The 115,343-nt window shown below is 72.4% G+C and carries 88 protein-coding genes, 1 pseudogene and 1 riboswitch (1 of these 90 only partly in view); of the genes and pseudogenes, 54 read left to right on the top strand and 35 right to left on the bottom strand.

Annotated elements, in window-relative coordinates:
• From BX285_RS00950 to BX285_RS00940, 3 genes are all read left to right on the top strand, one after another.
• Positions 1-483, top strand: the 3' portion of a protein-coding gene (locus BX285_RS00950) for an acetyl-CoA C-acetyltransferase (protein ID WP_121174227.1). Its footprint begins 711 nt before the window's first position; the window shows 483 of its 1,194 coding nt (coding positions 712-1,194); its start codon lies beyond the left edge, outside the window; the stop codon is at positions 481-483.
• A gap of 82 nt (positions 484-565) precedes the next feature.
• Positions 566-1,522 carry a methylmalonyl Co-A mutase-associated GTPase MeaB gene (gene meaB / locus BX285_RS00945; protein WP_097236213.1) on the top strand — a complete coding sequence of 319 codons (957 nt, stop codon included), beginning with the start codon at positions 566-568 and terminating at the stop codon, positions 1,520-1,522.
• Between the two features lie 234 nt (positions 1,523-1,756).
• Entirely contained in the window at positions 1,757-2,269 is a 513-nt protein-coding gene (locus BX285_RS00940; RefSeq protein WP_257032411.1) for an allene oxide cyclase barrel-like domain-containing protein, read from the top strand.
• 89 nt (positions 2,270-2,358) lie between these two features.
• On the opposite strand, the gene BX285_RS00935 is transcribed toward BX285_RS00940, so the two are convergent.
• The 5 genes from BX285_RS00935 to BX285_RS00915 form a co-directional block, all read right to left on the bottom strand.
• Positions 2,359-2,874, bottom strand: a complete 516-nt coding sequence (locus BX285_RS00935) for a MarR family winged helix-turn-helix transcriptional regulator (protein ID WP_097239999.1) — start codon at positions 2,872-2,874, stop codon at positions 2,359-2,361.
• Positions 2,875-2,914: 40 nt separating this feature from the next.
• Complete coding sequence (locus BX285_RS00930) at positions 2,915-3,724, bottom strand: AIM24 family protein (protein ID WP_179853037.1); 810 nt, start codon at positions 3,722-3,724, stop codon at positions 2,915-2,917.
• Positions 3,725-3,930: 206 nt separating this feature from the next.
• On the bottom strand, positions 3,931-4,581 hold the full coding sequence (locus tag BX285_RS00925) for an AIM24 family protein (protein ID WP_121174226.1): 651 nt from the start codon (positions 4,579-4,581) through the stop codon (positions 3,931-3,933).
• On the bottom strand, positions 4,581-5,219 hold the full coding sequence (locus tag BX285_RS00920) for an AIM24 family protein (protein ID WP_097236210.1): 639 nt from the start codon (positions 5,217-5,219) through the stop codon (positions 4,581-4,583). The genes BX285_RS00925 and BX285_RS00920 overlap by 1 nt, the downstream gene beginning before the upstream one ends.
• Before the next feature lie 81 nt (positions 5,220-5,300).
• Positions 5,301-6,095: a DUF2127 domain-containing protein gene (locus BX285_RS00915; RefSeq protein WP_121177136.1), complete on the bottom strand. Its 795-nt coding sequence runs from the start codon at positions 6,093-6,095 to the stop codon at positions 5,301-5,303.
• A gap of 293 nt (positions 6,096-6,388) precedes the next feature.
• On the opposite strand from BX285_RS00915, the gene BX285_RS00910 reads away from it, so the two are divergent.
• Complete coding sequence (locus BX285_RS00910) at positions 6,389-6,706, top strand: DUF3817 domain-containing protein (protein ID WP_121174225.1); 318 nt, start codon at positions 6,389-6,391, stop codon at positions 6,704-6,706.
• Positions 6,707-6,843: 137 nt separating this feature from the next.
• Here the strand turns inward: BX285_RS00910 and BX285_RS00905 are convergent, their stop codons facing one another.
• Positions 6,844-8,472: a M4 family metallopeptidase gene (locus tag BX285_RS00905; protein ID WP_121174224.1), complete on the bottom strand. Its 1,629-nt coding sequence runs from the start codon at positions 8,470-8,472 to the stop codon at positions 6,844-6,846.
• Positions 8,473-8,934: 462 nt separating this feature from the next.
• Positions 8,935-10,575 (bottom strand): M4 family metallopeptidase, encoded by a 1,641-nt coding sequence (locus tag BX285_RS00900; protein WP_121174223.1) that lies wholly within the window; start codon positions 10,573-10,575, stop codon positions 8,935-8,937.
• Between the two features lie 495 nt (positions 10,576-11,070).
• On the opposite strand from BX285_RS00900, the gene BX285_RS00895 reads away from it, so the two are divergent.
• The 3 genes from BX285_RS00895 to BX285_RS00885 all read left to right on the top strand — a co-directional run bounded on the left by BX285_RS00895 (position 11,071) and on the right by BX285_RS00885 (position 14,061).
• A complete protein-coding gene (locus BX285_RS00895) occupies positions 11,071-11,655 on the top strand; it encodes a MarR family winged helix-turn-helix transcriptional regulator (RefSeq protein ID WP_121174222.1) in 585 nt (194 codons plus the stop codon).
• Positions 11,656-11,731: 76 nt separating this feature from the next.
• Positions 11,732-12,073 (top strand): DUF3817 domain-containing protein, encoded by a 342-nt coding sequence (locus BX285_RS00890; RefSeq protein ID WP_097236204.1) that lies wholly within the window; start codon positions 11,732-11,734, stop codon positions 12,071-12,073.
• Positions 12,074-12,360: 287 nt separating this feature from the next.
• Positions 12,361-14,061 carry a methylmalonyl-CoA mutase gene (locus tag BX285_RS00885; protein WP_097236203.1) on the top strand — a complete coding sequence of 567 codons (1,701 nt, stop codon included), beginning with the start codon at positions 12,361-12,363 and terminating at the stop codon, positions 14,059-14,061.
• A gap of 83 nt (positions 14,062-14,144) precedes the next feature.
• Here BX285_RS00885 and BX285_RS00880 read toward each other — a convergent pair whose 3' ends face one another.
• Entirely contained in the window at positions 14,145-14,699 is a 555-nt protein-coding gene (locus BX285_RS00880; protein WP_257033042.1) for a TetR/AcrR family transcriptional regulator, read from the bottom strand.
• A 521-nt stretch (positions 14,700-15,220) separates the two neighbouring features.
• On the opposite strand from BX285_RS00880, the gene BX285_RS00875 reads away from it, so the two are divergent.
• The 4 genes from BX285_RS00875 to BX285_RS00860 all read left to right on the top strand — a co-directional run bounded on the left by BX285_RS00875 (position 15,221) and on the right by BX285_RS00860 (position 19,855).
• Positions 15,221-16,225 carry a tetratricopeptide repeat protein gene (locus BX285_RS00875; RefSeq protein ID WP_121174221.1) on the top strand — a complete coding sequence of 335 codons (1,005 nt, stop codon included), beginning with the start codon at positions 15,221-15,223 and terminating at the stop codon, positions 16,223-16,225.
• Positions 16,226-16,958: 733 nt separating this feature from the next.
• Positions 16,959-17,630: a DUF6230 family protein gene (locus BX285_RS00870; RefSeq protein WP_097236201.1), complete on the top strand. Its 672-nt coding sequence runs from the start codon at positions 16,959-16,961 to the stop codon at positions 17,628-17,630.
• A 135-nt stretch (positions 17,631-17,765) separates the two neighbouring features.
• Positions 17,766-18,428 (top strand): DUF6114 domain-containing protein, encoded by a 663-nt coding sequence (locus tag BX285_RS00865; RefSeq protein WP_121174220.1) that lies wholly within the window; start codon positions 17,766-17,768, stop codon positions 18,426-18,428.
• Positions 18,425-19,855, top strand: coding sequence for a hypothetical protein (locus BX285_RS00860; protein ID WP_121174219.1), 1,431 nt, complete (start codon positions 18,425-18,427; stop codon positions 19,853-19,855). Before BX285_RS00865 ends, BX285_RS00860 begins: the two co-directional genes overlap by 4 nt.
• A gap of 108 nt (positions 19,856-19,963) precedes the next feature.
• Here the strand turns inward: BX285_RS00860 and pyk are convergent, their stop codons facing one another.
• The 3 genes from pyk to pta all read right to left on the bottom strand — a co-directional run bounded on the left by pyk (position 19,964) and on the right by pta (position 24,835).
• Positions 19,964-21,391, bottom strand: coding sequence for a pyruvate kinase (gene pyk, locus BX285_RS00855; protein WP_097236198.1), 1,428 nt, complete (start codon positions 21,389-21,391; stop codon positions 19,964-19,966).
• 94 nt (positions 21,392-21,485) lie between these two features.
• Positions 21,486-22,709, bottom strand: a complete 1,224-nt coding sequence (locus BX285_RS00850) for an acetate kinase (RefSeq protein WP_121174218.1) — start codon at positions 22,707-22,709, stop codon at positions 21,486-21,488.
• A complete protein-coding gene (gene pta / locus BX285_RS00845; RefSeq protein ID WP_121174217.1) occupies positions 22,706-24,835 on the bottom strand; it encodes a phosphate acetyltransferase in 2,130 nt (709 codons plus the stop codon). The genes BX285_RS00850 and pta overlap by 4 nt, the downstream gene beginning before the upstream one ends.
• Positions 24,836-25,013: 178 nt before the next feature.
• Here pta and BX285_RS00840 point away from each other — a divergent pair, with 178 nt between their 5' ends.
• Together BX285_RS00840 and BX285_RS00835 are read left to right on the top strand one after the other, a co-directional pair.
• Complete coding sequence (locus tag BX285_RS00840) at positions 25,014-25,295, top strand: type II toxin-antitoxin system Phd/YefM family antitoxin (RefSeq protein WP_097236195.1); 282 nt, start codon at positions 25,014-25,016, stop codon at positions 25,293-25,295.
• Positions 25,292-25,696 carry a type II toxin-antitoxin system VapC family toxin gene (locus tag BX285_RS00835; RefSeq protein WP_097236194.1) on the top strand — a complete coding sequence of 135 codons (405 nt, stop codon included), beginning with the start codon at positions 25,292-25,294 and terminating at the stop codon, positions 25,694-25,696. Before BX285_RS00840 ends, BX285_RS00835 begins: the two co-directional genes overlap by 4 nt.
• Positions 25,697-25,731: 35 nt before the next feature.
• On the opposite strand, the gene glgB is transcribed toward BX285_RS00835, so the two are convergent.
• The 4 genes from glgB to BX285_RS00815 form a co-directional block, all read right to left on the bottom strand.
• The gene (gene glgB / locus BX285_RS00830; RefSeq protein WP_121174216.1) at positions 25,732-28,077 is read right to left on the bottom strand and encodes a 1,4-alpha-glucan branching protein GlgB; all 2,346 of its coding nucleotides are present in this window, start codon (positions 28,075-28,077) and stop codon (positions 25,732-25,734) included.
• A gap of 83 nt (positions 28,078-28,160) precedes the next feature.
• Positions 28,161-29,651: a maltokinase N-terminal cap-like domain-containing protein gene (locus BX285_RS00825; protein WP_107474892.1), complete on the bottom strand. Its 1,491-nt coding sequence runs from the start codon at positions 29,649-29,651 to the stop codon at positions 28,161-28,163.
• A gap of 252 nt (positions 29,652-29,903) precedes the next feature.
• The gene (treS, locus tag BX285_RS00820; RefSeq protein ID WP_097236192.1) at positions 29,904-31,628 is read right to left on the bottom strand and encodes a maltose alpha-D-glucosyltransferase; all 1,725 of its coding nucleotides are present in this window, start codon (positions 31,626-31,628) and stop codon (positions 29,904-29,906) included.
• Positions 31,625-33,580, bottom strand: a complete 1,956-nt coding sequence (locus BX285_RS00815; protein WP_121177130.1) for an alpha-1,4-glucan--maltose-1-phosphate maltosyltransferase — start codon at positions 33,578-33,580, stop codon at positions 31,625-31,627. Before BX285_RS00815 ends, treS begins: the two co-directional genes overlap by 4 nt.
• 1,124 nt (positions 33,581-34,704) lie before the next feature.
• On the opposite strand from BX285_RS00815, the gene glgP reads away from it, so the two are divergent.
• Together glgP and BX285_RS00805 are read left to right on the top strand one after the other, a co-directional pair.
• Positions 34,705-37,404: an alpha-glucan family phosphorylase gene (gene glgP, locus BX285_RS00810; RefSeq protein ID WP_121174215.1), complete on the top strand. Its 2,700-nt coding sequence runs from the start codon at positions 34,705-34,707 to the stop codon at positions 37,402-37,404.
• A gap of 147 nt (positions 37,405-37,551) precedes the next feature.
• On the top strand, positions 37,552-38,451 hold the full coding sequence (locus BX285_RS00805; protein ID WP_147465092.1) for a hypothetical protein: 900 nt from the start codon (positions 37,552-37,554) through the stop codon (positions 38,449-38,451).
• A gap of 91 nt (positions 38,452-38,542) precedes the next feature.
• On the opposite strand, the gene BX285_RS00800 is transcribed toward BX285_RS00805, so the two are convergent.
• The 3 genes from BX285_RS00800 to glgX form a co-directional block, all read right to left on the bottom strand.
• The gene (locus BX285_RS00800; protein WP_121174213.1) at positions 38,543-40,432 is read right to left on the bottom strand and encodes an ABC transporter ATP-binding protein; all 1,890 of its coding nucleotides are present in this window, start codon (positions 40,430-40,432) and stop codon (positions 38,543-38,545) included.
• The gene (locus BX285_RS00795; protein ID WP_097236188.1) at positions 40,429-42,231 is read right to left on the bottom strand and encodes an ABC transporter ATP-binding protein; all 1,803 of its coding nucleotides are present in this window, start codon (positions 42,229-42,231) and stop codon (positions 40,429-40,431) included. Before BX285_RS00795 ends, BX285_RS00800 begins: the two co-directional genes overlap by 4 nt.
• Before the next feature lie 162 nt (positions 42,232-42,393).
• Positions 42,394-44,607: a glycogen debranching protein GlgX gene (gene glgX, locus BX285_RS00790; protein WP_121174212.1), complete on the bottom strand. Its 2,214-nt coding sequence runs from the start codon at positions 44,605-44,607 to the stop codon at positions 42,394-42,396.
• A 258-nt stretch (positions 44,608-44,865) separates the two neighbouring features.
• Here glgX and BX285_RS00785 point away from each other — a divergent pair, with 258 nt between their 5' ends.
• The 4 genes from BX285_RS00785 (at position 44,866) to BX285_RS00770 (ending at position 49,645) form a co-directional block, all read left to right on the top strand.
• Positions 44,866-46,083 carry an Ig-like domain-containing protein gene (locus BX285_RS00785; RefSeq protein WP_121174211.1) on the top strand — a complete coding sequence of 406 codons (1,218 nt, stop codon included), beginning with the start codon at positions 44,866-44,868 and terminating at the stop codon, positions 46,081-46,083.
• A gap of 190 nt (positions 46,084-46,273) precedes the next feature.
• Complete coding sequence (locus BX285_RS00780) at positions 46,274-47,533, top strand: Ig-like domain-containing protein (protein ID WP_257032408.1); 1,260 nt, start codon at positions 46,274-46,276, stop codon at positions 47,531-47,533.
• A 182-nt stretch (positions 47,534-47,715) separates the two neighbouring features.
• Positions 47,716-48,960 carry an Ig-like domain-containing protein gene (locus BX285_RS00775; RefSeq protein ID WP_257032407.1) on the top strand — a complete coding sequence of 415 codons (1,245 nt, stop codon included), beginning with the start codon at positions 47,716-47,718 and terminating at the stop codon, positions 48,958-48,960.
• 139 nt (positions 48,961-49,099) lie between these two features.
• Complete coding sequence (locus BX285_RS00770; protein ID WP_257032406.1) at positions 49,100-49,645, top strand: ATP-binding protein; 546 nt, start codon at positions 49,100-49,102, stop codon at positions 49,643-49,645.
• 269 nt (positions 49,646-49,914) lie between these two features.
• Here BX285_RS00770 and BX285_RS00765 read toward each other — a convergent pair whose 3' ends face one another.
• The 3 genes from BX285_RS00765 to BX285_RS00755 form a co-directional block, all read right to left on the bottom strand.
• Positions 49,915-50,763, bottom strand: a complete 849-nt coding sequence (locus BX285_RS00765; RefSeq protein ID WP_097236184.1) for a hypothetical protein — start codon at positions 50,761-50,763, stop codon at positions 49,915-49,917.
• A gap of 212 nt (positions 50,764-50,975) precedes the next feature.
• Positions 50,976-51,155: a DUF397 domain-containing protein gene (locus tag BX285_RS00760; RefSeq protein WP_121177128.1), complete on the bottom strand. Its 180-nt coding sequence runs from the start codon at positions 51,153-51,155 to the stop codon at positions 50,976-50,978.
• Between the two features lie 17 nt (positions 51,156-51,172).
• Positions 51,173-51,982 (bottom strand): helix-turn-helix transcriptional regulator, encoded by an 810-nt coding sequence (locus tag BX285_RS00755; protein WP_097236183.1) that lies wholly within the window; start codon positions 51,980-51,982, stop codon positions 51,173-51,175.
• A gap of 162 nt (positions 51,983-52,144) precedes the next feature.
• Here BX285_RS00755 and BX285_RS00750 point away from each other — a divergent pair, with 162 nt between their 5' ends.
• Together BX285_RS00750 and BX285_RS00745 are read left to right on the top strand one after the other, a co-directional pair.
• Positions 52,145-52,594 (top strand): ATP-binding protein, encoded by a 450-nt coding sequence (locus BX285_RS00750; protein ID WP_259470396.1) that lies wholly within the window; start codon positions 52,145-52,147, stop codon positions 52,592-52,594.
• 286 nt (positions 52,595-52,880) lie between these two features.
• The gene (locus BX285_RS00745; protein ID WP_259470395.1) at positions 52,881-53,804 is read left to right on the top strand and encodes a DMT family transporter; all 924 of its coding nucleotides are present in this window, start codon (positions 52,881-52,883) and stop codon (positions 53,802-53,804) included.
• Positions 53,805-53,856: 52 nt separating this feature from the next.
• Here the strand turns inward: BX285_RS00745 and BX285_RS37040 are convergent, their stop codons facing one another.
• Positions 53,857-54,003, bottom strand: a complete 147-nt coding sequence (locus BX285_RS37040) for a hypothetical protein (RefSeq protein ID WP_179852755.1) — start codon at positions 54,001-54,003, stop codon at positions 53,857-53,859.
• Between the two features lie 215 nt (positions 54,004-54,218).
• Here BX285_RS37040 and BX285_RS00740 point away from each other — a divergent pair, with 215 nt between their 5' ends.
• Positions 54,219-54,791, top strand: coding sequence for a hypothetical protein (locus BX285_RS00740; RefSeq protein ID WP_121174209.1), 573 nt, complete (start codon positions 54,219-54,221; stop codon positions 54,789-54,791).
• Positions 54,792-54,855: 64 nt separating this feature from the next.
• Here BX285_RS00740 and BX285_RS37035 read toward each other — a convergent pair whose 3' ends face one another.
• The 7 genes from BX285_RS37035 to gcvT form a co-directional block, all read right to left on the bottom strand.
• On the bottom strand, positions 54,856-55,530 hold the full coding sequence (locus tag BX285_RS37035) for a hypothetical protein (RefSeq protein ID WP_183106970.1): 675 nt from the start codon (positions 55,528-55,530) through the stop codon (positions 54,856-54,858).
• A gap of 258 nt (positions 55,531-55,788) precedes the next feature.
• Positions 55,789-56,334 (bottom strand): hypothetical protein, encoded by a 546-nt coding sequence (locus BX285_RS00730; RefSeq protein WP_121174207.1) that lies wholly within the window; start codon positions 56,332-56,334, stop codon positions 55,789-55,791.
• Positions 56,335-56,376: 42 nt separating this feature from the next.
• Positions 56,377-58,077 carry a hypothetical protein gene (locus BX285_RS00725; RefSeq protein ID WP_147465091.1) on the bottom strand — a complete coding sequence of 567 codons (1,701 nt, stop codon included), beginning with the start codon at positions 58,075-58,077 and terminating at the stop codon, positions 56,377-56,379.
• 232 nt (positions 58,078-58,309) lie between these two features.
• On the bottom strand, positions 58,310-59,677 hold the full coding sequence (locus BX285_RS00720) for an L-serine ammonia-lyase (RefSeq protein WP_097236176.1): 1,368 nt from the start codon (positions 59,675-59,677) through the stop codon (positions 58,310-58,312).
• Positions 59,678-59,813: 136 nt separating this feature from the next.
• Positions 59,814-61,082 carry a serine hydroxymethyltransferase gene (glyA, locus tag BX285_RS00715; protein ID WP_097236175.1) on the bottom strand — a complete coding sequence of 423 codons (1,269 nt, stop codon included), beginning with the start codon at positions 61,080-61,082 and terminating at the stop codon, positions 59,814-59,816.
• Between the two features lie 86 nt (positions 61,083-61,168).
• Positions 61,169-61,543, bottom strand: coding sequence for a glycine cleavage system protein GcvH (gcvH, locus tag BX285_RS00710; RefSeq protein ID WP_121174205.1), 375 nt, complete (start codon positions 61,541-61,543; stop codon positions 61,169-61,171).
• A gap of 100 nt (positions 61,544-61,643) precedes the next feature.
• Entirely contained in the window at positions 61,644-62,765 is a 1,122-nt protein-coding gene (gcvT, locus tag BX285_RS00705; RefSeq protein WP_097236173.1) for a glycine cleavage system aminomethyltransferase GcvT, read from the bottom strand.
• A gap of 230 nt (positions 62,766-62,995) precedes the next feature.
• Positions 62,996-63,100: riboswitch (glycine riboswitch) on the bottom strand.
• Positions 63,101-63,489: 389 nt separating this feature from the next.
• On the opposite strand from gcvT, the gene BX285_RS00700 reads away from it, so the two are divergent.
• From BX285_RS00700 to BX285_RS00670, 7 genes are all read left to right on the top strand, one after another.
• Positions 63,490-64,293, top strand: a complete 804-nt coding sequence (locus BX285_RS00700; RefSeq protein WP_097236172.1) for an enhanced serine sensitivity protein SseB C-terminal domain-containing protein — start codon at positions 63,490-63,492, stop codon at positions 64,291-64,293.
• 118 nt (positions 64,294-64,411) lie between these two features.
• Positions 64,412-65,350, top strand: a complete 939-nt coding sequence (locus BX285_RS00695; protein WP_097236171.1) for an enhanced serine sensitivity protein SseB C-terminal domain-containing protein — start codon at positions 64,412-64,414, stop codon at positions 65,348-65,350.
• A 486-nt stretch (positions 65,351-65,836) separates the two neighbouring features.
• Positions 65,837-66,826, top strand: coding sequence for an ABC transporter permease (locus tag BX285_RS00690; RefSeq protein ID WP_097236170.1), 990 nt, complete (start codon positions 65,837-65,839; stop codon positions 66,824-66,826).
• Between the two features lie 55 nt (positions 66,827-66,881).
• The gene (locus tag BX285_RS00685) at positions 66,882-68,648 is read left to right on the top strand and encodes an ABC transporter substrate-binding protein (protein WP_097236169.1); all 1,767 of its coding nucleotides are present in this window, start codon (positions 66,882-66,884) and stop codon (positions 68,646-68,648) included.
• 98 nt (positions 68,649-68,746) lie between these two features.
• Positions 68,747-69,757: an ABC transporter permease gene (locus BX285_RS00680; RefSeq protein ID WP_097236168.1), complete on the top strand. Its 1,011-nt coding sequence runs from the start codon at positions 68,747-68,749 to the stop codon at positions 69,755-69,757.
• On the top strand, positions 69,754-70,890 hold the full coding sequence (locus BX285_RS00675) for an ABC transporter ATP-binding protein (RefSeq protein ID WP_121174204.1): 1,137 nt from the start codon (positions 69,754-69,756) through the stop codon (positions 70,888-70,890). The genes BX285_RS00680 and BX285_RS00675 overlap by 4 nt, the downstream gene beginning before the upstream one ends.
• 34 nt (positions 70,891-70,924) lie before the next feature.
• A complete protein-coding gene (locus tag BX285_RS00670) occupies positions 70,925-71,971 on the top strand; it encodes an ABC transporter ATP-binding protein (RefSeq protein ID WP_121174203.1) in 1,047 nt (348 codons plus the stop codon).
• A 215-nt stretch (positions 71,972-72,186) separates the two neighbouring features.
• Here the strand turns inward: BX285_RS00670 and BX285_RS00665 are convergent, their stop codons facing one another.
• Positions 72,187-73,482: an acyltransferase gene (locus BX285_RS00665; protein WP_183106969.1), complete on the bottom strand. Its 1,296-nt coding sequence runs from the start codon at positions 73,480-73,482 to the stop codon at positions 72,187-72,189.
• A gap of 140 nt (positions 73,483-73,622) precedes the next feature.
• On the opposite strand from BX285_RS00665, the gene BX285_RS00660 reads away from it, so the two are divergent.
• Positions 73,623-74,282: a trimeric intracellular cation channel family protein gene (locus BX285_RS00660; protein ID WP_097236165.1), complete on the top strand. Its 660-nt coding sequence runs from the start codon at positions 73,623-73,625 to the stop codon at positions 74,280-74,282.
• Here the strand turns inward: BX285_RS00660 and BX285_RS00655 are convergent.
• Complete coding sequence (locus tag BX285_RS00655) at positions 74,188-74,955, bottom strand: IclR family transcriptional regulator (RefSeq protein ID WP_097236164.1); 768 nt, start codon at positions 74,953-74,955, stop codon at positions 74,188-74,190. The two genes, BX285_RS00660 and BX285_RS00655, sit on opposite strands and share 95 nt — an antisense overlap.
• Before the next feature lie 203 nt (positions 74,956-75,158).
• Here BX285_RS00655 and BX285_RS00650 point away from each other — a divergent pair, with 203 nt between their 5' ends.
• Both BX285_RS00650 and mnmA read left to right on the top strand, forming a co-directional pair.
• Complete coding sequence (locus BX285_RS00650) at positions 75,159-76,340, top strand: cysteine desulfurase family protein (RefSeq protein WP_097236163.1); 1,182 nt, start codon at positions 75,159-75,161, stop codon at positions 76,338-76,340.
• A gap of 62 nt (positions 76,341-76,402) precedes the next feature.
• The gene (gene mnmA / locus BX285_RS00645; RefSeq protein WP_121174201.1) at positions 76,403-77,539 is read left to right on the top strand and encodes a tRNA 2-thiouridine(34) synthase MnmA; all 1,137 of its coding nucleotides are present in this window, start codon (positions 76,403-76,405) and stop codon (positions 77,537-77,539) included.
• A 65-nt stretch (positions 77,540-77,604) separates the two neighbouring features.
• Here mnmA and BX285_RS00640 read toward each other — a convergent pair whose 3' ends face one another.
• On the bottom strand, positions 77,605-78,198 hold the full coding sequence (locus BX285_RS00640; protein ID WP_097236161.1) for an MBL fold metallo-hydrolase: 594 nt from the start codon (positions 78,196-78,198) through the stop codon (positions 77,605-77,607).
• Between the two features lie 80 nt (positions 78,199-78,278).
• Between BX285_RS00640 and BX285_RS00635 the strand changes: the two genes are divergently transcribed.
• The gene (locus BX285_RS00635; protein ID WP_259470394.1) at positions 78,279-79,280 is read left to right on the top strand and encodes a GlxA family transcriptional regulator; all 1,002 of its coding nucleotides are present in this window, start codon (positions 78,279-78,281) and stop codon (positions 79,278-79,280) included.
• 19 nt (positions 79,281-79,299) lie between these two features.
• Here BX285_RS00635 and BX285_RS00630 read toward each other — a convergent pair whose 3' ends face one another.
• Both BX285_RS00630 and BX285_RS00625 read right to left on the bottom strand, forming a co-directional pair.
• Positions 79,300-79,812, bottom strand: a complete 513-nt coding sequence (locus BX285_RS00630; protein WP_121174200.1) for a hypothetical protein — start codon at positions 79,810-79,812, stop codon at positions 79,300-79,302.
• Positions 79,809-80,768 (bottom strand): class I SAM-dependent methyltransferase, encoded by a 960-nt coding sequence (locus tag BX285_RS00625; protein WP_121174199.1) that lies wholly within the window; start codon positions 80,766-80,768, stop codon positions 79,809-79,811. The genes BX285_RS00630 and BX285_RS00625 overlap by 4 nt, the downstream gene beginning before the upstream one ends.
• Positions 80,769-80,863: 95 nt before the next feature.
• Here BX285_RS00625 and BX285_RS00620 point away from each other — a divergent pair, with 95 nt between their 5' ends.
• From BX285_RS00620 to BX285_RS39075, 19 genes and pseudogenes are all read left to right on the top strand, one after another.
• Positions 80,864-81,388 carry a TIGR00730 family Rossman fold protein gene (locus BX285_RS00620; protein WP_121174198.1) on the top strand — a complete coding sequence of 175 codons (525 nt, stop codon included), beginning with the start codon at positions 80,864-80,866 and terminating at the stop codon, positions 81,386-81,388.
• Positions 81,389-81,401: 13 nt separating this feature from the next.
• Positions 81,402-82,091 carry an SDR family oxidoreductase gene (locus BX285_RS00615; protein WP_183106968.1) on the top strand — a complete coding sequence of 230 codons (690 nt, stop codon included), beginning with the start codon at positions 81,402-81,404 and terminating at the stop codon, positions 82,089-82,091.
• A 111-nt stretch (positions 82,092-82,202) separates the two neighbouring features.
• Positions 82,203-84,620, top strand: coding sequence for a right-handed parallel beta-helix repeat-containing protein (locus tag BX285_RS00610; protein ID WP_121174196.1), 2,418 nt, complete (start codon positions 82,203-82,205; stop codon positions 84,618-84,620).
• A gap of 108 nt (positions 84,621-84,728) precedes the next feature.
• On the top strand, positions 84,729-85,739 hold the full coding sequence (locus BX285_RS00605; RefSeq protein WP_259470393.1) for a methionine synthase: 1,011 nt from the start codon (positions 84,729-84,731) through the stop codon (positions 85,737-85,739).
• Positions 85,740-85,758: 19 nt separating this feature from the next.
• Positions 85,759-88,047 (top strand): NAD-dependent DNA ligase LigA, encoded by a 2,289-nt coding sequence (ligA, locus tag BX285_RS00600; RefSeq protein ID WP_259470392.1) that lies wholly within the window; start codon positions 85,759-85,761, stop codon positions 88,045-88,047.
• Between the two features lie 385 nt (positions 88,048-88,432).
• Positions 88,433-89,920: pseudogene (locus BX285_RS00595) on the top strand (putative bifunctional diguanylate cyclase/phosphodiesterase); the annotation flags it as partial.
• Positions 89,921-90,429: 509 nt separating this feature from the next.
• The gene (gatC, locus tag BX285_RS00590) at positions 90,430-90,726 is read left to right on the top strand and encodes an Asp-tRNA(Asn)/Glu-tRNA(Gln) amidotransferase subunit GatC (protein WP_030057414.1); all 297 of its coding nucleotides are present in this window, start codon (positions 90,430-90,432) and stop codon (positions 90,724-90,726) included.
• Between the two features lie 5 nt (positions 90,727-90,731).
• The gene (gene gatA, locus BX285_RS00585) at positions 90,732-92,225 is read left to right on the top strand and encodes an Asp-tRNA(Asn)/Glu-tRNA(Gln) amidotransferase subunit GatA (RefSeq protein ID WP_097236154.1); all 1,494 of its coding nucleotides are present in this window, start codon (positions 90,732-90,734) and stop codon (positions 92,223-92,225) included.
• The gene (locus BX285_RS00580) at positions 92,222-92,479 is read left to right on the top strand and encodes a hypothetical protein (RefSeq protein WP_179852749.1); all 258 of its coding nucleotides are present in this window, start codon (positions 92,222-92,224) and stop codon (positions 92,477-92,479) included. The genes gatA and BX285_RS00580 overlap by 4 nt, the downstream gene beginning before the upstream one ends.
• A gap of 87 nt (positions 92,480-92,566) precedes the next feature.
• Positions 92,567-94,078: an Asp-tRNA(Asn)/Glu-tRNA(Gln) amidotransferase subunit GatB gene (gene gatB, locus BX285_RS00575; RefSeq protein ID WP_121174194.1), complete on the top strand. Its 1,512-nt coding sequence runs from the start codon at positions 92,567-92,569 to the stop codon at positions 94,076-94,078.
• A 288-nt stretch (positions 94,079-94,366) separates the two neighbouring features.
• Positions 94,367-94,525 carry a hypothetical protein gene (locus BX285_RS37030; protein ID WP_179852748.1) on the top strand — a complete coding sequence of 53 codons (159 nt, stop codon included), beginning with the start codon at positions 94,367-94,369 and terminating at the stop codon, positions 94,523-94,525.
• A gap of 134 nt (positions 94,526-94,659) precedes the next feature.
• Complete coding sequence (locus BX285_RS00570) at positions 94,660-97,707, top strand: helix-turn-helix transcriptional regulator (RefSeq protein ID WP_259470391.1); 3,048 nt, start codon at positions 94,660-94,662, stop codon at positions 97,705-97,707.
• A 448-nt stretch (positions 97,708-98,155) separates the two neighbouring features.
• Positions 98,156-101,116, top strand: coding sequence for a bifunctional diguanylate cyclase/phosphodiesterase (locus BX285_RS00565; RefSeq protein WP_121177115.1), 2,961 nt, complete (start codon positions 98,156-98,158; stop codon positions 101,114-101,116).
• Between the two features lie 330 nt (positions 101,117-101,446).
• A complete protein-coding gene (locus tag BX285_RS00560; protein WP_121174192.1) occupies positions 101,447-103,294 on the top strand; it encodes an acetolactate synthase large subunit in 1,848 nt (615 codons plus the stop codon).
• A gap of 41 nt (positions 103,295-103,335) precedes the next feature.
• Positions 103,336-103,860, top strand: a complete 525-nt coding sequence (gene ilvN, locus BX285_RS00555) for an acetolactate synthase small subunit (RefSeq protein ID WP_097236150.1) — start codon at positions 103,336-103,338, stop codon at positions 103,858-103,860.
• Between the two features lie 123 nt (positions 103,861-103,983).
• Complete coding sequence (gene ilvC, locus BX285_RS00550; protein WP_097236149.1) at positions 103,984-104,982, top strand: ketol-acid reductoisomerase; 999 nt, start codon at positions 103,984-103,986, stop codon at positions 104,980-104,982.
• A gap of 234 nt (positions 104,983-105,216) precedes the next feature.
• Positions 105,217-106,803, top strand: coding sequence for a phosphoglycerate dehydrogenase (gene serA, locus BX285_RS00545; protein WP_097236148.1), 1,587 nt, complete (start codon positions 105,217-105,219; stop codon positions 106,801-106,803).
• 339 nt (positions 106,804-107,142) lie between these two features.
• Positions 107,143-107,304 carry a hypothetical protein gene (locus BX285_RS37025; protein ID WP_097236147.1) on the top strand — a complete coding sequence of 54 codons (162 nt, stop codon included), beginning with the start codon at positions 107,143-107,145 and terminating at the stop codon, positions 107,302-107,304.
• A 219-nt stretch (positions 107,305-107,523) separates the two neighbouring features.
• The gene (locus tag BX285_RS39075) at positions 107,524-110,907 is read left to right on the top strand and encodes a S8 family serine peptidase (RefSeq protein WP_121174191.1); all 3,384 of its coding nucleotides are present in this window, start codon (positions 107,524-107,526) and stop codon (positions 110,905-110,907) included.
• 67 nt (positions 110,908-110,974) lie between these two features.
• Here BX285_RS39075 and BX285_RS00535 read toward each other — a convergent pair whose 3' ends face one another.
• Positions 110,975-113,464 carry a YfhO family protein gene (locus tag BX285_RS00535; RefSeq protein ID WP_147465090.1) on the bottom strand — a complete coding sequence of 830 codons (2,490 nt, stop codon included), beginning with the start codon at positions 113,462-113,464 and terminating at the stop codon, positions 110,975-110,977.
• Positions 113,465-113,621: 157 nt separating this feature from the next.
• Between BX285_RS00535 and BX285_RS00530 the strand changes: the two genes are divergently transcribed.
• Both BX285_RS00530 and BX285_RS00525 read left to right on the top strand, forming a co-directional pair.
• Positions 113,622-114,188 carry a Uma2 family endonuclease gene (locus BX285_RS00530; RefSeq protein ID WP_183106967.1) on the top strand — a complete coding sequence of 189 codons (567 nt, stop codon included), beginning with the start codon at positions 113,622-113,624 and terminating at the stop codon, positions 114,186-114,188.
• 67 nt (positions 114,189-114,255) lie between these two features.
• Positions 114,256-115,320 (top strand): 3-isopropylmalate dehydrogenase, encoded by a 1,065-nt coding sequence (locus BX285_RS00525; RefSeq protein WP_097236143.1) that lies wholly within the window; start codon positions 114,256-114,258, stop codon positions 115,318-115,320.
• Positions 115,321-115,343 lie beyond the last annotated feature (23 nt).

Below are 115,343 nucleotides of genomic sequence, written 5' to 3'. Positions count from 1 at the left end.
TTCACCAAGGACGGCACGATCACCGCCGGCACCTCCTCGCAGATCTCCGACGGCGCCGCCGCCGTGGTCGTGATGAGCAAGGCCAAGGCCGAGGAGCTGGGCCTGACCTGGATCGCCGAGATCGGCGCGCACGGCAACGTGGCCGGCCCGGACAACTCGCTGCAGTCGCAGCCGTCCAACGCGATCAAGCACGCGCTGGGCAAGGAGGGCCTGGAGGTCGCCGATCTCGACCTGATCGAGATCAACGAGGCCTTCGCCGCGGTCGCCTACCAGTCGATCAAGGACCTGGGCGTCTCCTCGGACATCGTCAACGTCAACGGCGGCGCGATCGCGCTCGGCCACCCGATCGGCATGTCCGGCGCCCGCCTGGTGCTGAGCCTGGCGCTGGAGCTGCAGCGCCGCGGCGGCGGCGTCGGCGCGGCCGCGCTGTGCGGCGGCGGCGGTCAGGGCGACGCGCTCATCGTGCGCGTCCCGAAGGCCTGATCGCTGACCTGACCCTCCGGGCTGCGGACCGCTTCCAGGGCGGTCCGCAGCCCTTCGGCGTACGCATTGCGAGGAGTTTCCGATGATCGATGTCGCCACGCTGGTCGAGCAGGCCAGGGAGGGCCGGCCGCGGGCCGTCGCCCGGCTGATCACGCTGGTCGAGAACGCCGCTCCGCAGCTGCGGGAGGCGATGGCCGCGCTCGCGCCGTACACCGGCCAGGCCTACACGGTCGGTCTGACCGGCTCGCCCGGGGTCGGCAAGTCCACCTCCACCTCGGCGCTGGTCTCCGCCTACCGGCGGCTCGGCAAGCGGGTCGGCGTCCTGGCCGTCGACCCGTCCTCGCCGTTCTCCGGCGGCGCCCTGCTGGGCGACCGGGTCCGGATGCAGGACCACGCGACCGACCCCGAGGTGTTCATCCGCTCGATGGCCACCCGCGGCCACCTCGGCGGGCTCTCCTGGGCCGCGCCGCAGGCCCTGCGGGTGCTGGACGCGGCCGGCTGCGAGGTGATCCTGGTCGAGACCGTCGGCGTCGGGCAGTCCGAGGTCGAGGTCGCCGCCCAGGCGGACACCACCGTGGTGCTGCTGGCCCCCGGGATGGGCGACGGGATCCAGGCCGCCAAGGCCGGGATCCTGGAGATCGGCGACGTCTTCGTGGTCAACAAGGCCGACCGGGACGGCGCCGACGCCACCGCGCGGGAGCTCAACCACATGCTGGGCCTGGGCGAGGCCCGCGAGGCGGGGGACTGGCGCCCGCCGATCGTGAAGACCGTCGCGGCCCGCGGCGAGGGCGTGGACGAGGTGGTCGAGGCGCTGGAGAAGCACCGCGCCTGGCTGGAGGAGCACGGCGAACTCGCGGCGCGGCGCCGCCGCCGGGCCGCCGAGGAGATCGAGGCGATCGCCCTGGCCGAGCTGCGCGCCCGGATCGGCGACCTGCGCGGCGACCGGCACCTGGCCGCCCTCGCCGAGCGCGTGGCCGCCGGCGAGCTCGACCCGTACGGCGCGGCCGACGAACTGGTCGCCGGTCTCACCGCCGGCTGAGCGGCCGGACAGGCCCTGGCCCGGAGCTTGCGCAGGAAGTCGGACCGGCCGACTTCCTGCGCCAGGCCTGGGCACCCGCCCGGATGGCCCGGGCGGGTGAGCCGGTGCCCGTCCCGGTTGCTCCGACCGGTCGGACCTTCCGGTGGGTCGTGCCGGGACGATCCGGCGGCGGCAGAACCGAGGTTATGAATGCTCACCGGACCACCCGTGAGCATCAACCTCAGGAGTCACCCGATGCGCCCCACCAGAACAGCCCGTCTCGGCACGGCCACAGCGCTGGTCACCCTCCTCGTCTGCACCCCCGTCGCGGCCGCCGCGGCGGACACCGTCGATTCCGCCCAGGCCAGGGGCAGGGACCGGGTCATCACCCTCATCGGCCGGCTCGCGCAGCAGTCGCACTTCCCGGTCAACCCCGGCGGCGCCCCGGCTCAGGGCGATCGGACCGTCTTCCGCTCGATCCTCTTCGACAAGGACGGCATCAACCAGGTCGGCGAGACCGACGGCACCTGCACCACCACCACCGCCGACAACGGCGGAGCGGAGGAGTGCGAGGTGACCTACACCCTCGCGAGCGGCCAGATCACCGTGCAGGGGATGGTCTTCGGCAACCTCAACCCGGGCCCGCCGCCGTCCTTCGACAACGCGATCACCGGCGGCACCGGAGAGTACGACCGGGCCCGTGGCGAGGTCCACGCCGACACGATCGGTCCGGGCACGAGGCGCTTCACGATCGACCTCGACCGCTGACCGGTCCTGCACACCGCTTCCGGCGGCCCCACCCTCTCGGCGGGGCCGCCGTCGTTCTCAGGTGCTCCCCGATGAAAGCGCCGTGGCGGCTACGGCTTGCCGCGGAGGCCGCGGAGGTGGTCGGCAATGGGGGAGAGGGCCTCGAACATGGCGTCCAGCTGCTCCGGGGTGAAGCGGTCGATGAAGTGCGCCCGGACGCTGCGCACGTGGTCCGGGGCGACCCGCTGCATGGTCTCCCAGCCCTGTTCGGTGAGGTGGGCGTAGAGGCCGCGGCGGTCGCCGGGGCACTCCTGGCGCAGCACCAGGCCGGCGTTCTCCATCCGGGTGATCTGGTGCGAGAGCCGGCTCTTCGACTGCAGGGTGGCGGTGGCCAGGTCGGTCATCCGCATCCGGTGGTCGGGGGCTTCGGAGAGGACGACCAGGATCTCGTAGTCGTTGATCGCCAGGTTGTGGGGCTGGAGTTCGCGGCTGAGCTGGTACTCCAACAGCTTGGCCACCTCCAGATGGGCGCGCCACATCCGCTGCTCCCTGGCGGTCAGCCAGGGAGTCTCCTCCCCGGGCTGCGGCGGAGGGTTGTCCGCAGTGTCGATCGTGTGCGTATCCATGGGGTCCAGCATAGCCGATTTAGTTCAATCTTGTACAAGTTTACAGACCGAAACGTCGGCCGAGATCGCCCAGGTTACCCAGGCCCGGAACGTTGGGGTTGCCGCCGCCGTGCCCGGCCGTACCCGGCTGGGGCGGCACCCCGCCGACCGGGATACCCGCCTCGGCGCCGACCACGCCCACCGACCGCTCGGCCATCAGCTTCTCGCTGGACTGCAGCAGCACCTGGCCCGCGCCGATGAACTCGAACTGGTGCTCCTCGCCGGAGGCGCCGCCGATGCCGGTCAGCCGCCGGATGCCGCCGATCAGCCCGTGCATGTAGTCGTGGTCGTAGTGGTGGCACGGCGCCGGGCAGTCCGCCCAGCCCACCAGCGCCTGTGGGTCCACCCGGATCGGCGGCTCGACGAAGTGCACCGGCCCGTTGGAGGCGGCGACGAAGCGGCCGGTGCCGATCAGGGTCAGGAAGCCCGGGATGATCGACTGCTTGAGCCGCAGCGTCGGGTCGAAGGCGAGCAGGTTGCCGGAGCGGACGGTCAGGTTGCCGTCCTCCAGGTCGTAGGAGTTGAGGTCGAAGGCCCGGTCGGCCAGCAGCAGCTTGCCGCGCCCCTCGGCGACCACCCAGTCCGCCGCGTGCATCGGCGAGTTGAAGTGCTGCCCGAGCATCCGGTCGATCGCGCCGGCGCCGACGCCCCTGAAGGTGATGTCGCCGTAGTAGGCGACCATCTTGCCCTTCTGCAGGAAGTAGGACCCGTTCAGCTCAACCGAGAAGGCGTACGGGTTGACGTTGTCGTTGACCGGCAGGCTGTGCACGTCGTGCACCACCGGGCCGGCGCCGCCCTGCGCGGTCGGCAGCGGGGCGATCGGGCCGCCGAACTGCTCCTGGGCGTACGGCTGTTGGGGAGGCTGCTGGGCGTACGACGGTTGGCCGTACGGCTGCTGGGGCGGCTGCTGCGGGTACGCCGGCGGGGGCGGCGGGTACCCGCCCTGCGGGACGGCGAAGCCGGGCTGGGTCGGCTGGTCGTGCGGCGAGCCGTACGGGGGCTGCGGCGGGTAGGACATCAGAGCTTCTCCTCACTCGCCTGGACGTACACCGCGCCCTGACCGGACAGTTCCAGCTGGAACGCCTCGCCCGAGCCGCGGCCGATCATGTCGCGCCAACCGACCGCGGTGGACAGCTTGTTGCGGACGTCGCCGCGGTGCGCCACGTACGCCTGCGGGTCGACGTGCACCTCCTGGCCGGGGACGATCGGCAGCTCGAAGACGCCGCCGTGGGCCATCACGGCGACCGAGCCGTGGCCCTCCAGCTTGGTGGTGAACAGGCCCTGGCCGGTGACCTGGCCGCGGACCATGCCCATCACCCCGCCCTGCGAGCCCATGAACATGGTGGACTGCCGCAGCGTGCCCTCGAAGGCGAGCAGCCGGTCCGCCTCGACGTACAGGGTGTCGCCGAGCAGGTCGATCACGTGGATGTGGTGGCCGCCGTGGCCGAACATGACCCGGCCCTGGCCCTCGACGGTCATCAGCGGGGTGTCCTCGTTGGCGACCCGCCGGCCGATCATCGACATCACGCCGCCCTGCCCGCCGGTGATGTTCGGCGTGAAGCGGACGTCGCCGCTGTAGGCGAGCATCGCGCCGCGCTGGCTGAACAGCCGCTGCCCGGGCACCACCTGGGCCTCGACCATCTTGCCGTTGATCTTCGTGAAGCCCATCAGACGTCACCTCCGATGGTGACCTTCTCGGAGGGCTGCACGTACACCAGGCCCTCGCCGGTGAACTCGACCTGGACGGCCTCGCCGCCGCCCTCGCCGATCACGGTGGTCCAGCCGGCGCCGGACTTCAGGCTGCGGTGCAGGTTGCCGGTGTGCGCCACGTAGGCCCCCGGGTCCACGCGCAGCGGCATGCTCTTGTCGACCCGCAGGATGACGGCGGGCCCGTTGGAGGTGACGGCGGCCCAGCCGTGGCCCTCCACCTTGGTGGTGAAGAGGCCGTTGCCGGAGGACATGCCGTTCAGGCCGGTGAAGCTGGTGCCGGTGTGCAGGCCCGCCTCGGTGCAGAGCAGGTTGTCCGCCTCGACGTACAGCGTCTCGCCGTTGAGTCTGACCAGGTTGATCTCGGTAGCCTTGTCGGCGAAGTAGCAGGTGCCCTGGCCCTTCACCTCCATGACGGTCATCTTCTCGCCGGTCAGCCGGCGGGCGACCATGCCGCGCAGGCCGTCCCCGCCGCCGGTCAGCTTCTTGAAGGTCATCTGCCCGGTGTAGGCGACCATGGAGCCGTGTCGGGCCTTGACGGCGTCGCCGGTCAAGTCGACGGCGAGCACCCGCGATCCCTGGAGTCTGAACTGAGCCACGGCCGCAATCTAGCTGTTGCGGCCGTGGCCCGGGGAGGGTGCGGGGCCGAACTGGTACGGGGTCGGGACAAAACGCGCCGGTCAGGCGCGGGCGTGCGCTCCGTGCTCGGGGCGCGGAACCGTGCCGGCCGCCTGCTCGACCTCCAGCAGGGACGCCGAGTGGCGCTCCGCCTCGAAGGCCACCACGCCGCCGCGGAGCCCGAACAGGCGCTTGGAGAGCAGGATCCAGAGGACGGCCGCGATGTTCAGCAGCAGGGTGCAGATCTTCACCGCGCTGACGTGCTCGCTCAGCTCGTAGCCCTCCAGCGGCAGGAAGGCCGCGGTGGCGACCACCGTCAGGTACTCCGCCCAGCGCTTGCCCAGCCAGAGGCCGACCGCCTCGACGATCTCGATCAGCGCGTAGGCGATCAGCGCGCCGGCGACGATCAGCAGGGTGCTCTTCTTGTAGTCGAAGGTCTTGCGGATGGTGTCGACGATCGGGGAGTGCTCCAGGTCCCAGTGGAAGTGGTCGGTGACCGGCTTGAAGACGGTCAGGTTGTCGTCGAAGATCCGGTGCACGGCGTCCTGGCTGTTGGAGAACTTCCAGACGGCCCACGCCACGACGAGGATCAGCAGCCCGCGCAGCACCCGCTCGACGGCCAGGAACCGCAGGATGAACAGGTCGCGCAGCGCCTTGCCGCGCGGCACCAGCGGGGCGTCCGCGGCGGGCCCGGAGCCGTGCGGGGCGCCCAGCGCGAAGTCGCCGCAGCGCAGGCAGCGCCAGGCCTCGCCGACGGCGGTGGCGGTGTGCAGCCGGGCGGCGAGCTCGGGCTCGGTCGGCGCGTAGGTGGTGTGGCCGCGCTTGGCGCAGGTCCTTCGGTCCCAGTCCCGCTTCAACATGTGGCTACCCCCGTGTGCGGTGCGTCGGCGCCCGGATCGGTGGGCGCGCGGGCAGCAGGATAGGGGTTCCCGGTGACGGGCGGTCGCGCTCGGTCGCGTTCTGGCGCACAGCTGTGACAAGCCGGGCGGGGTGCCGTACGGCGTGGGCCCGGGCGGGCGCTGTGAGATCGGGCACGGTGCCCACCCCCGGCCGGGGGCTCGGACATGTGCTCGGTGATAATGGCCCGAAGGCTTGTGAGTCGCTTCACAAGCGCGCCCGCGCCTCCGACCCCCGTATTGAGGTACCCCACGTGAACAGCAGCGCCGTCCACCGTCTGCGCCTGGTCTCCGGCCCCGAAGGGGTCTCCTTCATCCTGCTGCTGATCTGCTCGGTGCTGAAGCGGACGACCTCCTTCGACGCCGTCCCGGTGATGGGCATGGTCCACGGGATCCTGTTCATCCTGTACGTGATCTTCTGGATCCTGGCCTGGCAGACGCAGAAGTGGGACGCCAAGCGCGGCGTCCTGCTGTTCGTCCTCTCGGTGCTGCCCACCGGCGGCTTCTTCGCCGAGCGGATGCTGGCCCGCGAGGAGCGCGGCGAGCTCAAGGCCGCCCCCGCCACCGCCTGAATCCCGCTTCGCGGACGGTCGACAGGCTGCCGCGGCCTCCTCTCCCAAAGGGCCGCGGCAGCCTGTCGCCGTTTCTTACCGGGGGTGGCTCCTGGCGGGGGTGCTCCTACCGGGGTGCTCCTGCCCGGGCTCCTCGGCTAGTTGACGTTCACCGCGCTCCAGGCCGCCGCCACCGTCTTGTACTCGGTGCTGGTGGAGCCGTACAGGTCGGTGGCGGCCTTCAGGGTCGCCGTGCGGGCGGCCTTGTAGTTGGTGGTGGAGGTCATGTAGACGGTCAGCGCGCGGTACCAGATCGCCGCGGCCTTGGTGCGGCCGATGCCGGTCACCGTCGAGCCGTTGGAGGTCGGGCTGTTGTAGCTGACCCCGTTGATGACCTTGGCGCCGCTGCCCTCGGAGAGCAGGTAGAAGAAGTGGTTGGCGACGCCGGAGGAGTAGTGGACGTCCTTGTTGCCGACCGTGGAAGACCAGTAGTCGGCCGAGGCGCCGTCCTTGGAGGGCTTGTCCATGTAGCGCAGCGGGGTGCCGTTGCCGTTGATGTTGAGCTTCTCGCCGATCAGGTAGTCCGGCGGGTCGGCGGGCAGGTTGGCCGACCACTCGACCATGGTGCCGAAGATGTCCGAGGTGGCCTCGTTGAGGCCGCCGGACTCGCCCGAGTAGATCAGGCCGGCGGTGGCGGAGGTGACGCCGTGGCTCATCTCGTGGCCGGAGACGTCGATGGCGGTCAGCGGGTGGGTGTTGCCGGAGCCGTCGCCGTACGTCATGCAGAAGCAGGAGTCGTCCCAGAAGGCGTTCACGTAGCCGGTGCTGTAGTGGACGCGGCTGGCGGCGCCGACGCCGTTGTTCTTGATGCCGCTGCGGCCGAAGGTGTTCTTGTAGAAGTCCCAGGTGGCGGCGGCGCCGAACTGGGCGTCCACGGCGGCGGACTCGCGGTTGGACGCCAGGCCGTTGCCCCAGGAGTTGGTGGTGTTGCTGAACAGCGTGCCGCTGCCCGAGGTGCCGCCCTTGAGGTCGGTGGTGGACTGGTTGCCGCGGGAGGCGTCCTTGAGCTGGTAGCTGGAACCGCTCTGGGTGGTGGTCAGGGTGACGGTGCCGACGTTGACGCCCTTGCCGGTGCCGGTGGCGGTCTGCACGTGCTCCTGGCTGGCGAGCACCTGGCCGGTGGAGGCGTCGGTGACGACCTCCTGGCGGCTCGGGGTGCCGTCCGCCCGCTCGCCGGTGACCACCGTGCGGTGGGCCAGCCGCGGGGCGCCGTCGGCGGCCCAGACGACCAGCTCGGCGGCGTCGGCGCCGTCGACCCGGCTGAGCGCCGCCTCGTCCTCGTCGGCGGCGAGGCCGACGGTGGCCCGCACCGCGGCGGTGGCCCGCTCGGCGGCCTGGGGCGCGGCGAGGCCCGGGGTCAGGCTGGGCACGGACAGCCGGCCGGCGAAGGCGCGGTCGACCGAGGCCACCGAGCCGTCGGCCTTCTGGTGGACGACCAGGTCGCCGCCGATCACCGGCAGGCCGGCGTAGGTCCGCTCGTACCGGAGGTGGCGGGTGCCGTCCCGGTCCACCACGACGTCCTTGGGCACCAGCTTCTCCTGGCCGCCCAGGGCCAGGGCCTGTGCGACCGGGGCGCTCTGCCCGGCGGCCAGCGCGAGCAGCGCGGACTGCTGCTGCTCCGGCGCGGGGGCGGCGGCCTGGGCGGCGGGGACGGCGGCGATCTGGATGACGCCGGCGAGCAGGGCGGTGGCGGAGAGTACGGCTCCGACAGTCAGCTTTCGCTTCACGTACGGGGGTTCCTTCCACGAGACCCGCGGGTGCGTGCGGGTGCGCCGCGTACCGGGGCGCCGGGTTTGACGCCGTGGGGCGGTAGGGCGCGGACGTGCTGCTCCCGTGCGGTGCCTGACGCTCCGCCGGATGGGTGGGGGCGGCGGAGGTCGGACGGGGCTTTGGTCAGAAGCATGACAATCGTTGGCAGGAATGGACAGACCGCCTCCCGGGATTGGCAAGGAATCGCCAAGTCGCGGTAAGGACGGTTCGATTGCTGCTCATTGCCCGGTATTTCCGGTTCGTCCCTCCTGGCGGGACTCCGCCAGCCGGGCGGCCTTGACAGCCCCGGCGCGGCCGGACGCCCGGGGCCCGTCCTGCGACAGGGCCCCGGGCGTCCGGATCCGCTTGCGCCGTACGGTAGTTGGTCCCGTACGTCACGCGTGGGTGGGTCGGCTGCGTTGTGCGCCGTGCGTCGTACGTCAGTTGACGTTGACGGCGGCCCAGGTCGCGGCGACCGCGTTGTACTCGGCGCTGCCGGCGCCGTACAGGTCGGTGGCGGCCTTCAGGGTGCCGGTACGGGCGGCGGCGTAGTTGGTGGTGGAGGTGAAGTAGGTGGTCAGCGCCTTGTACCAGATCTGCGCGGCCTTGTCCCGGCCGATGCCGGCGAGGGTCGAGCCGTTGTAGGTCGGGCTGTTGTAGTTGACGCCGTTGATGGTCTTGGCGCCGCTGCCCTCGGCGAGCAGGTAGAAGAAGTGGTTCGCCACGCCGGAGGAGTAGTGCACGTCCAGGCTGCCGACCGAGGAGGACCAGTAGTCGGCCGAGCGGCCGTCCTTGGAGGGCTGGTCCATGTAGCGCAGCGGGGTGCCGTTGCCGTTCAGGTCGATCTGCTCGCCGATGAGGTAGTCCGGCTTGTCGGTGGCCAGGTTGGCGTACCACTCGACCATGGTGCCGAAGATGTCCGAGGTGCCCTCGTTCAGGCCGCCGGACTCACCCGAGTAGTTCAGGTTGGCGGTGGCGGCGGTGACGCCGTGGGTCATCTCGTGGCCGGCCACGTCGATCTCGGTCAGCGGGTGGGTGTTGCCGGCGCCGTCGCCGTACGACATGCAGAAGCAGGTGTCGGACCAGAACGCGTTCACGTAGTTCTTGCCGTAGTGGACCCGGCTGGCGGCGCCGACGCCGTCGTTGCGGATGCCGCTGCGGCCGAAGGTGTTCTTGTAGAAGTCCCAGGTGGCGGCGGCGCCGAACTGGGCGTCCACGGCGGCCGACTGGCCGTTGGAGGCGGTGCCGTCGCCCCAGGCGTTGTCCGCGTCGGTGTACAGCGTGCCCGAGCCGGAGGTGCGGCCCTTGAGGTCGCTGGTGGACTGGCCGCCGCGGGAGGCGTCCTTGAGCGAGAAGCCGCTGCTGACCTGGGTGGTGGTCAGCGGGACGGTGCCGACGAAGACGCCCTTGCCGGTGCCGGAGGCGGTCCGCACCTGCTCGTGGGTGGAGAGCACCTGGCCGCTCGCGGCATCGGTGACCAGCAGCTGGCTGCTCGGGGTGCCGTCGGCGCGCAGGCCCTCGACGGTGGTCTGGTACGCCAGGCGCGGGGCGCCGTCGGTGGCCCAGACGACCAGCTTGGCGGCACCGGTCTGGTGGACCTCGGTCAGCGGCGACTCGTCCTCGTCGGCGGCGATGCCGATGGTGGACTGCACGGCGCCGGTCGCCTGGGCGGCGGCCTTGTCGGCGGGGATCTGCGGGGTGAGGCTCGGAAGTGCGAGCTGCGCGCCGGTGGCCTTGTCCACGGATATCACCGAGCCGTCGGCCTTCTGGTGCACCACCAGGTCGCCGCCCAGGACCGGGAGCCCGGCGAAGGTGCGCTCGTAGCGCAGGTGGCGGGTGCCGTCGGCGTCCACCAGGGCGTCCTTGGCCACCAGCTGCTCCTGGCCGCCGAGGGCCAGGGCGTGCGCGACCTTGCCGGCCTGGCCGTTCGCCAGCGCGATCAGGTCGGCGCGCTGCTGCGCGGCCTGGGCGGCCGGGGAGACCGGGGAGGGGGCGGCCTGGGCAGCGGTGCTCACCTGGACGACACCGGTGAGCAGGGCGGTGGCGGAGAGTACGGCGACTGCGGCGAGCTTTCGCTTCACGGACGAGTCCTTCCGGGAAACCGCGTGTGGGCGCGGTCGCACCTCGTCCCGGGGGCCGGGGTCGGCTCCTTTGGGGCGGGACGGGCGCTGACGTGCAGGACCCCGAGCGGTCGAGCGGCTGGCCACCGGGGGTGGGGGTGGTGGCTACCGGACGGGGTTGGCGGAAAGCATGACAATCGAGCAAAACAAATGACAGGTCTTGCTCATGAATTGGCCAAGTCCCGCCAGGGAGAAGGAATGTGAACGGGACGACAAACCGGACGAATCGCCCCGCCTTGCAGCGGGTTGCCATCCGAACCGAGGCCTGCCGAAGCGGCATTGGCGCGATCGACGGCCAACCCCGTTGCGCCGCATGCACGTTGCGGAGCGTTCATGCCCGTGCAATGTCCTGGTATGGACCTGGCCGTCCGATTGGCGGGATCTCGCCACCCGTCCCGCTTGTCCACCATCAGGACAGCTGGTATCACCCGTTCGGTCCGCCGGTACGGTTGGGAGGTGGCCAAGCCCCTCGCTCTCGACTTCGACCCGATCGCCCGCGCCGACGAGCTGTGGACCCGCCGATGGGGCGGAGTCCCCTCGATGGCGGCGATCACCTCGATCATGCGCGCCCACCAGATCCTGCTCTCCCGGGTGGACGCGGTGCTCAAGCCGTACGGGCTGACCTTCGCCCGCTACGAGGCACTGGTGCTGCTCACCTTCAGCCGGACCGGGGAGCTCTCGCTCTCCAAGATCGGCGAGCGGCTCATGGTCCACCCGACCAGCGTGACCAACACCGTCGACCGCCTGGAGCGGGCCGGCCTGGTCGCCCGCCGCCCCAACCCGCTGGACGGCCGCGGCGTGCTGGCCACGATCACCGGGCGCGGCCGCGAGGTGGTCGAGGAGGCCACCCGGGAGCTGATGGCGATGGAGTTCGGGCTGGAGGAGTACGGGCCCGAGCAGTGCCGTCAGGTGTTCGAGCTGCTCAGGCCGCTGCGGGTCGCGGCCGGCGACTTCGACGAGTCGGGCGAGGAGGCGGCGGCGCGAGCTGCGGCCGGGGCTGTGGCCGGGACCGCGGAGGGGGCTGCGGAGGGGACGCTGTGAGGGCGGCTACCCTCGTGGGAGCGGTGCGCGGATCCGGGCGTACCGGCCGAAACTGCCGAGCGACGCGAGGAAGACTATGAAGGCGACCCCCCTGCTGGGCTGGTACCGGGCCCTGGCCATTGCGACCGGTGTGGCGCTGCTGGTGTTCTGCGGCTTCATGGTCGCCAAGTACGGCTTCGGCAAGGCCGAGGAAGTGACTACCTACGTCGCGATGCTGCACGGGTACCTGTACATCGGGTACTTCGTGGTGACCTTCCTGCTCGGGCAGAAGCTGAAGTGGCCGCTCGGCCGACTGGTGCTGACCCTGGCGGCGGGCTGCATCCCGTTCCTCTCCTTCGTCTTCGAGCGCAAGGTGGCCGGCGAGGCCGCCGAACAGCTGACGGCGGGTGCCGGCGCCCGCCAGCCGGCCGGCGTCTGAGCCGACCGGCCACGAGAGGGCCCCTTCCCCGGGTGGGGAAGGGGCCCTCTCGGCGTTCCGGGCAAGGAGGCCTCGTCGCGGAGGCAGTCCCCGCCGCAGGCGTCCCCCGTCCGGCCTGCTGCCATCCGTCCGCGCCCCCCACCCCTTCCCCCGCTGCCCGCCGCAGGCGTCCCCCGTCCGGCCTGCTGCCATCGACAAGTACTAGGACGTCCGAGTAAATTAGTAGGACGTCCTAATAGCTGTGCCGCCATCGCCCGTGGCGGCCGTACTGAGCGGAGTTCGGGGTCATGGACGCCGAGGAGATCGAGCGCGGCCGGCAGCGCTGGCAGCAGCGGTACGACAAGGCCCGGAAGCGGGACGCGGACTTCACCACCCTCTCCGGTGACGAGGTCGAGCCGGTCTACGGCCCGCCGGCCGGGCAGCCCTACGAGGGCTTCGAGCGGATCGGCTGGCCGGGCGAGTACCCGTACACCCGCGGTCTGCACCCCACCGGCTACCGGGGCCGCACCTGGACCATCCGCCAGTTCGCCGGCTTCGGCAACGCGCAGCAGACCAACGAGCGCTACCGGATGATCCTGGACGCGGGCGGCGGCGGCCTCTCGGTCGCCTTCGACATGCCCACCCTGATGGGCTACGACTCCGACGACCCCAAGTCGCTCGGCGAGGTCGGCCACTGCGGCGTGGCCATCGACTCGGCGGCCGACATGGAGGTGCTGTTCCAGGGCATCCCGCTCGGCGAGGTCACCACCTCGATGACGATCAGCGGCCCGGCCGTCCCGATCTTCTGCATGTACCTGGTCGCCGCCGAGCGCCAGGGCGTGGACCCGGCGGTGCTCAACGGCACCCTGCAGACGGACATCTTCAAGGAGTACATCGCGCAGAAGGAGTGGCTCTTCGCCCCCGAGCCGCACCTGCGCCTGATCGGCGACCTGATGGCGTACTGCGCGGAGGGCATCCCCGCGTACAAGCCGCTGTCCGTCTCCGGCTACCACATCCGCGAGGCCGGGGCGACGGCCGCGCAGGAGCTGGCGTACACCCTCGCGGACGGCTTCGCCTACGTCGAGCTGGGCCTGTCCCGCGGCCTGGACGTGGACGTCTTCGCGCCCGGCCTGTCCTTCTTCTTCGACGCGCACCTGGACTTCTTCGAGGAGATCGCCAAGTTCCGCGCCGCGCGCCGGATCTGGGCCCGCTGGATGCGCGACCGCTTCGGCGCCAAGACCGACAAGGCGCAGTGGCTGCGCTTCCACACCCAGACCGCGGGTGTCTCGCTCACCGCGCAGCAGCCGTACAACAACGTGGTCCGCACCGCCGTCGAGGCGCTGGCCGCGGTGCTCGGCGGCACCAACTCGCTGCACACCAACGCCCTGGACGAGACCCTGGCGCTGCCCTCCGAGCAGGCCGCCGAGATCGCCCTGCGCACCCAGCAGGTGCTGATGGAGGAGACCGGCGTCGCCAACGTGGCCGACCCGCTGGGCGGTTCCTGGTACGTCGAGGCGCTGACCGACCGGATCGAGCAGCAGGCCGAGGCGATCTTCCAGCAGATCTTGAACAAGGCACGTCTGGACAAGGGCCGCGAGGGCCACGAGATCGGCCCGATCACCTCCGGCATCCTGCGCGGCATCGAGGAGGGCTGGTTCACCGGGGAGATCGCCGAGGCGGCCTTCCAGTACCAGCAGGGCGTGGAGAAGGGCGAGAAGCGCGTGGTCGGCGTCAACTGCCACCCGCGCAGCGTCACCCCCGAGTTGGAGATCCTGCGGGTCAGCCACGAGGTCGAGCGCGAGCAGGTGCGGGTGCTGCGCGCGCGCAAGGCGGCGCGGGACGAGGCGGCCGTCCGGGCCGGGCTGGACGCCATGCTGGCGGCTGCGCGCTCGGGCGAGTCGATGATCCCGCCGATGCTGGACGCGGTGCGTGCCGAGGCGACGCTCGGCGAGATCTGCAACGCACTCCGCCAGGAGTGGGGCACCTACCAGGAGAACGCGATGTTCTGATCACGCTGTTCTGAGCGAGCGCGTGACTGCCGCCCGTACGGGGATTCCGTACGGGCGGCTTCGCCGTTCCCGGGCGGGTGGGGTCAGGCGGTGGTGGCGAGGGCGCCGAGGAGGAGGTCGGTGAAGCGGCGGGTCCAGGCCGGGGTGATGGGTTCGCCGCTGACCAGGACGCGGTGTTCGACGGTGCCGGCGATGGTGTCGAAGATGATGTCGACCTCCTCGCGGGCCGCTGCGGCGTCGGTGTCGGCCTCCAGTTCGCCGCGGGCCTGGGCGGCCGCCCGGCCCTGGCGGACCAGCCGCTTCTGCGGGTCGACGATCGCCTCGCGGATGCGGCGGTGCAGCTGGCGGTCCCGGATGCCCTCGGCGAACAGGGCGAGCAGGGCGGCCTGAGTCTCCGGCCGGGCCAGCAGGTCGGCGAACTGGGCGACCACGGCCTCGATGTCGGCCCGCAGGCTGCCGAGGTCGGGCATCACCAGCTCGTCGAAGAGGGTGGCGACGGCGTCGACCACCAGTTCGTTCTTGGACGGCCAGCGGCGGTAGAGGGTGGTCTTGGCGACGCCGGCGCGGCTCGCCACGTGGCCCATGGTGAGTCCACCCCAGCCGTGTTCGGCGAGGGCTTCGCGGGTGGCGTCGAGGATCGCGCGGTCGGCGGCGGCGCTGCGCGGACGGCCCTTGGCACGGGCGGCGTTGGCGGCCTCGGGGGCCGGTTGCGCGGCGTCCGGGGCGGTGCTCGCCCGGGCGGGGGACGCCAGGTGCGGGCTCTCCGGGCTGGCGGGGGGCTGGGCGGCCGGCACCGGGCCTCCTTGCGCTGTACTGGTAAGTAACTTGGGTGGGGCTGGTAACGGTAGCGACTGTCGGCCGATTCGGGCAGTCGGGCCGCCCGGGAAAGTGGGGCAGGTCACGTCCCCGAACCGCCGGTGGGGCTTGCGGGCGGGGCACCGGCTCCAGTTACGCTACGACTCGTAGCGAAAGCAGTGGCAACCAGGCGCCGCACCCCGTGGGACGGGGGCGGCGAAGGTGCGGGTGGGGATCCGCGCCGAACGGTTCAGGCTACCGGGGGACGGGCACGACGGCCGGGAACCCGCACCGCGCGGCCCGCGCGGGGCGACTTTCCCGAGGTTGGCGCCCGCGAGCAGCGCGGACGGGGGAGGATGGTCTCATGCAGCCACGGAATTCGCGTCTCAACAGCTCCGCCCTGCGCGGTGCGGTCGACCTCGCCGCAGTGAAGGCGGCCGGCGAGGCCGCCCAGAAGGCCGAGCAGGCCCGGGCCGAGCGGGCCCGTCAGGCCGCCGCCGCCGAAGCGGACGGCTCCGCCGTCGCCCAGCCCGTCCACCAGCTCGTCATCGACGTCACCGAGGACACCTTCGAGGCGGAGGTCGTCCAGCGCTCCACCGAGGTGCCGGTCGTCATCGACTTCTGGGCCGAGTGGTGCGGCCCCTGCAAGCAGCTCAGCCCGATCCTGGAGGGCCTGGCCGAGGAGTACGCCGGCCGCTTCGTGCTCGCCAAGATCGACGTGGACGCCAACCAGCTGCTCGCCCAGCAGTTCGGCATCCAGGGCATCCCGGCCGTGATGGCCGTGGTGGCCGGCCAGCTGGTGCCGCTGTTCCAGGGCGCGGAGAGCGCCGCCAACGTCCGCAAGGTGCTGGACCAGCTGATCCTGGTCGCCGAGCAGCGCTTCGGCGTGGGGGGCCTGGCCGGCGGCGGCGCGGTCGCCCCGGGCGAGGCCCCGGCCGCCGCCCCGCAGCGCCCCGAGGACCCGGCGCTGTCCGCCGCGCACGACGCGCTGGACGCCGGCGACCTGGGCGGTGCCATCCAGGCGTACAAGAACGTGCTGGCCGGCGAACCCGGCAACACCGAGGCGAAGTTGGGCCTGGCCCAGGCCGAACTGCTGCAGCGGATCGAGGGCCTGGACCTGCAGACCGTCCGGGCGGCGGCCGCGGCCGACCCGAAGGACGTCGGGGTCCAGCTCCAGGCGGCCGACCTGGACCTGGTCGGCGGCCACGTCGAGGATGCCTTCGGGCGCCTGGTGGACACCGTCGGGCGGACGGCCGGCGAGGACCGGGACACCGCCCGGCTGCGCCTGCTGGAGCTGTTCGAGGTGATCGGCCCGGAGGACCCGCGGGTCGTCACGGCCCGTGCGGCGCTGGCGCGCGTGCTGTTCTGAGGCTGCCGCGGGCCCGGCTCGGGTGCGGTCCGCGTCCGGTCCGGGCGCATGGTCTGGCACAGCGGATGACCTGCGGTGTCGCCAGGTGATTTGGCGACAATCCGGTCAACCGGGCGGACGTTTACCAAATCTTGATTTCACCCGTGGGTGGTCACGCTACGTGATCACCCACGGGTGTTTCGCTCGTGTTTCCGGCAGATTTCGCCGTCCAGTTTCCGCCAAGTCGTCACGCACGGTATAAATCGCGCGCATTTCATGATCGACGTCGCCGGATGTTGCATTACCCGTCAGTAAGGCACCCCTTGTGCTTCGCCCGGGATTCAAGCACGATCGGCGACGCCCGGTCCCAGACTCCACACCCTCCGACAGCCGGTCGGCACGCGGAGCGCGGGATCCCCACCGGGCGATCCGCCGGCCCCGGCCGGCGGTAGGGAGGGCAGGGGGGTATCCGCGGTCCCACGGCGGTTCCTGTCCTTTTACGGCCGCGCGGCCCTGCGCGGTCGCTGGTTGTCGCTCGGGGGTGATCGCCGATGTCGTCGGTCCTGCCCGCCGCCCCGCAAGGACGGTCGGTGCTCGGCCGGGAGGGCCGCTGTACGCAGGCCGCTCCCGCGTCCGACGACGCCCAAGGCGCTCTCCGCTACCGAGGACGTAGCTCTCTCCCATCCCAGGCCCCCACCGGCGCTGGACGCGCCGCCGGGGAGCCGGAGATGTACGTCCTAGAAGGAGGACTCGCATGTCCCAGACCTACGGCAAGACCCGCTGGAAGCGCTTCGCCCTGGTGATGGTGCCGAGCGTCGCGGCCACCGCGATGGTCGGCGTGTCGATCGCCAACAGTGCGCTCGCCGCCTCGTTCAGCATTTCCGGCCAGCAGTTCAAGGTGAGCACCACGCACCTTGAGGGCAGTCACTTCGCGCAGTTCGGCACCGTCGACATCGAGGCCAGCGGCCAGCCGCACCCGGTCGCCGTCTCGGCCTTCGACTCGGCCGACATCACCAACCTGTGCCAGTCCGTGGTGACCGACCTGTCCGGCTTCGGCCTCGGGAAGATCACCCTCCAGCTGAACGCCGGTGGCCCGGGCAGCAAGCCGGTGCACGCCGACAACCTGCTCATCGACCTGGAGCAGCTGAAGGCCGACGCGACCTTCAAGAACATCAACATCGGCCAGGACGCCTCCACGCTTTCCGGTGCGGCGACCCAGGGCTGGAAGCCTCACCAGAAGGTCACCGACGCGGGTGGCGGCAAGGGCCTGCCGACCGGTGCCACCGGCTTCGCCCAGGCCGCGGACTCGGCCATCCTGGACAACGTCCAGCAGACCGCCCGCGCCACCTCGGCCGGCAACTTCGTCCTGAGCGGCCTGAACCTGTCGCTCAAGAAGGGCGACGGCCCGGGCATCGAGTGCTTCTGAGCCCTTCCTGACGGTGCGCCCACGGGCGCGCCCGACTGACGGGTCTTCGCGGGCCGGGGGCGGCGGGGTCATCACCGCCGTTCCCGGCCTCATGCCAATCGTTCTTCCCTCGTAGCGATGTCGAGGAGCTGCACCATGTCCAGCGCAACGGTCGAACCCCGGACCGGCCACCAGAATCCGATCGGGTGGCTCTGGCGGCACTTCCGTGAATTCCGCCGCACCAGGCCCTTCTGGGGCGGCCTGCTGGCCATGATCGCCGGCGGCCCGATCCTCTACTTCCCGTACGCGCACCTGTCGCTCGGCGGCCTGACCATCGCGATGTCCACCACGGCCGGCGCCGGGTCGATGATCATCGGGGTGCTGATGATCATCCTCGGGCTCACCGGGTGGTTCCAGCCCGCCGTCCGGGTCTTCGCGGGCATCGCGACCATCCTGCTCACGCTGATCTCCATACCGGTCTCCAACCTGGCGGGCTTCGGACTGGCGCTGCTGCCGGGCCTGATCGGCGGCGGCCTGATGGTCTCCTGGGCGCCGCTGCCGGAGCCCAAGGCCGAGTCGGCGCACCGGCGCCGCCGCAAGGGCAAGGCGGCCGAGGCCGGGAACGCGGTGGCGGAGAGCGTCGCCGCCGAGCCGGCTGAGGCACCCACCGCCGCAGACACCGCCGCCGAGACGCCCACCGCCCAGCTGCCCGCCCAGGGCGCGCCGCAGGAGCCGGGCGCCGGTGCCGCCGCCGAACCGGCCGCCGGTGCCACCCTCCCGAAGCAGGCCGGCGCCGCTGACCCGGAGGGGGCACGGTGACCGGGCCGGCCGAGCAAGCCGACGGCACAGCCGTCCCCGCGCAGCGCTCCGGCCGGCACGCGGCCCCGCGCACGCCCGTACGGGCCCGGCTGAGAGGCCGTGCGCTGGCCATGGCCGCGGTGCCGACCGCGCTGCTGATGGCCGCCGCCTACACGCCCAACCCGGCGCTCGCCGAGTCCGCGGCGGGCAAGCCGTGCGGGAACGCGCCGGTGGCCGTGCCGGACGTCGCGCCGATCGAGACGCCCGTCCCCAAGAGCGAGCTGCCCGAGCCGCCGGGCCCGTCCACCGTGCCGAGCACGGCGCCCACCCAGACGCCGACCCAAGCACCGACCCACACGCCCACCCAGGTGCCGACCCAGGCGCCGACCGGCGCCCCCGTCCAGCAGCCCACCTCGCCGGTCAAGCCGCCGTCCGCCTCGACGCCGACCACCCAGCCGCCCGCCGCCCGCTCGGCCACCAACGGCGGCTCGGTGGCGAGCAGCGCGGTCTACCCGGACAGCAGCACCGGCACCGGCACGGTGGCCCGGACGGGCCTGATCGACGACATCGTCGGCGGCATCAACCACCTGCTGAACCCGAACGCCTCGCCCAGCCCGAGCGCCAGCCCGACCGCCGGCGCCACCGCCACGCAGGGCACGACCCCGGCGCCCGCGCCCACCCCGGCCGCCCCGGCTCCGCGTGCGGGCACCCCGGCCCAGCCGGCCCCGGCCGCCGCCGGCCAGGGCGCCGCGCCCACCGCGGCCCAGCCGTCCGGGGGCGCGCCCTCCGCCGCCGCGACGCCGACCGGCAAGGCGAGCCCCAAGGCGACGCCCACCGCGGGCGCCTCCGGCACCGCCTCGCCCACCGCGACGCCCACTCCCACCGGGACGCCCACCGACAACCCCAACTGCGCTGTGGACACCCGGAGCCTGACCGCCGGTGCGGCCGCCTCCGGCCAGGTCGTCCCGGAGCAGAACTGGACGCTGAACACCAGCCGGCTCGCCCTGCACGGCGCAGCGTTCCACGGCGTCTACGACGTGAAGACCCCGACCGGCACCAAGCGGGTGCTGAAGTTCGTGGTCGACAGCGTGGACATCGACAACCTCGACATGTCGACCCTGGAGGGCAACGGCGTGACCTTCCACGTCCAGGGCGCCCCGGGTTCCACCTCGACCATGCGCAACGGCCAGGTCACCATGTACGTGGAACGGCTGACCGGCCACCTCTCCAAGGTGCTCGGCCTGCCGCTCCCGGTCGACCTGGGCGAGATCACCCTGACGCCGGACACCCTGCCGCGCTGGCTGTACGACCTGATCGGCGCCATCCCGATCCCGCTGGAGCTGGAGCTGACCGGCGTCACCGCCAAGCAGGCCGGCCAGTTCGGCGGCACCCTGCACATCCCCGGGATGCACCTGTTCAACGACAACGCGCCCTACAGCGACAAGTAGCAACACGTAGCGACAACCAGCCCGCGAGCAGCGGCAGTCGACGCACAACGCCCGTGGGGCGGCCCTCCGAGGAGGACCGCCCCACGGGCGTTCGGGTGTGACGGGTGCTCACTCGCCCCGGGTGCCCAGGTGGTGAACCTGCACCATGTTGGTGGTGCCGGGGATGCCGACCGGCACACCGGCGGTGACGATGACGGTGTCGCCCTCGTCGAGCCGGCGCATCTTCAGCAGCTCGCGGTCGACCTGCGCGACCATCGCGTCGGTGGTGGCGACCTGCTCGGTCACGTACGCCTCGACGCCCCAGCTCAGCGAGAGCTGGTTGCGGGTCGCGGTGTCCGGGGTGAAGGCGATCACCGGGATCGGCGAGCGGTAGCGCGACAGCCGGCGGGCGGTGTCACCGGACTTGGTGAACGCGACCAGCGCCTTGCCGTCGAGGAAGTCGCCCAGCTCGCACGCGGCGCGGGCGACCGAGCCGCCCTGGGTGCGCGGCTTGCGGCCCGGGTTGAGCGGCTGCAGGCCCTGGGAGACCAGCTCCTCCTCGGCCTTCTCGCAGATCCGGCTCATGGTGCGGACGGTCTCGACCGGGTACTTGCCGACGCTGGACTCGGCGGAGAGCATGACCGCGTCGGCACCGTCCAGGATGGCGTTGGCGACGTCGGAGACCTCGGCGCGGGTCGGGCGCGAGGCGTGGATCATCGACTCCATCATCTGGGTGGCGACGATGACCGGCTTGGCGTTGCGGCGGGCCAGGGTGACCAGCTGCTTCTGGACCAGCGGCACCCGCTCCAGCGGATACTCCACGGCGAGGTCGCCGCGGGCGACCATGATGGCGTCGAAGGCGAGGACGATCTCCTCCATGGCCTCGACGGCCTGCGGCTTCTCGATCTTGGCGATGACCGGCACGCGGATGCCGACCTCGTCCATGACCTCGTGGACGTCCTTGATGTCCTCCGCGTTGCGGACGAAGGACAGGGCGACCATGTCGACGCCCAGGCGCAGCGCGAAGCGCAGGTCGTCCTTGTCCTTCTCGGACAGGGCGGGCACGTTCACGGCCGCGCCGGGCAGGTTGATGCCCTTGTTGTTCGAGAGCACGCCGCCCTCGACGACCACGGTCTTCACCCGCGGGCCGTCGACGCTGACGACCTCCAGGGCGATGACGCCGTCGTTGATCAGGATCGGGTCGCCGGGCTTCACGTCGCCGGGCAGGCCCTTGTAGGTGGTGCCGCAGATGTGCTGGTCACCGGGGACGTCCTCGGTGGTGATGGTGAACTCGTCGCCGTTGTCGACGGTCACCGGGCCGTTGGCGAAGGTCGCCAGACGGATCTTCGGACCCTGGAGGTCGGCCAGGACGCCGATGGCCTTGCCGGTGTCCTCCGAGACCTGGCGGACCTTGCGGTACCGCTCCTCGTGGTCAGCGTGGTTGCCGTGGCTCATGTTCAGTCGGGCGACGTTCATGCCCGCCTCGACGATGGCCTTCAGCTGTTCGTAGGAGTCCGTCGCCGGACCCAGGGTGCAGACAATTTTCGCTCGGCGCATATCGATCAGTCTATCTGTTCGGGTTATGGGCGCATTCGGCATGTATCGGTAGGAATCGCCGACGAATAATTCCGCGGAGTGAGACGATTCCGTGTCAGTCCGCGGACTCCTGGCTCTCCCGGTGCACCAGCGCGAAGGCCTGCCGGGCGATCTCCAGCTCCTCGTCGGTGGGCACCACCGCGACCGCCACCCGGGCGTACTCGGGCGAGATGATCCGGGCCTCGCCCGAGCGCACCGAGTTCAGCTCCGGGTCCACGGCGATGCCCAGCTCGTCCAGCCCCGCGGTGGCCGCCGCCCGCACCGGCGCCGCGTTCTCGCCGACCCCCGCGGTGAACGCGATCGCGTCCACCCGGCCGAGCACCGCGTAGTAGCCGCCGATGTACTTGCGCAGCCGGTGGACGTACGCGTCGAAGGCGAGCCGGGCGTCCGCGTCCCCCTCGTCCGCCCGCCGCATGATCTCGCGCATGTCGTTCTCGCCGCACAGGCCGCGCAGGCCGCTGCGGCGGTTGAGCAGGTCGTCGATCTCGTCGATCGACAGCCCGCCGACCCGGTGCAGGTGGAACACCACGCCGGCGTCGATGTCGCCCGAGCGGGTGCCCATGACCAGGCCCTCCAGCGGGGTCAGGCCCATCGAGGTGTCCACGCAGCGACCGCCGCTGACCGCCGAGGCGGAGGCGCCGTTGCCCAGGTGCAGCACGATCACGTTGACCTCGGCCGGGTCCTTGCCGAGCAGCCGCGCGGTGGCCCGCGAGACGTACTGGTGCGAGGTGCCGTGGAAGCCGTAGCGGCGCACCCGGTGCTCGTCGGCGACGGCCCGGTCGATGGCGTACCGGGCCGCGTACTCGGGCATCGAGGCGTGGAAGGCGGTGTCGAAGACGGCCACCTGGGGGAGGTCGGGGCGCAGCGCCCGGGCCACCTCGATGCCGGTGATGTTGGCCGGGTTGTGCAGCGGGGCGACCGGGATCAGCCGGCGGATCTCCCGCAGCACCTCGTCGGTGATCACGGTCGGCTCGGTGAACCGCATGCCGCCGTGCACCACCCGGTGGCCGATCGCGGCCAGCTCGGGGGAGTCCAGCCCGAGGCCGTCGGCGGCCAACTCCTCGGCGACGGCCTTGAGCGCGGCGGAGTGGTCCGGGAAGACCTGCGAGGCCTCGCGCCGCTCGCCCGCGCGCGGGGTGTGCACCAGGCGGCCGCCGGCCTCCCCGATCCGCTCGACCAGCCCGGAGGCCAGCCGGGCGCCGTCCAGCATGTCGATCAGCTGGTACTTCACCGACGAGGAGCCGGCGTTCAGCACGAGAACGCGCGTTCCTTCACTCATGCCTGCGGCTCCTTGCGGTCCTGCGACTGGATGGCGGTGATCGCGACGGTGTTGACGATGTCCTGCACCAGCGCCCCGCGCGAGAGGTCGTTGACGGGCTTGCGCAGCCCCTGCAGCACCGGGCCGACCGCGACGGCCCCGGCCGAGCGCTGGACGGCCTTGTAGGTGTTGTTGCCGGTGTTGAGGTCAGGGAAGATCAGCACGCTCGCCCGCCCGGCCACCGGCGAGCCCGGCAGCTTGGTGGCGGCGACGTGCTCGTCCACCGCCGCGTCGTACTGGATCGGGCCCTCGACCAGGATGTCCGGCCGCAGCTCACGGACCAGCTCGGTGGCCTTGCGCACCTTGTCGACGTCCGCGCCGGAGCCGGAGGTCCCGGTCGAGTAGGAGAGCATCGCGACCCTCGGCTCCACCCCGAACTGGGCGGCGGTGGCGGCGGCCTGGATCGCGATGTCGGCCAGCTGCTGGGCGTCCGGGTCGGGGTTGACCGCGCAGTCGCCGTACACCAGCACCTTGTCGGCCAGGCACATGAAGAAGACGGAGGAGACGATCGAGGCGCCCAGCGAGGTCTTGATCACCTCGAAGGCGGGCCGGATGGTGGCCGCGGTGGAGTGCACCGCGCCGGACACCATGCCGTCGGCGATGCCCTCCTGGACCATCAGGGTGCCGAAGTAGGAGACGTCGGTGACCACGTCCAGGGCCAGTTCGACGGTCATCCCCTTGTGCGCCCGCAGCCGGGCGTACAGCTCGGCGAACTGGCGGCGCAATGGGCTGGTGGTCGGGTCGACGATCCGGACCTGGGCGCGGTCGGCGCCCGCCTCCGGCTGCGGCAGCTCGATGCCCAGGCCCGCGGCCTTGCGGCGCACCGCGTCCGGCTCGCCGAGCAGGGTGAGGTCGCAGATGTTGCGGCGCAGCAGGATCTCGGCCGCGCGCAGCACCCGCTCCTCGGTGCCCTCGGGCAGCACGACGTGCCGGCGGGCGGCCCGGGCGCGCTCCAGCAGCTCGTGCTCGAACATCATCGGGGTGACCCGCTCGGACCGGCCGACCTCGATCCGGTTGGTCAACTCGGCGGTGTCGACGTGCAGTTCGAACAGGCCGAGGGCGATCTCGGCCTTCCGCGGGCTGGCCGCGGTGAGCTTGCCCTCCAGGTGGGTCAGGGTGGCGGCGGTCGGCCAGCTGCCCTCCGGGACGACTGCGACCGGGGTGCCGGGGGCGAGCCGGGCGGCCAGGGCCATCACGTTCGGGCCCGGGTGCTGGCCCAGCGTCAGCAGCACGCCGGCGATCGGCGGGGCGCCGGCGGCGTGCGCGGCCAGCGAGCCGACCACCAGGTCCGCGCGGTCCCCGGGTGTGACGACCAGCGCGCCCTCGGTCAGCGCGTCGAGGAAGGTCGGCAGCATGGCGCCGCCGAAGACGTAGCCGCGCACGTCGCGGGCCAGGCCGGCGGCGTCGCCGAGCAGCACCTCGGCGCCGGTCGCCTCGACCAGCTGCGCCACGGTCGGCGCGGCCAGGGCAGGCTCCTCCGGGATGACGTAGGCGGGGATCGGCAGCTTCTCGGTGAGCGCCCGCTGGATCCGCTGCTTGGCGCCCGGGGCGACCCGGTTGGCGATCATCGCCAGGGTCTCGCAGCCGAGGTCGGTGTACGCCCGGTGGGCGTTGCGGACCTCGGCGATCACGGCCTCCGGGTCCTCGCTGTGCCCGCCGACCACCGGCAGCACCGCGGCGCCGAACTCGTTGGCCAGGCGGGCGTTGAAGGCCAGTTCGTCCGGGATGTTGGTGTCGGCGAAGTCGGTGCCGAGCACCAGGACGGCCTGGCAGCGCCGCTCCAGCGCGCGGAAGCGGTCGACCAGGACGGAGACGAGCTCGTCCTGCCCCTGCGCGGCCTGCAACGCCGCGGCCTCCTCGTAGGTGAGGCCGTACAGCTCGGAGCTCGGCAGGTCGATCCGGTAGCGGCCGTGCAGCAGCTCGACCACGTGGTCCGAGCCCGGCTGCCCGGGCGCGGCGGCGTGCACCAGCGGGCGGAAGACCCCGACCCGGTCCACCTGGCGGGTGAGCAGTTCCATGACCCCGAGTTCGACCGCCTGCCGGCCGTCCCCCCGGTCGATCCCGGTCACGTACACGCTGCGCGCCACGTGGATGTCTCCGTCCCGTCGTCTCGGAAGGTGGTCACATCGACCCTACCTTCGCACCCCGAACACCCGTCCGCGAGCAGAGCTGCCCCCGTAGGGCAAGGGGCGAACGGCCTGAGCTCGGGATTTGCGCGGCCCTTCACCCTTGATGTACCTACATGATGTAGTTACATTGGCTGGTATGGAGACCATGGGACTGCGTGAGCTGAACCAGAACCCGTCGAAGGCAGTCGCGCGGGTCCGGGCCGGCGCGACGATCGTCGTGACCGACCGCGGGCGGCCCGTGCTGAGACTGGTGCCGGAAACGGCTCCGGAGACGACCCTCGAACGGATGGTCGCGGCGGGCGAGGTCACGCCGCCCGCCGACCAGGGCATGCCCGAACTGGCCCTCGATCTGCTGCCGGACGTCGGCAGCCTGTCGGACCTGCTGATCGAAGACCGAGACCGGGAGCGCAACCGTTGATCTACCTCGACTCGTGTGCGCTGCTCAAGTTCATCAAGCCGGAGCCCGAGACGGCCGCGCTGCGCGCTTGGCGGCAGGCGCTCCCCGACGGCACCGAATTGATCACCAGCGAGCTGGCCCGACTGGAGATCACCCGCACGCTGCTCCGAGCGGGCATCTCGCACCAGCTGGTCCCGTACCACGTCGACCAAGCGCTCCGGGGCGCCTACCGGGTCGACCTCAGCAGCGCGGTGCTCGCCAGGGCGCTCGCCTACCGCACCCCACGGTTGGGATCGCTGGACGCGCTCCATCTGGCCAGCGCCGAGCCGTTCCGGGCCGAACTCACCGACTTCGTCACCTACGACCGCGAGCTCGGCCGGGCAGCCGAGGAGCTCGGGTTTCCGGTCACTGCTCCGAGGTGAGTGCCCGCCCGTTGCGACGGGCGGGCACTCGGTGGTCAGCGGGACGGGCGGAGCCAGATGGTGGCGAGTGGGGGGAGGATCAGTTCGGCGGAACGGGGCTGGCCGTCCCATGCGACCGGCTCGGCCTTGACCGGGTGGGAGTTGCCGATGCCGCTGCCGCCGTAGGCCTCGGCGTCGGTGTTCAGCACTTCCTCCCACAGCTGGTCGCGGCCGTCCAGGCCGGGCAGGCCGACCCGGCGGCCGTGCCGGACGACCGGGGAGAAGTTGCAGACCGCGACCAGCGGCGAGCCGTCGGCGGCGTAGCGGACGAAGGAGAGCAGGTTGTCGTCGGCGGCACCGCCGTCGAGCCAGCGGAAGCCGTCCGGGGTGGTGTCCAGCTCCCACAGGGCGGGGGTGTCCAGGTAGCTGCGGTTGAGGTCGCGGACCAGGCGGCGCATCCCGAGGTGGTCCCGGTGGGCCGGCCACTGCTCGTCGAGCACCCACCACTGCGGGCCCTGCTCGTGGTCCCACTCCGCGCCCTGGGCGAACTCCTGCCCCATGTAGAGCAGTTGCTTGCCCGGGTGGGACCACATGAAGCCCAGGTAGGCGCGGTGGTTGGCGCGCTGCTGCCACCAGTCGCCGGGCATCTTGGAGACCAGGGACTGCTTGCCGTGCACGACCTCGTCGTGCGAGATCGGCAGGATGTAGTTCTCGGAGTAGGCGTACACCATCGAGAAGGTGATCTCGTTGTGGTGGTACTTGCGGTGCACCGGCTCCTTGGACATGTAGACCAGCGAGTCGTGCATCCAGCCCATGTTCCACTTCAGCCCGAAGCCGAGGCCGCCGGCGTCGGTGGGCCGGGTGACGCCGTCCCAGGCGGTGGACTCCTCGGCGATGGTGATCACGCCGGGGCAGCGCCGGTAGACGGTGGCGTTCATCTCCTGCAGGAAGGAGGCCGCGTCCAGGTTCTCCCGGCCACCGTGCCGGTTGGGCGTCCAGGCGCCGCCCTCGCGGGAGTAGTCGAGGTAGAGCATGGAGGCGACGGCGTCCACCCGCAGGCCGTCGATGTGGAACTCCTCGCACCAGTAGACCGCGTTGGCGACCAGGAAGTTGCGCACCTCCTTGCGGCCGTAGTCGAACTCCAGGGTGCCCCAGTCCGGGTGTTCGGCGCGCAGCGGGTCGGCGGGCTCGTACAGCGGCTCGCCGTCGAAGCGGGCGAGGGCGAAGTCGTCCTTGGGGAAGTGCGCGGGCACCCAGTCGACGATCACGCCGATGCCGTGCCGGTGCAGGGTGTCCACCAGGTGGCGGAAGTCGTCGGGGCTGCCGAGCCGGGCGGTGGGGGCGTAGTAGCCGGACACCTGGTAGCCCCAGGAGCCGCCGAAGGGGTGCTCCATCACCGGCATGAACTCCACGTGGGTGAAGTTCAACTCCTTGAGGTAGCGCGGGAGTTCGTCGGCGATCGCGCGGTAGGTGGTGAGGTCGGGGCGCCAGGACGGCAGGTGCAGCTCGTACACCGACATCGGTGCCCGGTGGTGGGTGGCGCGGGCGCGGCGGGCCATCCACTCGTCGTCCTGCCAGGCGTACGAGGAGGAGGTGACCACCGAGGCGGTGCCGGGTGGGCACTGGGCGGCCCGGGCCAGCGGGTCGGCCTTGTCGAGCACCCAGCCCTGCCGGGTGTGCACCTCGTACTTGTAGGTGGCGCCCTCGGCCAGGCCCGGGACGAACAGCTCCCAGATCCCGGAGGAGCCGAGCGAGCGCATCGGGTGCCCGGTGCCGTTCCAGTGGTTGAAGTCGCCGATCAGCCGCACCCCGACGGCGTTCGGCGCCCAGACCGCGAAGGCGGTGCCGGGCACGCCCTCGACGGTGCGCACGTGCGAGCCGAGTGCCCGCCACAGCTGCTCGTGCCGGCCCTCGGAGATCAGGTGCAGGTCGAGTTCGCCGAGGGTGGGGCGGGTGCGGTAGCCGTCGTCCTGGCGCATCGGCTCGCCGCCGGGGTAGGTCACCAGCAGGGAGTAGTCCGGCAGTTCGTCGCCGGCCACCAGTCCGGTGAACAACCCGCCCTGCTGGTGGGTGAGTTCGGCCGGGCCCTGCGGCGTCTCGACGACGACCCGCTCGGCGAAGGGGCGCAGCACCCGGATCGCCGTGCCGCCGTGCACCGGGTGGGCGCCGAGCAGTGCGTGCGGGTCGTGGTGCTGCCCGTTCACCAGCCGGTCCACCTCGGCCGGCGGCAGCGGCGCCTCCGGCAGGCGCAGAGCTCCGACCGGGGCGTCCGAGGAAGGGACCGTCGGAGGATCCGCCGGAAGGGCGGCCGCAGGTTCCTCGGCCCGGGCGGAGGCGGCGGCCCCGGCCAGGAAGGTGGCCGGAACGGGGTGGTTGGGGCCGGTCGGGTCGAGCGGCGTCACGGCGTGGTCCTCCTGCGGCAGGGGTGTGCGAACTCGTGGCGGGCGGGCGGACTGAGAGCGCGGGAACAGCGGGGTCGGCGGGATCAGACGGACAGGGCGAGCCGGTTGATCGCGGCCAGCGGGATCGGCAGCCAGCTCGGCCGGTGCCGGGCCTCGTACACCACCTCGTACACCGCCTTGTCGATCTCCAGCGCCCGCATCAGCTCCGGCGAGGCCGCCGGGTCGGCGCCGCCCCCGGCGGTGTAGCCGGCGCAGAAGGCGGTGCGGTTGCGCTGGGCCCAGGCGGCGGCGAGATGGGCCAGTTCCGGGTCGACCGGGCCGCCGGCCAGCAGGTGGGCTGCGGCGTAGTCGAAGGAGCGGAGCATCGCGGCGACGTCGCGCAGGGCGGGTTGCGGTTCGCGGCGCTCGTTGACCGACTTGGCCGGCTCGCCCTCGAAGTCCAGCAGCACCCAGCCGTGCGGGGTGCGCATCGCCTGTCCGAGGTGCAGGTCGCCGTGGATGCGCTGGACGGGCAGGCCGTCGGGGTGGGCGTCGGCGAGTTGCTGGAAGGCGGTGCGCAGCGCGGCGCGGAAGCGCAGCAGTCCGGGGACGGCGGCGACGGCGCTGTCGAGCCGGTCGGCCATCGCGGTGGCCAACCGTCCGGTCTGGGTGCGGTCGAGCCGGGCGACGGGCATGGAGCGGGCGAGCACCCGGTGCACTTCGGCGGTGGCCCGGCCGAGCCGGTGCGCCTCGATGGCGAAGTTGCCGGGGGAGCGGTCGCCCTTGAGCCGGCCGACCTGGTCGAGGGCGAGTTCCCAGCCGTCCTCGGCGTCCGGCAGGTAGCGCTGGAGGAGTCCGAGGGTGGCGGGTTCGGCGCGTTCCATCCGGCTCTCGAACCAGGCGGCGACCCGGGGGATCCGGGTGGAGCCGGCCCGGGAGAGGGCGAGCGAGAGTTCGAGGTCGGGGTTGGTGCCGGGGTGGATGCGGCGGAACAGCTTGAGGATGTACGAGGTGCCGTAGATGACGGAGCTGTTGGACTGTTCGGCGGTGGAGGCGCGGCCGGGGAGGTTGGCGGGCAGTCCGGAGCCGGGGGTGCGGCGGAAGGACAGCGAGCCGAACCGGTCGCCGGTGGCGAGGTGTTCCAGCAGCCGTCCGGTGAGTTCGGGGTCGTGCACCGCGTCGTAGAGGGTCGCGCCGTCGTACGGGCCCTGGCTGAGCCGGCCGAGGACGGCGCCGGGGCCGATGTCGCCGAGTCCGTTGGAGCGGATCCCGAGCAGCAGTTGGTAGATGTCCCCGTGCGGGGCGCCGGCCGTGGTGGCGTGCTCGACCCGGAGCAGCAGGTGCAGCAGTGCCGGGTCACCGACCTGCAGCGGGGTGCCGACCACGGGGGTGAGGCCGGTGATGGGCCGCCCCTTGCCGGCGTACCAGCGCTGGGTGGGCAGCCACGCGGAGATCAGCGGCAGCGCCGCCTGGACGAGTTCGCTGACTCCCAGGGCGGTTCTCCGGGCCCCGGTGCCCCGCGCGCCCGCCGGCGCGGGGGAGCCGGCCGGGGCGTCGTGCTGCACATGGGCTTGAGAACGGGAGGTTTCGGACATGACTCCCTTTCCCCGGAAGCACGCGGACTGCCCGACGGGTCGTGGCCGGGTCCGTCAGTCTTCCGGATTTCGGCGGCGCGGCGGTTGCGGCACGCGAGCGTGGCTCGGGTGTCACGCCTTCGTGTGGGTGGCCGTTGGGCTGTTCTCCGTACGCGGTGGTGCAGAGAACTCCGGGGGCGCTCGGGTCCAACTGGCGCCCCCGGAGGGTCTGGTGGTGCTGTCGGGGCGGGTTCGCCGGGGTGCGGCGGATCGTTACTTCGACCGCCTGGTCCCGCTCAGGCGCGGGGGCTGCCGGAGCTGGAACCAGTAGAAGCCGTGCCCGGCCAGGGTGAGCAGGTAGGGCCACTCGCCGATCGACGGGAAGCGCACCCCGCCGATCAGCTCGACCGGGTACCGCCCGCCGTACTGCCGCAGGTCCAGCTCGGTCGGCTGCGCGAACCGCGAGAAGTTGTTCACGCACATGACCAGGTCCCCCTCGTACTCGCGCACGAAGGCCAGCACGGCGGGGTTGCTGGACGGCAGTTCGGCGTAGCTGCCGAGCCCGAACGCCGGATTGAGCTTGCGGATCTCGATCATGCGACGCGTCCAGTGCAGCAGCGAACTCGAACTGCTCTGCTGCGCTTCGACGTTGGTCACCTGATAGCCGTACACCGGGTCCATGATGGGCGGCAGACTGAGCCTGCCCGGGTCGGCGGAGGAGAAACCCGCGTTGCGGTCCGGGGTCCACTGCATCGGCGTGCGCACGCCGTCCCGGTCGCCGAGCCAGATGTTGTCGCCCATGCCGATCTCGTCCCCGTAGTAGAGGACCGGGGAGCCGGGCAGGGAGAGCAGCAGGGCGGTGAAGAGCTCGATCTGGTTGCGGTCGTTCTCCAGCAGCGGGGCGAGCCGGCGGCGGATGCCCACGTTGGCGCGCATCCGCGGGTCCTTGGCGTACTCCGCGTACATGTAGTCGCGCTCCTCGTCGGTGACCATCTCCAGGGTCAGCTCGTCGTGGTTGCGCAGGAAGATGCCCCACTGGCAGCCGTTGGGGATCTGCGGGGTCTTGGCGAGGATCTCCGAGACCGGGTAGCGGGATTCGCGGCGCACCGCCATGAAGATCCGCGGCATCACCGGGAAGTGGAACGCCATGTGGCACTCGTCGCCGCCGGAGGTGAAGTCGCCGAAGTAGTCGACGACGTCCTCCGGCCACTGGTTGGCCTCGGCGAGCAGCACGGTGTCGGGGTAGTCGGCGTCGATCTCCTTGCGGACCCGCTGGAGGAACTCGTGGGTCTCGGGCAGGTTCTCGCAGTTGGTGCCCTCGCGGGCGAACAGGTAGGGCACCGCGTCGAGCCGGAAGCCGTCGATGCCGAGGTCGAGCCAGAACCGCAGGCCCGCGATCATCTCGGCCTGGACCCGGGGGTTGTCGTAGTTGAGGTCCGGCTGGTGCGAGAAGAAGCGGTGCCAGTAGTACTGCTTGCGGACCGGGTCGTAGGTCCAGTTGGAGGTCTCGGTGTCGACGAAGATGATCCGGGCGTCCGGGTACTGCTTGTCGTCGTCGGCCCACATGTAGAAGTCGCCGTACGGCCCGTCCGGGTCCGTCCGGGAGGCCTGGAACCACGGGTGCTGGTCGCTGGTGTGGTTCATGACGAAGTCGATGATCACGCGCATGCCGCGGGCGTGCGCGGCGTCGACGAACTCCATGAAGTCGGCGAGGTCGCCGAACTCCGGCAGCACCGAGGTGTAGTCGGACACGTCGTACCCGCCGTCGCGCAGCGGCGAGGCGAAGAACGGGGGGAGCCAGAGGCAGTCGATCCCGAGCCACTGGAGGTAGTCGAGCTTGGCCGTGAGCCCCTTGAGGTCCCCGACCCCGTCGCCGTTGCTGTCCTGGAAGGACCGCACCAGCACCTCGTAGAACACCGCACGCTTGAACCACTCGGGGTCCAGGTTCTTCTTCGAGGTCTCCGGGAAGGTGTCGGGGACGGGCTCGTTCACTGTCACGCTGGGTTCCTCCGAACCGTGAGGAGGTGGGCCGGCTCGGCTGAGGGATCGAGCCGGACGTAGTTGTGCCGGCCCCAGGTGTAGACGGCGCCGGTGAGCTCGTCGTGCACCGCGTACGGGCCGTCGCCGTCGAGCGTGACGGTGGCCTCCTGGACGTGGTGCGGGTCGAGGTTGACCACGGTGATGACCTGGTCGGTGAGGCCCTCGGGGGTGGTCGCGGTCTTGGAGTAGGCGATCACCCGGTCGTTGTCGGTGGGGTGGAAGCGCAGGTCGCGCAGCTGCTGCAGGGCGGGGTGGCGCCGGCGCAGCCGGTTGAGCACGGTGAGCAGCGGGGCGAGGGTGTCGGTGCGGTTCCAGTCGCGCGGGCGCAGCTCGTACTTCTCCGAGTGCAGGTACTCCTCGGAGCCCGGGTGGGCCGGCTCGTTCTCGTACAGCTCGTAGCCGGCGTAGATGCCGTAGCTGGGGGAGAGGGTGGCGGCGAGCACGGCGCGGATCGCGAAGGCGGCGCGGCCGCCGTGCTGGAGGTACTCGTGCAGGATGTCGGGGGTGTTGGCGAAGAAGTTGGGGCGCATGTAGGCCGCTGCGTCACCGGTGAGTTCGGTGAGGTACTCGGTGAGTTCCGGCTTGGTGGTGCGCCAGGTGAAGTACGTGTACGACTGGTGGAATCCGATCTTCGCCAGGGTGTGCATCATCGCGGGGCGGGTGAATGCCTCCGCCAGGAACACGACATCGGGGTCGGTGCGGGCGATGTCGGCGAGCACCGTCTCCCAGAACACCACCGGCTTGGTGTGCGGGTTGTCGACCCGGAAGATCCGAACACCGTGGGACATCCAGAAGCGCAGGAGCCGGACGGTTTCCTTGACGATTCCGTCCATGTCCTGATCGAAGTTGACCGGATAGATGTCCTGGTACTTCTTCGGCGGGTTCTCGGCGTACGCGATGGTGCCGTCCGCGCGGTGGTGGAACCATTCCGGATGCTTGTTCACCCAGGGGTGGTCCGGGGAGCACTGGAGGGCGAAGTCCAGCGCCACCTCCAGGTTCAGCGCCCGGGCCTCGGTGACGAAGTGGTCGAAGTCCTCGATGGTGCCGAGGTCGGGGTGGACCGCGTCGTGGCCGCCCTCGGGGGAGCCGATCGCCCAGGGCGAGCCGACGTCGTGCGGACCGGCCGTCAGGGTGTTGTCCGGGCCCTTGCGGAAGGCTCGGCCGATCGGGTGCACCGGCGGCAGGTAGACCACGTCGAAGCCCATCGCGGCGATGGCCGGCAGCCGCTCGGCGGCGGTGCGCAGGGTGCCCGAGCGCGGCGGTTCGACGCCGCTCGGGTCCACCACGGCCCCCTCCGAGCGGGGGAAGAACTCGTACCAGGAGCCGAACAGCGCACGCTCGCGGTCCACCTGCAGCGGCAGCGGGCGGGAGGCGCTGAGCAGTTCGCGCAGCGGGTAGCGGGTCAGCAGGTCCAGCACCTCGGGGGCCAGTGCGGCGGCCAGCCGGGACAGCGGCGGCAGCCCCGGGTCGCGCAGCGCGTCGGCGGCGGCCAGCACGTGTGCGCGGCCCTCCTTCTTCGGCACCCCGGCGGCGGCCTGGTCCAGCAGCCGGGCGCCCTCCTCCAGGACCAGCGCGGTGTCGATCCCGGCGGGCAGCTTGATCGCGGCGGCCCTGCGCCAGGTGGCGATCGGGTCGCTCCACGCCTCCACCAGGTACGACCAGCGGCCGGGCGCGGTCGGGGTGACGTACGCGCCCCAGCGGTCGGTGCCCTCGGCCAGCTCGCGCATCGGTGTCCGCGGGCCGCTGCGGCCGCGCGGGTCGCGCAGCACCACGTTGGCGTTGACGGCGTCGTGGCCCTCGCGGAAGACGGTCGCGGTGACCAGGAAGGTCTCGCCGACGACGGCCTTGGCAGGGCGGCGGCCGGAGTCGACGAGGGGGCTGACGTCCAGGACGGGGATGCGGCCGATCACGGTGTCGCTCTCTGTCTTGCGGGCGGCGGTCTTCGTGGGGCGTTTGGCGGCGCTCTTGGCCGCCGGCTTGCGCGCGGGCGTGCCCGGCGCGCTCGCGGCCCCTGCGGTGGGGGCCTTCGCGGTGGCCTTCGCGGCGGTCGTACGGCGCGGCGCGGTACCGGTCCCGGCGCCGGCCTTCGGGGTGGCGGCCGACGCGGTGGCGGTGGTGCGGCGCGTGGTGGTGCGCCTGCGGGGTGCCGCGGCCCGGTCCTCCTCGGCCCCGGGTTGTGGGGCCGCCGCGGAGGGAGGTGCCGCGGGGGGCTGTGCTGCCGCGGGATGGGATTCGGAGGATCCGGTAGGGACCGCCCCGGACACCCTGGGCGACGGCATCGCCGGATCTGTCCGAGTGTCAGAATCCATCCGTCCGGCGGATTCCGCGACCGCTGCGTCGAGGGTTTCGGCCACAGGTGTGGACTGGTCCCGCGTGTCGCCGTGCATGCCAAGCTCCTGCCCGAGATCGGCGGCAGCTCCCGCGGGCCGGGGGGCGGGCCAGGGGAGTACCGGGAGGACTGCTGGGTGGGGAGGACGTGCGCGACCGGAGCCTGCCCGCGCCGCTGTCCCCGGCAACCTGCCCGGCGCCCGCCGAGCCGGTGGCGGGACGCCCCCGAGCCCGTGCGCGTCCCGGCGCACGCCTCCTGGGTCACGCCCCTGGGCGACCCGGTCCACCCGTGAACGAGCAGGCCGGTACCGAGGACACGCGTCAGTGTGCGGTGAGCGCCGAATGGGTTACGGAGAACGGGGACAGCGAACGCGAAAAGGATTCGGACGTGCTGCTTCAAGGGGGACGCCACCCGTCGCCGGACTCCCCGGAGCATCAACGACCTTCGGTCATCCTCGCATCGGTGACCGGGTTTTTGCACCGGTACGACAGTAGTTTCGGGTCTTCTCCCGGGCGGATGCACCCTCGGAAATGAAGCCGTACCGCAGAGTTCACGTATTGGTAGCGCGGGCCCCCGAAATGTGCGCCTCGCGCGCCCCCCGTGCAGACCAATGCGCCGAATGCGATCTCATCAATAGCCCGAACGGATGCCCAATAGCCCACTTGACGCACTGCCGGGCCGACCGCCGCGGCTACGCTTCACGCCGTGAAGGCAATCCGCAGATTCACCGTCCGCACCGTCCTGCCCGAACAACTCCAGCCGCTGCACGAGCTGGCCCTCAACCTGCGCTGGTCCTGGCACCCCGAGACCAGGGACCTGTTCCGGTCCGTGGACCCGGAGGTCTGGGCCGCGACCGGCGAGGACCCGGTGCGGCTGCTCGGGGAGGTCCCGGCCACCAGGCTCGCCGCGCTCGCCGCCGACCGGCGGTTCCTGCGCAGACTCGGCGACCTCGCCGACGACCTGCGCGACTACCTGACCGGCCCGCGCTGGTACCAGACCCGGCAGCAGGAGACCGGTGCCGCCCCGCTGCCCGCCGCCATCGCCTACTTCTCGCCCGAGTACGGCATCGCCGCCGCACTGCCCCAGTACTCCGGCGGACTCGGCATCCTCGCCGGCGACCACCTCAAGGCCGCCAGCGACCTCGGCGTCCCCGTCATCGGCGTCGGCCTGTTCTACCGGCACGGCTACTTCCGGCAGTCCCTGAGCCGGGACGGCTGGCAGCAGGAGCGCTACCCACTGCTCGACCCGGACGAGCTCGCGGTCAGCCCGCTGCGGGAGGCCGACGGCACCCCCAGCCGGGTCGACCTCGCCCTGCCCGGCGGCCGCACCCTCGCCGCCCGGATCTGGAAGGCCCAGGTCGGCCGGGTGCCGCTGCTGCTGCTCGACTCCGACATCGAGGCCAACTCGCCCGCCGAACGCGACGTCACCGACCGGCTGTACGGCGGCGGCAGTGAACACCGGCTGCTGCAGGAGATGCTGCTCGGCATCGGCGGCGTACGGGCGGTGCGCGCCTACTGCCGGCTCACCGGGCACCCCGCCCCCGAGGTCTTCCACACCAACGAGGGCCACGCCGGCTTCCTCGGCGTCGAACGGATCCGCGAACTCGTCGCCGAGGACGCGGCCGGCGCCGACCCGGCCGGGCCCGACACCGCCGGCCCCGACTTCGCCGCCGCCCTGGAGTCCGTCCGGGCCGGCACCCTGTTCACCACCCACACACCCGTGCCGGCCGGCATCGACCGCTTCGACCGCGAGCTGGTCGCCCGCCACTTCGGCGGGGACGCCGCCCTGCCCGGCGTCCCGGTCGACCAGGTGCTCGCACTCGGCGCCGAGACCTGGCGCGGCGGCGACCCGAAGCTGTTCAACATGGCCGCCATGGGCCTGCGGCTCGCCCAGCGCGCCAACGGGGTCTCCACCCTGCACGGCGAGGTCAGCCGCTCGATGTTCAACGGCCTCTGGCCCGGTTTCGACGCCGACGAGGTGCCGATCACCTCGGTCACCAACGGCGTGCACGCCGCCACCTGGATCGACCCGGCCGTCGTCCGGCTCGGCGCCGCCGAGATCGGCGCCGAACGCGCCGAGGAGGCCATGACCACCGGCGAGGCCACCCGCTGGACCGGCCTGGAAGCGATCGGCAACCCCGAGATCTGGGAACTGCGCCGCACCCTGCGCGCCCAGCTGGTGGACGAGGCCCGCCGCCGGCTGCACGCCTCCTGGCGCCAGCGCGGAGCCGGCGAGGCCGAGCTCGGCTGGGTCTCCTCGGTGCTCGACCCCGACGTACTCACCATCGGCTTCGCCCGCCGGGTGCCCTCGTACAAGCGGCTCACCCTGATGCTGCGCGACACGGAGCGGCTGCGCGCCCTGCTGCTGCACCCGACCCGGCCGGTGCAGATCGTGGTGGCCGGCAAGGCCCACCCGGCCGACGACGGCGGCAAGCGGCTCATCCAGCAGATGGTCGCCTTCGCCGACGACCCGGCCGTCCGGCACCGGATCGTCTTCCTGCCGGACTACGACATGGCGATGGCCCGGCACCTCTACCCGGGCTGCGACGTCTGGCTGAACAACCCGCTGCGCCCACTGGAGGCCTGCGGCACCTCCGGGATGAAGGCCGCGCTCAACGGCTGCCTCAACCTGTCCGTCCTGGACGGTTGGTGGGACGAGTGGTACGACGGCCGCAACGGCTGGGCGATCCCCACCGCCGACGAGAGCGGCGGGGTGCTCGACCCGGACAGCGGCGAGGCCGAGCGGCGCGACGACATCGAGGCGGCCGCCCTCTACGACCTGATCGAGCACCAGGTCGCCGCCCGCTTCTACGACCGGGACGCGGACGGGCTGCCGCACCACTGGATCGCCATGGTCCGGCACACCCTGGTCACCCTCGGGCCCAAGGTGCTGGCCGGGCGGATGGTCCGGGAGTACGTCGAACGGCTGTACACGCCGGCCGCGCTGGCCCAGCGGGAGCTGGCGGCCGACCGCAACCGCTGCGCCCGGGAGCTGGCGGTGTGGAAGGCGAAGGTCCGGGAGGCCTGGCCGGCCGTCCGGGTCGAGCACGTCGAAGCGGACTGCCCGGCCGAGGCCCAGGAGCTGGGCAGCTCGCTGGAGCTGCGGGTGCAGGTCGCGCTCGGGACGCTCGGGCCGGGCGACGTCGAGGTCCAGGTGGTCTCCGGCCGGGTGGACGAGTCGGACGGCATCTCGGACGCCTGCCTGCTCGCCCTCAAACCGGTCGGCGGGCCCGACCTGGACGGCCGCACCCGCTACGAGGGCTCGCTGGAGCTCTGCCGCACCGGCCCGTTCGGCTACACCGTCCGGGTGCTGCCCGCCCACCCGCGGCTGGCCTCGCCGGCCGAGCTGGGGCTGGTCGCGCTGCCCGCCGAGTCGGCCGGAATGGACGCGGGGCTGCTGCGCTGATCCGCCGCGCCGTCGTCCCCGCGGGGTGTGCCGCCGCGGGGACGGCAACGCGGCTGCTGACGCCGCGGAGGATGACTGTCGTTCGGATCGCCACGGACGGCAGTCATCCGGTTGCCCCGCGTGTCGGGCGGGGGCAGCGTGAAGGTCATGATGCGAACCGTGCGCGCGGCCGCCCTCGCCGCGCTCTCCGTAGTGCTCCTCGCGTGGCCGGCCCAGGCCGGCACCACCCCGCTCGCCGCGCCACCCGCGACCGCGCAGCTGTCCGTCGAACTCTGTCCGCCGCAGGGCCCGGTGGTGCCGGGGGAGACCGGGATCCTGGAGGTCCGGGTCACCAACCGGGGCCCGGAGACCACCAGCGACGCGACCCTGGTCGTCGTGCACATCCCGTCGCCGGGTGTGGTGCAGTCGGCCGAACCGCCCGTCACCCTCACCTACTTCGGCACCGGCAGCTCCTACCGGATCCCGGCCGGGCTGGCGCCGGGGGCGAGCTCGGTGGAGAAGCTGGCGCTGTACGTCGCGCCGGTCACCTCGCCGTTCACCACCATCAGCGGCGACGTCCAGGCCTTCTACCCGGGTGACCCGGACCAGTCCGGCCACACCACCCCGTACAGCCTCACCACCGCCGACACCCGGGCGCACTTCATGGTCGGCGCCTCCTCCGCCTGGGAGGGTGGCCACCCGGTGCCGCAGCCGGGCGACCTCACCGGAAAGCCCGGCGCGACCGTCAGCCTGCCGCTCTGGGTGTACAACGCGGGCCCCTCGTACTCGACCCACCCGGTCGACATCCGGATCACCACGCCGGAGCACACCACGCTGACCGGCGCCCCGCCGTACGACTGCACGGCGACCGGGGAGCGGACGCTCTCCTGCCACCTGCCGACCGGGCCGCGCTACCACGACGCGGTCTACCTCGACCCGGCGGTGGTGATCGACCCGGCGACCGTCGCGGGGCAGGTACTGCCCGGCGGGACGCTGGACGTGGTGGCCGCGTCCGAGGACTGCCCCTCGCCCGACTGGCACACCGACTTCGTGGTGACCGTGAACTGAGCGGGCCGAGCGGCAGATACGGACAGGCCCGGCCCGGGTGCGTGACGGCGCACCCGGACCGGGCACATTCATGGGTGGGAACGGGCCGGCCTCAGACCAGGCTGTCCCGCCAGGCCCGGTGCAGGGTGGCGAAGCGGCCGGAGCCGTCGATCAGCTCCTGCGGGGAGCCGTCCTCCACGATCCGGCCCCGGTCCATCACCAGGACGCGGTCGGCGATCTCCACGGTGGAGAGCCGGTGCGCGATGATCACCGCCGTCCGGCCCGCCAGCACCGTGCGCATCGCCCGCTGGACGGCCTGCTCGCCGGGGACGTCCAGGGAACTGGTCGCCTCGTCCAGGATCAGCACCGCAGGGTCGGCCAGCAGGGCGCGAGCGAAGGCCACCAGCTGGCGCTGACCGGCCGAGATCCGGCCGCCGCGCTTGCGCACGTCGGTGTCGAAGCCGTCCGGCAGCGCGGCGATGAACCCGTACGCGCCGATGTCGCGGGCAGCCTGCTCGACCTCCTCGCGGGTCGCGCCGGGGCGGCCGATCGCGATGTTCTCGGCGACGGTGCCGGAGAACAGGAAGGACTCCTGGGTCACCATCACCACCCCGCGCCGCAGTTCCGGGGTGGCCAGCTCGCGCAGGTCCACGCCGTCCAGCCGGATCCGGCCGTCGGTCGGGTCGTAGAAGCGGGCCAGCAGCTTGGCGACCGTCGACTTGCCCGCGCCGGTCGCGCCGACCACCGCCACCGTCTGCCCGGCGGGGATCTGCAGGTCGAAGGGCGGCAGCACCTCCTTGCCGGTGCGGTAGGCGAAGCGGGTCTGTTCGAACCGCACCTCACGGCCCTTGCCGGCGGCCTGCGGCAGGTCGCGCGGCTCGGCGGGCTCGGCGACCGTCGGCTCGTGGGCGAGCAGGCCGGCGATCTTCTCCAGGGCGGCGGCGGCCGACTGGTAGCTGTTCAGGAACATCGCCAGCTGGTCGATCGGGTCGAAGAGCCGGCGCAGGTAGAGCGCGAAGGCGGTGAGCACGCCCAGCTCCAGCGAGTCGTCGACGACCAGGTAGGAGCCGAACAGCACCACGCCGGTGATCCACAGGTTGGCGGTGGCGCGGGAGAGGCCGACGTAGCGGGCCAGCTCCAGGAAGCCGTCCGCGGTGGCGGTGGCCGCCTGCCGGTTGAGCACGGCGAAGGCGGCGTCGTTGGCCCGCTCGCGGCGGAAGGCCTGCACCGGGCGGATGCCGTTCATGGTCTCGGTGAAGCGGACGATCAGCGAGGCGGCCGAGGTCCGCGAGCGCCGGTACACCCGGCGCGAGCGGCGGCGGAAGGAACGGGCGATCAGCGCCAGCGGCACGCCGGAGGCCAGCGAGACCAGGCCGAGCCGCCAGTCCAGCACCAGCAGCAGCACCGAGATGTAGCAGACCGACAGGAAGACGGTCAGCAGCTCCTGGAGCCCTTCGGAGAGCAGTTCGCGCAGCGCGTCGATGTCGCTGGTGGCCCGGGAGATGATCCGGCCCGAGGTGTAGCGCTCGTGGAAGTCCAGGCTGAGCCGCTGGGCGTGCCGGAAGATCCGGCCGCGCAGCTCCAGCAGGATGTCCTGGTTCACCCGGGCGCTGATCTTGATGAACAGCCACTGCAGGACCGGGCTGAGCAGCGCGCAGAACAGGTAGGCGGCGACCACCGCGATCAGTGGGCCGGAGTCGTGCGCGCGCAGCGCCGGGATGGCGCGGTCCATCGCCACCGCGACCAGCAGCGGACCGGACTGCAGGGCGGCCTGCTGGACCAGGATCACCACCAGCGCGACGGCGATCCGGGCCCGGTGCGGGCCGAGCAGCGAGCGCAGCAGCGCCCGGGGCGCGCCGGGCGGGACGGGAATGTCGTCCTCGTCGGCGGGCGGCGGGGGCGGGGCCTCCGCGACGGGCGGCGTCTCCGCGACGGGCGGGGCGGATGCCTTGGCGGGGTCGGCGTCGGTGGGGCCGGTGGTGGGGTCGGCGGTGGTGGTCACGGGGCTGCACTTCCTTCGGGCACGAGGGCGGCCTCGCCGGACATCAGTTCGCGGTAGTGCGCGCAGTCGCGCAGCAGCTCCTGGTGGGTGCCGACGGCCGTGATCCGGCCGTCCGCCAGCACGGCGACCCGGTCGGCGAGCAGCACCGTGCTGGGCCGGTGGGCGACCACCAGGGCGGTGGTGGTGCCGAGGACCTCGCGCAGCGCGCGCTCGACCAGCGCCTCGGTGTGCACGTCCAGGGCGGAGAGCGGGTCGTCCAGCACCAGGAAAGCCGGGTCGCCGACCACCGCGCGGGCCAGCGCGAGGCGCTGGCGCTGGCCGCCGGACAGGCTCAGGCCCTGCTCGCCGACCTCGGTGTCCACGCCCTCGGGGAGCGTGTCGACGAAGCCGGCCTGGGCGGTGGCCAGGGCGGAGCGCAGCTGCTCCGTGCTCGCGCCCGGGGCGCCCATCAGGACGTTCTCCCGGACGGTCGCCGAGAAGAGGGTGGGCTCCTCGAAGGCGACCGCGACGAGTTCGCGCAGCCGCTCCCGGGGCAGGTCGCGGATGTCCCGGCCGTCCAGGGTGATGGTGCCGGCGGTGGCCTCGTAGAGCCGGGGGAGCAGGGCGGTGAGCGTGGTCTTGCCGCTGCCGGTGGCGCCGACCAGGGCCATCGTCTCGCCGCTGCGGATGTGCAGGTCGATGCCGGTCAGCAGGTCGGGGCTGTCCGCGGGGGCGTCGGGGTAGCGGAAGCGGACGCCGGTGAAGCGGATGCCGTCCGGGGCGGCCAGGGTCGTTTCGGTGCCCGGGTCCGGGGTGTCGGGCTCGTCCAGGACCTCGAAGAATCGGTCGGTGGCGGTGGCGGCCTCGTTGGCGTAGGCGAGCAGCCAGCCGAGCGATTCGATCGGCCAGCGCAGGGCGAGCGCGGTGGAGAGGAAGGCGACCAGGGTGCCGGCGCTCAGCTCGTCGTGGGCGACCAGGTAGGCGCCGACGGCCAGGGCGCAGCCGAGGGCGAGCTCCGGCAGGCCGACGATGACGGCCCAGACGTTGGCGAGCAGGTGCGCCTTCCCCAGCTCGGTGCGGCGCAGCTCCTGCGACTGGGCACGGAAGCGCTCGGCCATCGAGCGGTGGCGGCCGAAGGCCTTGAGGATCCGGATGCCGAGGACGGACTCCTCGACCACGGTGGCGAGGTCGCCGTTCTGGTCCTGGGCGCGGCGGGAGGCGCCCGAGTAGCCGGCCTCGAAGCGCCGGGTGAGCAGGAACAGCGGGACGACGGGGAGCAGGGCGATCAGTGCCAGCCGCCAGTCCTGGGTGAACATCACCACCGTCCCGGCCAGGAACATCACCGTGTTGACGATCAGGAAGACCAGCGGGAAGGCCAGGAACAGCCGCATGGTGTACATGTCGGCGGTGGCCCGGGAGAGCAACTGGCCGGATCCCCAGCGGTCGTGGAAGGAGACCGGCAGCCGTTGGAGCTTGGCGAAGAGGTCGCTGCGCATCGCCGTCTCCAGCCCGGCCAGCGGGCGGGCCAGCACCACCCGGCGGGTGTAGAACAGCCCGGCCTCCAAGAGGCCCACGAGCAGCAGCAGGCCGACCGGCGGCCAGAGGGCCGTCACGTCGTGCTCGGCGAGCGGGCCGTCCACGATCCGGCCGAGGATCACCGGGACGGTGAGCGTGCTGAGCATGCCGAGGGTGGCGGCCGCCACCGAGACGGCGATCCGGCCGCGGACGGCGCGGGCGTACGGCCGCAGGCGTAGCAGGGAGCGGACCGTGGAGCGGGGGCGCACGGTCGCGGGGTCGTCGTTTTGAATGTTCTCGGCCATCGCGGTGAGGGTAGGCAGAGAGGCCGTCACTTCTCATCCGGTTTTTCGCGCCTGTCAGGGGGGGTGGGGCGAGAACCGGCCATTGCTCCGGTCGTTATGGGGTGTTCGGGGTGGAGATGTCGGCGGGGGTGGAGATGTCGGCTGGGGTGGGGGTGCCGGCAGCTACCGCGTGGGGATGCGGAGGAGGTGCAGGGAGCGGGGGGCGAGGAGGACGGCGCCGCGCGGGTACGGTTCGCGGTCGCCGGTCCCTCCGGCGGCTGTGTCGATCAGCGTCTCGTACGCGGCTTCGGGCTCCGCCCAGGGCTCCCCGGGCAGGGTGAACACCGTCTCCCGGTGGTCCGCGTTGAGCAGCAGCAGGAAGCTGTCGTCCTGCAGCGGCTCGCCGCTGTCGTCCCGCTCGGACATCGCGGTGCCGCACAGCAGCATGCCGAGGCAGGCCGTCGGGGCGAACCAGTCGGCCTCGGTCATCTCCTTGCCCAGCGGGGTGAACCAGGCCAGGTCTGGCCGGCCGCCCGGGGTGGCGGCCCGGCCGGAGAAGAACGCCCGGCGGCGCAGCACCGGGTGGGCCCGGCGCAGCCGGACCAGCCGGGCGGTCAGCTCGCACAGCTCCTGCCAGCCGGGCTCCGCCAGCAGCGACCAGTCCAGCCAACTGGCCTCGTTGTCCTGGCAGTAGGCGTTGTTGTTGCCGCCCTGGGTGCGGCCCAGCTCGTCCCCGGCGGTGAGCATCGGGACACCCGCGGAGAGCAGCAGGGTGGCGATCAGGTTGCGCAGTTGGCGCAGCCGCAGGGCCCGGACGGCCGGGTCGGTGGTCTCGCCCTCGGCGCCGTGGTTCCAGGAGCGGTTGTCGTCGGTGCCGTCCCGGTTGGCCTCGCCGTTGGCCTCGTTGTGCTTGCGGTCGTACGAGACCAGGTCGCGCAGGGTGAAACCGTCGTGCGCGGTCACGAAGTTGACGGAGGCGTACGGGCGGCGGCCGGAGCGCTGGTAGAGGTCGGAGGAGCCGGAGAGGCGGTAGCCGAGCTCGCGGACGTCCGCGCGGGCGCCGCGCCAGAAGTCCCGTACGGCGTCCCGGTACTTGTCGTTCCACTCCGCCCACGGAGGGGGGAAGCCGCCCACCTGGTAGCCGCCCGGGCCGACGTCCCAGGGCTCGGCGATCAGCTTCACCCGGCTGAGCAGCGGGTCCTGGGCGACGGCGGCCAGGAAGGGGTGGTCCATGTCCACGCCGTCACCGCCGTTGCCGCCGCCCGGACCGCCGCGGGCCAGGGCGGCGGCGAGGTCGAAGCGGAAGCCGTCCACGCCCATCTCGGCGACCCAGTAGCGCAACGAGTCGGTCACCAGCCGGACCACCTGCGGGCGGCGGGTGTCCAGGGTGTTGCCGCAGCCGGTGTAGTCGGCATAGCCGCGCGGGCGGTTCGGGGGGAGGCGGTAGTAGGCGGCGTTGTCGATGCCGCGGAGGGAGAGCATCGGGCCGAGCTCGCCGCCCTCGGCGGTGTGGTTGAACACCACGTCCAGGATCACCTCGATCCCGGCGGCGTGCAGGGCGCGGACCATCCGCTTGAACTCGCCGACCTGGCCGCCGCGCGAACCGGAGGAGGAGTAGCCGGCGTGCGGGGCGAAGTAGCCGATCGTGTTGTAGCCCCAGTAGTTGACCAGGCCGCGGGCCTGCAGGTGGTCCTCGCTGGCGAACTGGTGGACGGGGAGGAGCTCGACGGCGGTCACGCCGAGACGGGTGAGGTGGGAGATGGCGGCGGGGTGCGCGAGGCCGGCGTAGGTGCCGCGCAGGTGCGGGGGGATGTCGGGGTGGCGCATGGTGAAGCCGCGGACGTGGAGCTCGTAGAGCACCGTCTCGGGCCAGGGGGTCTTCGGGCGGTGGTCGTCGTACCAGTCGTCCTCGTCGTGGACGACCACGGATCTCGGGACGTAGGGGGCGGAGTCGCGGTTGTCCCGGACGGTGTCGGCGACGTCGGCCTCCGGCCAGTTGCGGACGGCGGCGCAGGCTGCGTCGTGGGAGGTGTAACAGCCGTCGATGGCGCGGGCGTACGGGTCGAGCAGCAGCTTGGCGGGATTCCATCTGGCGCCGGTCCAGGGATCCCAGCGGCCGTGGACGCGGAAGCCGTAGCGGGTGCCGGGGTGGACACCGGGGACGAAGCCGTGCCAGATCTGGACGTCCTGTTCGGTGAGGCGGTGGCGGGTCTCCTGGCCGTCCTCGTCGAAGAGGCAGAGGTCGACGGCTTCGGCGCCGGGGGCCCAGAGGGCGAAGTTGGTGCCGGCTCGACCGGGTCGACCGGGTTGATCGGGGCGAGCGGTGTGGAAGCGGGCGCCCAGGGGCTGCCAGCTGCCCGGCCGTACCGCGGCTTCCAGCTCCTGCCCTGACGCCATGGCCGTACCCTCCCTGGGCGGGGTGTCCCGGACCCCGTGGAGGGTCTCTTTCCCGGAATGGGGAGGGTGGAAGCGGCTTAACGGGGGCTTACCGGCGGATGGCGGGGTGGGGGGTTGGTGTTCGGGGGGTGGCTTTCGGGAGGGTGGGGGTCGGGGGCGGCTCCGGAGGTGGGGTGGTGCGGGTTGGTGGGGGCGTGTCTCCTGGCTGGGGGTTTTCGTTGTTCCGGGCGTCGGTCGTGAACAGTGGGAGGCCCCGGGATGCGGCGCCGTGGATGGGTGTGGGCGCGGGGTGTGGTGGGGGTGGTGTGCTGTCTGGCGGTTCTTGCGGGGTGTGGGGGTGGGGCGGCGGAGTCGGGCGGGGATGCGGTGGCGCCGGCTGTGCCGGTGGTGGGGTCTCGGGCGGTGGTGAGTGTGGTGCCGGCTGATGGTGCGGTGGATGTGCAGCCGGAGGGTGCGGTTCGGGTGACGGCTTCGCAGGGGCGGTTGGTCTCGGTCCGGCTGGCTGATGCCAAGGGGGGCGAGGTGGCGGGGACGATCGGGGCGGACGGGGCCGGGTGGGTGCCGGACGGGGCGTTGCCGTGGGGGACCGCGTTCACGCTGGATGCCGTGGCGGAGGACGAGCAGGGGCAGCGGGCGGTGCAGCATGCGGCGTTCTCCACGGCGGCCAGGGCGCACACCTTCGCCGCGTTCTTCACTCCGGAGGACGGGTCCACGGTGGGAGTGGGCATGCCGGTGTCCCTACGGTTCAGCCGGCCGATCGCGGATCGGGCGGCGGTGGAGCGGGCCGTGCAGGTGTCGGCGGATCCGCCGGTGGCGGTGGCGGCGCACTGGTTCGGCAACCGGCGGTTGGACTTCCGGCCGCAGCAGTACTGGGCGGCGGGGACGAAGGTCACGGTGGCGCTGCGGTTGAAGGACGTCCAGGGGGCTCCGGGGGAGTTCGGTACGCAGAGCCGGGACCTGCGGTTCACCGTGGGCCGGGCGCAGGTGTCGACGGTGGACCTGGATGCGCACACCTTGACGGTCCGGGCCGGTCAGGGCGGCAGGGTGGTGCGGGTGCTGAAGGTCTCCGGCGGCAGCCCGGAGCACTCCACGTACCGGGGGGTGATGGTGGTGTCGGAGCGGTACAAGGTGACCCGGATGAACTCGCAGACCGTGGGCATGGGGGACGAGTACGACATCAAGGACGTGCCGCACGCGATGCGGCTGACCGACTCCGGCACCTTCCTGCACGGGAACTACTGGGCGGATCCGGAGGTGTTCGGCCGGGCCAACACCAGTCACGGCTGCATCGGGCTGGCCGACGCCAAGGGCGGGGCGAGCAAGGACTCCCCGGCGGGCTGGCTGTTCGAGCACACCGTGCCGGGGGACGTGGTGGAGGTGAAGGCCTCGGCGGGGGACTTCGTGCCGCCGCAGAACGGGCTCAACGGGTGGAATCTGCCCTGGGAGCAGTGGCTGGCGGGGAGCGCCCTGCGCTGACCACGCGGCCTGCGTCCGGTTCACCCCGGCTTCGAACGGTTTCCGTCCGGGCACCCCTGAAGATCCGCTCAGGGGGCCCGGTTATCCTGCTCCGGCGCGTCCGGCAGCCGGGCGCGAAAGATCGGCGTCCGGTGCAACTCATGGGGGCACTCAACGCGTCAAGAGAGTGAATACCGGGAGGGGAGAAACCGTGAAGACGGGTAAGACGGCCGGCGCCGCGATACGCACCAGCAACCGCTACGGGCGCAGGGCCGCGGTGGCGGCGGTGATGGGCGGGGTGCTGCTGCTCACGGCGGCGTGCAACGACGACAAGGGCAGTGGTTCCGACGGGTCGGGTTCGGCCGGTGCGGCGGCTTCGGCGGGTGCGTCGGCTCCGGCGGACGCGGGGGGCTCGGGGACGCCGAAGACCTCGGCCGCGGTGATCTCCGTGGAGCCGAAGGACGGGGCCCAGAACGTCCAGCCGACCGGGCTGCAGGTGTCCGTCTCCAACGGGAAGCTCAGCACGGTCGAGGTGACCGACAAGGACGGCAAGCCGGTCCAGGGGGCGATCACCCCGGACGGCGCCGCCTGGAAGCCCGCGGCGGCGCTCACCGTCGGCATGGCGTACAAGGTGAACGCGCAGGCCAAGGACGCCGAGGGCCTGGTGGCCGCGTCCACCACGACGTTCACCACCCTGACGCCGGACAAGAAGATCTCCACCAACGACAACATCAGCGACGGTGCCACCTACGGCGTCGGCATGATCGTCTCGGTGGAGTTCAACAAGGCGGTCAAGAACAAGGACGAGGTCCTGAAGGGGATCACGTTCGAGAGCAGCAACGGCACCGTGGTCAAGGGCCACTGGTTCGGCGACACCCGGGTGGACTTCCGTCCGGAGCAGTACTGGGCGCCGGACACCAAGGTGACCATCCACTACCGGCTGAAGAACGTCGAGGTCGCTCCCGGCATCTACGGTGACGTGGACAAGGACGAGCCGTTCACCATCGGCCGCTCGCAGATCTCCACCGCGGACGCGAAGACGCACCAGATGACCATCGAGCGGGGCGGCCAGAGCACCACGGTGCCGGTCACCCTGGGCGCGGACGCCACGCCGTCCTGGGGCGGGACCATGGTGGTCATGTCCAAGGAGAAGGTCACCCGGATGAACTCGCAGACCGTCGGTCTCGGCGGCGAGTACGACATCCAGGACGTGCCGCACGCGATGCGGCTGACCACCTCCGGCACCTTCGTGCACGGCAACTACTGGGCCAGCCCCTTCGGCAAGACCAACGCCAGCCACGGCTGCGTCTCGATGCAGGACGTGAAGGGCGGCAGCGACACCTCGGTCGCGGGCAAGTTCTTCAACGACTCGATGGTCGGTGACGTCATCAAGGTCGTGAACAGCAAGGAGAAGACCGTCTCGCCCTCCAACGGGCTGGGCGGCTGGAACGTGGCCTGGGCCAACTGGTAGGCCCTACCCGGAGGTTGGCCCCGGTACTCCGGGCACTCCGGTGAGTTCTCACGGAGCGGTCCGATCTCACCCGTTGGGGTCGGGCCGCTCCGGTTCCGGGGCGCGCAGCCCCGTGCATGTCGCAACCTTTCCGGTGGTCGGTCCACGGGGAGTTCGGGCAGTTCAGAGGAAGGGAATCGACGTTGAGGTCGATACGCAGGGTGGTGGCCGCCGGTCTGGTCGGCGGGGCGATGACGCTGACGGCCGCCTGTGGCGGCGGGGGCGGCGGGGGCGGTAGCGCGGCCAAGGCCGATCTGGGGGCCGGTGCGGCCGCCTCCCAGCCCGCGGCGGCGCCGAGCAGCGCGGCGGCCTCCGCGAGTGCGGTGCCGAAGGTCTCGAAGGCCGCGGTGAGCATCGAGCCCAAGGCCGGCTCGGTGGACGTGGCGCCGAACGCGATCAAGGTCGGCGCGACCGGCGGCAAGCTCACCACCGTGAAGGTGAGCGACAAGGCCGGCAAGGAGGTGCCCGGCACGATCTCCGCCGACGGCTCCTCCTGGACGCCCTCGGCCGCCCTGGCGGTGGGCACCGCCTACCAGGTCAGCGCGATGGCCGCGGACGCCGACGGCGCGGTCGCCACGGCGGACAGCAACTTCACCACGCTGACGCCGACGGCGCTCGCCAAGGCCTCCGACAACGTGGACAACGACGCCACGTACGGCGTCGGCATGATCGTCTCGGTGGACTTCAGCAAGGACGTCAAGAACAAGGACGACGTCCTGAAGGGGATCACCTTCGAGACCAGCAACGGCACCGTGGTCAAGGGCCACTGGTTCGGCTCCCGCCGGCTGGACTTCCGTCCGGAGCAGTACTGGGCGCCCGGCACCAAGGTGGTCGTGCACTACCGCCTCAAGAGCGTGGAGATCGCCCCCGGGGTGTACGGCGGAGACCGGGACGAGCCCTTCACGATCGGGCGATCCCAGATTTCGACGGTTGACGCCGCCGCGCACACGATGAACGTCGCGCGCGGGGACGGCCAGAACTCCGAGATCGACATCACCTCCGGCTCGGAGGAGCACCCGACCTGGAACGGCACCATGGTCGTCATGTCCAAGGAGGGCACGGTGCGGATGCAGTCCAGCACCCTGCCCGGCATGACCGGCGCGCCCTACGACCTGCAGGTGCCGCACTCGATGCGGCTCACCACCAGCGGGACGTACGTGCACGGCAACTGGTGGGCCAGGAACAGCACCTTCGGCGGCGACAACGTCAGCCACGGCTGCGTCGGCCTCAAGGACGTCGAGGGCGGCGGCGACTCGACCTCGATGGGCAAGTTCTACGACAGCTCGATGGTCGGGGACGTGGTGATCGTCAAGAACTCCGTCAAGAAGGAGACGCTCGACCCCTCGAACGGGCTGAGTGGCTGGAACGTGCCCTGGGGCTCCTGGTAGGAGGGGGTGGGGGTCAACTCGGGCTTGACGTACGTCGGCCCGGGTGGCCCCCTTCATGCACGCGGCATATGCCGACTCGGGCGAGATCGTTTGTTCATTGTCCGTACGCGGCTGCTTGCGTTCCGCAATGATGGTCCGCATGGCGGGTTGGGGCGAAACAGATCAGTCATCAGTTCCCGGGGCCGGCACGGTCGCCGCGGCGACCTGGGTCGACGCCCAGGTCGACCTCTCGGCTCTGGAGCGGCTCAGCTCCGAGGAGCTGGAGGAGATGTATTCCGGCAGGCTGTGCGATCAGTCCGAGCCGAACGAGGTGCGGCTGCCCTCCCGGCCGGAGTCGGGCCCGGTGGCGCGGCGGCTGGTGCTGTCGGTGTTGGAGTCCTGGGACCTCCATCAGTACCTGGAGGCCGGGGAGTTGCTGACCAGTGAGCTGGTGGCCAACGCGGTGCGGCACGCCGCCGGGCGCACCATCGGGCTGCAGGTGAGCCGCAAGCCCGGGTGGCTGCGGGTCGAAGTGCGGGACTCGTCGCGGTCGTTGCCCTGCATGATCCTCGCGGAGGCGAAGCCGGTGAACGAGCAGGGGCGGGGGTTGAAGGTCGTCGACGACCTCGCCGACCGCTGGGGTGCGGACCTGCTGCCGCGGGGCAAGGGCGTCTGGTTCGAGCTCAAGGTGCGCGAGCGGCACTGAGGCCTGGCCAGGGGCTCGGGAAAACACGCAGGGCCCCCGGTGTCGCCGTGGTCCGGCGGGTGGGGGCCCCTGCAAGTCATCGCGCCGGCCAAGGGGGTGCGTGCCGCGCGATGGGCGTCGGCAGTGCCAGGTCGGGCCCGCCGAAGTTCGATGTCTTGACTATCGCATGAATCTCAGCATGCGGGCAAACCGGGCGGCTGGGAATCAAAGGTTTGTAACTTAGTTCACCTTTAGATTTTGCATAGGTTCACGTCGTTACCTGTGAATATTCATGATCGCCGGGCTGGTGCTGCCGCTGCCATGGCCTGGCGGACGCGCGCGGCATGGCGGTGGACGGCGGCCGGGGAGAGGCGGGACGAGGGTGGTGCAGCCCGGTTGATGCCGCCCGGGGAGTGGCAGGCGCGGCAGAGGCCGCCGTGGAGCGCCTGGGGACGGCAGGGGGTGCGGCAGTCGGTGCACTCGGCGATGCGGGCGGGCTGTGGGTGGGGACGTTCCGGCGGCAGCTTGTCGATCAGGCGGCGGCGGGTGAAGGCCGCCGGGCTGTGGACCGTTGGCGGTAGGCCCGCGGTGAGGGCCGCCGTGAAGAGGGCGGGAGTGGTGCCCCGGGCCAGCCACTCGGCGGCGAGCGGTTCGAGGGCGGCGCAGTCGGCCGCGGAGAGGGCGAGTCGGCTGTCCGCGGCGCCGAGGCCGGCGAGGGCGGCGTAGGCGGGGGACACCGGGGCGGTGGCGCGTCGCTCCTCCGGGGGATCGGGTGCGCTCTCCGTTGACTCGCCCGGGCTCTCGCCGGTGGCGATGAAGTGGTTCCACCAGGCGTCGCTGCGAGGCGTCCGGGAGAAGTAGGTGCGGAATACCCACTGGGGGCGCTCGGCGTTGACGCGCTCGCGGACGCGGCGCAGGTGGCCGGCGGTGGAGAGCCTGTTCAGGGCCGTACGGACGGCCATCTGCCCGAAGAGCGGGTTGTAGGCGGCGAGGGTCTTGACGTCCATCGCGGCGCCGTCGGGGAGGTTGTTGATCAGGCTGGCCAGGTACGCCTCACGGACCGGGAGGTGCGTGAAGTCGTCGGCAGCCGGGGGGAGTTCCCCAGGGGCGGTCCGCTTGCCGTAGCCGGGCGAGGCCATGGGGACGGTAGAGTCGTGGGTAGCCACAGGATCGACTTCCGTTCGATCGTGATGGTCAGACCCCCGCTCGGTGTTGCCGCACCGGCCGGGGGTTGATTCGTTAGTGGCACGCTACACGGCGCGACGGGCCGTGGTGAACTCGTGACGATTAGTCATATCTGCTGCGTGCAGGGGTGGTTGGAAGGTGGTTACCCACCCGTTCCACTAAGGGATCACTCGGACTCGGCGGCTTGAGCTTCGGTGGCGAAGGCGACGAAGGAGGCCCAGGCGGAGGGGGAGAAAGTGAGGGTCGGGCCGGCCTTGTCCTTGGAGTCCCGGACGTGGACAGCGGAGGGGGAGGAGGAGACCTCGACGCATGCGCCGCTCTGGTAGTCGCTGTAGCTGGACCGGATTCATGGCCTTGGGGTTGTCACAGCAGCTCCAGTGTCTTCCTGATGAGCTGTGCCGACTCCGGAACAGTCAGAGCTAGCGCGCGGATCATCGCGTGGCATCGGCTGAGCTCGCCTACGAGGCGCGGTTCTGAGTGCAGCGCATTCGTTTTGTGTGTCTCGACGTACGCATACTGCTCGTTGTCGATCGTTTCGAGGATCATCAGCGAGCCCCCGAGGCCGGAGGGGGAGATGCGCCCCGTGGGTACGACCTGGATTTGGATATTGCGTGAGTGCTCGACCTCAAGCAGCCGGTGGAGCTGCTCCTTCATGACCTCCCTACCGCCGATGGAGGTGTGGAAGGCCGCTTCGTAGATGGTGAAGCTGAACAGCACCTCAGGCTGCGCCAGCCGCTCCTGCCGCTTGAGGCGGATCGCCAGGCGTTCTTCGATGACGGCGTTCTTCACGGGCGGCATGGGGTTGCTGAGAATTGCCCGGGCGTAGGCCTCGGTCTGCAGCAATCCTGGGATGTAGAGGGGTTCATAGAAGTAGTAGGCAACTGCCTCCTTCTCGACGTCGAATAAAGCATCGGTGCGTGTAGGCATGGGCTCTGGAGCGAGGTATGGGTGAGCCGCAACCAGCATCCCCTTGGCGTCGCACAACTCATCGGCCGCCTGTAGCAACTTGAGCGACGGCCTCCGCCTCCCCGCCTCCATCGACCGCACGCTCTCGACGTCGTAGCAGGCCGCCTGGGCCAGCTGCTCCCGGGTCACGCCTGCCTTCGCGCGCCACCGCTTGATCTGATCGCCGCAGTACTTCCACGCCATCGGGTTCTGCTTCGGCGTGCCCATCGGCCCTGGCCCCTCCCTGCCCTGGTCACAGGGCGGTTCAAGCTCGCGCTGTACCAGCGGTGTAACTGCTGAGGCTATGCCGGTACGCCGACTCTTGAAGGGTGAATTGGCCGAACTCAGCCCTTGTGAGTGACGCCGTCCGTACACCCTCCAAGGACTCTGATGCTCACTCAGCCCGTCGATGTCGTCGAGTGGATGTTCCCCCGCCTCCCCCGCAGCGCCGGCCGCGCCCGGATCCGCTTCATCCGGCAGGCCTTCCAGTGGGAGCTGCCCATCGACTCCGCCGAGACCGGCCTGATCCTCCTCAGCGAACTCGTCACCAACGCCTGCCGGCACGCCCGCTCCCCGCGTGACCGGATGATCGGTGTCCGCGTGCTCCTCCCCACCCCCTCCCTGCTCCGGATCGAGGTCTCGGACGCGAACTCCGAGCTCCCGACCCTGCGCCAGGCCGCCCCCGAGGACGAGTCCGGCCGGGGCCTCGAACTCGTCGCCGCCCTCGCCACCTCCTGGGGCGCCCACCCGCGCGGCGAGGGCTTCATCGGCAAGACCACCTGGTGCGAACTCGCCCTCCCCTCGCCGGCGGGGGCGGTCTCAGACAATCTGGTGCCATGAGGCTGATGACTGCAGCAGAGCTGAGGGGCTGCGTGGGAAGTCGGCCGGACCGACTTCCCACGCAGCGAACCTCCCGGCCCGGGTAGCATCGGGGGCGTGAACCTGTACTGGCACGCCGTGCTGCCGCCGCTCAGCGCCTGATCGGGCGCGCGCGACGGTGGTTTGATCCGCTTCTTCGTCCCGGCTCGGCCGTTGTGAGGCCGCCGTGGGCTGATGGCGTGCGCCCGTTCTCGAAACCTCCTCTGATGGTCTTCGACGACGGAAGTACACGACTGTGCCGAATCGTTTGTCCACGCCTGCCCGTTCCGTTTCCACGGCTCCCGGCCGCGCCCGCTCGCGCGGTAGCGTCCTGCCGATCCTGACCGCCGCCGTCCTCTGGGGCACCACCGGGACGGCCAGTTCGCTGGCTCCCGCGGGTGCCCCGGCGGCGGGGATCGGGGCTGCCGGGCTGGTGCTCGGCGGGCTGTTGTTGTTCCTCACCGACCGCAGCGCGTGGGCTCTGCCCCGGCGGTGCGGGGTGCGGGAGCGGTGGCTGCTGGCGGCCGGTGCGGTGGCGGTGACCGGGTACCCGCTCACCTTCTACCCGGCGGTCACCAGGACCGGAGTTGCGGTGGCGACGGTGATCGCGCTGGGCAGCGCACCCGTGTTCACCGGGCTGCTCGGGTGGCTCGCCCGGCAGGGGCGGCCGAGCGGGCGCTGGGCCGGGGCCACGGCGCTGGCCGTGCTGGGCTGCGGGGTGCTGGTGCTGGGGCCCGAACTCGCCGGTGGCGGCGCGGCGGTGGACCCGCTCGGGGTGCTGCTGGCGGCGCTCTCGGGGCTCTCGTACGCCGTGTACTCGCTGATCGGCGGGCGGCTGATCGCGGCGGGGCGTCCGTCGGCCGGGGTGATGGGGGCGATGTTCGGCGGCGGGGCGCTGATCGTCCTGCCGGTGCTGCTCGCGGGTGACCTGGAGTGGCTGGCCTCGGTGCGGGGCACGGCCGTTGTGCTGCACCTCGCGGTGATCACCACCTTCCTCGCCTACCGGCTGTTCGGCCACGGCCTGCGGCACGCCACTGCTCAGACGGCCACGACGCTGACGCTCGCCGAGCCGGCCGTCGCTGCCGTGCTGGGCGTCGCGGCGCTGGGGGAGCGGCTGCCGGTGATCTCGTGGGGCGGGCTGGCGGTGCTGGCCGGCGGGCTGGCGTTCCTGGCGCTTCCCGCTCGGCGGTAGGAGCATGGCTGCGCAGGAAGTCGGGTGGGCCGACTTCCTGCGCAGGGGCGGCCTACCTGCGCAAGGCGAGCAGACCCGCGAGGGAGCAGGTCAGTGAGCAGAGCACGACGATGGCGCGAATCGGGCTGCGCTGGGCAGTCAGCCGCAGACCGCCGATTCGGATGTCGATGAACGGGCGGCCGGTGCGTGATCGGGGCAAGTGGGTCTCCCGGTGCAGTGCTGTTTCGGTAGGGTCCGATCACAGCAAGCACGCAGGCGGTTGCGCCAGGTCGCAGCGGAAGCCTGCGCGGGAGGGCCGCACGTTGCGCGCGGCGGCAAGAACGAATCTTGAAGGCGACATTGGAGTACACGGAGCCTGGAAGACAGCGCCGTCTGGCACCTCTGGGGCCGGAACTGAATGCCGCACAGCGTGAATTGGCGGAGCATCTGAGGGTCCTGCGCACTCGCGCCGGCCTCTCCTCCGGGGAATGCGCCGCCAGGCTGAGCAGCAGCGGCCGGCGGGTCGACCACACACGGTTCTCGAAATTCCTGAACGGACGCGAAATCCCACCCGTGGAGCTTGCGCCCTTGCTCCACGGGCTTGTCGCAGAGTGTGAGGGGGGCACAGTCGGAGTCGAAGAGGTCGCGAGAACCCGCGCTTTGATCTACGCGGCGAGGGGCCGTGACTCGATTGCGGCCCAGTCTCCGGAACTCGCCGAAGCACGTGAGCAGATCCTGGAGCTGCGGCAAACCCTGCAGAGCGAACGGGACGAACGGCTCGTTGTGGAAGACGAGCTACGAGCACTCCGCGCGCAGCGGATGGTCGCCCTCTGCTGGGAGACGGCAGGCGAGAGGGACGACCCGGCACGTGAGACGTTCAAGCCGACCACGATCACGAAGCACATCGATGCGGAGCTCCGTTGGGTGGAGTGGGCCCAGGAGGTCCTGCTGATGGTCGTCTCGGGCTCGACGGAGATGCCGCCCGAACCGGATCAACCGACGCGGTGAAGGGCCCTGGGGGGCGGCTGCGCAGGAAGTCGGGTGGGCCGACTTCCTGCGCAGGGGGCTCGGGTCAGCCGGCGGGGGACGGGCACTGGGCGGCGAAGCAGAAGCCGGTGAGCTCCGCCGCGCGGAGGTCCTGGAGTCCGGTGGGCCAGTCGCCCTCGGGGCCGGCCACGATGAGGGCGTAGGCGGTGCCGTTCGGGCCGTTGGTGATGTGGTCGACGGCGTGCCGGACGGTGCCGGAGGAGTGGTTGTAGGCGTACTCCAGCTCCGCGGTGCCGCCGGCCGTCCGCTCCAGGCGGATGCGGTGGTAGCCCGGGAACCTCGTCGCGTCGGCGGAGAGGGCGGCGTCGGTGGCGAGGGCCTGGTCGTACGGGGGGTCGGTGCCCATCGCGTACACCTGGACCAGGCTGAGCTTGTCCGGGGACTCGTAGAAGACGGAGTGGCCGTCGTCCCGCCGCTGCCAGCCGTCCGGGACGAGGACGGTGAAGCCGTTCGGGTCCTGGAACGGGGTGAGGTGCGGCCCGGTCGGGGTTGGGCTCGGAGTGGGCGTCGGGGTCGGGGTCGGGGCGGACGTCGGGATGGTGGGCGAGGCGGTGGCGGAGGGGGAGCCGGAGGCCGTGACCGGGGGTGTGGCGGTGAGGGTCGTCGTGCCCGTCGGCGCGGCCCCGCCGTCGTGCCGGGTCAGCAGGTAGCCGCCGCCGCCCGCGAGCGCCCCGATGAGCGCGCCGGCGAGGGCGGCCACCAGTAGCCGCCGGGGCGGGCGCTTCCCGGCGGGCGGCGGGCTCGGGTAGTCCGGCGGGGGTTCGACGGGCGGAGGCGGGGGCGAGGTCGGGCGCGGGGGTGTGGCAGGGGGTGTGGAGGGAGGATTCACCGGAGGCGGCGGGGCCGCCTCGTCCGTCGGTGGACGGGCCACCCACTGCTGGCTGTTCTTGTCCCAGTACGTGCCTGCCACTCCCGCTCCCCGTCGTTCCCGCTACCCGCTACCGCTACCCGCTCCCGCTCAGCCCAGGAACTGCTCGATCGCCTGCACCACCGCCAGCGCCGAGGCCAGCCCGGAGACCACCGTGGTCGAGCGTCGGAGGAGGTCGCGCAGCCGCTCCAGGCGGGTGCGCGGGGCGGTGCCGGTCTGTTCGAGGGCGGTGCCGACGGCGTCCAGCTCCTGCTCCACCTCGGCCACGCCGTTGCCCTCGGCCCGGGTGAACATCGGCAGCTGGCTCCGCAACTCGCCCATGGCCGCGAGCAGTTCGCGGGCCGAGGGGGTGAGGCGGGTCGAGGCGTCGACGGCCGTCGCGTCCTCCCCGGAGGCGACGGCGCCGCCGGTCATCGTGCCGATCGAGACCCCGCCGGGCGCCGGGGCCGGCATCGTCAGCCCGCTGGTGTCCGGCAGCGGGTCGGCCGCACCGGCCCGCTGCGAGCGGTCCTCCGCGCGGGCGCCGCGGCCCGAGGCGACGGCCCCGCCGGTCATCGCGCCGATCGACACCCCGCCGCTGGCGGGGGTCGGCGGAGTGTTCTCCTCGTCGTGCTGCACGTTCTGCTCCTCGCTCATCCCTGATCCCAACTCCCGGGACATGCCGGTGAATCGGCGACGCTACGTAGGCTGCCCGCCGGCCGGCGGCGTGACCCCCGCCTGTGCGGTGCCGCCGTTGGTGGCGACGGCCCCGCCGCTCATCGAGCCGATGTGGATCCCGCCCTCCATCACCTGCACCACGGTCTGCTCGAAGCGGCCGGTCTCGTACCCCATCTGCTCCAGTGCCACGCGCACGCCGTCGATGATCCGCTCCTCGATCGTCTTCAGGTACCGGCTGGCGTCCAGTTCCTGGAAGAGCGAGACGGTCGAGGAGGCGACCAGTTCGCGCAGCGAGACGACCGGGCGCGCGGCCGCCACCAGGGTGCTCTCCGTCGCCGCGCCCGCCGGGCCGCCCGGGTGCAGCAGCGAGCGCATCGCGGCGGGCCCGGCGGTGAACGCGGACACCGCGGGGCGGCCGAGCCACAGCCGGGTGCCCCACTGGGCCACCGCTTCGGTGCGCAGTTCGTAGTCGCGCCGGACCGGCCCGAGGACGTGCGGGACGACCTCCAGGACCAGCAGGTTCCCCTGGGTGTGCACGCGCAGCTGGACGGTCAGCACCACCTGCTCGTCCCAGGCGCCGACCCGCACTCGCAGGAAGTACCGGCGCTGCTCGCCGCCCTCGTCCACCGCCTCGGCGACGTGCCGGGCGACCTCGGCCGGCTCGCGCGGGACGTCGCCGCGCGTCGGCCCGTACGGCAGGTAGACGAGGTGGTCGATCTCCAGGTCCCGCAGCCGGTCGAGGCTGGTGTCGGCGGCGGCCTGACGCAGGTCGCCCACCAGCGGGAGGACCCGTTCGAGGACGGCGCGGGCGGTGAGGGTCCCGCCGGGGGCCACCGGCCCGGTCTTGCGGCGCTTCAGCTCCAGGGCGAACGACCAGGGGCGGTGCGGGACTCCGGAGCCGAGGAAGGGGTCGGCCGGGTCGTAGACGACGAGCTGCGAGTACTGCTCGGCGGCGATGGCCGCGTGCAGCGCCCGGTAGCGCGGCCGGTCGGGCAAGGAGCGGGGCGGCTGGCGCCGGAACGCGTCGCGGGCCAGTTCCCGGCGGACGGTCTGGGCGATCAGCAGGCGGTGCCCGCCCACCGTGGCGGCGAGCAGCAGCGGGAACAGCACGCCGTACGGGGCCGAGTCCTGGAGGGTGGCCAACGCCAGTGTCCAGTACAGGATCTGGGCGATCACGGGGACGGCCGCGCGCAGGCCGCCGACGGCCCGCCGGGCGGCAGCCTGGGAGCCGGCCGGGCCGGCCAGCGCGCGGGCCCGGACCTCGGCGGGCTTGGCGAACCAGGACAGCAGGGTGACCAGGGCGTACAGGACGGCGAAGTTCGCGAGGTACGGCGTCAGGTAGCGGGAGAGCGTGCCGAGCGCGGCGTCGGAGGCCGACCCCTGGCCGTACGAGGCGCCGTAGTAGCCGCCGTACCCGCCGGATATCCCGTCCCCGTAGGACCTCCAGTAGCTGCCGCTGGGCGGGTGCTGGAACAGCGGCCAGCAGACGGTGCAGAAGAAGGCCGCCCAGATCGCGACGAGCACCGCGCCGGTGCGGAGCTCCAGCGCCCGGGCTCGCAGGGCGTGCGCCAGGACGGTGACCAGGTCGAAGCCGAGCGACGGCGGGACGGTGCGCTCGTCGTGCTCGACCAGTTCGGCGATGACGCGCCGGCGGTAGTCCGGGTCGAGGTGGACGGCGGCGCAGAGCAGCCGGGTGGCCTCGGAGTGCGCGTACGGCGACACCGGCGGCGGGTCCGGCGGCGGGTCCGGCGATGGGTCCGTCGGCGGACGATGCGGTTCCGACGGCTGGACGGTCATCCGCCTCCCCCTCTGGCGCGAACCAACTCGCCGAGATTATGGCGTGGTTGACGGACCGTCGGCCAGTGGAAATGCGAAAGCCCCCGGGCGGAGGGAGGTCCACCCGGGGGCCGGGGAGTCGAGACCGGCTCGTGGTCAGCCGCCGGTCAGTCGTCGGTCAGCACTCGATGACGTTCACGGCGAGGCCGCCGCGCGAGGTCTCCTTGTACTTGATCTTCATGTCGGCCCCGGTCTCCTTCATCGTCTTGATCGCCTTGTCCAGCGAGACGTGGTGCCGGCCGTCGCCGCGCAGCGCCATCCGGGCCGCGGTGACGGCCTTGACCGAGGCCATGCCGTTGCGCTCGATGCAGGGGATCTGGACCAGGCCGCCGACCGGGTCGCAAGTGAGGCCGAGGTTGTGCTCGATGCCGATCTCGGCAGCGTTCTCGACCTGCTCGGGGGTGCCGCCCAGGACCTCGGCGAGGCCGCCCGCGGCCATCGAGCAGGCGGAGCCGACCTCGCCCTGGCAGCCGACCTCGGCGCCGGAGATGGAGGCGTTCTCCTTGAAGAGCATGCCGATGGCGCCGGCCGCGAGCAGGAAGCGGACGATGCCCTCGTCGTCGGCACCCGGGATGAAGTTCAGGTAGTAGTGCAGCACGGCCGGGATGATCCCCGCCGCGCCGTTGGTCGGCGCGGTGACCACCCGGCGGCCGGAGGCGTTCTCCTCGTTGACGGCCATCGCGTAGAGGGTCACCCACTCCATCGCGTTGGCCGGGCCGATGCCCTCGGCGCGCAGCGTCCGCGCGGCCGCGGCTGCCCGGCGGCGGACCTTGAGGCCGCCCGGCAGGATGCCCTCGCGGGTCATGCCGGCCCGCACGCACTCCTGCATCACGGACCAGATCTCCAGCAGCCCGGTGCGGATCTCCTCCTCGCTGCGCCAGGCCTTCTCGTTCTCCAGCATCAGGCCGGAGATCGAAAGACCGGTCTCCCGGCTGAGCCGCAGCAGCTCGTCACCGGTGCGGAAGGGGTACTTCAGCACGGTGTCGTCGGGCTTGACCCGGTCCGCGCCGATCGCGTCCTCGTCGACGACGAAGCCGCCGCCGACCGAGTAGTAGGTCTTCTCCAGCAGGGTCGAGCCGTCCGCCGCGTACGCCCAGAGGGTCATGCCGTTGGCGTGGTAGGGCAGCGAGCGACGGCGGTGCAGGATCAGCTCGGTGTCGGGGTCGAAGGCGATGGTGTGCTCGCCGAGCAGGTGGAGCCGCTTCTCGGCGGTGATCCGCTCGACGTCCTTGTCGGCCTGGTCGACGTCGACGGTGCGGGGCGAGTTGTTCTCCAGGCCCAGCAGGACGGCCTTCGGGGTGCCGTGGCCGTGGCCGGTGGCGCCCAGCGAGCCGTACAGCTCGGCGCGCACACCGGTGACCTGGGCCAGCAGGCCTTCGGACCGCAGTCGGCGGGCGAACATCCGGGCGGCGCGCATCGGGCCCACGGTGTGGGAGCTCGACGGGCCGATGCCGATGGAGAAGAGGTCGAAGACACTGATGGCCACGGAGGACGTCCTTGTCTGGTCTCGTGGAAGGACAGGGCGGTGCACGGAACGGGGCACCGCGCGCACTGTCCAGTGTGCGCGGTGCCCCGGAGTGACAGGCGCCCGGCCGGAGTGAGGCCGGTCACCCGTGGCCGTACTAGAGGTTCGGGTACAGCGGGTACTTCTCGGCCAGCGCGGTGACGCGGGCCTTCAGCGCGGTGGCGACGGTCTCGTCGAAGGCGGGCTTGAGCGCCTCGGCGATGATGTCGGCGACCTCGCGGAAGTCCTCGGCCTGGAAGCCGCGGGTGGCCAGGGCCGGGGTGCCGATGCGCAGGCCGGAGGTGACCATCGGCGGGCGCGGGTCGTTCGGGATGGCGTTGCGGTTGACGGTGATGCCGACCTCGTGCAGCCGGTCCTCGGCCTGCTGGCCGTCGAGCTGGCTGTTGCGCAGGTCGACCAGGACCAGGTGGACGTCGGTGCCGCCGGAGAGCACGGACGCGCCGGCCTCGGCGACGTCGGCCTGCAGCAGGCGCTCGGCGAGGATCCGGGCGCCGTCCAGGGTGCGCTGCTGGCGCTCCTTGAACTCCTCGGACGCGGCGACCTTGAAGGCGACCGCCTTGCCGGCGATCACGTGCTCCAGCGGGCCGCCCTGCTGGCCGGGGAAGACCGCGGAGTTGATCTTCTTGGCCCACTCGGCCTTGGACAGGATGACGCCGCCGCGCGGGCCGCCCAGGGTCTTGTGGGTGGTGGTGGTGACCACGTCCGCGTACGGCACCGGGTTCGGGTGCAGCCCGGCGGCCACCAGGCCGGCGAAGTGCGCCATGTCCACCATGAGCAGCGCGCCGACCTCGTCGGCGATCCGGCGGAACTCGGCGAAGTCCAGCTGGCGCGGGTAGGCGGACCAGCCGGCGATGATCAGCTTCGGCTGGTGCTCCTTGGCCAGGCGCTCGACCTCGGCCATGTCGACCAGGCCGGTCTTCTCGTCCACGTGGTACGCGGCCACGTTGTAGAGCTTGCCGGAGAAGTTGATCTTCATGCCGTGGGTCAGGTGACCGCCGTGGGCCAGGCTCAGGCCCAGGATGGTGTCGCCCGGCTGGATCAGCGCGAACATCGCGGCGGCGTTGGCCTGCGCACCCGAGTGCGGCTGGACGTTGGCGTGCTCGGCGCCGAACAGGGCCTTGATGCGGTCGATCGCGATCTGCTCGACCACGTCGACGTGCTCGCAGCCGCCGTAGTAGCGGCGGCCGGGGTAGCCCTCCGCGTACTTGTTGGTGAGCACCGAGCCCTGGGCCTCCATGACCGCCACCGGGGCGAAGTTCTCGGAGGCGATCATCTCCAGGGTGGTCTGCTGGCGGTGCAGCTCGGCGTCGACCGCGGCGGCGATCTCCGGGTCGAGGGCGTGCAGGGACTGGTTGAGAACCGTCATGGTGTGTTCTTCCCGGTGGAGGAGGAAAGGGGGCCGCGGCTGGGGGGAGGGGCGACCGCCGCGCGACGGCCGCCCCGGCCAGGGTCTCAGCCGCCGATGAAGGCGGTGTACTCGTCCGCGCTGAGCAGCTCGTCGGTGGACTCCACGCGCACCTTGAACAGCCAGCCGCCCTCGAAGGGGGCGCTGTTGACCAGGCCGTTGTCGTCCAGGACGTCCTGGTTGACCTCGGTGACCTCGCCGGTCACCGGGGAGTACAGGTCGCTGACCGACTTGGTGGACTCCAGCTCGCCACAGGTCTCGCCGGCCGTCACGGTCTCGCCGACCTCGGGCAGCTGCACGTAGACGATGTCACCGAGCGCGTCGGCGGCGTGCTTGGTGATGCCGACCGTGGAGACACCGCCCTCGGCGGCCGTCAGCCACTCGTGCTCCTTGGTGTACTGCAGGTGCTGGGGGTTGCTCATGGCGTCATTCTCCAGGATGGGAAGCGGGTACGGCGAAGCGGGCCGCCGCGAGGACGGCTTCGACGTGCGGGTATGGGGGGAATCGGGTGCCGGAGGGCGGTCAGCGGGCGCGCTTGTAGAACGGCAGCGCCACGACCTCGACCGGCTCGTGCTTGCCGCGCACGTCCACTGCGACGGTGGTGCCGGGGGCCGCGTGCGCCGCGTCCACGTACGCCATCGCGATCGGCTTGCCCAGCGTCGGGGAGGGCGCGCCCGAGGTGATCCGGCCGATCGGGGCACCGTCGGTGGAGACCACGGTGTACTCGGCGCGCGGGACGCGCTTGCCCTCGGACACCAGGCCGACCAGCACCCGCGGAGGGTTGGTCTCGGCCGCGGCGGCGGCCTGCTCCAGCGCCTTGCGGCCGACGAAGGCGCCGTCGTTGGTGGTCTTGTCGAAACGGACGACCCGGCCCAGGCCCGCGTCGAACGGGGTGAGGTCGGTGGACAGCTCGTGGCCGTACAGCGGCATGCCCGCCTCCAGGCGCAGCGTGTCGCGGCAGGACAGGCCGCACGGGATCAGGCCGCGGCCCTCGCCCTCGGCGGTCAGCGCCTGCCAGATCGCCTCGGCGTCGACCGGGTGGCAGAAGATCTCGAAGCCGTCCTCGCCGGTGTAGCCGGTACGGGCGAGCAGCACCTCGCGGCCGGCCACCTGGGCCGGGAGGATCGCGTAGTACTTCAGGCCGGGCAGGTCGGCGTCGGTGGTCCCGGCCAGGATCGCGGTGGACTCCGGGCCCTGGACGGCGATCAGCGCGTAGGTGTCGCGGTCGTCGGTGACGACGGCGTCGAAGCCCTTGGCGCGGGCGATCAGCTCGTCGAGGACCAGCTGGGCGTTGGAGGCGTTGGCGACCACCAGGAAGGCGTCCTCGCGCAGGCGGTAGACGATCAGGTCGTCCAGGATGCCGCCGTCCTCGGCGCAGATCATGGTGTAGCGGGCGCGCAGCACGCCCAGCGCGGAGACGAAGCCCACCAGCGCGTGGTCCAGCATCTCGCCGGCCTGCGGGCCGGTGACGGTGATCTCGCCCATGTGGGAGAGGTCGAACAGACCGGCCTTGGTACGGACGGCGAGGTGCTCCTCGCGCTCGCTCCCGTAGCGCAGCGGCATGTCCCAGCCGGCGAAGTCGGTCATGGTCGCGCCGAGGGCGCGGTGCAGCGCGTCGAGCGCGGTCAGGCGGAGGGACGACATGGCCAGGAACTCCTCGGTCGGGGCACTCAGGGGTGCACGCGCCGGACCGGACCCGCTCGGGGGCCGACCCTGCGCGCGGGCATGCGGCGGCGTGGGTCTCCCCATCTGTCGTCGAACCTGAGAGCTTCACCGCCCAGCGGCCCGCAGCTGCTTCCAGCATCGGGGACGGCAGGGCGGCTTGCACCGTGGGTGGGCGCGCGACACGGTCGTGCGCCGCTTTCCAGATGTGCCTAACCCGTGCGGTAAGGGGGCCTGAGAGATTCCGGGGAGGACTTGCTCCTTCGGCGCCGGCTGTGCCGCCTGGGCGGCACTCCGAGCTCTCCCGCGCGGGTTCGAGCGGCCGGTATGGAGTTGTGGGGCCCGCGGCGCATGCCGTCGGACGCGGACATCATGGCACGTCCGTGGCGAGGAGGGGAGAGGGGCCCCGGTCACACCCGGTCACACGGCGCGGTACCGAACAGCAGCCCCAAGGGGGAGCCCCCGAAACCCCTAGGGCCCGTCTTCAAACCCCCGCCTGCGGGCCGGCCCCGGGGCACGCACCTCGCCGCGTTGTCGTCGGTCGCCAATGCGCTGCATTGGGCTCCCTCCTCCGCCTTGCGATGCACGCACCCCAACGCCGCCCCGCCCGCCCTCCGGGCGAACGACGGGGGTTTGAAGACGGGCCCTAGACTGCTGCGCGTCGGCGCAGAGGGCGGCCGACCGGCAGAGGGCGGAATCGCGGCGCATGGGGTACCCGGTGGAGCAGCAGCAGGGGTGGGGCGGTCCGGAGGCGGCGCCGGCGGGCGGCACGTGGCCGGCCAACGAGCTGGAGCAGGTGCTGACCGCGGCCCTGGGCGACCCGGGCGCGACACCGCGCGTGATCGAGGTGCTGGCCCGCAGCCAGGTGTGGGTGCCGCTGCCGGCCGGGGCCGACCCGCAGGGGCAGTCGCTGGACCTGCCGACCATCGAGCTGGCCGGCGACCCGTACGTACCGGTGTTCTCCTCGCAGGAGGTGTTCCTGCAGCAGGCGCCGGGGATGGCCTTCGCGATCGCGCCGGCCTGGGAGTTCGCCCGCGGGCTGCCGCTGGGCGTGGGCATCGCGGTGAACCCGGAGGCGGCGGTGGGCATCCCGGTGCCGCCGCAGGGCGTGGCCGAGCTGCGCCGCGGGCCGCGCGGGGACCGCTGGGAGGGCGCGGAGGACCCGGCGGCGCCCAGCGGCGGCCGGGTGGCGCTGCGCGAGCCGGTGCCGGGCGAGGACCCGGAGCACTTCCTGGCCGCCTGCCGGGCCGAACTGTCGTCCCTGCCCGGAGTGTTGACCGCCCGTCGGGCGCTGGCCAGCATCGAGGGCGAGCCGACGGTGATGTTCGTGGGCGTCCAACTGGACCCGGCGGCCCCGGCCGACCCGGGCGCGGTGAACGAAGCCCTCGGCCGGGCGCTGGGAACCGCGCCGCTGCCGGGCGGCGTCCACCTCGTACTGCTCGACCTCGCAGAGGACCCGGTGGTCGAGTGGCTGCTCACCCAGGTCATGCCGTTCTACTCGCGGGTGTGAGCGGGGTACGTATCACAGGCACGTCGCCGTGGCGGCGGCCGGTGCCGCGCCATAGGGTGCGTGCAGACGGCCGACGGGCCGGGCGGGTTCGAGGAAAGAGGCGCGGCGAGGTGGGCGCATGAGTGCGGGAACGGGAGCGGGCGGGGCGCCGGGGCCCTGGGGCCAGGCACCGGCCGGGCGCCCGGCAGCGGATCCGGGCGTGTTGGAGCAGGCCCTGCGCGAGGTCGCGCCGGAGCGCTGGGACGCGTACGAGCGGCTGCTGCACGCGCTGGCGGACGGCCGGGTCTGGATGCTGCTCTGGCACGGCACCCCGGGCAGCCCGGACGCGCAGTACGGGAACATGGAGATCAGCGGCCACGGCTACGCGCCGGCCGTCACCTCGCCCGAGCAGCTGACCGCCTCCGGCTGGGCCCGGGCCCACGAGGTCATCTCCGGCCGGGAGGTCGCCGCGTCGCTGTACCGCACCCGCTGGGGCCTGTGGCTCAACCCGCACGCGCCCGGCGGCGGCGTCGGCGTGCCCTGGGCGGACCTGCGGCGGATCGCCGCGGGCCTGGACCGGCTGCCGGCCGGCCCGCTGAAGCTGAGCGAACCGCAGCTCGACGCCCAGCAGTTCTTCACGCTGCTGGAGCGACAGGCCGGTGAGGTGCGCGCGGTGCGGGCGCTGCGCCGGGCCTGGGTGCAGCCGGCGGTGGGGGAGCCGTACCTGGCGATCGGCCTGGACCTGTACGAGAGCTCGCCGCCTGCGGTGGAGGCGGTGCGGGCCCTGATGCAGCGGGCGATCGCGGTGGCCCCGGAGGGCCTGGCGGTGTCCACGGTGGCGATGTCGGACGAGTACGACCCGGTGGCGCTGTGGATGCGCGCCAACTCGCGCCCGTTCTTCGACCGGGAGGCGGGCCGCCCGGCGACCGGCCCGTACCCGCCGGTGCCGCCGCCCCCGTACCCGGGCCAGTCGATGCCGGGGCAGCCCGCGCCGGGGTACCCGTACGGGACGCAGCCGCCGGCGCAGGGCTGGCAGCAGCAGCCGCAGGCGCCGTGGCCCGGTTACCCGGGGCGCTGACCCCGTTTCCCGGGGCGCCGGCCCCGCCAATGCCACTTCTTGCCGAAATCTTTGCCGAGAAGCCGACTTGATCTCCCGTCAAGTCGGCTTCGGTGCTTTTCCGGACGAATATCCGGTTCGCGTACCCCAGCATCTTGACATGGCTGTTACAGCTGCGTGAAGAGGGATATGCCGGAGGGTCGCGAGATGCATGCCTGCAGATCACAGTTGGGCATCTGTCGGTTGTCAGGGCTGGCGCAAGCCAGTTCGCATGGCAGAGAGTTCTGCGCAACGCACCGCACGTTCTGACGCCCCACAAAGGTGAACGCGCACGCCGACAGCCTGTCCACGCGACGCCCATCCCGCGTGGTGGCAGTGCCTGTGCACGCCGCACTGCCGTGAACACCCGCTCCTCCTAAGAACCTTTCGCACGTCCGCAGCCGCACCGCCGAAGCCGGCGACCGGCACCCGTGGGCCGGCCACCGTCGGCGAGGGGACCAACTGACCATGACCGCATCCGCCACCACCGCCGGGAACGAACCGCAGGCACCCGCCACCGCGAGCCCGGCCAAGAAGATCGAGGGACGCTCCCTCGGCCAGATCGCCTGGACCCGCTTCAAGCGCGACAAGGCCGCCGTCGCCGGCGGCGTCGTGGTGATCCTGCTGATCCTGCTGGCCGTGCTGGCCAAGCCGATCGAGTCGATGTTCGGGCTCGACCCGGACGCCCTCCACCAGGACCTGCTGGACGCCGACCTCGGCGGGCTGCCGCTCGGCGACTGGGGCGGCATGAGCGGGGACCACCTGCTCGGCGTCGACCCGCTGCAGGGCCGCGACCTGCTCACCCGCGTCATCGAGGGCTCCTGGGTCTCCCTGCTGGTCGCCTTCGGCGCGACCGTGCTGTCCAACACCATCGGCACCGTGCTCGGCATCATGGCCGGCTACTACGGCGGCTGGGTGGACACGCTGATCAGCCGCGTCATGGACGTGTTCCTGGCCTTCCCGCTGCTGCTGTTCGCGATCGCGATCTCGACCTCGCTGCAGGGCGGTGCGTTCGGCCTGCACGGACTCCCGCTGCACATCCTGGTGCTGATCTTCGTGATCGGCTTCTTCAACTGGCCCTACATGGGCCGGATCGTGCGCGGACAGACGCTCTCGCTGCGCGAGCGCGAGTTCGTCCACGCGGCCCGCAGCCTCGGCGCCCGCGGCCCGTTCATCCTGTTCAAGGAACTGCTGCCCAACCTGGTCGGTCCGATCCTGGTCTACTCGACCCTGCTGATCCCGACCAACATCCTCTTCGAGGCCGGGCTGAGCTTCCTCGGTGTGGGCATCCAGCCCCCGCAGGCCTCCTGGGGCGGAATGCTCCAGGACGCGATCCGGTACTACCAGGTGGACCCCCAGTACATGGTGGTCCCCGGTCTGGCGATCTTCATCACCGTGCTCGCCTTCAACCTGCTCGGCGACGGGCTGCGCGACGCCCTCGATCCCAAGAGCAACTGACCCAGCGTCAGCACCCCCTCCACCGCCTCCACTCCTCAAGGGGTTGATCTCACCCATGCGTAGGTCCCGTACCGTCGCCCTGACCGCGATGGCCGCCGCCGCCGTCCTGGTCGTCACCGGTTGCAACAGCTCGACGAAGAACGCCGACACGTCCTCCTCGTCCTCCGCCTCGGGCGGCGGCGGAGCCAACGCGGCCACCAAGAACATCGTCAACGCCTCGGACAAGAAGGGCGGGACGGTCACCTTCGAGATGAAGGGCACCCCGGACTCGCTCGACCCGGGCAACACGTACTACGCGTACATCTACAACTTCTCGCGCCTGTACGCCCGTCCGCTGACGACCTTCAACCCGGCCGCCGGCGAGGACGGCAACAAGCTCGTCCCGGACCTCGCCGAGTCCATGGGCCAGCCCAGCGCGGACGGCCTGACCTGGACGTACAAGCTGCGTGCGGGCCTGAAGTACGACGACGGCACCCCGATCACCTCGAAGGACGTCAAGTACGCCGTCGAGCGCTCCAACTTCGCGCCGGACGTGAACTCCAACGGCCCGACCTACTTCCACGACCTGCTGGTCGACAACGACACGCCGTACGCGGGCCCGTACAAGGACAAGGCCGGCGGCCTGAACTCGATCGAGACGCCGGACGACACCACGATCGTCTTCCACCTGAAGCACCCGTTCGCGGACTTCGACTACCTGGTGAGCGCCCCGCAGACCGCGCCGGTCCCGCAGGCCAAGGACACCGGCGCCGACTACGTCAAGCACATCGTCTCCTCGGGCGCCTTCAAGTTCGAGTCCTACGAGGACGGCAAGCAGGCCGTCCTGGTGCCGAACACCAACTGGGACAAGAGCACGGACCCGATCCGGAAGCAGCTGCCGGACAAGATCCTGCTCAAGATGAACATCGACCAGGCCACCATCGACAAGGACCTGCTGGCCGGCAACGCCCAGGTCGACCTGGTGGGCGGCGGCGTCGACCCGCAGACCCAGGCGCAGATCCTGCAGAACCCGAAGCTCAAGGCCAACACCGACAACGCCTACGGCGGCCGCCTGGTCTACCTGGCGATCAACTCCAAGGTCGCGCCGTTCGACAACGTCGACTGCCGCAAGGCCGTCCAGTTCGCGATCGACAAGGTCTCGGTGCAGACCGCCGAGGGCGGCCCGATCCGCGGCCAGATCGCCAACACGGTGCTCCCGCCGGACATCCCGGGCCACCAGGACTTCAACCTGTTCGAGACCAAGGACAACAAGGGTGACGAGGCCAAGGCCAAGGACGCCCTGAAGGCCTGCGGCAAGGACAGCATCAACACCGTCATCTCGGCCCGCACCGAGCGCGCCACCGAGGTCGCCGCGGCCACCTCGATCCAGGCCGCGCTGAAGAAGGTCGGCATCAACGCCGAGATCCAGCAGTACCCGCAGGGCAAGTACCTGACCGACAGCGCCGGTGCCCCGCAGTTCACCCAGGACCACAACATCGGCCTGATGATGATGCAGTGGGGCGCCGACTGGCCGACCGGCTACGGCTTCCTGCAGCAGGTCGTCGACGGCCGCGCGATCAAGGCCTCCGGCAACAGCAACCTGTCCCAGCTGAACGACCCCGCGGTCAACAAGCTGATCGACGACGCCGCCGTCAACCCGGACAAGGCCGCCCGCGAGAAGATCTACGCCGACATCGACAAGAAGGTCATGGAGCAGGCGGTCATCGTCCCGCTGACCTACTTCAAGGTCTTCCTGTACCGCCCGGACAACGCCACCAACATCGCCTCCAACCCGGCGTTCTCGGGCGAGTACGACTCCCTGAACATCGGCACCACCAAGTAAGAGCCTGGCTCCGCATCCCTGAAGGCAGGTGAAGGCAGCGGCGCCCGCCGCCGTCCGGAGGATCCCGGACGGCGGCGGGCCGCCGGAGCCGCCCAACTGTGTTTGCCTACATCATCCGCAGGATCTTCGCGGCGGTGATTCTGCTGCTGGTCGTCAGCGCGGTCACCTTCGCGATCTTCTTCCTGCTCCCGCGCGTCGCCGGCGAGACGGCCGACCAACTGGCCGCCCAGTACATCGGGAAGAACCCCTCACCCGAGGCGATCGCGGCGGTCAAGCAGAACCTCGGCCTCGACCAGCCGCTGTACGCCCAGTACTGGAACTTCCTCAAGGGGCTGGTCAGCGGCGCCGAGTACAAGTTCGGGCCGGAACCGGCCACCTGCCACGTGCCCTGCTTCGGCTACTCCTTCAAGAACCACCTGGAGGTCTGGCCCGAGCTGTCCAAGCGGATCCCGATCACCATCTCGCTGGCCATCGGCGCGGCGGTGCTCTGGCTGGTCTCCGGTGTCGCCACCGGCGTCGTCTCCGCGCTCAAGCCGCGGTCGATCTTCGACCGGCTCTCGATGGGCATCGCCCTCGCCGGCGTCTCGCTGCCGGTCTTCTTCACCGGCGCGCTGCTGCTCACGCTGTTCAGCTACGAGTGGCCGATCCTGGACAACCTCCAGTACGTCGACTTCACCGACAACCCGATCATGTGGGCCCGCAACCTGATCCTGCCGTGGATCTCGCTGGCCTTCCTGTACTCCGCGCTGTACGCCCGGCTCACCCGCGCCGGGATGCTGGAGACGATGAGCGAGGACTACATCCGCACCGCCCGGGCCAAGGGCCTGGCCGAGCGCAAGGTCGTCGCCCGGCACGGTCTGCGCGCCGCGCTCACCCCGATCGTCACCATCTTCGGCATGGACCTCGGGCTGCTGCTCGGCGGTGCGCTGATCACCGAGCAGGTCTTCTCGCTCCAGGGCGTCGGCCAGTTCGCCGTCCAGGCGATCTCCGACAACGACCTGCCGAAGATCCTCGGCGTCACCCTCCTCGCCGCCTTCTTCATCGTCGCCTGCAACCTCGTGGTCGACCTCCTGTACGCCCTCGTCGACCCCCGGGTGAGGCTCTCGTGACCGAGCTCCAGAAGAACACGGCGGCCGCCGCTCCCGAGTCGGCCCCCGAGGCCGCTTCCGTGTCGGCCCCCGAGGCCGCTCCCGCTCAGGCCTCCGTTCCCGCTCCGTCCGGGGATCCGTTCCTGTCCGTGCGCGACCTGCGGATCCACTTCGACACCGACGACGGCCTGGTCCGCTCGGTCGACGGGGTCAGCTTCGACCTGCACAAGGGGCGCACCCTCGGCATCGTCGGCGAGTCCGGCTCCGGCAAGTCCGTCACCTCGCTCGGCATCATGGGCCTGCACCGCTCCAAGCGGGCCCGGATCTCCGGCGAGATCCGGCTCGACGGCGAGGACCTGATCGCGGCCGGCCCCGACCGGGTGCGCCAACTGCGCGGCCGGGAACTGGCGATGATCTTCCAGGACCCGCTGACCGCCATGCACCCCTACTACACGGTGGGGCAGCAGATCGTCGAGGCCTACCGGGTGCACCACCCGCAGGCCACCAAGAAGCAGGCCCGCACCCGCGCGATCGAGATGCTCGACCGGGTCGGCATCCCGCAGCCCGACCGCCGGGCGGACGACTACCCGCACCAGTTCTCCGGCGGCATGCGCCAGCGCGCCATGATCGCCATGGCCCTGGTCAACGACCCCTCCCTGCTGATCGCGGACGAGCCCACCACCGCCCTGGACGTCACCGTCCAGGCGCAGATCCTGGACCTCATCCGCGACCTCCAGGAGGAGTTCGGCTCCGCCGTCATCATCATCACCCACGACCTCGGGGTCGTCGCCGAGCTGGCCGACGACATCCTGGTCATGTACGGCGGGAAGTGCGTCGAGCGCGGCCCGGCCGAAACCCTCTTCGACGCCCCCGAACACCCCTACACCTGGGGGCTGTTGGGCTCGATGCCGCGACTGGACCGGGAACTGCAGGACCGGCTCGTCCCGGTCAAGGGCACCCCGCCCAGCCTGATCAACGTGCCGACGGGCTGCGCGTTCCACCCGCGCTGCCCGTACGCCGCCCTGACCGGCGGACGCTCCGACAGCGAGGTACCGGTGCTGGCCGAAGCCGCGCCCGGGCACCACGCGGCCTGCCACATTCCGGCCGGCGAGCGGCACCGCATCTTCGCCGAAGAGATCGCGCCCCGGCTGTGAGCCCGGCCTCGTACCACCTTTCTGGAGAGAACCGATGACGGACACTCAGACAGCCGCGATCCCCGGGCCGGCGCCCGCCCCCGAGCGCGAGCCGCTGCTGAAGGTGACCGGCCTGACCCGGCACTTCCCGATCCGCAGCGGGCTGATGCGTCGCCAGACGGGCGCGGTGCGGGCCGTCGACGGCATCGACTTCACGGTCAACGCCGGCGAGACGCTGGGCGTCGTCGGCGAGTCCGGCTGCGGCAAGTCGACCATGGGCCGACTGGTCACCCGGCTCGACGAACCGACCGGCGGGACGATCGAGTTCGAGGGCACCGACATCACCCACCTCGGCGTCGGGGCGATGCGGCCGATGCGCCGCGACATCCAGATGATCTTCCAGGACCCGTACTCCTCGCTGAACCCCCGGCACACCGTCGGCACCATCGTCAGCGCGCCGTTCAAGCTCCAGGGCGTAGAGCCCGAAGGCGGGGTCAAGAAGGCCGTCCAGGAACTGCTGGAGCTGTGCGGGCTCAGCCCCGAGCACTACAACCGCTACCCGCACGAGTTCTCCGGCGGCCAGCGCCAGCGCATCGGCATCGCCCGCGCGCTCGCGCTCAAGCCGAAGATGATCGTCGCGGACGAGCCGGTCTCGGCCCTGGACGTCTCGATCCAGGCCCAGGTCGTCAACCTGCTGGACGACCTCCAGCAGGAACTCGGGCTGACCTACCTGATCATCGCCCACGACCTCTCGGTGGTCCGCCACGTCTCGGACCGGGTCGCGGTGATGTACCTCGGCAAGGTCGTGGAGATCGCCGACCGGGACTCGCTGTACCGCAGCCCCATGCACCCGTACACCAACGCGCTGATGTCCGCCGTGCCCGTCCCCGACCCGCGCCGCCGCCAGCGCGCCGGCCGCGAACGGATCCTGCTCACCGGCGACGTCCCCTCCCCGATCAACCCGCCCAGCGGCTGCCGCTTCCGCACCCGCTGCTGGAAGGCGCAGGACGTCTGCGCCAGCCAGGAGCCGCCGCTGACGGCGCTGAAGACGGGGCACCAGGTGGCGTGTCACTTCCCTGAGCGGAGCGAGGGGAACGACTAGCACAGCCCGAGCGGAGCGAGGGGAACAGCCAGCACAGTCCCGAGCGGAGCGCGGGGAACGACCAGCACAGTCCCGAGCGGAGCAAGGGGAACAACCAGCACAGCACGGAGAACACGCCTGCCGTTTCGGCTGCCTGACGTTTCCGGCTCGGCCTGAAGGCCGCCCGCCCCCTGATCGGGGGAGGGCGGCCTTCCGTCGTTGACTTCGCGGGGCTGTCAGGTGCGGGCGGCCGGGACGGCCTCCGCCGGAAGCCGGTCCGCGTGGGCCTGGGCGGGCGGGGGGAAGTGGCGGTCCAGGGCTCGGGCTGCCTTGCGGCCGAGGGCCTGGCAGGGGAGCTCCACCAGGCAGTGGCTCAGGTGGCCGAGGGTGACGAGTGCGGCCAGGTAGCCGAGGGTGAGCGCGGTCTGGCCCTGCCAGCCGGTGAGCGGGTGGCCGCGCAGCTTCCAGGCGAGGAAGACCATCAGCGGGCCGTGCAGGAGGTAGACCGAGAAGCTGATGGTGCCGAGGCCGCTGAGCCAGCGGGGGACGTGCCGGCGGCGCAGCAGCAGGCCGGTGACGAAGACGCCCCAGGCGGCCAGGTAGGCGGTGGAGAAGGCCGTCCAGGACGCGGTCCAGGTGTGCCACAGCGCCGTGCCGTGGTCGTACAGGTAGCCGGCGGTGACGCCGCAGACGATGACGAAGGCGCAGCAGAGCAGGGCCGGGAGCCGGTCGATCTGCCCGTGCTCCAGCCGGTGCAGCACCGTCCCGGCGAACATGGTCGCGAAGATCAGCATGGTCTCGAACCCGGCGGCCCGGCCGTTCAGGGTGATCAGGGCCAGGCCCAGGCCCCCGAGCAGCAGGGCGCCCCAGCGGGTCAGGTCCGGGCGGGCGGTGGCCAGGCAGGCCATCGCCGTCACCACGAGGACCGCGCCGGAGACCACCAGGTGCCTGGTCGAGGCGAGGTCCACGGTGACGGCCCCGATCGGCAGCCAGGCGCCGAGCACCAGGGCGACGGCCGCGAAGCCGAACGCGATCGGGGCGCTGCGCCGGTGCCACCCGAGGACGAACAGGGCGGTCACGAAGTAGTAGAAGACCATCTCGTAGCTGAGCGACCACAGCACGCCGAGGGTGCTGGGCACCCCCATCAGGTCCTGCAGCATCAGCGCGTTGGCCGTGGCGGACAGCAGCGGGTGGGCGAAGGCGAAGCCCTGGACGCTGGTGGCGTCGCGGGGCAGCACCAGCAGGCAGCCGACCACGGTCACGATCACCGCGGGGTGGATGCGGAAGATCCGTCCGGTCCAGAACGCCCGCACGTTGCCGTGCCGCTCCAGCGAAGCCGGGATGATGTAGCCGCTGACCAGGAAGAACAGCATCACGCCGAAGAATCCGAGATCCAGGTACTGCGGCACCCGCGCGCCGTGCGGGAGCTTGTCGAGGAGCCCGAAGTGGTGCATCGCGACGGCCAGGGCGGCCAGTCCGCGCAACGCATCCAGCCAGCCGAGCCTGGACGGGGCGGGGGAGTTCAGCGTCACAGGCGGGAGGCTAGCGGAATCCCCCGGTCCGTACGGGCGGAGCGGACCGGCCGGCGGCCGCGCGGCGTCCGGGCGGGCCGCGGCGTCCGGAGCAGGGGCCCGGGACCGGAACATTCGGACACATCGGGTACACATGGACGGTGACCTCGCAGATCTTCCCGTCCGACGTGCAGCAGTCGCTGGACCTCGTCGGCATCTTCGTCTTCGCCCTCTCCGGGGCCCTGCTCGCCGTCCGCAAGAACATGGACATCTTCGGGATCTGTGTGCTGGCGGAGGTCACCGCGCTCGGCGGCGGGGTGATGCGCGACCTGGTCATCGGTGCGACCCCGGTCGCCGCCTTCACCAACCTCGGCTACTTCCTGACCCCGCTGGTCGCCGCCCTGGTGGTGTTCTTCCTGCACCCGGAGGTCGAGCGGATCAACCGGGCGGTGCAGACCCTGGACGCCCTCGGGCTCGGCCTGTTCTGCGTCACCGGCACCGCCAAGGCGCACGACTACGGGCTCGGCGCCGTCGCGGCCATCGCGCTCGGCATGGTGACCGCGGCCGGCGGCGGGGTGATCCGCGACGTGCTGGCCGGGGAGATCCCCTCACTGCTGCGCTGGGACCGGGAGATCTACGCCGTCCCGGCCCTGGTCGGCGCCGCGCTGGTCGCGGTACTGATCGGCGCCGACCGGCTCACCGGCCTGACCGGCACCGCCGCCGCGCTCACCGCCTTCGGGCTGCGGATGCTCGCCCTGAAGTACGGCTGGCGTGCCCCGCGGGCTTGGCACCGCAACGGTTCTCGCACCAGCGAGGAGTAGGCGAACCGCCGTACGCGAGCGAGATCGCCTCGGCCGTGCAGAGCAGCTCCGGCACCATCCGGACCAGTTCGGCCGGCGGCACCTCGCCGGCCGGGGCGCTCAGCGCGCAGGCCGCGACCGTCCGCCCGCCGCTGCCCGCCACGGGGGCGGCCACGCAGGCGACCGGCTCGCGGTGCTCGGCCGGCTCGGCCGCCCAACCTCGGCGGCGCACCGCCGCCAGCTCGGCCTCCTCGCACGGCCCGTCCGCGGGCAGCCCGGCGAGCAGCACCCGCCCCACCGCGGTGTCCGTCACCGGGGCGCGGCGCCCGATCCGGGACGGCCCGGCCGCCGGGTGTCCGGCCACCTCGTCCAGGTACAGCACCTCGCCGTCGTGCAGCACCGCGAGCCGGACGGTGTAGCCGCAGCGGGCGTTGAGCGCGGCCAGGTAGGGCGCGGCGACCTGCCGGACGTCGAAGTCCTCCAGCGCGCGGTGGGCCAGCGAGAGCACCCGGCCGCCGATCCGGTAGCGCAGGTCGGGCTGACGGCGGGCGAAGCCGTGCTCCTCCAGGGTGCGCAGGAGCCGCAGCGCGGTGGACTTGTGCACCCCGAGGCTGCTCGCGGCCTGCTCCAGCGAGAGCGGCGCGTCACCCAGCGCGCCGAGCAGGGTCAGCGCGCGGTCGACCGACTGCGACATGGCGCTCCCGTTGGATCCGGCTGGTGGTGTGGTGCTGGGTGGTGTGGTGCTGGGTGGTGACGTGCTGGGTGGTGACGTGCTGGAGAAGCGTGCGTCAGGCTAACCGTTGGGTGGCGTACCGGTACAAACCGGCTCCGGACGCCGAGGATCGATGCCCCCGGGCCGGGGCCCCGCACCCTCCAGCCCTCTACAATCGGAGGGTTATGCCATACCTGGACCATGCGGCGACCACGCCGATGCTGCCCGAGGCGATCGCCGCGATGACGGCGCACCTGGGGGTGGTCGGCAACGCCTCGGCCCTGCACGCGGCCGGCCGCCGCGCCCGCCGGGTGGTCGAGGAGGCCCGCGAGTCGCTGGCCGAATCGCTGGGCGCCCGCCCGAGCGAGATCGTGTTCACCGGCGGTGGCACCGAGTCCGACAACCTCGCGGTCAAGGGCCTGTACTGGGCCCGCCGGGACGCCGACCCGGCCCGCACCCGGGTGCTCAGCAGCCCCGTCGAACACCACGCCGTCCTCGACGCGGTGCACTGGCTCTCCGAGCACGAGGGCGCCACCGTCGAGTACCTGCCGGTCGATCCGCTGGGCCGGGTCCACCCCGAGGCGTTGCGCGCGGCCATCGAACGCGACCCCGCGTCCGTCGCGCTGGTCACCGTGATGTGGGCCAACAACGAGGTCGGCACGCTCCAGCCGGTGCGCGAACTCGCCGCCGTCGCAGCCGAGTACGGCATCCCGATGCACGCCGACGCGGTGCAGGCACTCGGTCAGGTCCCGGTCTCCTTCGCCGAGTCGGGGCTCACCGCACTCACCGTCACCGGACACAAGATCGGCGGCCCCTTCGGCATCGGCGCGCTGCTGCTCTCCCGGGGCGCCGCGCCCGTCCCGCTGCTCCACGGCGGCGGCCAGGAACGCGACGTACGCTCCGGCACCCTGGACGCCCCCGGCGCCGCCGGCTTCGCTGCTGCCGCCGCCTGGGCCGTCGGGCACCAGGCCGAGCAGGCGGTGACCCTCGGCGCGCTGCGCGACGACCTGGTCTCCGCGGTCCTCGCCGAGGTGCCGGACGCGGTGCTCAACGGCGACCCGTCCGCGGACGGCCGGCTCCCCGCCAACGCGCACTTCTCCTTCCCCGGCTGCGAGGGCGACGCCCTGCTGATGCTGCTCGACGCCGCCGGCATCGAGTGCTCGACCGGTTCGGCCTGCACCGCCGGGGTGCCGCAGCCCAGCCACGTGCTGCTCGCGATGGGCGTCGACCCGCTGCTGGCGCGCGCCTCGCTGCGGTTCTCACTCGGTCACACCTCGGTGCCGGAGGACGTCACGGCGCTCGCGGCCGCCATCGGGCCGGTCGTCCAGCGGGCCCGCAACGCCGGGCTGGCATCGGTACGGCGGTAGCCCCCTCCGAGCCGGAATCCCCGGCCGGGCATGTCCGGCGGCCCCGTACTCTTGTAGTCACCATGACTGACTTCCCGGGTGCCCCGACCACACCGTCCACCGGCCGACTGCGCGTGCTCGCGGCGATGTCCGGCGGAGTCGACTCCGCCGTCGCCGCCGCCCGCGCCGTCGAAGCGGGCCACGAGGTGACCGGCGTCCACCTGGCGCTCTCCGCCAACCCGCAGTCCTTCCGCACCGGCGCCCGCGGCTGCTGCACCATCGAGGACTCCCGGGACGCCTGGCGGGCTGCCGACGTCATCGGCATCCCCTTCTACGTCTGGGACCTCGCGGAGCGCTTCCGCGAGGACGTCATCGACGACTTCGTCGCCGAGTACGCCGCCGGGCGGACCCCGAACCCGTGCCTGCGCTGCAACGAGAAGATCAAGTTCGCCGCGCTGCTGGACAAGGCGATCGCGCTCGGCTTCGACGCCGTCTGCACCGGCCACTACGCCCGGATCGTCGACCTGCCCGACGGCGCCCGCGAACTGCACCGGGCGGTCGACGGCGCCAAGGACCAGTCCTACGTCCTCGGGGTGCTCGACGCCGACCAGCTCGCCCACTCGCTCTTCCCGCTCGGTGACACCACCAAGGAGGAGATCCGGGCGGAGGCCGAGCGCCGGGGCCTCGCGGTCGCGAAGAAGCCCGACAGCCACGACATCTGCTTCATCGCCGACGGCGACACCCAGGGCTTCCTCGCCCGGCACCTCGGCACCGCCACCGGCGACATCCTCGACGTCGACGGCACCAAGCTCGGCGAGCACGACGGCGCGTACGGCTTCACCATCGGCCAGCGCAAGGGCCTGCGGATCGGCCGCCCGGCGGCCGACGGCAAGCCGCGCTACGTGCTGGACATCTCCCCGGTGAACAACACCGTGACCGTCGGCCCGGTCGAAGGCCTCGACGTCACCGGCCTGACCGCCATCCGCCCCCGCTGGTGCGGCAGCGAGCCCCTGGCCGACGGCCGCTACACCGCCCAGCTCCGCGCCCACGGCGAGGAGGTTCCGGTCACCGCCTCGGTGGTCGACGGCGAACTGCGGGTCCGGCTCGACACCCCGGTCCGCGGCATCGCCCCCGGTCAGGCCGTCGTCCTCTACGACGGCACCCGCGTCGTCGGCTCCGCCACCATCGCCACGACGGAACGCCCGGCCGTCACGGCCTAGCTCTCGCTTTCGAGGGCGGCTCGATCAGCGGCCTGCCTGCCTGCCTGCCTGGCTGACCGGCACGGCTAGAGCGGCGGGTTGTCGCCGGGGGCGAACGGGGCGCCGTGGCCGGGGACGATGATGTCGGCCGCCTCCAGGACCCGGCGGCGGGAGGCGCGCAGCACCTCCCGGTCGGGGGCGACCGGGTCGTCGGCGGGGCCGTGCTGGTGCCACCACAGGTCGCCGGCGAAGGCGACCACGCCCGACTCCGTTCCCGCCAGCAGGGTGATGTCCTCGTGGCTGTGGCCGGGGGTGCGGATCAGCTTCAGCGAGGGGGTGAGCTGGTAGCCCTCGGCGTCCCGGTTGGTCCAGTGGTGGCCCTGGTACTCGACCTTGTGGTCGTGGACCCGGGCCTTGCCGAAGAGGCCGACGTTCATGGTGTTGTCGGGGTGGTGGTGGCTGAGCACGACGTCGGTGATGTCGTCGGGGCCGAGGCCGAGTTCGGCGAGCGGGCCGAGGATGTCGTCGTGGCCGGCGACCATGCCCGGGTCGAAGATCACGTGGCGCCCGGCGTCGGCGACGTAGGAGACGGTGGCGGCGACTCCGGGGCCGGTGGAGCCGACGTAGCCGGTGGTCAGGACCTGGTACTGGGCGCTGCGGCCGTGGGGTGCGTCGTTCATGTCTCGATCTTGTCGAACCGCTCGATCCCCGACGAGTGGCACGGATGCCACTGATCGCAGGAAATGTGCCAACATCCCCCATGGCACCTTTCACCACCGTCGCCGCGTACGTCCCGCCCGGTGTCGGCATGCTGGCCGTGGGCATCGTCGCCGAGACGTTCGGCCCGCACGGGCAGGCGGCGCCCGGCTTCGACTTCGCGCTCTGTTCGGACCGGCCGGGCAGCGTCCCGACCGACCTCGGGGTGCCGCTGACGGTCGAGCACGACCTCGACCGGCTGGCCGCCGCCGATCTGGTGCTCGCCCTGCCGGGGGCGCAGTTCCGCACGCCGCCCCCGCCCGCCGTGCTGGACGCGCTCGCCGCGGCCCACGAGCGGGGCGCGAGGGTGGCCGCCCACTGCGTCGGCGCGTTCGCGCTGGCCGCCGCCGGACTGCTCGACGGCCGCCGGGCGACCACCCACTGGCGGTTCGCCGCCCTGCTGGCCCGCACCTACCCGGAGGTGATGGTCGAGCCGGACGCGCTGTACCTGGACGAGGGGCGGATCACCACGGGTGCCGGCGCCGCCGCCGGTTTCGACCTGTGCCTGCACCTGATCCGGCGCGAGCACGGGACGGCGCTGGCCAATCACATCGCCCGGGACATGGTGCTGCCGTCGCACCGGGACGGCGGGCAGGCCCAGTACCTGGCGGCGCCCGTCCCGGAGGACGGCGAGGACGAACGCCTGGCCGGGGTGCTGGCCTGGGCCCGGGAGCACCTCCACGAGCCGCTGCCGGTGGCGGAGTTGGCCCGGCGGGCGGTGATGAGCAAGCGCTCCTTCGCCCGCCGGTTCGCCGCCGCGACGGGCACCACCCCCCACGCCTGGCTGCGGGAGCTGCGGCTGAGCGCCGCCGAGGAGCTGCTGGAGACGACGGACCTGCCGGTCGAGGAGGTCGCCCGCCGGGTGGGCTACGGCAGTGCGGCCGTCCTACGCGAACAGTTCGTCCGCCGCCGGGGCGTGCCGCCGCGCTCCTACCGCCGGGCGTTCACCCGCGTGGTGAGTTCGGCGGCAACGCCCGGTGCACACCCTCCGGAGAGGACGGCATGAGCTGACCTCCGGGGCCCGGTCACCGCACCTCGCGGTACCAGCGCCGGTGCACCAGCGGCTCGACGCACAGGACGGCCGCGCCCGCGACGGCGCCGACCAGCAGGGCGGCCGGGCCGCCGCCGGTGCGGAGGGTGCCGAGGCAGGCGGTGGCGACGGCGAGCGGGCGCAGCAGGGTCAGCGGGCCGAGGCCGATGACCATGGCCAGGGTGGCGGCGCGGAACGGCAGGGTGAAGTAGGCGGCGAGGGAGAGCAGGACGGCGGCCGCGTAGCCGGCCAGGGGGACGGCGTAGCCGAGGGCACCGGCGGCCAGGGTGTCGTACGTGCGGGCCCGGTCGGCGGCGGTCAGCAGCAGGAGGGCGGCGGTCAGGGCGGGGGCGAGCAGGAGGACCGCGCCGACGGCCAGTCCGCGTCCGGCGGCCCGGAGGGTGCTCCGGTGCTTGCGGATGCGGGCGTCGCGGCCGGCGTAGGCGCGGAAGCCGCTGAACGCCGAGTCGACGAGGCCGAGCAGGAGGAGGGGCACGGCGGGTGTCATCGGGCGGCCTCCCCGCCCGGCCGCGCGGCCTCGCCCAGGTGTTCGGGGCCGACCAGGCGGCGCGACGCCCGGCCGCCGAGGGCCTGCCGCAGCGGCGCCTCCAGGTGCGGACGCACCCCGAGGACCGGGCGCAGGGTGGTGCAGAACGGGTTGGACAGGCCGCGGGGCTCGTACAGCAGGGCGCGCAGGCCGGGTACGGCGGCGGTCCGCAGGAGCGTTGCGTCGTCGTGGGCGCGTTCGGCGGAGACGACGCCGTCGTGGCGGCCGAGCGGGTGGCGCATCCGGGCGCGGTGGAAGACCCGGGCGCCGAGGGGGGCGAGGCTGGTCGCGGCGATGTCGAAGTGGCAGAAGGCGAGTGCGGGTGAGGCGGCCTGGGCCTGGAAGAAGCCGGTCAGGGCGGCGGCGCTGAAGTGGTGCAGGACGCCGGTGGAGACGTAGACGGTCGCGGCTTCCGGCAGTTCGAAGGCGTTGCCGTGGACGAAGCGGCAGTCGAGGCCTTCCGCGCGGGCGAGGCGGTCGGCCTCGCCGACGAGCGCGGCGTTGAGGTCGACGCCGATCAGTTCGACGTCGGGGCCGAGGGCGTCGGTGGCGGCGAGCCAGCGGACCAGGTAGCCCAGGCCACAGCCGATGTCGACCAGCCGGTACGGCCCGGGGTGTGCGCCGTCCGCCCGGATCGCGGTGAAGAGCGGGCCGAGCAGGTGGACCAGCCGGTTGCCGATGCGCAGTTCCTCGCTCAGCCGCTGGAGTTCGGTGTGCACGCTGATGAGGAGGCGGTCGACGGCGTCGGGGTCGAGCGTGCCGTCCCGGTCGGTGGGCAGTCCGGCGACGATCCGGGCGGCGCGCTCGTCCCCGCCGTCGCGCAGCTGCCGGACGACCTCGTCGCGCCGGACCGGGAGCCGGCTGCCGTCGCGCAGGTCGACGGCCGTGATGAGGTCGGATATTTCGAGATGGCGCACGCGCAGCACCTTAGGGCCTGTCCCGGGGCCTGTCGTCGGCCGGGCGCGATATCCCGGTGAGCGGGGCCGTGGGCCGTGATAGACCAGTGGGCACTATGAATATCTGCGTCTTCTGCTCCGCGTACTCGCTCGATGACCGTTACACCGGCCCCGCCGCCGAGTTCGCCCGGCTCCTGGGGGAGGGCGGGCACACCCTGGTGTGGGGCGGGTCGAACGCCGGGTTGATGGGGCTGCTGGCCGACGAGGTGAAGGCGGCGGGCGGGCGGCTGGTCGGCGTGCTGGTCGAGATGCTGAGGCACAAGGGGTACGTCGGCGCGGACGAGCTGGTGATGACCGCCGACCTGGCCGAGCGGAAGGCGGAGCTGGCCTCCCGGGCGGACGCGATCGTCGTCCTGGTGGGCGGGCTGGGGACGCTGGACGAGGTCACCGAGGTGCTGGAGCTCAAGAAGCACGGGATGTTCGACAAGCCGGTGGTGGTCCTGGACACCGAGGGGTTCTACTCGGGCCTGCGCACCCAGCTGGAGCGGATGGACGCGGAGGGTTTCCTGCCCCGCCCGCTGACCGAGCTGATCACCTTCGCGGACACGCCCGCCGAGGTGTTCGCCCAGCTCAAGGCCTGAGAGGATCGGCACCATGGCTGCACATCTGATCACCGGCGCGGGCTCCGGCATCGGCGCCGTCCTGGCCGGACGCCTCGCCGAGCGCGGGGACGAACTCTGGCTGCTGGCCCGCGACGCCCGTCGGGCCGCCGAACTGCGCGAGCGCGTCCCCGGGGCGAAGACCCTGGTCGGGGACCTCGCGGACCCGGCCAAGCTGTCCTGGGCCTTCGGCCACCAGACGCTGCCCGTCACCCTGGACTCCCTCCTGCACGTCGCGGGCGTGGTGGAGCTGGGCCCGGTCGGCGAGCTGCCGGTGAAGGCCTGGCAGGAGACGCTCAACGTCAACCTGGTCGGCCCCGCCGAGCTGACCCGTCTGCTGCTGCCGTCGCTGCGCCTCACCAAGGGCCACGTGCTCTTCGTCAACTCCGGCGCCGGCCTCAACGCGCACGCCGACTGGTCGGCGTACGCGGCCAGCAAGCACGGCCTGAAGGCGCTGGCCGACTCGCTGCGCCACGAGGAGCACGGGAACGGCGTCCGCGTCACCTCCGTCTACCCCGGCCGCACCGCGACCGCGATGCAGGCGAAGGTGCACCAGCAGGAGGGCAAGGAGTACGACGCCGACCGCTGGATCGCCCCCGAGTCGGTCGCCGGGGCGATCCTGGCCGCCCTCGACGCCTCCCGGGACGCGGAGCTGACGGACATCACCGTCCGCCCGGGCCGGTAGGGCTGCCCCCCGTACGCCTGCCTCCCCCGGTACACCCGGCCCTCGGAACCGAGCCCCGCGCCCGGCCCCGAGGGCCGTTCGCATGCAGCCCGAAGAGGGCCGGAATTCACGTTGGCGGGGCCCCTTCGGCTGTGCAATGATCCGCTCCGCCCTCCGGCCGATCGTTTCCGGACAAAGGAGGGTCGAAAAGCGTCATTTGCGCGCCAAGTCCCAGGGGGGCTCCACATTTCCAGAATCCGTACAGCGCTGGCCGTCGGTGCGACGCTGCTCGGGACGGTCGGTCTGCCGGCCGTCGGTGCGGGTAGCGCAGCCGCAGCGGGCGGCACGCTCTACGTCAACAACGCCGCGGGTGCGAACTGCACCGACAGCGGCAGCGGCACCCAGGCCGCCCCGTTCTGCACCATCGCGGCGGCCGCCGCGGTCGTCCAGCCGGGCCAGACCGTCGCGATCGGCGACGGCGTCTACGCCGAGAGCCTGACCATCACCCGGTCCGGCACGGCCGCCGCGCCGATCACCTTCCGCGGCACGAAGAACGACGGCTCCAACCCCGGGGGCTCCGGCACCCGCATCGGCGACTGGAGCCACACCGTCGACGGGTTCGTCGTCAAGGGCGCCGATCATCTCCGGTTCGAGAACCTGAACATCTCCACGGGCTTCCAGAAGCCGACCGTCCTGGTGGACGGCGCCCACGACGTGGCGTTCGACAACACCACCGTCTCCGGCGGCAACGGGATCCGGATCACCAACGCCTCCGACAAGGTCGTCTACGGCCGCGGCCGGTTCGGCTACGTCCAGGGGCCGGCGGTGACCGTGGACGGCGGCTCCACCAACACGGTGCTGACCACCAACCAGGTCCAGGCCAACTACGTGCCCGAGATGACCGGCATCCTGCTCAAGGACGCCCCCAACACGGTCGTGGTGGCGAACACCGTCTACTCCTCCTGCTTCGGCGGGATCGTGCTGGACGGCGCCTCGGCCGGCGCGGTGATCGAGAACAACGTGGTGAACACCGCGAAGAACATGAACGCCGCCTGCGACAACCCGGCCGGTGCGACCGGGATCTCCGTCGGCGCGAACGCCACCGCGGGCACCAAGATCGACTACAACCTGATCGACCCGCTCAGCGGCGGAGCGCCCTACAGCTGGGCCGGCACCGCCTTCGCCACCCAGAGCCAGCTCACCGCCAACACCGGCCAGGGCGGGCACGACTTCGTCGACCTGACGTACGTGGCCAAGGGCCCGAACGCCCCGGTCGACCACCGGATCGACTCGGCGGACGAGACCGCCCCGGGCATGCTCCCGACCGACCTCTGGGGCGCGGCCCCCGTGGACAGCCCGACCGTCACCAACACCGGTACGGGCAGCGGCACCCGCGACCGCGGCGCGTACGAGGACCTCGACGTCGGCAGCGCGTTCACCCCGGCGGGCCCGACCCGTCTGCTGGACACCCGTGCACCGATCGGCGTCCCGGTGGCGCAGGCGGTGGCCCCGTACGGCACCGTGGACCTGCCGGTCACCGGCGTGGCCGGGGTTCCGGCTTCCGGCGTGACGGCCGTGACGATGAACGTGACGGTGACCGACCCGCAGCAGGACGGGCACCTGACCGTCTACCCGCACGGTGACGAGGCCCCGAACTCGTCGAACCTCAACTGGGTGGCCGGGCGCACGATCCCCAACCTGGTGACCGTCCCGGTGAAGGACGGCAAGGTCTCGTTCTTCAACGCCTCCGGCGGCACCGTGCACCTGATCGCCGACCTGGAGGGCTACTACAGCCCGAAGGGCTCGCTGTTCCACGCCCAGGGCCCGACCCGTCTGCTGGACACCCGTGCGCCGATCGGCGTCCCGGTGGCGCAGGCGGTGGCCCCGTACGGCACCGTGGACCTGCCGGTCACCGGCGTGGCCGGGGTTCCGGCTTCCGGCGTGACGGCCGTGACGATGAACGTGACGGTGACCGACCCGCAGCAGGAAGGCCACCTGACCGTCTACCCGCACGGTGACGAGGCGCCCAACTCGTCGAACCTCAACTGGGTGGCCGGGCGCACGATCCCCAACCTGGTGACCGTCCCGGTGAAGGACGGCAAGGTGTCCTTCTTCAACGCCTCCGGCGGCACCGTGCACCTGATCGCCGACCTGGCCGGCTACTACGCCACCGACGGCAAGGTCAGCTACCGTCCTGCCGGGCCGTACCGGCTGATGGACACCCGCCAGGACATCTACTCGGAGTCGGGCATGCGCCCGGCGGGCACCGTCCCGGCCTGGGGCACGCTGGACGTCTCGGTCGGCGACATCCCGAACGTCGCCGCGGTGACGCTCAACGTCACCGTCACCGAGCCGGGCGCCGAGGGCCACCTCACCGTCTACCCGCACGGTGACGCGGCGCCCAACGCCTCGAACCTCAACTTCCTGCCCGGCGAGACCATCCCCAACCAGGTGGTCGTCCCGGTCAAGGACGGAACGGTCTCGTTCTACAACGCGAGCGGCGCCCCGATCCACCTGATCGTCGACGAGTTCGGCTACCAGGCGTACTGACCGTACCGGCAGCACCGACCGGCAGTACCGACCGACGGCCCCGGTGCCGAGCCCCGCGCTTGGCACCGGGGCCGCCGTCGTGGGCGGGCCGTGAGTAGGCTCGGACGGGTGAGCACCCCACACCCCTTCCCCGACCTGCACGGCGCCGCCTCCGGCGTCGGCTCGCTGCCCGGTACCGACGCCCGCGAGGCGGCCAAGACCGCCACCGGGGCGTTGGAGCACCTGCCGTTCCTGCCCGAGCTGCCCGCGCGCGGACCGGGCGCCGACATGATCGGCCGCGGCGCCGGCCTGCTGGTCGAGCTGTTCGCGCAGACCGAGCCGAGCGGCTGGCGGTTCACCGACCGCCCCGGCCGGGACACCCGGCGCGCCCACTCCTGGCTCGGCGAGGACCTGGACGCCCTGGAGGAGTTCACCCAGGGCTACCACGGCGCGCTCAAGGTCCAGGCCGTCGGCCCGTGGACGCTGGCGGCGAGCATCGAGCTGAAGCACGGCGAGAAGGCGCTCTCCGACCACGGCGCCTGCCGGGACATCGCCGGCTCGCTCACCGAGGGCCTGCGCCGCCACCTCGCCGACGTCCGCAGGCGCGTCCCCGGCGCGGACGTGGTCCTGCAGCTCGACGAGCCCTCGCTGCCCGCCGTGCTGGCCGGCTCGGTGAAGACCGCGAGCGGCTTCCAGCGGCTGCGCGCCGTCGACCGGCAGGTCGCCGAGGAGGTGCTGCGCGAGACGATCCGCGGCCTGGACGCCCCCGTGGTCGTGCACAGCTGCGCGCCGGACGTCCCGATCCCGCTGCTGCGCCGGGCCGGGGTGGCGGGGATCTCGCTGGACTTCTCGCTCCTGACCGAGCGCTCGGACGACGACCTCGGCGAGGCGGTGGAGGCGGGCACCGCGATCCTCGCCGGTGTCGTCCCCTCCACCGACCAGGCAGCGTCCGACCCGGCCGGTAGTGTCCAGGGTGTCAGGACCTTGTGGCGCAGGCTCGGGTTCGCCCCGGAGCTGCTGGGCCGCCGCGTGCTCGTGACGCCGACCTGCGGGCTGGCCGGGGCCTCCCCGGCGTACGCGCGCAAGGCGCTGTCCCTGAGCGTTCGGGCGGCGCAGAGCCTGGTGGACAACCCGGAATGACGACGTAGGAGGGCTTGCGGTGGTGGCTGTCGAGGGCTGGGAGGACGTCCCGGCGGAGGTGCGCCGGCGGCACGCCGAGCTGGCGCAGGAGATCACCGACCACCGCGCCCGGTACTACGAGCAGGACGCGCCGGTCGTCAGCGACTCCGAGTTCGACGCCCTGATGCGCGAACTGGAGTCGCTGGAGGCCGCGCACCCGGCCCTGGTCACCCCGGACTCGCCGACGCAGAAGGTCGGCGGCGCCCCGACCGCGCTGTTCGCCGAGGTCGAGCACCGCGAGCGCCTACTCAGTCTCGACAACGCGATGGACGACGCGGAGCTCGCCGCCTGGGCCGAGCGCGTCGCCACCGAACTGCACGGCATCGACTACCACTACCTGTGCGAGCTCAAGGTGGACGGCCTGGCCGTCAACCTCACCTACGAGAACGGCCAGTTGGTGCAGGCGGCGACGCGCGGCGACGGCCGGGTCGGCGAGGACATCACCGCCAACGTCCGCACCATCAAGGAGATCCCGCACCGGCTGCACGGCGAGGACGTCCCCGAGCTGGTGGAGATCCGCGGCGAGGTCTACTTCCCGACCGAGGCCTTCGAGGCGCTGAACGCCTCCTTCGTGGCGGAGAACGAGCGCCGCCGGCAGGAGAACGAGGAGCGCGCCAAGGAGGGCAAGCGGCCCCGGGCGATGATCCGGCTGTTCATGAACCCCCGCAACGCCGCCGCCGGTTCGCTGCGCCAGAAGGACCCGCACGTCACCGCCTCCCGCCCGCTGCACATGGTGGTGCACGGCATCGGCGCCCGGGTCGGCTTCGACATCGACAACCAGTCGCACGCCTACGAGCTGCTGCGCGGCTGGGGCCTGCCCACCGCCCGGCACAACAAGGTGGTCGGGACGCTGGAGGAGGTGCGGGAGTTCATCGCGCACTTCGGCGAGCAGCGGCACTCGGTCGAGCACGAGATCGACGGCGTGGTCGTCAAGGTGGACGAGATCGCCCTGCAGGGCCGGCTCGGCGCCACCTCCAAGTCGCCGCGCTGGGCGATCGCCTGGAAGTACCCGCCGGAGGAGGTCACCGGCAAGCTCGCCGAGATCAGGATCGGGATCGGCCGCACCGGCCGGGCCACCCCGTACGCGGTGCTGGCGGAGCCGGTGAAGGTGGCCGGCTCGATGGTGCAGTACGCGACGCTGCACAACCAGGAGGTCGTCAAGGCCAAGGGCGTGCTGCTGGGCGACACCATCGTGCTGCGCAAGGCCGGTGACGTCATCCCGGAGATCCTGGGCCCGGTGGAGGGCCTGCGGGACGGCACCGAGCGGGAGTTCGTGATGCCCTCGCACTGCCACGAGTGCGGGGCCGAGCTGCGCCCGATGTCGGAGGGGGACATCGATCTGCGCTGCCCCAACGCGCGGTTCTGCCCGGCCCAGATCCGCGAGCGGATCGCCTTCCTGGGCGGCCGCTCCTCGCTGGACGTGGAGGGCCTGGGCTACGTCGCGGCCACCGCGCTGACCCAGCCGCTGGAGCCGGCCGAGGCCCCGGTGAAGGACGAGGGGGACATCTTCGGGCTGACGGCGGAGCAGCTGCTGCCGATCAAGGTGCTGGTGCGGGACCAGAAGACGGGCATGCCCAAGCTGGACGACCGCACCGGCGAGGAGAAGAAGGTCGCCTTCTTCGCCAACCAGAAGGGCGAGCCGAAGAAGACCCTCGGTGTTCTGCTGGAGAACCTGGAGAAGGCGAAGGAGCGTCCGCTCTGGCGCTTCCTCAACGGTCTGTCGATCCGGCACGTGGGGCCGGTCGCGGCCCAGGAGCTGGCCCGGGAGTTCCGGGACCTGGACCGGATCTTCTCGGCCACCGAGGAGGAGTTGGCCGCCGTCGAGGGGGTCGGGCCGATCATCGCCCGGTCGGTGGTCGAGTGGTACCAGGAGGAGTGGCACCGGGAGATCCTGGAGAAGTGGCGTGCCGCCGGCGTCCGCTTCACCGAGGAGTTCGCGGACGAGGAGGCGGCGGAGCGCCCGCTGGAGGGCCTGACGGTGGTGGTCACCGGGACGCTCTCCGGCCACACCCGGGACGGCGCCAAGGAGGCGCTGACCTCGCGCGGAGCGAAGGTGACCGGTTCGGTTTCGAAGAAGACCGATTTTGTGGTCGCCGGTGACAACCCAGGGTCCAAGTACGACAAGGCCGTTCAGCTCGGCCTGCCGATCCTGGACGACGCGGGCTTCGCCGTGCTGCTCGCCGACGGCCCGGCCGCCGCCCGTGCCCACCTGGGGCTTCCGGAGCCCGAGGAGGCCGCCGAGCCGGCGCAGGCCCCCGCCGGGGACTGACCCGGAGCCGACCCGAGCGCCGGGTGGCCGGATCCGGGTTGTTATCGTCCTGATGCAACGTCACCGGGTGCCGTGCAGTGAAAGCGGGCATTGTGTCACTGTGCGACACCCGGGCGCGGTGGCGCGTTTCCGGTTGTCCGAAAGTCTGCCCACCGGGTGGACCCCGGCATACCCTGGAGCGCAACAGAGTGTCAGCAGGGGTGGGGGCACCGGCTGTGCCGGGGCTCCTCGGGGTCGCTCCATGCCCGGCAGCTGTCGGTACCGGCACGGTGCCTCACCGTAAGGCGGCCTGACGGGGCGGGCCCGACGGAGGACAGGGCTTATGGATCGTACGACCGGCGGTGCGCCCACACGCCCGCCGCAGGGGGTGGCGGGTGCGGTCCTGCTGCTCGGCGTGCTGCTGGCCGGTGCCGCGCCGCTCATCCCGCTGGCCGTCCTGGTCTACCGGTACGAACCCGAGCTGCTGCCGCTGTTCGCGGTGCCCCTGGCCGTGCTGGTGGCGGCCTGGCGGATCGCCCGGGACCGCGCCCGCGACCAACTGACCGACCCGCTGACGGACCTGCCCAACCGTCAGGCCTTACTGCTGGCTGCCCAGGAGGCGATCGCCGAGTGCGACCACGGCTACAGCGTCGGTCTCATACTGCTTGACCTCGACCGCTTCCGAACACTCAACGACACACTCGGTCATACGGCCGGTGACCGGCTGCTGGTTCACATCGCCCGCCGGCTGCACCGCGCCCTGCGCTCCGGCGGCCCGGCCGGCAGCGCCACCCGGGAGTCCATCGACGACGTCTTCGCCGGCCTGCCCCGGCACTACCGGCGCGGCCGCCCGATGGTGGCCCGGATGGGCGGCGACGAGTTCGCCGTCCTGCTGCCCGGCATCAACTGCCCGGACAGCCTGGAACGGGTCGCCAAGGCGCTGATCGCCGAACTGGCCGCCCCGATCCGGCTGGACGGGCTGCTGCTCGTCCTGGAGGCCAGCGGCGGCGTCTGCGTCTACCCGCAGCACGCCCAGGACGCCGAGTCGCTGCTGCGCCGGGCCGACGTCGCGATGGGCCACGCCCAGCGCGGCTGCAGTGGCGTCTCCCAGTACGACGAGTCCCAGGACGCCGACACCCCGTACCGGATCGGGCTGCTCGGGGACCTGCGGCGGGCCCTGGAGACCGGCGAGGTCCAGCTGCACTACCAGCCCAAGGTGGCCTTCGACGGCCGGGTGGTCGGCCTGGAGGCGCTGCTGCGCTGGGAGCGGCCCGGGCAGGGGAAGGTCTCCCCGGACGAGTTCGTCGGGCTGGCCGAGTCCAGCGGCCTGATGCCCCGGCTCACCGACTACGTGCTGGAGGCGGCCGTCGGCCAGCTCGCGTACTGGCGCGAGCAGGGGCTGCAGGTGCAGGTCGCGGTCAACGTCTCGCCGCGCGACGTGCTCAACCCGGGCTTCGCCCAGCGCGTCGCCGGCCACCTCGTGCGCCACCAGGTGCCGGCCCACGCGCTCCAGCTGGAGATCACCGAGCGGCTGCTGCTGGACGACTCCCGGCGGGCCGCCGACACCCTCGCCGAACTGCGCGGCTACGGCGTCGGGATGTCCCTGGACGATTTCGGCACCGGGCACTCCTCGCTGGTGCGGCTGCGCAGCCTGCCGGTCGGCGAGCTGAAGATCGACCGCTCCTTCGTCTCCCGGATGGTCGCCGACGACCACGACGCGGCGGTGGTCCGCTGCTCGGTGGAGCTGGCCCACTCGCTGGGCCTGACCGTGGTCGCCGAGGGCGTCGAGGACGACGAGACCTGGGAGCGGCTGCACTGCATGGGCGTGGACGCCGTCCAGGGCTGGCTGGTGTCCGCCGCGCTGCCGGCCGAGCAGGCCACCGCCTGGCTGCGGGTGCACCGCACCGGCGCCCCGCCGGTGGAGCGGCTGGGCGCTCCGCCGCAGCAGCGGGCCACCCTCACGTCGATCAAGGGCGGCCAGGCGGTCCCGGGCGGCAAACCGGTCCCGGTCCAGGCAGTCAAGCCGATCGTGCAGCCCGCCATCCCGCCGGTGCTGCCGCCGACGCTCCCGCCCGTCCTGCCCCCGGTCCTGCCACCCGTGCTGCCACCCGTCGCCCAGGCGGTGCAGGCCGCTCAGCTGGAGATCAACGCGCCGGGGACGCAGAGTTGGGCCCGCACCCGGCCGCAGTGACGGGAGCGCCGGTGCGGCGGTGACCCGGGCGGTGACCCGGGGGTGACGGGCACCGCCGGTCACTCGTTGGCCGGTGGATCGGCCGGGCCCCATAGGATGGGGTCCAAAGACCACGAGGACGGAGCGCCGGAACCCGGCTGCTCCTGCCCGGGCCCGGCACCGCCCGCAAGGCGACGCCGGGTCTCACCAGAACTCACCCTGAGGATCGCTGCATGCCTGGCATCACGCGCGAGGAGGTCGCCCACCTCGCCCGGCTGTCGCGTCTTGAGCTGAAGCCCGAAGAGCTGGACCACTTCGCCGAGCAGCTCGACGTGATCATCGGCGCGGTCGCCCGCGTTTCCGAGGTCGCCGGACAGGACGTCCCGCCGACCTCCCACCCGCTGCCGCTGACCAACGTCATGCGCGCGGACGAGGTGCGGCCCTCGCTCACCCCGGAGCAGGCGCTGTCCGGCGCCCCCGCCGCCGAGGAGCAGCGTTTCCGTGTGCCGCAGATCCTCGGGGAGGACTGACCGAGATGACCGAGCTGATTCGCTACACCGCCGCCGAGACCGCGAGCGCCATCGCCAAGGGTGAGGTGTCCGCCGTCGAGGTCGCGCAGGCGCACCTGGACCGCATCGAGGCCGTCGACAAGAAGGTCAACGCCTTCCTGCACGTCGACACCGAGGGTGCGCTGGCCGCCGCGAAGGCCGTCGACGCCAAGCGCGCCAAGGGCGAGGAGCTGGGCCCGCTGGCCGGCGTCCCGCTCGCGCTGAAGGACGTCTTCACCACCAAGGGCATCCCGACCACCTGCGGGTCCAAGATGCTCGAAGGCTGGATCCCGCCCTACGACGCCACCCTGACCACCCGTCTCAAGAACGCGGACGTGGTCATCCTCGGCAAGACCAACATGGACGAGTTCGCGATGGGCTCCTCCACCGAGAACTCGGCGTACGGCCCGACCGGCAACCCGTGGGACCTCACCCGCATCCCCGGCGGCTCCGGCGGCGGTTCGGCCGCCGCGCTGGCCGCCTTCGAGGCCCCGCTGGCGATCGGCACCGACACCGGCGGCTCGATCCGCCAGCCCGGCGCCGTGACCGGCACCGTCGGCGTCAAGCCGACCTACGGCTCGGTGTCCCGCTACGGCCTGGTGGCGTTCTCCAGCAGCCTGGACCAGGGCGGCCCGTGCGCCCGTACGGTGCTGGACGCGGCGCTGCTGCACGAGGCCATCGCCGGGCACGACCCGCTGGACTCCACCTCGATCGACGCGCCGGTGCCGGCCGTGGTCGAGGCCGCGAAGATGCGCGACATCCGCGGCATGCGGATCGGCGTGGTCAAGGAGTTCGCCGGCGAGGGCTACCAGGCCGGCGTGATGCAGCGCTTCAACGAGTCGGTGGAGCTGCTGCGCGAGCTGGGCGCCGAGGTCGTCGAGGTCTCCTGCCCGTCGTTCACCCTGGCGCTGCCGGCGTACTACCTGATCGCCCCCTCGGAGTGCTCCTCCAACCTGGCCCGCTTCGACGCGATGCGCTACGGCCTGCGGGTCGGGGACGACGGCTCCCGCTCGGCCGAGGAGGTCACCGCGCTGACCCGCGAGGCCGGCTTCGGCGACGAGGTCAAGCGGCGCATCATCCTGGGCACCTACGCCCTGTCCTCGGGCTACTACGACGCCTACTACGGCTCGGCCCAGAAGGTTCGCACGCTCATCTCGCGGGACTTCGACGCGGCCTTCGCCGGCGTGGACGTCCTAGTCTCGCCGACCACGCCGACCACCGCCTTCCCGATCGGCGAGCGCGCCGACGACCCGATGGCGATGTACCTGGCCGACCTGTGCACGATCCCGTCGAACCTGTCGGGCAACGCGGCCATGTCGCTGCCGGTCGGCCTGGCTCCGGAGGACAATCTCCCGGTCGGCCTGCAGATCATCGCACCCGCGATGGCGGACGACCGCCTGTACCGCGTGGGCGGCGCCGTCGAGGCCGCGCTCAACGACAAGTGGGGGCACACCCTGCTGGAGGAGGCACCGGCACTGTGAGCAAGATCGAGAAGGCCAAGGCCCAGAGCTCCATCAAGGGGTGGAAGCACTCGAAGCCCGGTCTCTTGCTGTCCATCGGCACCAGCGCCTTCGGCGCGGTCTCGGTCGTCAAGGACGTCCGCAAGGCCCGCGAGGAGAGCGACACCCTCAAGCTCGTCAACGCCCTGGTCGGCGCCGCCGCGCTGATCACCGGCACCGCCCTGCTGGTGCGCGAGCTGCGCCGGCTGGGCTCCGACGACGTGCTGCTGGGCTGAGCCGCACCGAGCGCCCAGGCCCGGCCATCCGCATCGCGTGGGCGGCCGGGCCCGTACCTCCCCAAGCTTCAAGTGAGAAGGGACGCTGTGAGCGTCATGAACCTGGTCTCCTACGAGGACGCTCTCGCGTCGTACGACCCGGTGATGGGCCTTGAGGTCCACGTCGAGCTGGGCACCAAGACCAAGATGTTCTGCGGTTGCTCGACCGAGCTGGGCGCCGAGCCGAACAGCCAGACCTGCCCGACCTGTCTGGGCCTGCCGGGCTCGCTGCCGGTGGTCAACGCGGTCGGCGTGGAGTCGGCCGTCAAGATCGGCCTGGCGCTGAACTGCGAGATCGCCGAGTGGTGCCGGTTCGCTCGGAAGAACTACTTCTACCCGGACATGCCCAAGAACTTCCAGACCTCGCAGTACGACGAGCCGATCGCCTTCAACGGCTACCTCGACGTGCAGCTGGAGGACGGCTCGATCTTCCGCGTGGAGATCGAGCGCGCCCACATGGAGGAGGACACCGGCAAGTCCAGCCACGTCGGCGGCGCCACCGGTCGCATCCACGGCGCCACCCACTCGCTGCTCGACTACAACCGGGCCGGCATCCCGCTGATCGAGATCGTCACCAAGCCGATCGTCGGCGCCGGCGAGCGCGCCCCCGAGGTCGCCAAGGCGTACGTCGCCGAGCTGCGCGAGGTGATCCGCTCGCTGGGCGTCTCCGAGGCCCGGATGGACAAGGGCCAGATGCGCTGCGACGTCAACCTGTCGCTGCGCCCGAACGGCACCGAGACCTTCGGCACCCGCTCGGAGACCAAGAACGTCAACTCGCTGCGCAGCGTGGAGCGGGCCGCCCGGTTCGAGATCCAGCGCCACGCCACCGTGCTGACCGACGGCGGCACCATCGTCCAGGAGACCCGCCACTTCCACGAGGACGACGGCACCACCACCTCGGGCCGGATCAAGGACAACGCCGAGGACTACCGCTACTTCCCCGAGCCGGACCTGGTGCCGGTGGCCCCCGCCCGCGCCTGGGTGGAGGAGCTGCGTGCCGCGCTGCCCGAGCTGCCGCGGGTGCGCCGCGCCCGGCTGCAGTCCGAGTGGGGCCTGTCCGACAAGGACATGCAGTCCGTCCTCAACGCCGGTGCGGTGGAGCCGATCCAGGAGACCATCGCGGCCGGTGCCCCGGCCGACCAGGCCCGCAAGTGGTGGATGGGCGAGCTGGCGCGCCGTGCCAACGAGACCGGCACCGAGCTGAGCGAGCAGCCGATCACCCCGGCGCAGGTCGCCCGGGTCGCCGCGCTGGTCGCCGAGGGCAAGCTGAACGACAAGCTGGCCCGTCAGGTCATCGAGGGCGTGCTGTCCGGCGAGGGCGAGCCGGACGAGGTCGTCGCCAAGCGCGGCCTGGCCGTGGTCTCGGACGACTCCGCGCTCGGTGCCGCCGTGGACCAGGCCATCGCCGAGAACGAGGCGATCGCCGCCAAGATCCGCGACGGCAAGGTCCAGGCCGTGGGCGCGCTGGTCGGCGCGGTCATGAAGGTCACCCGCGGCCAGGCCGACGCGGCCCGGGTGAAGGACCTGATCCTGGAGCGGCTCGTCCCGGAAGGACAGTAGGCCCAGCTTCGAGAAGCTGGGCGTCTCCGCCTCAGCCTTCACCACACCTAGGCCCCTAGGCCCTGGTTTCCTAAGGCATCTAAGGCATCTAAGGCCCTCTAAGTAAGGCCTAAGGCCCGGTCTCACCTCCGGAAGGGGGTGAGACCGGGCCTCAAACCTTTTCCGGGGTCCGATCTAAGGCTCCTGGGCCCCGGAAGATCGGGCACGCTGCCGATGTGGCACCCCCCACTGGGAGAGGAAAGTCTTACCTGTCAGCGAAACGCAGTGAAACCCACAAGGGGAACCGAAGTGATCGAGTACCAGACCTTCCAGCAACAGGCCCACGAGCTCGTGGCCCGCGCCGAGCACGAGCGCCTGGTGCGCGAGGCCAAGGAAGCGCGCCGCCTGCGGCGCCGTCCGGTGGCCGCCCGCTTCCAGCGGCGCCCCGTGCGTCAGACCGAATGCTGACGGCACGGCACCGGGACGGTGCCGAAGGAGCCGAGGAGGGGGAGACGCTGCGAGTGAGCGTCTCCCCCTCCGGGCGTTCGCCTGGGGAGATAACCCCTCCTCCGGGCCCCACCGGCTATGGCATGCTCGCCTCCATGCAGCAGATATCGGTCAGCCCCGTCTTCGTCGGCCGTGGCAGCGAGATCACCGAACTGACCGACGCGCTGCGCCGGGCGGGCGCCGGCAGCCCGCAGGCCGTCCTGATCGGCGGCGAGGCCGGCGTCGGCAAGACCCGGCTGCTGGAGGAGTTCCTGCAGCGCGCCGCCGACGGGGGAGCGGTCATCTCGCTCGGCAGCTGTCTGGAGGTCGGCGCCGAGGGCCTGCCGTACGCGCCGCTGGCCGCCGCGCTGCGCCGGCTGCACCGCTCGCTGGGCGCCGAGCTGGAGGCCGCCGCGGCCGGCAGCGAGGGCCATCTCTCCCGACTGCTCTCCGAGTTGGGCGAGGCCGACGGCGAACCGAACGACGAGTACAGCCGGGCCCAGCTGTTCGAGCACACCGCGAGGCTGTTCGAACGGCTCGGCGCGGAGCGTACCCTCGTCCTCGCCGTCGAGGACCTGCACTGGTCCGACCGCTCCACCCGCGAACTGCTCGCCTTCCTGGTGCGCACCCTGCACCGCTCCCGGGTGCTGCTGGTCGCCACCTACCGCAGCGACGACCTGCACCGTCGCCACCCGCTGCGCCCCTTCCTCGCCGAGCTCGAACGGCTGCGCACCGTCCAGCGGTTGGAGCTGGAGCGGTTCGACCGCCGCGAGGTGGCCGCCCAGCTGGCCGGCATCCTGGGCACCGCCACCCCCGACCGCCAGCTGGTGGACCGGATCCACCGCCGCTCGGAGGGCAACCCCTTCTTCGTCGAGGAGCTGGCCACCGCCTTCGACGACGGCTGCGGCGCCGGGCTGACCGACTCGCTGCGGGACATCCTGCTGGTGCGGGTCGAGGGTCTGGACGAGGACGCCCAGCGGGTGGTGCGGATTGCCGCCGAGGGCGGCTCGCACGTCGAACACGCCCTGCTGGCCGCCGTCCTGGCCGACGACGAGGAGGCGCTGATCGAGGCGCTGCGCTCGGCCGTCGGCGCCAACATCCTGCGCCCGGACACCGAGGGCGAGGGCTACCGGTTCCGGCACGCGCTGGTCCGCGAGGCGGTCTCGGACGACCTGTTGCCCGGCGAACGGCACCGGATCAACCGCAAGTTCGCGCTCGCCGTGGAGGCCCGGCCGCAGCTCGTGCCCGCCGACGCGCTGCCCGCCCGGCTGGCCAACTACTGGTACCACGCGCACGATCCGGCCCGCGCCCTGCCGACCGCCCTGGACGCCGCCCGCGCGGCCCGCCGGCGCAACGCCTTCGCCGAGCAGCTGGGCATGCTGGAGCGCGCCCTGGAGCTGTGGGACATGGTCACCGAGGAGGTGCTGGCGCACACCCTGCGCCCGTACGACTGGGCCGAGACCTACCCGCCGGGCTCCTGCGACCACAGCGCCGCCGACGAGGAGTGCGACCGGATCCAGCTGGAGGACGTGCTGGCCGAGGCGGTGGTCGCGGCCCGCCGCTGCGGGGACCGCGAGCGCGGCCTGAGCCTGGCCAAGCGCGGGCTGCGGCTGGTCGACGAGACGGTGCACCCGGTGCGCGCGGCCTGGTTCCGGATCAACCGGGCCCGGATCCTGGGCAGTCTGCGCCGCTCCGGGGACGAGGAGGAGATCGCGCACGCGCTGCGGCTGGTGGAGCACCTGCCGCCGTCCGCCGTGCAGGCCGAGGTGCTCGGGCTCGGCGCCGGCTCGGCGATGCTCAAGAAGCCCGGGCCCGAGCACCTCGAACTCGCCGAGCGGGCGATCAGGATCGCCGAGCAGGTCGGCGCGCACGCGGTCGAGGTGCACGCCCGGATGACCCTCGGCGGGCTGCGTTACGACGTCCACGGGGACGCCGAGGGCGGGCTGGCCGAGCTCGCCGGGGCGGTCGAGCGGGCCCGCCGGCTGGGCGTGCCCGACGTGCTGCTGCGCGGCATCAACAACCTGGCCAGCATGCAGCGCGGGCTGGGCCGGTCCGAGGACGCCGTCCGACTGGCCCGCGAGGGCCTGGAGTTCGCCGACGGCAACGGCCTGCTGCGCAACATCGGCGCCATCCTGACCGGCAACCTGGTCGAGGCGCTGATCGACCTCGGGCGGGTCCGGGAGGCCGCCGAGGTGCTCGACGCCTTCGAGCTGGGCAGCCTGAGCGGCAGCCACGCCGAGTTCCTGGACCGGATGCGCGGCGAACTCGCCCTGCTGGAGGGGGACCTGGCCACCGCGGCGACCATGCTGGCGCAGGCCCGTGCGGCCAACCGGGTCGGCCAGGTCCAGCACAGCGTGCCGATCAGCCGGCTCGCGGTGCGGCTCGCAGCGCTCGGCGGCCGGCCGCTGGAGGCCCGGGCCGAACTGCTCGCCGCGCTGGCCGAGGACGGCCGGCTCGGGTACGAGTCCGACGTCTACCCGCTGCTGGCCGAGGCCGTCGGCGTGGAGGCGGACAGCCGGGGCCTGCCGGAGGCCGAGGAGGGCCGGGCGGCGGTGCTGGCCGCGGTCGCCGCGGCCGCCGCCGAGCTGCGGCCCCGGGCGCCGCTGCACCACGGCTGGGCCCGGCTGCTGGAGGCCGAACTGGCCCGCGCCGAGGGCGCCGACACCCCCGGGAAGTGGGCCGCCGTGATCGAGGCACTGCGGCCGACCGGCCTGCCGTACCCGCTGGCGCTCGCCCTGCTGCGGGCCGGCGAGGCCGAGGTGCAGGCCGGTCGGCGCGAGGCCGCGGCCGAACTCCTGCGCGAGGCAGCCGAACTGGCGACCGTACGGGGTGACCGGATGCTGGCGGCGCAGATCGCGAGCCTGGCCGAGCGGGCCGGGCTGAACCTCGCTCCCGGTGATCGGACGGCCGCCAAGGAGGCGCCGGCGCCGCTCGCCGGGGACTCCTTCAACCTCACCCCCCGTGAGCGGGACGTGCTCCGGCTGCTCGCGCGCGGCTGGACCAACCGGCAGATCGCCGAAGAACTGTACATCTCTCCGAAGACCGCGAGCGTGCACGTGTCCAACATCCTGGGCAAGCTCGCGGTCGGCGGCCGGGGCGAGGCGGCCGCGCTGGCCCACCGGCTGCGGCTGTTCCCCGACGATCTGGCCCCGTCCGGCCGTTGACCCCGGCGCCCCGCCGCCGGACCCGGACCGCCCTCACGCGTCCGGTCCGGCAGCGGGGCGCCGCCGCGTGCTCCCGTGCGCGCCGCGTGAGCCCCCGCCCGCGCGCCGCCGCCAACCGGGCCGATCCGTTGGAATCGGGGGCATTTCCCCACCCCCTCGCCATTACTCTAAGTTGAGTGTGCGTGTCATTGAGTGACGGAATTGGTGTAGGGTCCATTTTGGGAGCATCGGTGCGGTGCGGCGGCCGGAAGGTCGCCCACCCCCTGGGCCTCCGTCATGACGGGGCGCCAGGCCACCGCGTACGGCCGAGAGGTACGCGGCCGGTGGCCCGTGTCCGGGGCGCGAGGCCCCGGGCCGGAGGGGGAGAGGCCGAGTGAGCTCCACCGATACGGTGTTGCCCGAAGCCGGACGCCCGGGCGCACCGCCCGCCGACACGTCCGCCATCGACATGACCGCGCCCGCCCGGCGCGGCCCGCTGGGTCGGATCCGGGAGAGCCGCACGCTGCCCGGCCTCGCCCTGGGCGCGCTTTGCCTGGCCTACGCCCTGGGCGCCGCGGCCGGCTGGGGGTCCCGCCAACTCGCCGTCTTCATGGGTGACTTCGGCCTGGCTGCGGCCGCCCTAGCGGCTGCCCTGTCCTGCCTGGTGTACGGCTGCGCCGTCGGCGGCCACGCCCGCCCGGCCTGGCTGCTGTTCGGCCTCTCCTCGCTCATGGTCGCCATGGGCAACGGCACCTGGGGCTGGTACGAACTGGTCGTCCGCACCCCGCTGCCCCGGGACTCGCTCGCCGAGTACGCCTTCCTGCTGTTCGCCCCGCTCGCCATCACCGGCGTCCTGGTGCTCGCCCAGCGCCCGCGCTCGGCGGCCGGCTGGCTCTGCCTGCTGCTCGACGGCTGGCTGATCGCCGGCTCGCTGTTCACCCTCAGCTGGAGCCTGGCGCTCGGCCGGATCGCGGCCGGCGAGGGCGGCTCCCCGCTGCGCCTGGCCCTCAACCTGGCCTACCCGGTGCTGGACATCCTGCTGGTCAGCCTGGTGGTCGGGCTGCGCTTCGGCGGCCGGGACGGCAACCGGGCGGCGGTGCACACCGCGATGCTGGCGCTCGCCGTCACCGTCATGTGCGACGCCCTGTTCACCTCCCCGGAGCTGCGCAGCAGCTACCACTCGGGCGAACTGCTGGACGCCGGCTGGTTCTCCGGCAGTCTGCTGCTGGCCTGGGCGCCCTGGTCGCCGCGCTGGCGGCGCCCGCTGCGCGAGCACCCCTCGGCCGGCGGCCTGCCACGCCGCCGGGTGGCCACCACCTTCAGCGCGCTCACCCCGTACGCGGCCGCCGCGGTCTGCACCGCCGGCATCCTCTACAACGCCCTCGGCGGGCGCGAGTTGGACCGCGTGGTGGCCGCGGCCGCCTGCACCGTCGGGCTGGCACTGATCCTCAGGCAAGGCGTGATGCTGCTCGACAACCTGTCGCTGGCCCAGGAACTCGCCCACAAGGAGGCGCACTTCCGTTCCCTGGTGCAGGGCTCCAGCGACGTCATCATGATCGCCGGTGGCAACGGCGTGCTCTCCTACGTCTCCCCGGCCGCGCTCGGCGTCTACGGGCGGGACCCGGAGGAGCTCGTCGGCGGCAACCTGCTGGACCTGGTCCACCCCGAGGACGTGGACCGGGTGCTCTCCGAGGTCCGCCGCTACCTCGCCAGGGTCCGGCTCGCCGCCCACCGCGACCCGCGCACCGCCGAGCCCTCGGCCCGGGTGGAGTGCCGGATCAGCTCCGGTGGCGGGGAGTGGCTGCACGTCGAGTCCACCGTCAGCCGGCACCGCGACGGCCTGCTGCTCAACAGCCGGGACGTCACCGAACGCGTCATGCTCCAGGCCCAGTTGCAGCACAACGCCTTCCACGACCCGCTCACCGACCTGCCCAACCGGGCGCTGTTCACCCAGCGGCTGCGGGCCGCCCTCGGCACCCGCGGCCAGCAGGACGGGACCGGAGCCGGGATCGCCGTGCTCTTCCTCGACCTGGACGGCTTCAAGGCGGTCAACGACACCGCCGGGCACCAGGTCGGCGACGAGCTGCTGGTGCAGGCCGCCCGCCGGCTGCAGGGCGCCGTCCGCTGCGGGGACACCGTCGCCCGGTTCGGCGGCGACGAGTTCGCCGCCCTGGTCTGCGGCCCGCTCGGCCGCCTCCAGGTCCAGGAACTGGCCGAGCGGCTGCGCGTCGCGCTCTCCGAGCCGTACTGGATCGGCGGCACCGAGCTCGGCGTCGCCGCCAGCATCGGCATCGCCTTCGGCACCCCCGAACGCGGCCCCGCCGCCGACCCCAGAACCGCCGCCGACGAACTGATGCGCAACGCCGACCTCGCGATGTACCGGGCCAAGTCCGAGGGCAAGGGTCGGGTGGTGCTCTACGCCCCGGCGATGCGGGCCGACCTGGAACGCCGCAGCGAGCTGGAGGAACGGCTGCGACTCGCCGTCCGGGAGGGCGGCTTCACCCTGCTCCACCAGCCCGTGGTGGACCTTGCCGACGGCACGGTGAGCGGCGTCGAGGCACAGGCCCGCTGGCGCTCGGCGGGCGGCCTGCTGCTCACCCCGGCCGAGTTCCTGCGCTCCGCCGAGCACGGCGACGCCGCCACCCGGTTCTCCCGCTGGCTGATCCACGAGGCGGTCGTCGCGGCCGCCGCCCGGCGCGGCCTCGGCCGGGCGGGCCGCGGCCCGGCGGGGCCCGTCCCGGTGGCCGTCCGGCTCTCCACCGAGCGGCTCTGCTCACCGGGGCTGTACGAGACGGTGGCGGCCGCACTGCGCGACAGCGGGCTGCCGGCCAGCGAATTGGTGATCGAGGTGGCCAGGATGGGCTCGGACGCGCTCGCCGACGAACTCGGCCGCCGGCTGGCCGCGCTGCGCCGGCTCGGCGTCTCCACCTGGCTGGCCGGCTACGGCGCCGGCAGCGGCTCGCTCGGCGCCCTCGCCCGGCTGCCCCTGGACGGCCTCAAGCTGGACCGCACCCTGGTCCAGGACCTCGGCGAGTCCTCGCTCGCCCGTACCCTCGCCGGGCACGCCCTGCGGCTCGGCCGCGACCTCGGGATGGCCACCGCCGCCGAGGGGGTGGACCTGCCCCGGCAGGTCTCCGTCCTGGGCGAACTCGGCTGCGGCCAGGCCCAGGGCTCCGCCTTCGCCCCGCCGCTGGACGAGCCCAGGCTGCGCCGTGCGCTGGCCCGCCGCGGCTACCCGCTGCCGACCCCGCTCGGCCCGCTCGCCGCCCGCCGGTCCCACCAGGCCGCCGACACCCGGACGAGTGGCCGCACGGACACCGCCCCGGGACGTGGCGTACATCACCACGGCGGCGCTGACCTGCCCGAACACCCGGCCGTCAGCGGTCCGGCCGGGGGTCCGCATGGCGAGACGGTCATCCCACCTGCTTGACACGCAACCCCGGACGGGAGGATGGTCGTTGCCATGCGCACCCGAATTCTCGTACTTGGCGGGCGCGTCGGCTGACAGGGCTCGCACGCCCTGCTCGTGACAGACCGACGCGCCACCCCTCGCATGCCCTTGGGCACGAGGGGTTTTTTGTTGCACTGACGCTGTTCCACCCTGCAAGACCCCTGGCCTCGGCCGCCCGAGAACTCCCGACTTGTCGGATTCGGCGGGACGATTGAGGCAGAGCCGGCGATCGACCCGGACCGGGACCCCTCCCTCGCAGCACCGGGGCCCGCAGCACCTGGTCGGCAAAACCCGAGAAGAGACAGGCAGATGACCGAGCACGCCGCATCCCCCCGCCGTGGGGACAACCCGGCCGCCAACGCTCCCCAGCACGTCGTCGAGACCATGACCGGCGCCCAGTCGCTCATCCGCTCGCTGGAGGCCGTAGGCGCGGACACCGTCTTCGGCATCCCGGGCGGGGCCATCCTTCCCGCGTACGACCCGCTGATGGACTCCGCCAAGGTGCGCCACATCCTGGTCCGGCACGAGCAGGGCGCCGGCCACGCCGCCACCGGCTACGCCCAGGCCACCGGCCGGGTCGGGGTCTGCATGGCGACCTCCGGCCCGGGCGCGACCAACCTGGTCACCCCGATCGCCGACGCCTACATGGACTCCGTGCCGATGGTCGCGATCACCGGCCAGGTCGCCTCCAAGGCGATCGGCACCGACGCCTTCCAGGAGGCGGACATCTGCGGCATCACGATGCCGATCACCAAGCACAACTACCTGGTCACCGACCCGGCCGAGATCCCTCGGGTGATCGCCGAGGCCTTCCACATCGCCTCCACCGGCCGCCCCGGCCCGGTGCTGGTCGACATCGCCAAGGACGCGCTGCAGGCCACCACCACCTTCCGGTGGCCGGTCGAGGCCTCGCTGCCCGGCTACCGTCCGGTCACCAAGCCGCACGCCAAGCAGATCCGCGAGGCCGCGAAGATGCTGGTCGGCGCGAAGCGCCCGGTGCTGTACGTCGGCGGCGGCGTCATCAAGGCGCAGGCCACCGCCGAGCTGCGGATCCTCGCCGAGCTGACCGGCGCCCCCGTGGTCACCACCCTGATGGCGCTCGGCGCCTTCCCGGACAGCCACCCGCAGCACCTGGGCATGCCCGGCATGCACGGCTCCGTCCCGGCCGTCACCGCCCTGCAGAAGTCCGACCTGCTGTTCACCCTCGGCGCCCGCTTCGACGACCGCGTCACCGGCAAGCTGGACGGCTTCGCCCCCAACGCCAAGGTCGTCCACGCCGACATCGACCCGGCCGAGATCGGCAAGAACCGCCCGGCGGACGTGCCGATCGTCGGCGACGCCCGCGAGGTGCTCGCCGACCTGATCGTCGCCGTCCAGGCCGAGTTCGACGCCGGCCACAAGGGCGACTACGCCGAGTGGTGGGAGAAGCTCGACGAGTGGAAGAAGACCTACCCGCTCGGCTACGAGCCGGCGCCCGAGGGCCGCCTCTCGCCGCAGCAGGTCATCGAGCGGATCGGCAAGCTGGTCGGCCCCGAGGCGATCTACGCCGCGGGCGTGGGCCAGCACCAGATGTGGAGCTCGCAGTTCATCCGCTTCGAGAAGCCCGGCACCTGGCTCAACTCCGGCGGCGCCGGGACCATGGGCTACGCCGTCCCCGCGGCGATGGGCGCCAAGGCCGGCCGCCCGGAGAGCACGGTCTGGGCCATCGACGGCGACGGCTGCTTCCAGATGACCAACCAGGAGCTGGTCACCTGCGCCCTGAACGACATCCCGATCAAGGTCGCGGTCATCAACAACGGCTCACTGGGCATGGTCCGGCAGTGGCAGACGCTGTTCTACAACCAGCGCTACTCCAACACCGTGCTGCACTCCGGCCCGGACCACGACGGCATCGAGCCGCCGGCCCAGGGCACCCGGATCCCCGACTTCGTCCTGCTGTCCGAGGCGATGGGCTGCGTCGGCCTGCGCTGCGAGCGGCCCGAGGACCTGGACGCGGTCATCAAGCAGGCGATGGAGATCAACGACCGCCCGGTCGTCATCGACTTCATCGTCCACCAGGACGCGATGGTCTGGCCGATGGTCGCGGCCGGGACCAGCAACGACGAGATCCAGTTCGCCAAGGGCGTTCGCCCCGACTTCGGCGACGACCTCGACTGACAGCCCCTTCCGGAACGACTGAGGAACGACCGAGGAACCACATGTCCAAGCACACCCTCTCCGTCCTGGTCGAGAACAAGCCCGGCGTGCTCGCCCGCATCGCCGCACTGTTCTCCCGTCGGGGCTTCAACATCGACTCCCTCGCCGTCGGCCCGACCGAGCATCCGGACGTCTCCCGGATGACGATCGTGGTCAACGTCGAGGACCTCCCGCTGGAACAGGTCACCAAGCAGCTCAACAAGCTCGTGAACGTGATAAAGATCGTCGAACTCGACCAGGCCGCTGCGATCCAGCGGGAACTGGTCCTGGTGAAGGTCCGCGCCGACAACGAGACCCGGTCGCAGATCGTCGAGATCGTCCAGCTGTTCCGCGCCAAGACCGTCGACGTGTCGCCCGAAGCGGTGACCATCGAGGCCACCGGCAGCTCGGACAAGCTGGAGGCCATGCTCCGGATGCTGGAGCCTTACGGCATCAAGGAGTTGGTCCAGTCCGGCCTGGTCGCCATCGGCCGCGGCGCCCGTTCGATCACGGACCGGTCGCTGCGCGCCCTCGACCGCAGCGCGTGAACAGCGCGAGACGGCGACCCGTCCCCCGTCTCAAGCACTGAAGCAAAGACCCCACACCCCGTCGGGTGCGCATACGGTAGGCACCGCGTACCCGGCACCCATGATGCAAGGAGATGTGCCCCCGTGGCCGAGCTGTTCTACGAAGACGACGCCGACCTGTCCATCATCCAGGGCCGCAAGGTCGCGGTCATCGGCTACGGCAGCCAGGGCCACGCCCACGCGCTGTCCCTGCGCGACTCCGGCGCCGACGTCCGGGTCGGCCTGAAGCCGGAGTCCAAGTCCCGTGCCAAGGCGGAGGAGGCCGGCCTGCGCGTCGTCACCCCGGCCGAGGCTGCGGCCGAGGCCGACGTCATCATGATCCTGGTCCCGGACCCGATCCAGGCCGACGTCTACGAGGCCGACATCGCCCCGCACCTGAAGGCCGGCGACGCCCTGTTCTTCGGCCACGGCCTGAACATCCGCTTCGGCTTCATCAAGCCCCCGGCGGACGTCGACGTCTGCATGGTCGCCCCGAAGGGCCCGGGCCACCTGGTCCGCCGCCAGTACGAGGAGGGCCGCGGCGTCCCGGCGATCGTCGCGGTCGAGCAGGACGCCTCGGGCAACGCCTTCGCCCTGGCGCTGTCGTACGCCAAGGGCCTGGGCGCCACCAAGGCCGGCGTCATCAAGACCACCTTCACCGAGGAGACCGAGACCGACCTGTTCGGCGAGCAGGCCGTCCTCTGCGGTGGCACCGCCGCCCTGGTCAAGGCCGGGTTCGAGACCCTGGTCGAGGCCGGCTACCAGCCGGAGATCGCCTACTTCGAGTGCCTGCACGAGCTGAAGCTCATCGTCGACCTGATGTACGAGGGCGGCCTGGAGAAGATGCGCTGGTCGGTCTCCGAGACCGCCGAGTGGGGCGACTACGTCACCGGCCCGCGGATCATCACCGACGCCACCAAGGCCGAGATGAAGAAGGTCCTCGCGGAGATCCAGGACGGCACCTTCGCCAACACCTGGATCGCCGAGTACAAGGCCGGCCTGCCCAAGTACAACGAGTACAAGAAGGCCGACGAGGACCACCTGCTGGAGACCACCGGCAAGAAGCTGCGCTCGCTGATGAGCTGGGTCAACGAGAAGGCCTGACGCTTCTCCGACTGCCCGATTCCGTAACCGGCTTGTACAAGTAGGCTGCTCTCGTCCGGGTGATTTCGCCGGACGGGAGCAGCCTGGCATCCAGCCCGTCGATACACTCCGAGTGCGCGTCAGGCCCACAGCGTCGTGCGTCTACCTACGCGGCATGCCACCTTCCCCCGGCCTTTCACGCCCACCTGCGCGCCGGGGGGACCGCAGAGTTAAGGACACACTGTCGTGAGCACTGTGACATCCAAGACCGCCGTCGTTCTGATCGCCGAAGAACTGTCGCCCGCCACCGTCGACGCCCTCGGTCCGGACTTCGAGATCCGCCACTGCAACGGTGCCGACCGCAACGAGCTGCTCACCGCGATCGCCGACGTCGACGCGATCCTGATCCGCTCCGCCACCAAGGTCGACGCGGAGGCGCTGGCCGTCGCCCGCAAGCTCAAGGTGGTCGCCCGGGCCGGCGTCGGCCTGGACAACGTGGACGTCGCCGCCGCCACCAAGGCCGGCGTGATGGTGGTCAACGCGCCGACCTCCAACATCGTCACCGCCGCCGAACTCGCCTGCGGCCTGCTGATCTCCGTCGCCCGCAACATCGCGCCGGCCAACGCCGCGCTCAAGCAGGGCGAGTGGAAGCGCAACAAGTACACCGGCGTCGAGCTGAGCGAGAAGACCCTCGGCGTCGTCGGCCTGGGCCGGATCGGCGTGCTGGTCGCCCAGCGGATGTCCGCGTTCGGCATGAAGATCGTCGCGTACGACCCCTACATCCAGGCCGCCCGCGCCGCCCAGATGGGCGTCAAGCTGGTCACTCTGGAGGAGCTGCTGGAGGTCTCGGACTTCATCACCGTCCACCTCCCCAAGACCCCCGAGACCATCGGCCTGATCGGCGACGAGGCGCTGCACAAGGTCAAGCCGACCGTACGCATCGTCAACGCCGCCCGCGGCGGCATCGTGGACGAGGAGGCGCTGGCCGCCGCGCTGCGCGAGGGCCGGGTGGCCGGCGCGGGCCTGGACGTGTACGCCAAGGAGCCGTGCACCGACTCCCCGCTGTTCGCCTTCGACAACGTGGTCGCCACCCCGCACCTGGGCGCCTCCACCGACGAGGCGCAGGAGAAGGCCGGCATCGCGGTCGCCAGGTCGGTGCGCCTCGCGCTGGCCGGCGAGCTGGTACCGGACGCCGTCAACGTCCAGGGCGGCGTGATCGCCGAGGACGTCCGCCCGGGCCTGCCGCTGGCCGAGAAGCTCGGCCGGATCTTCACCGCGCTGGCCGGCGAGGTCGCCGTCCGGCTCGACGTGGAGGTCCGCGGCGAGATCACCCAGCACGACGTCAAGGTGCTCGAACTGTCCGCGCTGAAGGGCGTCTTCGAGGATGTGGTGGCGGAGACGGTGTCCTACGTCAACGCCCCGCTGTTCGCCCAGGAGCGCGGCGTCGAGGTCCGCCTGACCACCTCCAGCGAGAGCCCCGAGCACCGCAACGTGATCACCGTGCGCGGCACGCTGGCGGACGGCGAGGAGATCGCCATCTCCGGCACGCTGGCCGGCCCCAAGCAGATCCAGAAGATCGTCGGCGTGGACGCCTTCGACGTGGACGTGGCGCTCACCGACCACATGGCCTTCTTCAAGTACGAGGACCGCCCCGGAGTGGTCGGCGTGCTCGGCCGCCACCTCGGCGACGCGGGCATCAACATCGCCGGCATGCAGGTCGCCCGGGACGGCGGCGGCGCGCTGGCCTCCCTCACCGTGGACAGCGAGATCCCGCAGGACGTCCTGTCGGCGATCGCCGCCGAGATCGGCGCCCGTTTCGCGCGCTCCGTCGACCTGGGTTGAGCCTGACGGCCCCGTGGGGCCCGGACCGCCGTTGCGACGGTGGTCCGGGCCCCGCTGCGTTCCCGGGGGTCACTGCCGTCTCAGATACTAGGAAATCCAAGTATTCGTGCAGACACCGCCGGGCCGTGGCCGTACCGTGGAAGAGCCATACGGTGTGCCGCCCCTGTAGCCAGGGCGTTCGGCCCGTGTGAGCGTGCGCCATCACGGGCGGGCGACCCCTGCCCCCGCGCTCCCTCCCGTCGCCCACCGCCCCCTTCTTCGGGGCGCGCTGCGCGCGGCACCTCCGTCTCCCCGTTCTTCCGCCACGCCCTCCCGCGTGCCGCTTCCAAGGAGCCCGGTATGCCCTCCACCGCCGACCGCCACGCCACTGCCGCCCCTGCCGCCACCCCCGTCCGCGCCCCGCGCCGCCGCCGGGCCGCCGAGCGGAACCCCTTCGCGGCCGCCGCCCTGCAGCGCTCGCTGGACCGCCGGGACAACGGCGGCGTGACCGGCCACCACTGACCGGCGCTCCGGGTGGCGTTCATCGGGCTACTGCTCCGACCGGGCTGACCGTCCGTCACTCCGTAGAGTGCAACCCGGGTCCATCCGAGGGAAGTTGCTCGCCCCCGCCGACGCGATCATCCTAATTTGGGGCCCCCGGAAGGGTGATCGGCGTCCGCGCGGGCGGGCGTCAGCGACACGGCGTGCGGATCAGTCCCCCCTGCCGGGGGAGAGGGCCCAGTGCGTCTGCCACCCCTTCGCCGACCTGTCGCCCGGATCGGCCTCACCCTGGCCCTGCTGGCCGGGAGCGTCGCCCTCGCCGCCGCCCCGGCGGCGGGCGGCCCACCGTCCGCGGGACCGCCGGGCGGCAGCCCGCCCGCAGGCCGGACGGCCTCCGTCCTGCTCGAACTCGCCACCGAGGCGGCCGGCCCCGCCTGGCAGCGGGCCGCCGACGGAGCCCGGCGGGAGCGGCGCTCCCCCGAGGCCGTCCGCCGGGAGGCCGCGCGGGCCGGTGCCGACCAGCGGTCCCGGGCCGGGGAGGCGCTGGACCGGCTCGCCGGGGCCGTCCACCGGGCGGCGCCCGCCGCCCGCGAGCTCTACCGCACCCGCACGCTGCTCACCGGCCTCGCCGTCAGTGCGCCCGCCGACCGGCTGACCGCCCTGCGGGCGCTGCCCGGCGTCCGGGCCGTCCACCCGATCGTCAACAAGCGGCGCGACAACGCCCACTCCGTCCCGCTGACCGGCGCCCCGCAGGTCTGGGCCGGCGGGGCCGTGCCCGGTGGATCCGCGCTCGGTGGATCCGCGGCCGGCGGCAACACCGGCACGGGGGTGCGGATCGGGATCATCGACAGCGGGATCGACTACACCCACGCCGACTTCGGCGGTCCCGGCACCGAGGAGGCCTTCCGCTCGGTCGAACGCGGCAAGCCCGCGCCGCCCGCACTGTTCCCCACCGCCAAGGTCGTCGGCGGCAAGGACCTGGTCGGCGACGACTACGACCCGGACCCGGCCTCCCCGACCCACCAGCCGGTGCCGCACCCCAGCGACAACCCGATCGACTGCGCGCGCAACGGCCACGGCACCCACGTCGCCGGCACCGCGGCCGGGTACGGCGTCACCGCCGACGGCCGCCCGTACCCCGGGCCGTACGGGCCCGGGCTGGACCCGGCCGGGTTCAGGGTCGGCCCCGGCGCGGCCCCCGGCGCCCAGCTGTACGCGATCCGGGTGTTCGGCTGCGACGGCTCCACCGACCGACTCGCCCAGGCCCTCGACCTCGCCGCCGACCCGAACGGCGACGGCGACCTCGCCGACCGGCTCGACGTCGTCAACCTCTCGCTCGGCAGCCGCTTCGGCAGCACCGACGACACCGACGCCCTGGCCGTCGACCGGCTCGCCGCGCTGGGCACCGTCGTGGTCGCGGCCGCGGGCAACGACGGCGACGCGTACGGCATCGGGGGCAGCCCCGGCACCGCCGCCCGGGCGATCACCGTCGCCGCCTCCGTGCACGGGCACGCCGACGTGGACGGCCTCACCGTGCTCGCCCCCGCCGCCCTGGCCGGCGTCGTCCCGGCGCACTGGAGCGCGCGCTACCAGGGCTGGGCGAGCGCCGACGTCAGCGGCGAACTCGCCCTGCCCGCCGACCAGTCGGACGGCTGCACCGCCTTCGACGAGGCCGACCGGCAGCGGCTGGACGGCCGGATCGCCGTCCTCGCCTGGAAGACCGCCGAGGCCGAGCGGGCCTGCAACTCCGGCCCGCGCGCCGACCACGCCGCCGACGCGGGCGCGATCGGCGTGCTGTACGCCGCCGACACCGACCACCTCGCCGAGATCGCCGGCAACGACCGCATCCCCGCCGCCCTGCTCGCCCACGCCGACGGCGAACGGCTGCGGCAGGCCGCGGCCGCCGGGCCGGTACGGGTCCGGCTCGCCGCCCCCGGCAACCCGCTGCACGGTTCGGTCGCCCAGGACCAGCCGGCCCGCCTCGACACCCTCACCGACTTCACCTCGCGCGGCATCGGCGTGCCCGGAGTGGTCAAGCCCGACCTCGCGGCCCCCGGCGAGAGCATCTGGTCCGCCCTGGTCGGCAGCGGGGCCGGCGGCCAGCGCGAGAGCGGCACCTCGATGGCCACCCCGCACGTCGCCGGGCTCGCCGCGCTGGTGCGCGCCGCACACCCGGACTGGTCGGTCGAACAGCTCAAGGCCGCGCTGATGAACACCGGCGCCGACACCTACGTCGGCGACGACCGCACCGGGCCGGTCTACGGGCCCGAGCGCACCGGGGCCGGCCGGGCCAGGGTCGACCTCGCCGTGCGCACGCCCGTCGTCGCCTACGCGGCGGGGGAGGGCGCCGAGCAGGGCGGCGTCGGGGTCTCCTTCGGGCCGGTCGCGATCGGCGGGCCGACGGAGCTCGGACGGGACATCGAGGTCCGCAACCTCTCCTCCGCGCCGCTGAGTTACCGAACCGGCTACGCGGCGGCCACCGAACTGCCGGGCGCCGCCTTCACGGTGACCCCGGCGCAGGTCGACGTCCCGCCGGGCGGCACCGCGCGGGTGCGGGTGACGCTGTCCGTACCGGGGGAGTTGGGGCGCACCCCCGACCCGACCATCGACCGCGTGCAGGGCGGAAAGGCCCGCAGCTACCGGGGCGAACTCTCCGGCCGGGTGCTGCTGACCCCGCTCGCCGGCGGCACCCTGCCGCAGCTGCGCGTCCCGGTGTTCGCCGCCCCGCGGCCCGCGAGCGACCTCACCGCGACCGCCACCGCCCGTACCGCGCGCGACGGCACCCTCGTCACCCTCGGCGGTCGCGCCGCCCCCGGCGCGACCCCCGGCCTGGTCACCGCCCTCGCTCTCGGCGGCCGGGGCGCCCGCTGGGCCGACTGCCCGGCCGGCAGCGGCGCCGCCGTCGGCCCGGGCGCGGGCATCCGGCCGGAGGACGCCGCGGACGGGCCGGACCCGGCCCAGGAGGTCTGCGTCGACCACCCCGGCGAGCGGGCCGCCGACCTGCGGGCCGTGGGTGCGGCCGTCGACCCCGACCTGCTGTACGTGGGCGCGCAGCTCTGGGCCCCGGCGGCGACCCCGGTCGGGCTGTACGGCGTCCGGGTCTCGCTGGACACCGACGGGGACGGCACCACCGACGTCGTCCTCAAGGCCGACCGGCTGCGCGGCAGCGACGTCCTGGTCTCCCGCGCCCTGGACGCCCGGACCGGGGCCGAACTGGACGTCCAGCCGCTCAACGCGCACTGGGGCGACGCCGACACCGCCCTGCTGGACAGCGACGTGCTCGTGCTGCCGGTCCGGCTGAGCGCGCTGCCCGGCGTCCGGCCGGGGCACAGCACCGTCCACTACGGCGTCTGGACGGGCGTCGCCGCCCCCGGCCTCCCGGACCCGGCCGAGGCCTTCTCGGCCGTCGGCCTGCGCGGCACCCGTCCGGCCGTCCCGCTGGACGTCCTGCACCCGGCCCTCACCGTCCGGGCCGGTCTCACCGGCCCACCGGCGGTGCTGGCCGCCGTCGGCCCGGGCACCGTCCTCGACGTGCACCGCGCGGCGGGCGCCGACCCGGGGCTCCTGCTGCTGCACCACCTCAACCCGGGCGACCGGCGGGGGCAGGTGGTCACGCTGCCCTGACCACGTCCTGGAGGAGGGCGGCCCGCCGACGGCGATCGGCGGGCCGCCCTCGGCCTTCGGTCTCCGGTCACGCCCCGCCGGTGGCGGCGATCCGGCGGCGCTCGCGGCGCGGGACGTGGGCGGGGCGGCGGCGGGCGAGCCGGGTGAAGACCGCGACCAGGGCGAGGACGGCGGCGGTGGCGGAGGTGACGACCAGGCCCTCCGAGAGGCCGGGCGGGCGGAAGGTGCAGGCGAGCCGGGAGGCGCCCCCCGGGCCGAGCGGGACGCCGAGCATGCCCAGCACCTTGGTGGGGGCGGCGGGCCGGCCGCCGTCGACGGCGCAGCTCCAGCCCTCGGTGGCGGGCACCGAGAGCAGCGCGGTGCCGGTGGAGCCCGCCGGGAGGGTGGCCGCGAGGGTGTGCCCGCCGGCCTCGACGCGGGTCGCGCCGGTGGCGGTGAGGCGGGCGACGGCGGCGTCCAGGGCGTCCGTCCGCAGGCAGCCGATCGGGCGGGCCGGGACCTGGCTCACGGTGTCGGAGCGCAGCGTCACCCGGACCACCCCGTCCGCCGGGACGGTCCCCAGCCGGTGCACGGCCACCGCCGTGGTGGGCTGCTCGCCGTCACTGCGGTACTCGGTGCCCAGGCCGCTGACCGTGCCGCGGTACCAGACGCCGTGGAAGTACGCCGTCGAACCGGGCGTGCAGGCGGCGGTGAAGACGGTGCCCTCCGTGCCGGGCGGCACCGACCAGCCGCTGGTGCCGTGCAGGGTGGGCGCGGGCCCGCCGGCCGGGACGGGCAGCGGGGCGTCGTACACCTGGCTGCCCAGCAGCGACTCCTGCCGGGACCAGACCGAGGAGGTGTCCGGGCGGGCGCCCGGCGGCAGCACCGTGATCAGCGGTGGCGCGGGTGCGCGGCCCGGGGCGAAGCCGTACGGCGGCGGCCCGTCGTCCAGGTGCGCGCGGACACCGAACAGCGCCCGGCCGACCGGGTCGGTGACGCTCGCGGTCTGCCGCCCGCCGGCCGTCCAGCCCGCGCCGAGGTCGTGCAGCAGCAGGGCGGTGACGGTCGGCAGGTAGCCGCTGAAGTAGCCGCCGCCCTGGCCGTTCAGCAGCAGCGGGTCGTTGGCGGTGAAGGCGTGCGGGCCCGGGTCGCTGCGGCCGCGCGGCCAGTCGTCGGCCGCGTGGACGGCTGCGTGCCCGGCCCGGACGGCCGTCGCGGAGACGCCGTCCGGGGGCGCCCCGCCGAGCGCCGCGTACCCGGACCAGACCGCGTTGCCGGCCACCGCGGCGCCGATCACCCAGGTGGCGGCGGCGTTCGCCCGGCGGTCGGGGTGGTGGCGGTCCAGGATCCACAGCGCGGTGAGCAGGACGGCGCCGCCGACGGTCAGCAGCACCCAGGTGGCGGGGCGCACGGAGTGCCGGCTCGCCGCCAGCCCGGCGATCACCGCGACCACGGCGGCGCCGCCCAGCAGGGTCGGTGCGTCCGGCCGGTGCGCCAGCGACACCCAGCCGGCCAGCACCAGCAGCCCGCTGAGCACGAAGGCGACCCGGTACGGCCCGCCGGCCGGGATCGCCAGGCCGTGCCAGACCAGGACGGTCGGGGTCCACACGAAGCTGAGCACCACCAGCACCAGGGCCGCGCACCAGACCGCCCGCTCGCGGATCCGCACCCGCCGGTTGAACGGCAGCCCGCACACCAGCAGCAGCCCGAACAGGCCGATCGCCACGTCCGGCAGCGGGCGCCCGCCGTGGGTGGCGGGCAGCAGCTGGGCGAGGTGGCCGCCGATCCCGGACGGGCCGAGCGGCTGCACCGGGGACTCGGGCTGCGCGCCCTGCGCGGCCCGGATCGCGACGAACAGCACCGGGGAGGCGAGCAGCACCCCGGCGGTGGCCATGGTGACGGCTCGGCCGGTGGTCCGGACCCGGTGCCGGAACGGCCGCGCGGTGGCGAACAGCCGGAGGGCGAGGAGCAGTCCGGCGACCAGGGTGGCCAGGGCGGCGGTGTAGAGGTTGCCGGCCCAGGCGAGGGCGACGCACAGCGTGCCGGCCACCCAGCGGCGCTCGTGCAGGCACCAGTCGGCGGCCAGGCCGAGCAGCGGCAGCGAGACCAGGCCCCAGAGCCACATCGGCGCGGCGCCGCCGACGTCCAGCACCCAGGCGCACAGCCCGTAGCCGAGGGCGGCGAAGACCCGCAGCCGGCGCGGGCCGGGGTGGACGCGGCCGAGCAGGTGGGCCATCAGGGCGGTGCCGAGGCCGATGGTGGCCAGGGTGACCAGGAAGACGGCGAGCGGGCCCTGGTCGCGGGGGAGGAGCGCGGTGGGCCAGGAGAACGGGTTCATCAGGTAGGCGAAGAAGTCCGCCAGGAACGGGACGCCGTACCCGCTGTTCCAGTTGAAGAGCAGGTCCCCGGCGGCCTCCCCGTGCAGCAGGTCCCACAGGTGGGCGTGGTACGGCACGGCGACCGCCTCCACCCCGGCCGGCCACCGCCCCCGCAGGCCCGCCGCCAGCGCGTACCCGCCCATCGCCAGCCCCGCCGCACCCCCGCAGACCAGCACCTCCCGCCGTCGCTCGGCCCTCACCCACGCGCCCCGTTCTGCCAGTGACCCCGGATCCCGCCACCCTAAGCGCGCCCCCGGCGCGGATTCGGTCACCCGCGCTCCCTCGAAGAGGTGGCGCCCGAGGAGGCTTTGCCGAGTAGCCTGAGAGCGCCGCCAGGATGCCCGTATGGGAGGAACCATGAGCATCGAGCCGTACCCCGACTGGCTTCGCCCGCCGGTCGGCGGATACACCGCCGAAGACCTGGACCGGCTGCCGGATCTCCCGCCGCACACCGAGTTGCTTGACGGGAGCCTGATCTTCGTGAGTCCGCAGACGCGATTTCACATGCGCACCCTCCGCAGGCTGGAGCAGGCGCTGGAGGCCGCCGTGCCGGACGGATGGGAGGTCTGCCGGGAGATGGGGGTCAAGCTCAACCAGCGCAACAGGCCCGAGCCCGATCTGGTGGTCGTGGACGAGCGGGGAGACACCGGCCCGAGGCAGACCTTTTCCGTCGTGGAGGACGTGCTGCTGGCCGTCGAGGTCGTGTCCGAGGAGTCCCAGGACCGTGACCGCCAGGTAAAGCCGCCAAAGTACGCGGCTGCCGGCATCGCGCACTTCTGGCGCATCGAGAGCGACGACGAGGGACGCCCCATCGTTCACGTGTACGAGCTGGATCCGGCCACCGGCAGCTATGGCCTGACCGGGATCCACCACAAGCAGCTCAAGCTGGAACGCCCGTTCCCGGTTGACATCGACCTCACCTGACGGCGCGGCATGTCCGCATGATGGACGCGAGGTGTCAGCACCTGGGACGGCGGAGTAGGGTCCGAGCATGTCTCGCACCATTCGTCTCGCAGTTGTCCCGGGTGACGGCATCGGTCAGGAAGTGGTGGCCGAAGGCCTCAAGGTCCTGGGTGCCGTGCTTCCCGCCGATGTGAAGCTGGAGACCACCGAGTACGACCTCGGGGCCCGGCGCTACCACCGGACGGGGGAGACGCTGCCGGACGACGTGCTGGCGGAACTGAAGTCGTTCGACGCGATCCTGCTGGGCGCCATCGGTGACCCGAGTGTGCCGTCGGGGGTGCTGGAGCGCGGGCTGCTGCTGAAGCTGCGGTTCGCCTTCGACCACCACATCAACCTGCGCCCCGGCCGGCTGTTCCCCGGGGTGTCGTCCCCGCTGGCCGGCACCGAGTCCGACGGTGCGTCTCCGACACCACGCGAGATCGACTTCGTGGTCGTCCGCGAGGGCACCGAGGGCCTGTACGTCGGCAACGGCGGCACGCTGCGCGCCGGGACGCCGCAGGAGGTGGCCACCGAGGTCAGCCTGAACACCGCGTACGGCATCGAGCGCGTGGTGCGCGACGCCTACCGCCGGGCCCAGGCGCGGCCGCGCAAGAAGCTCACCCTGGTGCACAAGAACAACGTGCTGGTGCACGCCGGGCACCTGTGGTCGCGGATCTTCGCCGAGGTCGGCGCGGAGTTCCCCGAGGTCACCACCGACTACCTGCACGTCGACGCGGCGACGATCTTCTTCGTCACCCAGCCCGAGCGCTTCGACGTCATCGTCACCGACAACCTGTTCGGCGACATCCTGACCGACCTGGCCGCCGCCGTCACCGGCGGGATCGGCCTGGCCGCGAGCGGCAACATCAACCCGAGCGGCGAGTTCCCGTCCATGTTCGAGCCGGTGCACGGTTCGGCGCCGGACATCGCCGGCCAGGGCAAGGCCGACCCGACCGCCACCGTGCTGTCGGTCGCCATGCTGCTGGAGCACCTCGGCTTCGACGCCGAGGCCGCCAAGATCGAGGCCGCCGTCGCGGCGGATCTGGCCGAGCGCTCCGGCACCCGCAGCACCGCCCAGGTCGGCGACGCGCTCGCCGCCCGAGTATCCGGGTAGCGGGCCGGATCCGAAAGCGGAGT

It is taken from the genome of Streptomyces sp. 1114.5 (assembly GCF_003635085.1).
Taxonomy (GTDB): Bacteria; Actinomycetota; Actinomycetes; order Streptomycetales; family Streptomycetaceae; genus Kitasatospora.
Note: the sequence above shows the minus strand (reverse complement) of the source record. Positions and strands in the feature narration are given on the sequence as shown.

Bases quoted from the DNA above. Each gene is read 5' to 3' on its own strand.
- meaB (WP_097236213.1), top strand. From the start codon at position 566: ATGATCGATGTCGCCACGCTGGTCGAGCAGGCCAGGGAGGGCCGGCCG.
- BX285_RS00940 (WP_257032411.1), top strand. From the start codon at position 1,757: ATGCGCCCCACCAGAACAGCCCGTCTCGGCACGGCCACAGCGCTGGTC.
- BX285_RS00935 (WP_097239999.1), bottom strand. From the start codon at position 2,874: ATGGATACGCACACGATCGACACTGCGGACAACCCTCCGCCGCAGCCC.
- BX285_RS00925 (WP_121174226.1), bottom strand. From the start codon at position 4,581: ATGGGCTTCACGAAGATCAACGGCAAGATGGTCGAGGCCCAGGTGGTG.
- BX285_RS00890 (WP_097236204.1), top strand. From the start codon at position 11,732: ATGAAGGCGACCCCCCTGCTGGGCTGGTACCGGGCCCTGGCCATTGCG.
- BX285_RS00885 (WP_097236203.1), top strand. From the start codon at position 12,361: ATGGACGCCGAGGAGATCGAGCGCGGCCGGCAGCGCTGGCAGCAGCGG.
- BX285_RS00875 (WP_121174221.1), top strand. From the start codon at position 15,221: ATGCAGCCACGGAATTCGCGTCTCAACAGCTCCGCCCTGCGCGGTGCG.
- BX285_RS00870 (WP_097236201.1), top strand. From the start codon at position 16,959: ATGTCCCAGACCTACGGCAAGACCCGCTGGAAGCGCTTCGCCCTGGTG.
- BX285_RS00865 (WP_121174220.1), top strand. From the start codon at position 17,766: ATGTCCAGCGCAACGGTCGAACCCCGGACCGGCCACCAGAATCCGATC.
- pyk (WP_097236198.1), bottom strand. From the start codon at position 21,391: ATGCGCCGAGCGAAAATTGTCTGCACCCTGGGTCCGGCGACGGACTCC.
- BX285_RS00850 (WP_121174218.1), bottom strand. From the start codon at position 22,709: ATGAGTGAAGGAACGCGCGTTCTCGTGCTGAACGCCGGCTCCTCGTCG.
- BX285_RS00840 (WP_097236195.1), top strand. From the start codon at position 25,014: ATGGAGACCATGGGACTGCGTGAGCTGAACCAGAACCCGTCGAAGGCA.
- BX285_RS00825 (WP_107474892.1), bottom strand. From the start codon at position 29,651: ATGTCCGAAACCTCCCGTTCTCAAGCCCATGTGCAGCACGACGCCCCG.
- BX285_RS00805 (WP_147465092.1), top strand. From the start codon at position 37,552: ATGATGCGAACCGTGCGCGCGGCCGCCCTCGCCGCGCTCTCCGTAGTG.
- BX285_RS00795 (WP_097236188.1), bottom strand. From the start codon at position 42,231: ATGGCCGAGAACATTCAAAACGACGACCCCGCGACCGTGCGCCCCCGC.
- glgX (WP_121174212.1), bottom strand. From the start codon at position 44,607: ATGGCGTCAGGGCAGGAGCTGGAAGCCGCGGTACGGCCGGGCAGCTGG.
- BX285_RS00785 (WP_121174211.1), top strand. From the start codon at position 44,866: ATGCGGCGCCGTGGATGGGTGTGGGCGCGGGGTGTGGTGGGGGTGGTG.
- BX285_RS00770 (WP_257032406.1), top strand. From the start codon at position 49,100: ATGGCGGGTTGGGGCGAAACAGATCAGTCATCAGTTCCCGGGGCCGGC.
- BX285_RS00765 (WP_097236184.1), bottom strand. From the start codon at position 50,763: ATGGCCTCGCCCGGCTACGGCAAGCGGACCGCCCCTGGGGAACTCCCC.
- BX285_RS00755 (WP_097236183.1), bottom strand. From the start codon at position 51,982: ATGGGCACGCCGAAGCAGAACCCGATGGCGTGGAAGTACTGCGGCGAT.
- BX285_RS00750 (WP_259470396.1), top strand. From the start codon at position 52,145: ATGCTCACTCAGCCCGTCGATGTCGTCGAGTGGATGTTCCCCCGCCTC.
- BX285_RS00730 (WP_121174207.1), bottom strand. From the start codon at position 56,334: ATGAGCGAGGAGCAGAACGTGCAGCACGACGAGGAGAACACTCCGCCG.
- glyA (WP_097236175.1), bottom strand. From the start codon at position 61,082: ATGACGGTTCTCAACCAGTCCCTGCACGCCCTCGACCCGGAGATCGCC.
- gcvH (WP_121174205.1), bottom strand. From the start codon at position 61,543: ATGAGCAACCCCCAGCACCTGCAGTACACCAAGGAGCACGAGTGGCTG.
- gcvT (WP_097236173.1), bottom strand. From the start codon at position 62,765: ATGTCGTCCCTCCGCCTGACCGCGCTCGACGCGCTGCACCGCGCCCTC.
- BX285_RS00700 (WP_097236172.1), top strand. From the start codon at position 63,490: ATGGGGTACCCGGTGGAGCAGCAGCAGGGGTGGGGCGGTCCGGAGGCG.
- BX285_RS00695 (WP_097236171.1), top strand. From the start codon at position 64,412: ATGAGTGCGGGAACGGGAGCGGGCGGGGCGCCGGGGCCCTGGGGCCAG.
- BX285_RS00690 (WP_097236170.1), top strand. From the start codon at position 65,837: ATGACCGCATCCGCCACCACCGCCGGGAACGAACCGCAGGCACCCGCC.
- BX285_RS00685 (WP_097236169.1), top strand. From the start codon at position 66,882: ATGCGTAGGTCCCGTACCGTCGCCCTGACCGCGATGGCCGCCGCCGCC.
- BX285_RS00670 (WP_121174203.1), top strand. From the start codon at position 70,925: ATGACGGACACTCAGACAGCCGCGATCCCCGGGCCGGCGCCCGCCCCC.
- BX285_RS00655 (WP_097236164.1), bottom strand. From the start codon at position 74,955: ATGTCGCAGTCGGTCGACCGCGCGCTGACCCTGCTCGGCGCGCTGGGT.
- BX285_RS00650 (WP_097236163.1), top strand. From the start codon at position 75,159: ATGCCATACCTGGACCATGCGGCGACCACGCCGATGCTGCCCGAGGCG.
- mnmA (WP_121174201.1), top strand. From the start codon at position 76,403: ATGACTGACTTCCCGGGTGCCCCGACCACACCGTCCACCGGCCGACTG.
- BX285_RS00640 (WP_097236161.1), bottom strand. From the start codon at position 78,198: ATGAACGACGCACCCCACGGCCGCAGCGCCCAGTACCAGGTCCTGACC.
- BX285_RS00635 (WP_259470394.1), top strand. From the start codon at position 78,279: ATGGCACCTTTCACCACCGTCGCCGCGTACGTCCCGCCCGGTGTCGGC.
- BX285_RS00630 (WP_121174200.1), bottom strand. From the start codon at position 79,812: ATGACACCCGCCGTGCCCCTCCTCCTGCTCGGCCTCGTCGACTCGGCG.
- BX285_RS00620 (WP_121174198.1), top strand. From the start codon at position 80,864: ATGAATATCTGCGTCTTCTGCTCCGCGTACTCGCTCGATGACCGTTAC.
- BX285_RS00615 (WP_183106968.1), top strand. From the start codon at position 81,402: ATGGCTGCACATCTGATCACCGGCGCGGGCTCCGGCATCGGCGCCGTC.
- gatC (WP_030057414.1), top strand. From the start codon at position 90,430: ATGCCTGGCATCACGCGCGAGGAGGTCGCCCACCTCGCCCGGCTGTCG.
- gatA (WP_097236154.1), top strand. From the start codon at position 90,732: ATGACCGAGCTGATTCGCTACACCGCCGCCGAGACCGCGAGCGCCATC.
- BX285_RS00570 (WP_259470391.1), top strand. From the start codon at position 94,660: ATGCAGCAGATATCGGTCAGCCCCGTCTTCGTCGGCCGTGGCAGCGAG.
- BX285_RS00565 (WP_121177115.1), top strand. From the start codon at position 98,156: ATGACCGCGCCCGCCCGGCGCGGCCCGCTGGGTCGGATCCGGGAGAGC.
- BX285_RS00560 (WP_121174192.1), top strand. From the start codon at position 101,447: ATGACCGAGCACGCCGCATCCCCCCGCCGTGGGGACAACCCGGCCGCC.
- ilvN (WP_097236150.1), top strand. From the start codon at position 103,336: ATGTCCAAGCACACCCTCTCCGTCCTGGTCGAGAACAAGCCCGGCGTG.
- BX285_RS37025 (WP_097236147.1), top strand. From the start codon at position 107,143: ATGCCCTCCACCGCCGACCGCCACGCCACTGCCGCCCCTGCCGCCACC.
- BX285_RS00530 (WP_183106967.1), top strand. From the start codon at position 113,622: ATGAGCATCGAGCCGTACCCCGACTGGCTTCGCCCGCCGGTCGGCGGA.
- BX285_RS00525 (WP_097236143.1), top strand. From the start codon at position 114,256: ATGTCTCGCACCATTCGTCTCGCAGTTGTCCCGGGTGACGGCATCGGT.